Annotated in this window: 94 protein-coding genes and 1 pseudogene (2 of these 95 running past the window's edge); 51 read left to right on the plus strand and 44 right to left on the minus strand. The window is 54.7% G+C overall.

From position 1 onward, the window contains the following. The 4 genes from artQ to ABLV12_RS18270 all read right to left on the minus strand — a co-directional run. A protein-coding gene (gene artQ / locus ABLV12_RS18255; RefSeq protein WP_004111832.1) for an arginine ABC transporter permease ArtQ crosses the window boundary here: on the minus strand, window positions 1–156 show its beginning. Its footprint begins 561 nt before the window's first position; 156 of the gene's 717 nt are visible here — the first part of the coding sequence; it begins with the start codon at window positions 154–156; its stop codon lies off the left edge, out of view. A gap of 6 nt (window positions 157–162) precedes the next feature. Further along, window positions 163–894 (minus strand): arginine ABC transporter substrate-binding protein ArtI, encoded by a 732-nt coding sequence (gene artI / locus ABLV12_RS18260; protein ID WP_064396675.1) that lies wholly within the window; start codon window positions 892–894, stop codon window positions 163–165. Window positions 895–913: 19 nt separating this feature from the next. Next, window positions 914–1642 (minus strand): arginine ABC transporter ATP-binding protein ArtP, encoded by a 729-nt coding sequence (artP, locus tag ABLV12_RS18265; protein WP_004111834.1) that lies wholly within the window; start codon window positions 1640–1642, stop codon window positions 914–916. A 324-nt stretch (window positions 1643–1966) separates the two neighbouring features. After that, window positions 1967–2482 carry a lipoprotein gene (locus ABLV12_RS18270; RefSeq protein WP_004100604.1) on the minus strand — a complete coding sequence of 172 codons (516 nt, stop codon included), beginning with the start codon at window positions 2480–2482 and terminating at the stop codon, window positions 1967–1969. 117 nt (window positions 2483–2599) lie between these two features. Here ABLV12_RS18270 and ABLV12_RS18275 point away from each other — a divergent pair, with 117 nt between their 5' ends. Continuing rightward, the gene (locus ABLV12_RS18275) at window positions 2600–2923 is read left to right on the plus strand and encodes a heavy metal-binding domain-containing protein (protein ID WP_004100606.1); all 324 of its coding nucleotides are present in this window, start codon (window positions 2600–2602) and stop codon (window positions 2921–2923) included. Then, the gene (locus ABLV12_RS18280) at window positions 2920–3750 is read left to right on the plus strand and encodes an N-acetylmuramoyl-L-alanine amidase (protein WP_064396676.1); all 831 of its coding nucleotides are present in this window, start codon (window positions 2920–2922) and stop codon (window positions 3748–3750) included. Before ABLV12_RS18275 ends, ABLV12_RS18280 begins: the two co-directional genes overlap by 4 nt. Here the strand turns inward: ABLV12_RS18280 and ABLV12_RS18285 are convergent. The 4 genes from ABLV12_RS18285 to poxB form a co-directional block, all read right to left on the minus strand. Further along, the gene (locus ABLV12_RS18285; RefSeq protein WP_004100611.1) at window positions 3747–4760 is read right to left on the minus strand and encodes an NAD(P)-dependent oxidoreductase; all 1014 of its coding nucleotides are present in this window, start codon (window positions 4758–4760) and stop codon (window positions 3747–3749) included. The genes ABLV12_RS18280 and ABLV12_RS18285 overlap by 4 nt on opposite strands. Window positions 4761–4856: 96 nt before the next feature. Then, complete coding sequence (locus ABLV12_RS18290) at window positions 4857–6290, minus strand: DUF2867 domain-containing protein (RefSeq protein WP_348867211.1); 1434 nt, start codon at window positions 6288–6290, stop codon at window positions 4857–4859. A gap of 10 nt (window positions 6291–6300) precedes the next feature. Further along, window positions 6301–7302 (minus strand): low-specificity L-threonine aldolase, encoded by a 1002-nt coding sequence (gene ltaE, locus ABLV12_RS18295; RefSeq protein WP_348867212.1) that lies wholly within the window; start codon window positions 7300–7302, stop codon window positions 6301–6303. Between the two features lie 154 nt (window positions 7303–7456). Then, window positions 7457–9175, minus strand: coding sequence for a ubiquinone-dependent pyruvate dehydrogenase (gene poxB / locus ABLV12_RS18300; RefSeq protein WP_348867213.1), 1719 nt, complete (start codon window positions 9173–9175; stop codon window positions 7457–7459). Between the two features lie 152 nt (window positions 9176–9327). Here poxB and ABLV12_RS18305 point away from each other — a divergent pair, with 152 nt between their 5' ends. Continuing rightward, complete coding sequence (locus ABLV12_RS18305) at window positions 9328–9762, plus strand: DoxX family protein (protein ID WP_004100617.1); 435 nt, start codon at window positions 9328–9330, stop codon at window positions 9760–9762. A gap of 392 nt (window positions 9763–10154) precedes the next feature. Here ABLV12_RS18305 and hcr read toward each other — a convergent pair whose 3' ends face one another. From hcr to aqpZ, 4 genes are all read right to left on the minus strand, one after another. Next, the gene (gene hcr / locus ABLV12_RS18310) at window positions 10155–11123 is read right to left on the minus strand and encodes an NADH oxidoreductase (RefSeq protein ID WP_348867214.1); all 969 of its coding nucleotides are present in this window, start codon (window positions 11121–11123) and stop codon (window positions 10155–10157) included. Between the two features lie 10 nt (window positions 11124–11133). After that, window positions 11134–12786: a hydroxylamine reductase gene (gene hcp / locus ABLV12_RS18315; protein ID WP_064370608.1), complete on the minus strand. Its 1653-nt coding sequence runs from the start codon at window positions 12784–12786 to the stop codon at window positions 11134–11136. A gap of 143 nt (window positions 12787–12929) precedes the next feature. Beyond that, the gene (locus ABLV12_RS18320; protein WP_004100620.1) at window positions 12930–13829 is read right to left on the minus strand and encodes a lysine exporter LysO family protein; all 900 of its coding nucleotides are present in this window, start codon (window positions 13827–13829) and stop codon (window positions 12930–12932) included. 123 nt (window positions 13830–13952) lie between these two features. Beyond that, on the minus strand, window positions 13953–14648 hold the full coding sequence (aqpZ, locus tag ABLV12_RS18325) for an aquaporin Z (protein ID WP_004100621.1): 696 nt from the start codon (window positions 14646–14648) through the stop codon (window positions 13953–13955). A gap of 381 nt (window positions 14649–15029) precedes the next feature. Here aqpZ and ABLV12_RS18330 point away from each other — a divergent pair, with 381 nt between their 5' ends. From ABLV12_RS18330 to macB, 3 genes are all read left to right on the plus strand, one after another. After that, a complete protein-coding gene (locus ABLV12_RS18330) occupies window positions 15030–16688 on the plus strand; it encodes an ATP-dependent endonuclease (protein ID WP_016808075.1) in 1659 nt (552 codons plus the stop codon). Between the two features lie 174 nt (window positions 16689–16862). Further along, window positions 16863–17978 carry a macrolide transporter subunit MacA gene (macA, locus tag ABLV12_RS18335; RefSeq protein ID WP_004100624.1) on the plus strand — a complete coding sequence of 372 codons (1116 nt, stop codon included), beginning with the start codon at window positions 16863–16865 and terminating at the stop codon, window positions 17976–17978. Next, on the plus strand, window positions 17975–19921 hold the full coding sequence (gene macB / locus ABLV12_RS18340) for a macrolide ABC transporter ATP-binding protein/permease MacB (protein WP_348867215.1): 1947 nt from the start codon (window positions 17975–17977) through the stop codon (window positions 19919–19921). The genes macA and macB overlap by 4 nt, the downstream gene beginning before the upstream one ends. 68 nt (window positions 19922–19989) lie before the next feature. Here macB and cspD read toward each other — a convergent pair whose 3' ends face one another. Beyond that, entirely contained in the window at window positions 19990–20220 is a 231-nt protein-coding gene (gene cspD / locus ABLV12_RS18345) for a cold shock-like protein CspD (RefSeq protein ID WP_004100627.1), read from the minus strand. A gap of 324 nt (window positions 20221–20544) precedes the next feature. Here cspD and clpS point away from each other — a divergent pair, with 324 nt between their 5' ends. Both clpS and clpA read left to right on the plus strand, forming a co-directional pair. Then, window positions 20545–20862, plus strand: coding sequence for an ATP-dependent Clp protease adapter ClpS (gene clpS, locus ABLV12_RS18350; protein WP_004100628.1), 318 nt, complete (start codon window positions 20545–20547; stop codon window positions 20860–20862). A gap of 30 nt (window positions 20863–20892) precedes the next feature. After that, window positions 20893–23175: an ATP-dependent Clp protease ATP-binding subunit ClpA gene (gene clpA / locus ABLV12_RS18355; RefSeq protein WP_348867216.1), complete on the plus strand. Its 2283-nt coding sequence runs from the start codon at window positions 20893–20895 to the stop codon at window positions 23173–23175. A gap of 217 nt (window positions 23176–23392) precedes the next feature. On the opposite strand, the gene ABLV12_RS18360 is transcribed toward clpA, so the two are convergent. From ABLV12_RS18360 to trxB, 6 genes are all read right to left on the minus strand, one after another. Beyond that, window positions 23393–24199 carry an ATP-grasp domain-containing protein gene (locus tag ABLV12_RS18360; RefSeq protein ID WP_077266534.1) on the minus strand — a complete coding sequence of 269 codons (807 nt, stop codon included), beginning with the start codon at window positions 24197–24199 and terminating at the stop codon, window positions 23393–23395. A 160-nt stretch (window positions 24200–24359) separates the two neighbouring features. Then, window positions 24360–24578 carry a translation initiation factor IF-1 gene (infA, locus tag ABLV12_RS18365; protein WP_002211347.1) on the minus strand — a complete coding sequence of 73 codons (219 nt, stop codon included), beginning with the start codon at window positions 24576–24578 and terminating at the stop codon, window positions 24360–24362. 279 nt (window positions 24579–24857) lie between these two features. Further along, window positions 24858–25562: a leucyl/phenylalanyl-tRNA--protein transferase gene (gene aat / locus ABLV12_RS18370; RefSeq protein WP_004111858.1), complete on the minus strand. Its 705-nt coding sequence runs from the start codon at window positions 25560–25562 to the stop codon at window positions 24858–24860. A 38-nt stretch (window positions 25563–25600) separates the two neighbouring features. After that, complete coding sequence (gene cydC / locus ABLV12_RS18375; RefSeq protein WP_204723600.1) at window positions 25601–27322, minus strand: cysteine/glutathione ABC transporter ATP-binding protein/permease CydC; 1722 nt, start codon at window positions 27320–27322, stop codon at window positions 25601–25603. Beyond that, window positions 27323–29089: a cysteine/glutathione ABC transporter permease/ATP-binding protein CydD gene (cydD, locus tag ABLV12_RS18380; protein WP_348867217.1), complete on the minus strand. Its 1767-nt coding sequence runs from the start codon at window positions 29087–29089 to the stop codon at window positions 27323–27325. It lies immediately after the preceding gene. Between the two features lie 114 nt (window positions 29090–29203). After that, window positions 29204–30172, minus strand: a complete 969-nt coding sequence (gene trxB / locus ABLV12_RS18385) for a thioredoxin-disulfide reductase (RefSeq protein WP_004100637.1) — start codon at window positions 30170–30172, stop codon at window positions 29204–29206. A gap of 531 nt (window positions 30173–30703) precedes the next feature. On the opposite strand from trxB, the gene lrp reads away from it, so the two are divergent. From lrp to ABLV12_RS18425, 8 genes are all read left to right on the plus strand, one after another. Then, window positions 30704–31198 carry a leucine-responsive transcriptional regulator Lrp gene (gene lrp, locus ABLV12_RS18390; RefSeq protein WP_002439523.1) on the plus strand — a complete coding sequence of 165 codons (495 nt, stop codon included), beginning with the start codon at window positions 30704–30706 and terminating at the stop codon, window positions 31196–31198. Window positions 31199–31333: 135 nt separating this feature from the next. Continuing rightward, window positions 31334–35500: a DNA translocase FtsK gene (gene ftsK, locus ABLV12_RS18395; protein WP_348867218.1), complete on the plus strand. Its 4167-nt coding sequence runs from the start codon at window positions 31334–31336 to the stop codon at window positions 35498–35500. Window positions 35501–35619: 119 nt separating this feature from the next. After that, window positions 35620–36231 (plus strand): outer membrane lipoprotein chaperone LolA, encoded by a 612-nt coding sequence (gene lolA, locus ABLV12_RS18400; RefSeq protein WP_004100642.1) that lies wholly within the window; start codon window positions 35620–35622, stop codon window positions 36229–36231. Window positions 36232–36239: 8 nt separating this feature from the next. Beyond that, window positions 36240–37583: a replication-associated recombination protein RarA gene (rarA, locus tag ABLV12_RS18405; RefSeq protein WP_004100647.1), complete on the plus strand. Its 1344-nt coding sequence runs from the start codon at window positions 36240–36242 to the stop codon at window positions 37581–37583. 90 nt (window positions 37584–37673) lie between these two features. After that, complete coding sequence (serS, locus tag ABLV12_RS18410) at window positions 37674–38966, plus strand: serine--tRNA ligase (protein WP_004111863.1); 1293 nt, start codon at window positions 37674–37676, stop codon at window positions 38964–38966. Between the two features lie 199 nt (window positions 38967–39165). After that, window positions 39166–41604: a dimethylsulfoxide reductase subunit A gene (gene dmsA, locus ABLV12_RS18415; RefSeq protein ID WP_004100651.1), complete on the plus strand. Its 2439-nt coding sequence runs from the start codon at window positions 39166–39168 to the stop codon at window positions 41602–41604. 10 nt (window positions 41605–41614) lie between these two features. Further along, complete coding sequence (locus ABLV12_RS18420) at window positions 41615–42232, plus strand: DMSO/selenate family reductase complex B subunit (protein WP_004111868.1); 618 nt, start codon at window positions 41615–41617, stop codon at window positions 42230–42232. A 1-nt stretch (window position 42233) separates the two neighbouring features. Beyond that, window positions 42234–43097 (plus strand): dimethyl sulfoxide reductase anchor subunit family protein, encoded by an 864-nt coding sequence (locus ABLV12_RS18425; RefSeq protein WP_004100660.1) that lies wholly within the window; start codon window positions 42234–42236, stop codon window positions 43095–43097. A gap of 56 nt (window positions 43098–43153) precedes the next feature. On the opposite strand, the gene ABLV12_RS18430 is transcribed toward ABLV12_RS18425, so the two are convergent. Next, the gene (locus tag ABLV12_RS18430; RefSeq protein ID WP_123830269.1) at window positions 43154–43360 is read right to left on the minus strand and encodes a hypothetical protein; all 207 of its coding nucleotides are present in this window, start codon (window positions 43358–43360) and stop codon (window positions 43154–43156) included. A gap of 11 nt (window positions 43361–43371) precedes the next feature. Here ABLV12_RS18430 and ABLV12_RS18435 point away from each other — a divergent pair, with 11 nt between their 5' ends. Next, on the plus strand, window positions 43372–44520 hold the full coding sequence (locus ABLV12_RS18435) for an MFS transporter (protein WP_004111869.1): 1149 nt from the start codon (window positions 43372–43374) through the stop codon (window positions 44518–44520). A 39-nt stretch (window positions 44521–44559) separates the two neighbouring features. Here the strand turns inward: ABLV12_RS18435 and ABLV12_RS18440 are convergent, their stop codons facing one another. The 5 genes from ABLV12_RS18440 to ABLV12_RS18460 are packed head-to-tail and all read right to left on the minus strand — an operon-like array spanning window position 44560 to window position 48330. Beyond that, window positions 44560–44997: a PTS sugar transporter subunit IIA gene (locus ABLV12_RS18440; RefSeq protein ID WP_049127754.1), complete on the minus strand. Its 438-nt coding sequence runs from the start codon at window positions 44995–44997 to the stop codon at window positions 44560–44562. Between the two features lie 53 nt (window positions 44998–45050). After that, window positions 45051–45962, minus strand: coding sequence for a transketolase C-terminal domain-containing protein (locus ABLV12_RS18445; protein WP_064396685.1), 912 nt, complete (start codon window positions 45960–45962; stop codon window positions 45051–45053). Continuing rightward, window positions 45962–46759 (minus strand): transketolase, encoded by a 798-nt coding sequence (locus tag ABLV12_RS18450; protein WP_016808068.1) that lies wholly within the window; start codon window positions 46757–46759, stop codon window positions 45962–45964. The genes ABLV12_RS18445 and ABLV12_RS18450 overlap by 1 nt, the downstream gene beginning before the upstream one ends. A 12-nt stretch (window positions 46760–46771) precedes the next feature. Continuing rightward, entirely contained in the window at window positions 46772–48037 is a 1266-nt protein-coding gene (locus ABLV12_RS18455) for a PTS ascorbate transporter subunit IIC (protein WP_004100670.1), read from the minus strand. A gap of 17 nt (window positions 48038–48054) precedes the next feature. Next, entirely contained in the window at window positions 48055–48330 is a 276-nt protein-coding gene (locus ABLV12_RS18460; protein ID WP_004100672.1) for a PTS sugar transporter subunit IIB, read from the minus strand. Window positions 48331–48452: 122 nt separating this feature from the next. Here ABLV12_RS18460 and ABLV12_RS18465 point away from each other — a divergent pair, with 122 nt between their 5' ends. Beyond that, a complete protein-coding gene (locus ABLV12_RS18465; RefSeq protein WP_064396687.1) occupies window positions 48453–49310 on the plus strand; it encodes a MurR/RpiR family transcriptional regulator in 858 nt (285 codons plus the stop codon). Window positions 49311–49366: 56 nt separating this feature from the next. Here ABLV12_RS18465 and pflA read toward each other — a convergent pair whose 3' ends face one another. The 4 genes from pflA to ycaO all read right to left on the minus strand — a co-directional run bounded on the left by pflA (window position 49367) and on the right by ycaO (window position 55649). After that, the gene (gene pflA, locus ABLV12_RS18470) at window positions 49367–50107 is read right to left on the minus strand and encodes a pyruvate formate lyase 1-activating protein (protein WP_064396690.1); all 741 of its coding nucleotides are present in this window, start codon (window positions 50105–50107) and stop codon (window positions 49367–49369) included. A gap of 203 nt (window positions 50108–50310) precedes the next feature. Further along, window positions 50311–52593, minus strand: a complete 2283-nt coding sequence (pflB, locus tag ABLV12_RS18475) for a formate C-acetyltransferase (RefSeq protein WP_004100684.1) — start codon at window positions 52591–52593, stop codon at window positions 50311–50313. 51 nt (window positions 52594–52644) lie between these two features. Then, complete coding sequence (gene focA / locus ABLV12_RS18480; protein ID WP_004100685.1) at window positions 52645–53502, minus strand: formate transporter FocA; 858 nt, start codon at window positions 53500–53502, stop codon at window positions 52645–52647. Window positions 53503–53888: 386 nt separating this feature from the next. Next, complete coding sequence (gene ycaO / locus ABLV12_RS18485; protein ID WP_004100686.1) at window positions 53889–55649, minus strand: 30S ribosomal protein S12 methylthiotransferase accessory factor YcaO; 1761 nt, start codon at window positions 55647–55649, stop codon at window positions 53889–53891. A gap of 114 nt (window positions 55650–55763) precedes the next feature. Here ycaO and ABLV12_RS18490 point away from each other — a divergent pair, with 114 nt between their 5' ends. The 14 genes from ABLV12_RS18490 (at window position 55764) to ABLV12_RS18555 (ending at window position 71638) form a co-directional block, all read left to right on the plus strand. Beyond that, entirely contained in the window at window positions 55764–56456 is a 693-nt protein-coding gene (locus tag ABLV12_RS18490) for a DUF421 domain-containing protein (RefSeq protein WP_348867219.1), read from the plus strand. A gap of 186 nt (window positions 56457–56642) precedes the next feature. Then, window positions 56643–57731, plus strand: coding sequence for a 3-phosphoserine/phosphohydroxythreonine transaminase (gene serC / locus ABLV12_RS18495; protein WP_004100691.1), 1089 nt, complete (start codon window positions 56643–56645; stop codon window positions 57729–57731). 72 nt (window positions 57732–57803) lie between these two features. Further along, window positions 57804–59087 carry a 3-phosphoshikimate 1-carboxyvinyltransferase gene (gene aroA, locus ABLV12_RS18500; protein WP_004100699.1) on the plus strand — a complete coding sequence of 428 codons (1284 nt, stop codon included), beginning with the start codon at window positions 57804–57806 and terminating at the stop codon, window positions 59085–59087. Between the two features lie 147 nt (window positions 59088–59234). Next, window positions 59235–60002 (plus strand): M48 family metallopeptidase, encoded by a 768-nt coding sequence (locus ABLV12_RS18505; protein ID WP_004100700.1) that lies wholly within the window; start codon window positions 59235–59237, stop codon window positions 60000–60002. A gap of 171 nt (window positions 60003–60173) precedes the next feature. Beyond that, window positions 60174–60857 (plus strand): (d)CMP kinase, encoded by a 684-nt coding sequence (cmk, locus tag ABLV12_RS18510; protein ID WP_004100701.1) that lies wholly within the window; start codon window positions 60174–60176, stop codon window positions 60855–60857. A gap of 136 nt (window positions 60858–60993) precedes the next feature. Further along, window positions 60994–62667 carry a 30S ribosomal protein S1 gene (gene rpsA / locus ABLV12_RS18515; protein WP_004100702.1) on the plus strand — a complete coding sequence of 558 codons (1674 nt, stop codon included), beginning with the start codon at window positions 60994–60996 and terminating at the stop codon, window positions 62665–62667. 150 nt (window positions 62668–62817) lie between these two features. Beyond that, the gene (ihfB, locus tag ABLV12_RS18520) at window positions 62818–63105 is read left to right on the plus strand and encodes an integration host factor subunit beta (RefSeq protein WP_004100704.1); all 288 of its coding nucleotides are present in this window, start codon (window positions 62818–62820) and stop codon (window positions 63103–63105) included. Between the two features lie 215 nt (window positions 63106–63320). Beyond that, window positions 63321–65585 (plus strand): ComEC family protein, encoded by a 2265-nt coding sequence (locus ABLV12_RS18525; protein WP_348867220.1) that lies wholly within the window; start codon window positions 63321–63323, stop codon window positions 65583–65585. 36 nt (window positions 65586–65621) lie between these two features. Continuing rightward, the gene (gene msbA / locus ABLV12_RS18530) at window positions 65622–67370 is read left to right on the plus strand and encodes a lipid A ABC transporter ATP-binding protein/permease MsbA (protein WP_004100709.1); all 1749 of its coding nucleotides are present in this window, start codon (window positions 65622–65624) and stop codon (window positions 67368–67370) included. Next, window positions 67367–68347, plus strand: a complete 981-nt coding sequence (lpxK, locus tag ABLV12_RS18535; RefSeq protein ID WP_004100710.1) for a tetraacyldisaccharide 4'-kinase — start codon at window positions 67367–67369, stop codon at window positions 68345–68347. Before msbA ends, lpxK begins: the two co-directional genes overlap by 4 nt. Before the next feature lie 46 nt (window positions 68348–68393). After that, window positions 68394–69623, plus strand: coding sequence for a winged helix-turn-helix domain-containing protein (locus tag ABLV12_RS18540; protein ID WP_348867221.1), 1230 nt, complete (start codon window positions 68394–68396; stop codon window positions 69621–69623). Window positions 69624–69675: 52 nt separating this feature from the next. Further along, entirely contained in the window at window positions 69676–69858 is a 183-nt protein-coding gene (gene ycaR, locus ABLV12_RS18545; protein WP_004100713.1) for a protein YcaR, read from the plus strand. Beyond that, the gene (gene kdsB / locus ABLV12_RS18550; protein WP_004100715.1) at window positions 69855–70601 is read left to right on the plus strand and encodes a 3-deoxy-manno-octulosonate cytidylyltransferase; all 747 of its coding nucleotides are present in this window, start codon (window positions 69855–69857) and stop codon (window positions 70599–70601) included. Before ycaR ends, kdsB begins: the two co-directional genes overlap by 4 nt. Window positions 70602–70744: 143 nt before the next feature. Beyond that, a complete protein-coding gene (locus tag ABLV12_RS18555; protein ID WP_004100717.1) occupies window positions 70745–71638 on the plus strand; it encodes a YcbJ family phosphotransferase in 894 nt (297 codons plus the stop codon). Here ABLV12_RS18555 and elyC read toward each other — a convergent pair. Next, window positions 71615–72394, minus strand: coding sequence for an envelope biogenesis factor ElyC (elyC, locus tag ABLV12_RS18560; protein WP_016808060.1), 780 nt, complete (start codon window positions 72392–72394; stop codon window positions 71615–71617). The two genes, ABLV12_RS18555 and elyC, sit on opposite strands and share 24 nt — an antisense overlap. 121 nt (window positions 72395–72515) lie before the next feature. Between elyC and cmoM the strand changes: the two are divergent. The 7 genes and pseudogenes from cmoM (at window position 72516) to ABLV12_RS18595 (ending at window position 83245) form a co-directional block, all read left to right on the plus strand. After that, window positions 72516–73302 (plus strand): annotated as a pseudogene (gene cmoM / locus ABLV12_RS18565) (tRNA uridine 5-oxyacetic acid(34) methyltransferase CmoM). After that, the gene (gene mukF / locus ABLV12_RS18570) at window positions 73299–74621 is read left to right on the plus strand and encodes a chromosome partition protein MukF (protein ID WP_004111885.1); all 1323 of its coding nucleotides are present in this window, start codon (window positions 73299–73301) and stop codon (window positions 74619–74621) included. The pseudogene cmoM and the gene mukF overlap by 4 nt, the downstream one beginning before the upstream one ends. Further along, window positions 74602–75306: a chromosome partition protein MukE gene (gene mukE, locus ABLV12_RS18575; RefSeq protein ID WP_004100725.1), complete on the plus strand. Its 705-nt coding sequence runs from the start codon at window positions 74602–74604 to the stop codon at window positions 75304–75306. Before mukF ends, mukE begins: the two co-directional genes overlap by 20 nt. After that, window positions 75306–79754, plus strand: coding sequence for a chromosome partition protein MukB (gene mukB, locus ABLV12_RS18580; RefSeq protein WP_064396697.1), 4449 nt, complete (start codon window positions 75306–75308; stop codon window positions 79752–79754). The genes mukE and mukB overlap by 1 nt, the downstream gene beginning before the upstream one ends. A 183-nt stretch (window positions 79755–79937) precedes the next feature. Next, window positions 79938–81731, plus strand: coding sequence for a L,D-transpeptidase (gene ldtD, locus ABLV12_RS18585; RefSeq protein WP_004111890.1), 1794 nt, complete (start codon window positions 79938–79940; stop codon window positions 81729–81731). 301 nt (window positions 81732–82032) lie between these two features. Then, window positions 82033–82584, plus strand: coding sequence for a YcbK family protein (locus ABLV12_RS18590; protein WP_004100731.1), 552 nt, complete (start codon window positions 82033–82035; stop codon window positions 82582–82584). Between the two features lie 13 nt (window positions 82585–82597). Beyond that, window positions 82598–83245: an MBL fold metallo-hydrolase gene (locus ABLV12_RS18595; protein WP_004100733.1), complete on the plus strand. Its 648-nt coding sequence runs from the start codon at window positions 82598–82600 to the stop codon at window positions 83243–83245. 66 nt (window positions 83246–83311) lie between these two features. On the opposite strand, the gene ABLV12_RS18600 is transcribed toward ABLV12_RS18595, so the two are convergent. The 4 genes from ABLV12_RS18600 to pncB all read right to left on the minus strand — a co-directional run bounded on the left by ABLV12_RS18600 (window position 83312) and on the right by pncB (window position 89275). Continuing rightward, entirely contained in the window at window positions 83312–84502 is a 1191-nt protein-coding gene (locus ABLV12_RS18600) for an amino acid aminotransferase (protein WP_004100734.1), read from the minus strand. 187 nt (window positions 84503–84689) lie between these two features. Continuing rightward, window positions 84690–85769, minus strand: coding sequence for a porin (locus tag ABLV12_RS18605; protein WP_004100735.1), 1080 nt, complete (start codon window positions 85767–85769; stop codon window positions 84690–84692). 589 nt (window positions 85770–86358) lie between these two features. Beyond that, window positions 86359–87759, minus strand: a complete 1401-nt coding sequence (gene asnS, locus ABLV12_RS18610; protein ID WP_004100736.1) for an asparagine--tRNA ligase — start codon at window positions 87757–87759, stop codon at window positions 86359–86361. Between the two features lie 313 nt (window positions 87760–88072). Then, window positions 88073–89275, minus strand: a complete 1203-nt coding sequence (gene pncB / locus ABLV12_RS18615; protein WP_348867222.1) for a nicotinate phosphoribosyltransferase — start codon at window positions 89273–89275, stop codon at window positions 88073–88075. Window positions 89276–89602: 327 nt separating this feature from the next. Between pncB and pepN the strand changes: the two genes are divergently transcribed. Further along, window positions 89603–92218 carry an aminopeptidase N gene (gene pepN, locus ABLV12_RS18620; RefSeq protein ID WP_004100740.1) on the plus strand — a complete coding sequence of 872 codons (2616 nt, stop codon included), beginning with the start codon at window positions 89603–89605 and terminating at the stop codon, window positions 92216–92218. Between the two features lie 64 nt (window positions 92219–92282). Here pepN and ssuB read toward each other — a convergent pair whose 3' ends face one another. The 3 genes from ssuB to ssuE are packed head-to-tail and all read right to left on the minus strand — an operon-like array spanning window position 92283 to window position 94474. Beyond that, window positions 92283–93056: an aliphatic sulfonates ABC transporter ATP-binding protein gene (gene ssuB / locus ABLV12_RS18625; RefSeq protein ID WP_004111897.1), complete on the minus strand. Its 774-nt coding sequence runs from the start codon at window positions 93054–93056 to the stop codon at window positions 92283–92285. Further along, window positions 93053–93844 (minus strand): aliphatic sulfonate ABC transporter permease SsuC, encoded by a 792-nt coding sequence (gene ssuC / locus ABLV12_RS18630; protein ID WP_004100742.1) that lies wholly within the window; start codon window positions 93842–93844, stop codon window positions 93053–93055. Before ssuC ends, ssuB begins: the two co-directional genes overlap by 4 nt. A 54-nt stretch (window positions 93845–93898) precedes the next feature. Then, window positions 93899–94474, minus strand: coding sequence for an NADPH-dependent FMN reductase (gene ssuE / locus ABLV12_RS18635; RefSeq protein WP_004100743.1), 576 nt, complete (start codon window positions 94472–94474; stop codon window positions 93899–93901). Window positions 94475–94721: 247 nt separating this feature from the next. Here ssuE and pyrD point away from each other — a divergent pair, with 247 nt between their 5' ends. Continuing rightward, entirely contained in the window at window positions 94722–95732 is a 1011-nt protein-coding gene (gene pyrD, locus ABLV12_RS18640) for a quinone-dependent dihydroorotate dehydrogenase (RefSeq protein ID WP_348867223.1), read from the plus strand. Between the two features lie 168 nt (window positions 95733–95900). Further along, complete coding sequence (zapC, locus tag ABLV12_RS18645; RefSeq protein WP_064345146.1) at window positions 95901–96443, plus strand: cell division protein ZapC; 543 nt, start codon at window positions 95901–95903, stop codon at window positions 96441–96443. Here zapC and ABLV12_RS18650 read toward each other — a convergent pair. Beyond that, window positions 96440–97549, minus strand: coding sequence for a YcbX family protein (locus tag ABLV12_RS18650; protein ID WP_016808052.1), 1110 nt, complete (start codon window positions 97547–97549; stop codon window positions 96440–96442). The genes zapC and ABLV12_RS18650 overlap by 4 nt on opposite strands. A 98-nt stretch (window positions 97550–97647) precedes the next feature. On the opposite strand from ABLV12_RS18650, the gene rlmKL reads away from it, so the two are divergent. The 6 genes from rlmKL (at window position 97648) to rmf (ending at window position 105569) form a co-directional block, all read left to right on the plus strand. Next, complete coding sequence (gene rlmKL / locus ABLV12_RS18655) at window positions 97648–99753, plus strand: bifunctional 23S rRNA (guanine(2069)-N(7))-methyltransferase RlmK/23S rRNA (guanine(2445)-N(2))-methyltransferase RlmL (RefSeq protein WP_348867224.1); 2106 nt, start codon at window positions 97648–97650, stop codon at window positions 99751–99753. A 12-nt stretch (window positions 99754–99765) separates the two neighbouring features. Then, window positions 99766–101673 carry an ABC transporter ATP-binding protein gene (locus tag ABLV12_RS18660; protein ID WP_004100750.1) on the plus strand — a complete coding sequence of 636 codons (1908 nt, stop codon included), beginning with the start codon at window positions 99766–99768 and terminating at the stop codon, window positions 101671–101673. A 14-nt stretch (window positions 101674–101687) separates the two neighbouring features. Beyond that, a complete protein-coding gene (gene pqiA, locus ABLV12_RS18665; protein WP_004100751.1) occupies window positions 101688–102956 on the plus strand; it encodes a membrane integrity-associated transporter subunit PqiA in 1269 nt (422 codons plus the stop codon). Next, complete coding sequence (gene pqiB / locus ABLV12_RS18670) at window positions 102946–104583, plus strand: intermembrane transport protein PqiB (RefSeq protein ID WP_004100756.1); 1638 nt, start codon at window positions 102946–102948, stop codon at window positions 104581–104583. The genes pqiA and pqiB overlap by 11 nt, the downstream gene beginning before the upstream one ends. Further along, window positions 104583–105146 carry a membrane integrity-associated transporter subunit PqiC gene (gene pqiC, locus ABLV12_RS18675; RefSeq protein WP_064396703.1) on the plus strand — a complete coding sequence of 188 codons (564 nt, stop codon included), beginning with the start codon at window positions 104583–104585 and terminating at the stop codon, window positions 105144–105146. The genes pqiB and pqiC overlap by 1 nt, the downstream gene beginning before the upstream one ends. A 255-nt stretch (window positions 105147–105401) precedes the next feature. Beyond that, entirely contained in the window at window positions 105402–105569 is a 168-nt protein-coding gene (rmf, locus tag ABLV12_RS18680) for a ribosome modulation factor (protein ID WP_004100764.1), read from the plus strand. Between the two features lie 66 nt (window positions 105570–105635). On the opposite strand, the gene fabA is transcribed toward rmf, so the two are convergent. Further along, entirely contained in the window at window positions 105636–106154 is a 519-nt protein-coding gene (gene fabA, locus ABLV12_RS18685) for a bifunctional 3-hydroxydecanoyl-ACP dehydratase/trans-2-decenoyl-ACP isomerase (protein ID WP_004100765.1), read from the minus strand. Window positions 106155–106223: 69 nt separating this feature from the next. Next, window positions 106224–107981 (minus strand): Lon protease family protein, encoded by a 1758-nt coding sequence (locus tag ABLV12_RS18690; protein ID WP_160887709.1) that lies wholly within the window; start codon window positions 107979–107981, stop codon window positions 106224–106226. Between the two features lie 185 nt (window positions 107982–108166). Between ABLV12_RS18690 and matP the strand changes: the two genes are divergently transcribed. After that, complete coding sequence (gene matP, locus ABLV12_RS18695) at window positions 108167–108619, plus strand: macrodomain Ter protein MatP (RefSeq protein ID WP_004100768.1); 453 nt, start codon at window positions 108167–108169, stop codon at window positions 108617–108619. 110 nt (window positions 108620–108729) lie between these two features. On the opposite strand, the gene ompA is transcribed toward matP, so the two are convergent. Both ompA and sulA read right to left on the minus strand, forming a co-directional pair. Then, window positions 108730–109800: a porin OmpA gene (gene ompA, locus ABLV12_RS18700; RefSeq protein ID WP_004100770.1), complete on the minus strand. Its 1071-nt coding sequence runs from the start codon at window positions 109798–109800 to the stop codon at window positions 108730–108732. 353 nt (window positions 109801–110153) lie between these two features. Next, window positions 110154–110663: an SOS-induced cell division inhibitor SulA gene (gene sulA / locus ABLV12_RS18705; RefSeq protein ID WP_348867225.1), complete on the minus strand. Its 510-nt coding sequence runs from the start codon at window positions 110661–110663 to the stop codon at window positions 110154–110156. 461 nt (window positions 110664–111124) lie between these two features. Here sulA and ABLV12_RS18710 point away from each other — a divergent pair, with 461 nt between their 5' ends. Then, window positions 111125–111748 (plus strand): TfoX/Sxy family DNA transformation protein, encoded by a 624-nt coding sequence (locus tag ABLV12_RS18710; RefSeq protein WP_020476643.1) that lies wholly within the window; start codon window positions 111125–111127, stop codon window positions 111746–111748. Here the strand turns inward: ABLV12_RS18710 and yccS are convergent. Next, window positions 111736–113871 (minus strand): YccS family putative transporter, encoded by a 2136-nt coding sequence (yccS, locus tag ABLV12_RS18715; RefSeq protein ID WP_016808045.1) that lies wholly within the window; start codon window positions 113869–113871, stop codon window positions 111736–111738. The two genes, ABLV12_RS18710 and yccS, sit on opposite strands and share 13 nt — an antisense overlap. A gap of 17 nt (window positions 113872–113888) precedes the next feature. Next, a complete protein-coding gene (locus ABLV12_RS18720) occupies window positions 113889–114335 on the minus strand; it encodes a YccF domain-containing protein (RefSeq protein WP_004100782.1) in 447 nt (148 codons plus the stop codon). Between the two features lie 122 nt (window positions 114336–114457). Between ABLV12_RS18720 and helD the strand changes: the two genes are divergently transcribed. Then, a protein-coding gene (gene helD, locus ABLV12_RS18725) for a DNA helicase IV (RefSeq protein ID WP_348867226.1) crosses the window boundary here: on the plus strand, window positions 114458–115343 show its 5' end (the start). 1169 nt of this gene lie beyond the right edge of the window; 886 of the gene's 2055 nt are visible here — the first part of the coding sequence; its start codon is at window positions 114458–114460; the stop codon falls past the right edge of the window.

Below are 115343 nucleotides of genomic sequence, written 5' to 3' on the forward strand. Positions count from 1 at the left end.
GGTGACAATGCCGGTTGCGAGCCAGGCGACCGGGCGCAGCTTCACCGACTCGAGGACGGCAAACAGCATGGCCAGCACCAGACCGATGATCAGGGCGCAAACGGCAAGGCCGACGGTCATCCCGGCGGCGCTTGCTAATGGAAAAATTTCGTTCATTCAGCGTTACTTCTGGAACCATTTGTTATAGATAGACTGGTAAGTCCCATCGCTCTTCACTTTTTCCAGCGCAGCGTTAAATTTCTGCTGCAACTCGGTATTGCCCTGGCGCAGCGCAATGCCGAGACCGGTGCCGAAGTAGTCTTTATCGGTGACTTTGTCGCCGACTGCTCCCAGCTTCGGATTGCTCTTCAGCCATTCTGTCACCACTGCGGTATCGCCAAACACGGCGTCAATACGGCCGTTCTGCAGGTCCAGCTTCGCATTCTGGTAGCTGTCGTAAGGAACGGTAGTGATTTCCGGATGTTTGTCGGTGATGAATTTCTGGTGAGTGGTGCCGTTCTGCACGCCGACTTTTTTGCCTTTCAGCTGATCGATGCTGGTGAATTTACCCTGCTGGCCGACAAACAGCGCAGAGTTTTCATAGTACGGGGTCGTGAACAGCACCTGCTTTTCACGCTCAGGGGTGATATCCATCCCGGCCATTACCGCGTCGAAACGGCGGAACTTCAGGCTGGGAATCAGGCTGTCGAAAGCCTGATTGGTAAAGGTGCAGTTCGCATCAATCTCTTTACACAGCGCGTTCGCCAGATCGACGTCAAAGCCGACAATTTTGTTATTAGCGTCGATCGATTCAAACGGAGGGTAAGAGGCCTCGGTGGCGAAACGAATGGTCTGGGCAGCGGTAGCGGAGAGGCTCATGCCCGCAAGAAGAGCGGCAATCAGTACTTTTTTCATCGTCATTTCCCCGAAAACATCAATGTGAAAGATAGTTTTTAAACGCGTCGGTCTGCGGATGCGCGAAGCAGCCGGCATCACCTTGTTCAACGATATGGCCGTTTTCCATATACACCACGCGGCTTGCCGTTTTACGCGCCACTTCCACTTCGTGGGTGACGATGACCTGCGTAATGCCGGTTTCAGCCAGTTCGCGGATAATACTGACGATCTGGGCGGTGATTTCTGGATCGAGCGCCGCCGTAGGTTCATCAAACAGCAGAACCTGCGGTTCCATCATCAGGGCGCGGGCAATGGCGACACGCTGCTGCTGGCCGCCGGAAAGATGTAGCGGGTAGCGATCGCTATAGGGTTTCAGGCGCAGACGTTCGAGCAGCTTTTCTGCGCGCGCTAAAGCCTGATCTTTGCTTAAGCCGAGCACGCGGCAAGGCGCTTCAATCAGGTTTTGCTGCACGGTCAGATGCGGCCACAGGTTGTACTGTTGGAACACCATACCGACGTTCTGGCGCAGCTCGCGGATGGCTTTGTCAGAAGGCGCTTTGGTAAAGTCGAAATGGTTCCCGGCGATGTGCAGCGTGCCGGAACGCGGCATCTCCAGCAGGTTAAGAACGCGCAGCAGCGAGCTTTTTCCGGCACCGCTTGGGCCGAGCAGCACCAGCGTTTCCCCCTGCGGGCAATCCAGCGTGATGTCGAACAGCGCCTGGTGCGCGCCGTAGAAGCAATTAATGCCGTTTAATTTAATGCTCATCTGGGCAGTCTGATACAAATAGCAATTGAGGCCGCAAATAGTACCTTTGGCAGAATAGTTATGCAATATTTATGCGTTAAAAGTTAAATGTAAACCACGTTTACATTTAAAGTTAGCACAAAATATGGCTTCGTGGAGGCGGGGGGAGTAAATGTCGGCAATACCAGAGTAATTACCGACATTTTACCGGGTTATACCCGTCATACATCAGGCCGCAGAAGCGTTGGCTTTGTTACCCGGCTCAGCCATGAGCCTCGCCTCTACCGGCCCCCGGTCTGCGCCTTGAAGGAGACCGGGGATTCTTTGCCAGGTGCCAGCGGCCGGTTAGCGTTTTTCCAGACTTTGACGCAGGGTGCCTGCCGGCGCATGGCCGTTATTGCCGAGGTAGCGGACGTCATCTACCGCCCAGCACTGGCCTTCCTGAATCATCAGCACTTCATCCTTCCAGCTTTGGGTGCCCTGTTTTAGCTCCACGCGCAGCGGAATGTTGCGCGCATCGCGGTTGGGGATCGTGGAGGCGCTGGCGACCTCGGCGCTGTCGGCCGGGGTACTGCTGCTGGAGAACAGATTAGACTGCAGCAGGGCGTTGTTCGATGGATCCTGACGCGCGTCGTTCAGCAGTTTTGCCAGACCGTCGCTCAGGTACGGACGCAGCGCGGTTAAATCGCTATTGCGATTCTGCAGCTGGTAGTCATAAAACTTCTGCGCCACGTCATCCGGGCCGCCTTCGATGCAGGGGCCGCTACGGGTGCCGTTATCTTTGTAGGCAGGCGTGACGGTAGTACAGGCGCTGAGCGCCAGCGCGCAGGGGAGGACGAGTGCAAGAACTTTGTAGCGCATGATGATTTCCTTATGAGCTCACTACGTTAGAATATCTTTTCAAGCATAGTGTATCAGATAGGGATTGTGCTTGACCCTTAGAGCTAACGCATTGAACGCTAAAGAAGGAGTTTCATCATGCAATTTTCCACTACTCCGACCCTTGAAGGTCAGCCCATCATTGAATACTGCGGCGTCGTCACCGGGGAAGCGATTCTCGGCGCCAACGTATTCCGCGATTTTTTCGCCAGCATTCGCGATATCGTCGGCGGTCGTTCCGGCGCCTATGAAAAAGAGCTGCGCAAGGCCCGCGAAATTGCGTTTGAAGAGCTGAGCGAGCAGGCGAAGGCGCTGGGCGCCAATGCGGTGGTCGGGATTGATATTGACTACGAAACCGTGGGAAAAGACAGCAGTATGCTGATGGTCAGCGTCAGCGGCACCGCGGTGAAGACCCGCCGATGAAACGATGCCGGGCAGCCGTACTGCTGGCGCTGCTGCTGGCGGGCTGCGCCAGCGAAAAAGGTATTATCGATCGCGATGGCTATCAGCTGGATACGCGCCATCCGGCGCAGGCCGCTTATCCGCGCATCAAAGTGCTGGTGATCCACTATACCGCCGATGATTTCGACGTTTCCTTAGCGACGCTGACGGATAATCAGGTGAGCTCTCACTATCTGATCCCGGAGAAACCGCCGCTGCACGGAGGCAAACCGCGGATCTGGCAGCTGGTGCCGGAAGAGGATCTGGCCTGGCATGCGGGGGTCAGCTTCTGGCGCGGCAGCACGCGCATTAACGATACCTCGATTGGCATTGAGCTGGAGAATCGCGGCTGGCAAAAAACGGCGGGGGTGAAAAGCTTTACGCCGTTTAATCCGGCGCAGATTGACGCCCTGATCCCGTTGGCGAAGGACATCATCGCTCGCTATCAGATCCTGCCGCAGAACGTAGTCGCGCATGCCGACATTGCCCCGCAGCGCAAAGACGATCCGGGGCCGCTGTTCCCGTGGCGCAGGCTGGCGGAGCAGGGGATTGGCGCATGGCCGGATGCCCGGCGCGTGGCGTTTTATCTGCAGGGGCGTCCGTCATACGAGCCGGTAGACACTGCCGAGCTGCTGGACGTCCTGGCGCGCTACGGCTATCAGGTGACGCCGGAAATGACCCCAGCGCAGCAAAAGCGGGTGATTATGGCTTTCCAGATGCACTTCCGCCCCGCGCGCTGGGACGGCGTTGCCGATGCGCAAACGCTGGCGATTGCTGAAGCGCTGCTGGAAAAGTACGGGCGCGGTTAATAGTGCAGCTTGCCGTGGTCCTTCAACCACGCGGCGGTGCGGATAATCCCTTCATCCATGTTCACCACCGGCTGATAGCCCAGCTCCTGCTGAGCGCGAGAGATATCAAGGGTAAAATCGAAGTTCAGCTTGGAGACACCGTAGTGGGTAAAGGCGGGCTCTTTAGCTGACTTATTGCCAAAGCGCTCCATGCTGCGGGCGATAATATCCAGCATAGGATAGGGAACCGATCGGATGCGGCACTTAATCCCCAGCTCATCGATGAGTTTCAACACGATGCTGTGCAAGGTTTGCGGTTCGCCGTTAGTGATGTTGTACGCCCGGGCCGAGGGCAGAAGGTCGCACTGTGGCTGGCTGGCGAGCCACATCGCGTGCACCGCGTTTTCATAATAGGTCATGTCCACCAGCGCGCTGCCGCCGCGCGGTAACAGAACGCTGCCATAGTGCTGCATCATCTGCGCCAGACGCGGAATAAACACTTTATCATGCGGGCCAAACAGGCTTTGCGGACGCAGGATCGTGAAGCGGGTATTCGGGTTGGCTTGCGCCAGAAGATGGATCACGTCTTCGCTTGCCGCCTTGCTGCGGGCGAATTCGTTGGCGAAACGCTGCGGACGAAAATCTTCCTGAACATCGCGATGATGGTGGTAATCAAAATAGAGCGACGGCGAGGAGATATGTACAAAGTTGCGTACGCCCCAGGCAACCGCCCATTCGCCGAGGCGACGGGTTGCGCGGACGTTGGCTAAATCGAAAGCCTGCTGAGTGCCCCAGGGTGAAGTAAAGCTGGAACAGTGCCACAGGGTATCGATACCGGCGAGCATCACTTTGGCCTGCGAAGAGACCAGCTCGGTTAAGTCCGCAGGGACGAACTCTGCGCCCATTTTGCTCAGAAGCTTGCCCATCGCTTCGTTGCGCCCGGTCGCTCTGACGCTAATGCCCCTGTTACGCAGATATTCCACCGCGTTGCGGCCTAATCCGCTGGTCGCACCGGTAACCAGTACCTTCATATCGATCCACTGTTTAACAAAAGAATTTCGTGCGCATTTTTCCGTGATTCTGACTACGATGCAATGAGAATCATGAAAGAATTCTGTACCTATACTCTATTTGATGGTGATTTGCTCCGCCAGGTGCGCGATGCGTCGGGCCATACCGCGAAAAATAAACAGATGCGCCGGGATCATCAGCAACCAGTAGCAGAGCCCCGGCATACCGTGCGGGTGCCACCAGGCGCGGACGTCCAGTTCGCGATGGTCGCCTTTATCGCACAGGGTAAAGCTCAGGCGGCCAAGGCCGGGCGCTTTCATGCCGAATAACAGCGTCAACTGCTTTTCCGGCTCGACGATAATCACCTTCCAGCTGTCCACCGCATCGCCGGTCTGCAGATATTCATTTTCCGGGCGTCCTTTTGCCAGCCGGTGACCGACCAGCAGATCCATCGCGCCGCGAGTTTTCCACAGAGCGTTGCCGAAGAAATAGCCCTCTTTGCCGCCAATTTGGTTGACCACCTTCCACAGCGCAGCAAGGCTGGCGGAAGTGTTAACGGTGCAGCCCGCCTGTTTCGGGTAGTAACCGTACTCTGGGCGCCAGCGGGCAAAGGCCTGCGCATCGTAGCCCCAGTCGCTGGAGTTCACCAACTGCTCCTCTTCCTTTAGCGTGCGGCGCACCGCTTCATCAAAAGCGATGAGAGGTTGCGGGATGAGCGCCCGCAGGGCGCGGTCGTCGGCGATCAGATCGTGCTTTAGCCCCTGAATTAGCGCCCTGGCCGTGGTTGACGGCACTGAAGTAATGATGTTGAGAAACCACACCGAAATCCAACGGGTCGGAAAAGGAATGGGGATCAACGGCCGACGTTTGCCGCTGACCGCCATAAAGCGGATAAACTGCTGCTGATAGCTCAAAATTTCCGGCCCGGCGGCTTCAAAAATGCGATGCTCTGCCGCAGGATGGCTCAGCAGCTGCAGCAGATAATAGAGTAAGTTATCCAGCGCAATCGGCGTGGTGCGCGAGCGTACCCAGCGCGGCGGCGTCAGTACCGGCAGGTTGTAAACCATATCGCGCATCACTTCGAACGCGGCGGAACCGGCGCCGACGATAATGCCGGCGCGAACTTCCGCTACCGGTACGCCCGATTCGCGCAGCAGATCGCCGGTGATCTGGCGGGCGCGCAGATGATCGGATTGCTCCTCTTCTGCAACCTGTAACGAACTGAGAAAAATGACTTCGTTCACCGGCGTCTTGCGCAGCGCGTCGCGGACGTTAAGGGCGACCTGCCGCTCGTGGCGGATAAAGTCGCCGCCTTCGCCCATCCCGTGTACCAGATAATAAACGGTGTCAACCTGCGCCAGCAGGGCGGGTAGCGCGTCAGGCTGGTTTAAATCGAGCGAATAGCACTCGACGCCGGGGAGATGCTGCTTCTTGAGTCTGTCGATCTGGCGCGCCGCCGCCAGCACGGTGAAGCCCTGCTCGCTGAGCCTTGTCACCAGATGCTGGCCGATATAACCGCTGGCGCCAAGCACCAGAATTCGCTGCGACACGCCGGTCTCCTTAACGATTTAAAAATGTCTGCCAGTGGCTAACCACCTCGGCAAGCTGCTGACGGTTCACGTCAATATGCGTCACCAGGCGCACGATGGGCGAGGCGTTGATCAGCACTCCGCGTTCGCGCAGATACTCGCCCAGGGCGGCGGCGCGCGCTTCACCGACGCGAACAAACAGCATATTGGTGTCATGACGCATCACTTCCGCGCCGGCGGCGCGCAGCTGTTCTGCCATCCATGCGGCGTTATCATGATCCTCTTTTAAACGCTCGACGTTGTTCTGCAAAGCATACAGGCCCGCAGCCGCCAGAATCCCGGCCTGACGCATCCCGCCGCCGACCATTTTCCGCCAGCGGATGGCGCGGCGAATATACGCTTCGCTCCCCACCAGCAGCGAGCCTACCGGCGCGCCGAGACCTTTAGACAGACAGATGGTGAAAGAGTCGCAGTAGCGGGTGATCTCACGCAGCGCGCAGCCGTATTCCACGACGGCGTTAAAGATACGCGCCCCGTCGACGTGCAGCCCCAGGCCGCGCTGACGCGTAAACTCCCAGGCATCTTTAAGATATTCACGCGGCAGCACTTTGCCGTTGTGGGTGTTTTCCAGCGACAGTAGCCGGGTAGGGGCGAAATGGATATCGTCCGGTTTGATTTTGGCTGCGACTTTATCGAGCGGCAGGGAGCCGTCAGCTGCGGTGTCGATAGGCTGCGGCTGGATACTGCCGAGCACCGCCGCGCCGCCGGCTTCGTAGAGATAATTATGCGCGCCCTGGCCGACAATATACTCTTCGCCGCGCTGGCAGTGGCTGAGCAGCGCGACCAGGTTGGCCTGAGTGCCGGTCGGCAAGAAGATAGCGGCCTCTTTGCCCGCCAGGTCGGCGGCAAAGCGCTGGAGTTCGTTAACGGTCGGGTCATCGCCATACACGTCATCCCCGACCGGGGCGGCCATCATCGCTTCCCGCATGGCGCGGCCCGGGCGGGTGACGGTATCACTGCGTAAATCTATCATGACATATCCTTATACACTTCATCCTTCGCGCTGCCTCTGCGTTGGCTGCACCCTCAAACCCCGGTCACATCGTTATTTCTGCTTCCGGGGATTTTCGGGCTTGCCGCCTTGATGCGACACGAATGTTTTTGCGTATGAATTGAAAAGGATATTTTTACCTTAGCCAGTTAGTTTTCGCCAGTTCGATAACCTCATCGCCGCGGCCGCTGATAATCGCGCGCAGCATGTAAAGGCTGAAACCTTTGGCCTGCTCCAGTTTGATCTGCGGCGGCATCGCCAGTTCTTCACTGGCGACCACCACATCCACCAGGACCGGGCCGTCGGTACTGAAGGCGGTTTGCAACGCCTGGTCTACGTCAGCCGCTTTTTCGACACGGATGCCCTTAATGCCGCAGGCCTCGGCGATGCGGGCAAAGTTGGTCGCATGCAGCTCGGTGCCGTCTGTCAGATAGCCGCCGGCCTTCATCTCCATCGCGACAAAGCCCAGGACGCCGTTATTGAAGATAACGATCTTCACCGGCAGCTTCATTTGCGCCAGCGAGAGAAAATCCCCCATCAGCATGCTAAAGCCGCCGTCGCCGCACATTGCCACGACCTGCCGGTCGGGGGCGGTGGCCTTCGCGCCGATGGCCTGCGGCATGGCGTTAGCCATCGAACCGTGGTTGAACGATCCGATCAGGCGGCGCTTGCCGTTCATCTGTAAATAGCGCGCAGCCCACACGGTTGGCGTTCCGACGTCACAGGTAAAAATGGCGTCGTCGTCGGCAAAGTGGCTGATCCGCTGCGCCAGATACTGCGGATGAAGGGTTTTATCGCTTGGCTTCGCCAGGTCATCGAGCCCCTTGCGCGCGTCGCGATAGTGTTCCAGGGCTTTGTCGAGGAACTTGCGGTCGGTTTTCTCTTCCAGATGCGGCAGCAGCGCGCTGAGGGTGGATTTGACATCGCCGATCAGCGCCATGTCCACTTTACTGTGCGCGCCGATACTGCCGGGGTTGATATCGATCTGAATAATTTTTGCGTCCGTCGGGTAGAAGGCGCGGTAGGGGAACTGGGTGCCGAGCAGCACCAGGGTGTCAGCGTTCATCATGGTATGGAAACCGGAGGAGAAGCCTATCAGCCCGGTCATCCCAACATCATAAGGGTTATCGTATTCAACGTGCTCTTTGCCGCGCAGCGCGTGAACGATAGGCGCTTTCAGCTTCGCGGCGAACTCAACCAGCTCTTTATGCGCTCCGGCGCAGCCGCTGCCGCACATCAGCGCGATATTGCTCGAATAGCGCAGCAGCTGGGCCAGTTTTTTCAGTTCTTCTTCTGCCGGCGTCACCTGCGGCAGCGGGGCGTGGTACCAGTGGCTGCTGGCGCTTTCCGGCGCGGGTTTTAGCGCAACGTCGCCGGGGAGCACCACTACCGAGACGCCGCGGTTAATCACCGCTTTGCGCATAGCGATGGCCAGCACCTGCGGGATCTGCTCCGGCGAGGAGACCAGTTCGCAGTAGTGGCTGCATTCGCGAAACAGCTCCTGCGGATGCGTTTCCTGAAAGTAACCGCTGCCGATTTCGCTGGAAGGAATATGGGCGGCGATGGCCAGCACCGGAACATGGTTGCGGTGGCAGTCGAAAAGACCGTTAATCAGATGCAGGTTGCCCGGCCCGCAGGAACCGGCGCACACCGCCAGTTCGCCGGTAAGCTGCGCTTCCGCTCCGGCGGCGAAGGCGGCAACTTCTTCATGGCGCGTGGGCATCCAGTCGATGGTCCCCATGCGGTTCAGGCTGTCGCTTAAGCCATTAAGAGAATCCCCGGTCACGCCCCAAATACGTTTAACGCCAGCCTGTTCTAGAGTTTTGGCAATGTATGCCGCCACGGTCTGTTTCATGGTTTTCCATCTCCTTAAGTGATAACGCTTACAAGCTTAGATGAAAATGACTATTACGCCCGCCGTTGGCCCCTCATTTTCAGCTGCTTTTATTCGTCGGACATTGCGCATACGCTGTGTTCACCTTCGGTGGTAAACAGGAATCATTTCAAATGGTTAAATCTCTGTTAAATGGTGTTAATAAACTGCTGTCGCATGATGATTTTGGCAAACTTTTGTTACGACTTGCCGTTGGCGGCCTGATGCTGTTTCACGGATTACACAAGCTATTCGATGGCGTGGGGGGCATCAGCAGCATGCTGGTGGCGAAAGGTCTGCCAGGCTTTATCGCTTATGGGGTTTTAGCTGGAGAAGTGGTTGCGCCATGTCTGCTGATTGTGGGGATCCTGACGCGCCCTGCGGCGCTGGTGCTGGCATTCACGATGGTTGTGGCCTGGCTGATGGTCGGGACGGGTAAAACCTTCGCGCTGGATGCGGTAGGCGCGTGGGCGATTGAGAGTCTGGTCTATTTCTTTGTTGGCGCGCTGGCGATTGCCTTCCTCGGGGCAGGGCGCTATTCCATTGGCGGAAACTCGGCCTGGCGCTAAGTGCACCAGGATTTTCTGCCTCACCCTGGCCACATCCTGTTTGCCGGGGTGTCGCCGCTCGTTTTTCAGACCCTTTTTTTGGGGGTTATTTTAAGATATTGATTTTTTAAAATTTTTATTCTTGCCTAAAAAAGGGTAAAAGGGCCTTTTATTGATTATTGCATGATAAAACAATAAGGCAGGTGCGCCGGGCTAGTGTTCACTGCCGTACAGGCAGCTTAGAAAACGAATACACCGTATTAGAGCTGATACCCATCGTTCACTGCCGTACAGGCAGCTTAGAAAGGATGACCGATCGCATCGGCATTTTTGAATTGGTTCACTGCCGTTCCGGCAGTTCAGTAAGAGCCATGCTACCCGACGATTACCGCGTAGCATGGCCAGCAACAACATTAAGCCAATACCAAATCTCCCTGCGGCTGGCAGGAGCAGGCCAGCACGTAGCCTTCAGCGATTTCCGCATCGGTTAACGTCATGGTGCTGCTGACGGTATATTCACCGGAAACCACTTTCGTTTTGCAGCAGCCGCAAACGCCCGCGCGGCAGGCGACGGTAACCGGCACCTTATTGCTTTCCAGCGCTTCGAGCAGCGTGGTGCCGACCGGGGCATAAAACGTTTTCGCCGGCTGCAGTTTGGTGAACTTCAGACCGCTGGTGGCCGCGACGGCGACTGGCGTAAAGAACTGCTCTTTAAAGAAGCGCGTCGCGCCCAGCGCGTTCACTTCCTGCTCGACCAGATCCATATACGGCGCCGGACCGCAGGTCATCACGGTGCGCGATGCCAGATCCGGCACGCTTTGCAGTAGTTCAGTCGTTAAACGTCCTGCCAAGAAACCGTGGGTAGCGTTATTTTCCGCCACCAGCGTCACCGGATACTGACGCCACTCCTCAGCGAAAATCACATCCTGCGGCGAACGAACGTTAAAAATCACCTGCACATCAGCCTGCGGGCGATATTTTGCCAGCCAGCGGCGCATCGACATGATCGGCGTGACGCCGCAGCCTGCGGCCAGCATCAGGAACTTATCGTCCGCTTTATCATCGCAGGTGAAATCCCCCATCGCGTCGGACAGCCAGATATAGTCGCCGCGCTTTACGTCGCGGGTGAGCCACTGTGATCCCGCGCCATCGTCAATACGGCGAACGGTCAACGTAATATATTCGCTGACGCCCGGCGTGGACGAAATAGTGTAAGCGCGCAGGGTCTCTGCCGAATTACGCACGCTCACCAGCGCGTACTGCCCGGCACGGTACGGATAATAGTCATGGCAGAGCAATGAAATGGTCCACACATCCGGCGTTTCCTGATGGATGTGATGCACCTGCATCCGCCACGGGCATTGTGAGGTTGGCATGGTCATGGATAGCTCCTTACGCGCTCAGCAGTTGCTTCATGTCTTCTTCTACGGTGGTCACAGAGCGCAGTCCGAATTTCTCATTGAGCACGGCCAGCAGATCCGGGGTGAAGAAGCCTGGCGCGGTCGGGCCGGTTACGATGTTTTTCACGCCTAGTGAGAGCAGGGTCAGCAGAATGACAATCGCTTTCTGCTCGAACCAGGAAAGCACCAGCGATAGCGGCAGATCATTGACGCCGCAGCCCAGTTTTTCCGCCAGGGTCACCGCCAGGATAATCGCCGAGTAAGCGTCGTTGCACTGACCGGCATCGACCAGACGCGGCAGGCCTTCAATATCGCCGAAATCGAGTTTATTGAAGCGGTATTTACCGCAGGCCAGGGTCAGGATCAGGCAGTCGTCCGGTACGCTGGTGGCAAAATCGGTGAAGTAATTACGCTCGCCCCGCGCGCCGTCGCAGCCGCCAACCAGGAAGATGTGGCGCAGTTTTTCCCGGCTCACCAGATCGATAAGGGTATCAGCAGCGCCCAGAAGGGTCTGACGGCCGAAACCTACGGTGATGAGATGCGGGATCTCGCTGTACGGGAAGCCTGCCATCTGCTGCGCCTGGGCGATAACCGGGGCGAAATCTTCGCCTTCCAGATGGTTCACGCCCGGCCAGCCAACGATGCTACGGGTCCAGATACGATCGTCATAGGCGCCGACGGTTGGGTCGATGATGCAGTTAGAGGTCATGACGATCGGCCCCGGGAAACGGGCGAACTCCACCTGCTGGTTCTGCCAGCCGCTGCCGTAGTTCCCAATCAGGTGTTTGAATTTACGCAGCTCCGGATAGCCGTGCGCCGGCAGCATTTCCCCGTGGGTGTAGACGTTAACGCCGGTGCCTTCGGTCTGCTCCAGCAGGTTATAGAGATCTTTCAGGTCATGGCCGGAGATCAGGATGCACTTGCCCTCGGTCGCTTTAACGTTGACCTGGGTTGGGGTCGGATGACCGTATTTGGTGGTCTCACCGGCGTCCAGAATGCTCATGACTTTGAAGTTCATCTGGCCGATTTCCATTGAGCACTCCAGCAGAGCGTTCATATCGGCAGGCCAGGTACCCAGCCATGCCATGATTTTATGGTACTGGGCGTAGATGTCGTTGTCGTACTGGCCCAGAACGTGCGCGTGCTCCATATAGGCCGCAGCGCCTTTCAGGCCGTACAGGCACAGCAGGCGCAGGCCGAGAATGTTCTCGCCGATGGCCGCTTTGTCTTTATTCGGAGTAAATTCCGCCGCCTGACGCTGCAGGTCGCCCAGATCGTCGCTGGCCAGTTGCAGAGCGGCCATCGGATTGTTAACCGTCGCGTGGGCATCAATGTTCAGGCACTGAGCTTTAAGCGCTTCACGCATGGCGATAGCCTGGCGCGCATAGCCAACGATACGCGGGGAGTCGAAGTTAACGTTAGTCAGCGTAGAGAAAAAAGCGCGCGGCGCAAAGCTATCGACGTCGTGGTCGATGATGCCATATTCACGGGCTTTAAGCGCCCAGGCGGAGAGGCCCTGCAGAGAGGCAATCAGCAGATCCTGCAGATCGGACGTTTCGGCCGTTTTCCCGCACATACCCTGCGCGTAAGAGCAGCCGTTTCCTGCCGGAGTACGGATGGTTTGTTCACATTGCACACAAAACATGGTCACACCTTTTAAAGTTATATTTAATATACATGTTTAAGGTTATGCCCGAGCGCGTGAGGAGAAAAGGTATTTCTGATACAACTTACAGGGAGATTGATTTAGCGCAAAATTGGCGGCAGAGGGCTACCGCCTGAGAGGTATTAAGCGGAGAAAAAGGCCATCAGGATGGGCACCAGCAGGCTGAGAATGAAGCCATGAACAATAGCTGCCGGCACGATCTCCACGCCGCCTGAGCGCTGCAGCACCGGCAGCGTAAAATCCATCGATGTTGCGCCGCACAGGCCTAGCGCCGTTGAACGGCTGCGGCGTACCAGCCCCGGGATCAGCATAATCGCCAGCAGCTCTCGTGCCAGATCGTTAAAGAAGGCGGCGCTACCAATCACCGGGCCATAGGATTCTGTTAACAGGATGCCGGAAAGCGAATACCAGCCAAAGCCGGAGGCCATGGCCAGGCCGGTTTTTAGCGGCAGGTCGAGAATAAAGGCATTAATGATTCCGCCCAGCAGTGAGCTCACCATCACCACCACCGCAACCATCATTCCGCGGCGATTCAGAACAATTTGCCGCAGGGTCATGCCATTATTACGCAGCTGAATACCGATCAGGAACAGCAGGAAAATCAGCGTATATTCACTGGCCTCGGTGGCGTGTTGTAAAAAAGGCAGGCCGCTCAGGCCAATAAGAAAACCAATAAGGACTACGCCGCATAGCTGAAGGGATTCCAGCGCCATTGCCAGACGCGAGGGTAATTTTTCCTGGCGATGATGATTTTGCCAGGGCATTTTCTGCTCAAGCCACATCAGAGCCGCAATATTACACAGCAGGATAATGACGACGCTGACCGCTGCGTAATGAAGTATCGACAACAGGTTGCTGGCCAGATTATCGAGGAACGCCAGGCTAATTCCCATAAAAAAGAGAATAACGTAAACGATCCAGCTCAGAAGTCGTGCGATAAGTTTAAGGGCTGACGGCCGATGGAGAGGAATAAGGTAGCCTGCGATTAACGGCAGCAGAATAATTAATAGTCCCGAAAACATGAACGACGTGGTCCTTGCAGAGTGAAAATAGCGTCCCTGACACTACCCAAATCGCCGGACTGAGTAAAGTAGTCGAAAAAAAGAAAGGCCCGGGAAACCGGGCCTTCAGAGAAGCGAGGGTGTTTAACTGCGTTTTTCCAGCAGAGTACGGTAGAGCACGCCGCCGAGAATTCCGCCGATAATCGGCATCACCCAGAATAGCCACAGCTGCTGCAGCGCCCAGCCGCCCTGGAAAATCGCTACCGCGGTGCTACGAGCCGGGTTGACAGAAGTGTTGGTGACCGGAATGCTGATCAGGTGAATAAGGGTCAGCGCCAGGCCAATGGCGATAGGGGCGAAGCCCGCCGGAGCGTTTTTATCGGTGGCGCCGTGGATGACCAACAGGAAGCCGCAGGTCAGGACAATCTCAATCACAATTGCGGAGAGCATGGAGAAACCGCCCGGTGAGTGTTCGCCGTAACCGTTCGACGCGAACCCGCTGGCGGCGGCATCAAAGCCCGCTTTACCGCTGGCGACGATATACAGAATAGCGGCGGCAATAATACCACCGACAACCTGGGCGATAATATAGCCAATCACCTCTTTAGCCGGGAAACGACCGCCAGCCCACAGGCCTAAAGTGACTGCCGGGTTAAAGTGGCCGCCGGAAATATGACCGACGGCAAACGCCATGGTTAATACCGTTAAGCCGAAGGCTAACGCGACGCCGGCAAAACCAATACCTAATTCCGGGAAGGCTGCCGCCAGAACGGCGCTGCCGCAACCACCAAACACCAGCCAGAATGTACCAAAGCATTCTGCTGCTAATTTTCTAAACATAACCACCTCAATAAAATAATGTTACGAGCGCGGAAAACCGCGCCGGTCTTTATTTATCGATATAAATAACGACGATAAAAATAAAGCGCCGCTATTTTATGGACGTTCAACATCGTCGCACTAGCAATATAAATCGAGGTAACTTGATTTAGGGCAAGGTGATGTGATTCCTTCAGTAATGTCTACCGAGTTGAAGTGTAGAACAGAACAAATTAAAAAACTGGCAACCCGTTAAGTATTTTGCAAGCTGAATAGTCACCGTGCGGATACATACGCTTAAGATTTATCCTGCAGCGCGGAGTAGCGGGTGTGTCATGTTCCTCCCCACCTCGCTATACTGCTGATAACTGAAGGAGAAAGTAGCCACCGAGCGGAGGGGATATGCATCTTGAGCGCGTCGAAATAGTAGGCTTTCGCGGCATCAACCGGTTATCGTTGATGCTGGAGCAAAATAACGTGCTGATTGGCGAAAATGCATGGGGTAAATCCAGCCTGCTGGATGCCCTGACGCTGCTCCTGTCGCCTGAGTTCGATCTCTATCATTTTGTTCGGGAAGATTTTTGGTTTCCACCCGGGGATATTCAGGGGCGCGAACGTCATTTGCATATTATTCTGACCTTCCGTGAAAATGAACCGGGCCGCCATCGGGTCCGCCGCTATCGGCCGCTCAGCAAATGCTGGGTACCCTGCGACGATGGCTATCAGCGAGTGTTCTACCGCCTGGAGGGGGAGCTTGCCGATGATGATAGCGTGATGACTCTGCGCAGCTTTATTAACGGCGAAGGGGAAGCGCTGGAGCTTGAAGATATTGATGAGCTCGCCCGTCATCTGGTGCGGCTGATGCCGGTGCTGCGCCTGCGCGATGCCCGTTTTATGCGGCGGATCCATAACGGTACCGTGCCGCATTCGCCGCAGATCGAAATTACCGCCCGCCAGCTCGATTTTCTCTCCCGCGAGCTGGTGCACCATCCGCAAAATTTAACCGACGGGCAAATCAGGCAGGGGCTGTCGGCCATGGTGCAGCTGTTGGAGCACTATTTTGCCGAGCAGAGCAGCGCGCAATCTCGTCACCGCCTGATGCGCCGCCATTCACATGATGAACAGCGCAGCTGGCGCTATCTGGACATCATCAACCGTATGATCGACAAACCCGGCGGCCGTAGCCATCGGGTAATTTTATTGGGGCTCTTTTCCACGTTGTTGCAGGCGAAAGGGACCGTCAGACTCGATCGCGATGCGCGGCCGCTGCTGTTAATTGAGGATCCGGAAACCCGACTGCACCCCATTATGCTATCCGTGGCCTGGCATTTGCTCAATTTGCTGCCGCTGCAGCGGGTGACGACGACGAACTCCGGCGAGCTGCTGTCGCTAACGCCCGTCGAGCATGTGTGCCGACTGGTGCGTGAATCGTCACGAGTGTCGGCCTGGCGGCTGGGGCCTGGTGGAATGAATGCAGAAGACAGTCGACGCATCGCATTTCATATTCGTTTTAACCGCGCTTCATCGCTGTTTGCCCGCTGCTGGCTGCTGGTGGAAGGCGAGACGGAAACCTGGGTTATCAACGAACTGGCCCGCCAGTGCGGCCATCACTTTGATGCGGAAGGGGTGAAGGTGATCGAGTTTGCCCAGTCGGGTTTAAAACCGCTGATTAAGTTCGCCCGGCGAATGGGTATTGAGTGGCACGTGCTGGTGGATGGCGATGAAGCCGGGAAGAAATACGCCGCCACCGTTCGCAGTTTGTTGAATGACGATAAAATGCTGGAGCGAGACCATCTCACCGCGCTACCGGCGATGGATATGGAACATTTTATGTATCGTCAGGGATTCGATGATGTTTATCATCGGGTCGCGCAGCTGCCGATGAATATTCCTATGAATATGCGGCGGGTGATCACCAAAGCGATTCATCGCTCGTCTAAGCCAGACCTGGCGATTGAAGTGGCGATGGAGGCCGGACGTCGCGGCGTTGACGCCATTCCGACGCTGTTGAAAAAAATGTTTTCTCGCGTGCTATGGCTGGCGCGCGGGCGGGCGGATTAGCGGCGACCAACGTTTATCTCTTCGTGCCGGGAGCGATTCCGGCGCGTCTGCATCTGCACATCACTCAACCTCAGTTAAACAAAAATTAAGCGCAGCTAAAAATGAACGTTATTCTGTTACCGCATTTAGATAGAATTGACGCCGGTTCTGCGGATTAAAACATCAGGAATGGTTATGAAATTAAATGGAAAGCGCAGGAAAATTTGGTGGCTGCTGGCGATTGTCGTGCTGGCCCTCGCCGTCTGGGGATGGCGAATACTGAATGCGCCGCTGCCGCAATATCAAACGCTGGTGGTGCGTAAAGGGGATCTGCAGCAGAGCGTGCTGGCGACCGGTAAGCTGGATGCGTTAAAAAAAGTGGATGTCGGGGCGCAGGTGAGCGGACAGCTCAAAACGCTGCGCGTCGAGATTGGCGACAAAGTGAAAAAAGACCAGCTGCTGGGGGTTATTGACCCGGAGCAGGCGGAAAACCAGATTAAGGAAGTTGAAGCGACGCTGATGGAGCTGCGGGCGCAGCTCAACCAGGCGCGCGCGGAGCGTAAACTCTCTGCGGCGACTTTAGCTCGCCAGCAGCAGTTGGCGCAGCGTCAGCTGGTCTCCCGGCAGGACCTGGACACCGCAGCGACCGATCTTGCGGTGAAAGAGGCGCAAATCGGCACGATTGAAGCGCAGGTCAAACGCAATCAGGCCACCCTGGATACGGCTAAAACCAACCTCGACTACACCAAAATTCTGGCGCCGATGTCCGGGGAAGTGACGCAAATCACCACCCTGCAGGGGCAGACGGTGATTGCCGCCCAGCAGGCGCCGAATATTTTGACCCTGGCCGATCTCAGCACCATGCTGGTGAAGGCGCAGGTTTCGGAAGCGGACGTCATCCATCTCAAGCCGGGGCAAAAGGCCTGGTTTACGGTGTTGGGCGATCCGCTGACGCGCTATGAAGGGACGCTGAAGGATATTCTACCGACGCCTGAAAAGGTTAACGACGCCATCTTCTACTACGCCCGCTTTGAGGTACCGAACCCGCAGGGCATCCTGCGCCTGGAGATGACCGCCCAGGTGCATATTCAGCTTTCGGAAGTCAAAAACGTCATCACCATCCCGCTGAGCGCGCTGGGGGAGGCCATCGGCGATAACCGCTATCACGTGCGTCTGCTACGTACCGGTGAAGTTAAAGAGCGTGAAATCGTTATCGGTGCGCGGAATGACACCGATGTGGCGGTGGTGAAAGGGCTGGAAGAGGGGGATGAAGTCATTATCGGCGAAGGTGCGGCCGGAGCAGCGAAATGACGGCGTTACTTGAACTGCGTGATATTCGCCGCAGCTACCCCTCCGGCGATGGCAACGTTGAGGTGCTGAAAGGTATTACGTTGAGCATTGCCGCCGGCGAGATGGTGGCTATTGTCGGGGCTTCCGGCTCAGGGAAATCCACGCTGATGAATATTCTCGGCTGTCTGGATAAACCCACCAGCGGCACCTATCGGGTTGCCGGAACCGACGTGGCGCGTCTCAACGGCGATGAGCTGGCGCGCCTGCGGCGGGAACATTTCGGTTTTATTTTTCAGCGCTATCATCTGCTATCGCATCTCACCGCGGCGCAGAACGTGGAAGTGCCGGCGGTCTATGCCGGAGCGGAGCGCAAAGCGCGGCTGGCCCGCGCCCATGAGCTGCTGGTACGACTGGGGCTTGGCGACCGGGCAGAATATCAACCTTCACAGCTCTCCGGCGGCCAACAGCAGCGGGTGAGTATTGCCCGCGCCCTGATGAACGGCGGGGAAGTGATTCTGGCGGATGAGCCTACCGGTGCGCTGGACAGCCGCTCCGGCGAAGAGGTCATGGGGATCCTTCACCAGCTGAAAGCGCAGGGACATACGGTCATTATCGTCACCCATGACCCGCAGGTGGCGGCTCAGGCTGAGCGGGTCATTGAGATACACGACGGTGAGATCGTGCGTAACCCGCCCGCGTTGAGCTCCGCGCAAGGCGGCGCGCTGCGCCAGCGCACGGCGGCCGAACCGTCGGCATGGCGTCAGTTCAGTAGCGGTTTTCGCGAGGCGCTGGTCATGGCCTGGCGCGCCATGGCGGCGAATAAAATGCGCACGCTGCTGACGATGCTCGGGATAATTATCGGTATTGCATCGGTGGTGTCGATTGTGGTGGTGGGCGATGCCGCGAAGCAAATGGTGCTGGCCGATATCCGCGCCATAGGCACCAATACCATTGATGTTTATCCCGGTAAGGATTTCGGCGATGACGATCCCCGCTATCAGCAGTCGCTGAAGTACGACGATCTGCTTGCTATTCAGAAACAGCCCTGGGTCAGCTCGGCGACCCCTGCGGTCTCCAAAAGCCTGCGTCTGCGGGCGGATAATATCGACGTTGCCGCTAGCGCTGAGGGCGTGGGGGCGCAGTACTTTAACGTTTACGGTATGACTTTTAGCGAAGGTAACACCTTCAACGAACTCCAGCTAAATAGCCGCGCGCAGGTGGTGGTGCTCGATAGCAACGCGCGTCGACAGCTGTTTCCGCACAAAGCGCGGGTCGTTGGCGAAGTGATTCTTGTCGGCAACATGCCCGCGACGGTCATCGGCGTTGCCGATGAAAAACAGTCGATGTTTGGCAGCAGCAAAATTCTGCGCGTCTGGTTACCCTATACCACGATGGCCGGCCGGGTTATGGGGCAGTCGTGGCTGAACTCCATCACCGTCCGGGTCAATGAAGGTTACGACAGCGCGCTTGCCGAGCAGCAGCTGTTACGTCTCCTGGAACTGCGCCACGGTAAGAAAGATGTTTTCACCTGGAATATGGACGGCATCTTGAAAACGGCGGAACGGACCACACATACACTACAGCTGTTTCTGACCCTGGTGGCGGTGATTGCGCTGGTGGTCGGCGGGATTGGCGTGATGAATATTATGCTGGTCTCCGTTACCGAACGCACGCGAGAGATCGGTATCCGTATGGCTGTCGGGGCGCGGGCCAGCGACGTACTGCAGCAGTTTTTGATTGAGGCGGTGCTGGTTTGCCTGGTCGGCGGGGCGCTGGGCGTGACGCTTTCGTTGCTGATTGCCTTCGTGCTGCAGCTGTTTTTGCCCGGCTGGGAAATCGGCTTTTCGCCGCTGGCGCTGCTGACCGCATTTTTATGCTCGACGCTGACCGGAGTGTTGTTTGGCTGGCTCCCGGCGCGCAATGCGGCTCGTCTGGACCCGGTCGACGCCCTGGCACGGGAGTAGCGATAAAAAAATGCCAGTCAGAAGGACTGGCATTTTACTGGCAGGATGTACACAATGAAGCAAAAGAGTTATGCGGCTGTTTCTGTTTCTTCCGCTTCAACAGGGACGATCACGCTGGCGTGATTACCTTTTGGCCCCTGGTGAACATCAAACCGAACCGCTTGTCCGGCTTTTAGCGTTCTGTAACCATCCATCTGGATGGTCGAGTAATGGGCGAAAATGTCTTCGCCGCCGCCCTCAGGGCAGATAAAACCGAACCCTTTGGCATTGTTGAACCACTTAACAGTACCCATTTCCATACTTCGACATCCTTCGTAAATCTTATAAGTAAGATGGAATGAACCGGTAGTGGAGTGACGAGTTGTTCATTTGCTCGCCAACTCTCGCCACTACAATTTAGAGAAATCAGGAAATGCGTCAAGCGATTGACGACCGGGGACGGTGAAAAATGCGTCAAAATTTGAAGCAGTTAACGCTATTGCCGGGGAATGTGACAGACATCGCGGATGGAAGTAATAGATGATAATTATCTATGATCTATTGTAGATTTGTGATGTGCATAGCCTCTGGTCATCGACAGGCCACCGCCTGTTGGCAACAGCAACCGATGATGAACACTGACGATGAGTAAGAGAGACTGGTTGGACTTCGATCAGCTAATCGAGGACGAAGTTAAAGATGCGCTAAAACCGCCATCTATGTATAAAGTGATATTAGTCAATGATGACTACACTCCAATGGAGTTTGTTATTGACGTGTTACAAAAATTCTTTTCTTATGATGTTGAACGTGCAACGCAACTGATGCTGACGGTTCACTATCAAGGTAAAGCGATTTGCGGGGTGTTTACCGCTGAAGTCGCGGAAACCAAAGTATCGATGGTGAACCAATACGCGAGGGAGAACGAACATCCGTTGTTGTGTACGCTAGAAAAAGCCTGAATGCAGGCAATAAACTTGGGGGAGGTGCCTATGCTCAATCAAGAACTGGAACTCAGTTTAAACATGGCTTTCGCCAGAGCGCGCGAGCACCGTCATGAGTTCATGACCGTCGAGCACTTGTTGCTGGCGCTGCTTAGCAACCCTTCGGCCCGCGAAGCGCTTGAAGCGTGTTCAGTGGACCTGGTCGCGCTGCGTCAGGAACTTGAAGCCTTCATCGAACAGACCACACCCGTACTGCCTGCAACGGAAGAAGAGCGCGACACTCAGCCGACGCTGAGCTTCCAGCGCGTGCTGCAACGTGCTGTTTTCCACGTCCAGTCATCCGGTCGAAGCGAAGTGACCGGCGCCAACGTTCTGGTCGCGATTTTCAGCGAACAGGAGTCTCAGGCGGCATACCTGCTGCGTAAACATGAAGTCAGCCGACTTGATGTGGTGAACTTCATCTCTCACGGTACGCGCAAAGACGAGCCGAGCCAGTCTTCCGATAACAGCGGAAGCCAGCCTGGCAGCAGTGAAGAGCAAGCAGGCGGGGAGGATCGTATGGAAAACTTCACCACCAACCTCAACCAGCTTGCCCGCGTAGGAGGTATCGATCCGCTGATCGGCCGCGAGAAAGAGCTGGAACGTGCTATTCAGGTTCTGTGCCGCCGTCGCAAGAACAACCCGCTGCTGGTGGGGGAATCCGGCGTCGGTAAGACCGCAATTGCCGAAGGTCTCGCCTGGCGTATCGTGCAGGGCGACGTACCGGAAGTGATGGCCGACTGCACTATCTATTCACTGGATATTGGCTCGCTGCTGGCAGGCACTAAATACCGCGGCGATTTTGAAAAACGCTTTAAAGCGCTGCTTAAGCAGCTGGAGCAGGATACCAACAGTATTCTGTTCATTGATGAAATCCACACCATCATTGGTGCGGGCGCGGCTTCCGGCGGGCAGGTCGATGCCGCTAACCTGATTAAGCCGCTGCTTTCCAGCGGTAAAATCCGGGTTATCGGTTCGACGACCTACCAGGAGTTCAGCAACATCTTTGAGAAAGATCGTGCGCTGGCGCGTCGTTTCCAGAAAATTGATATCACCGAACCTTCCGTGGAAGAGACGGTGCAGATTATTAACGGTCTGAAGCCGAAGTATGAAGCGCACCACGACGTGCGTTACACCGCGAAAGCGGTACGTGCGGCGGTGGAACTGGCGGTGAAATACATTAACGATCGTCATCTGCCGGATAAGGCGATTGACGTGATTGACGAAGCCGGCGCGCGCGCGCGCTTGATGCCGCTGAGCAAACGTAAGAAAACGGTCAACGTGGCGGATATTGAGTCCGTGGTGGCGCGAATTGCGCGTATTCCTGAGAAGAGCGTTTCCCGCAGCGACCGCGATACGCTGAAAAACCTTGGCGATCGCCTGAAAATGCTGGTCTTTGGCCAGGATAAAGCGATTGAGGCCTTAACCGAAGCGATCAAGATGGCGCGCGCCGGGCTTGGCCATGAGCACAAACCTGTCGGCTCTTTCCTGTTTGCCGGGCCTACCGGGGTGGGTAAAACCGAGGTTACTGTACAGCTGGCGAAGTCGCTGGGTATTGAGCTGCTGCGTTTTGATATGTCCGAATATATGGAACGTCATACCGTCAGCCGCTTAATTGGTGCGCCTCCGGGATACGTCGGTTTCGATCAGGGCGGGCTGCTGACCGATGCGGTGATTAAGCATCCGCACGCGGTACTGCTGCTCGATGAAATTGAAAAAGCGCATCCGGACGTCTTTAACCTGCTGTTGCAGGTAATGGATAACGGTACGCTGACCGATAACAACGGCCGCAAAGCGGATTTCCGCAACGTGGTGCTGGTGATGACCACCAACGCCGGCGTGCGTGAAACCGAGCGTAAATCGATTGGCCTTATCCATCAGGACAACAGTCCGGATGCGATGGATGAGATCAAAAAGATCTTTACGCCGGAGTTCCGTAACCGCCTCGACAACATTATCTGGTTCGATCACCTGTCCACGACGGTTATCCACCAGGTGGTGGATAAGTTTATCGTTGAGCTGCAGGTCCAGCTGGATCAGAAAGGCGTCTCTTTGGAAGTAAGCCAGGAAGCCCGCGATTGGCTGGCCGAGAAAGGCTACGACCGGGCCATGGGCGCGCGTCCGATGGCGAGGGTGATTCAGGACAACCTGAAAAAACCGCTGGCTAACGAGCTGCTGTTTGGCTCACTGGTTGACGGCGGTCAGGTGATCGTTGAGCTGGACAAAGAGAAAAACGCGCTGACCTATGCCTTCCAGAGTGCGCAAAAGCACAAACCGGAAGCGGCACATTAAGTCGCTTGCGTGAAACGTCAAAACCGGCCTCAGGGCCGGTTTTTTTATGCCTTTCTTCTGAATCCTCTTATTCGCTTTTTTAACATATTGATTTTAAAGAAATAAAAAACCGGTTAAAAATAATATGGCAGAGGAGGTTTATTGTTTAATTTCAATAATAACAATATGATGGGGTGCGGTTTGCCCAGTTCACTGCCATAAAGGCAGCATTCCATCCTTAAATTTCCTGACTTACCGCATAGTCACTCTGCATTTTCACAAAACGCTCAACGGACCACTCTTTGATATCCGATACCTGGCCGTCACCGATCTCGACGAGCCTCAAAGCACCAGCTTCATCATTGATAACATCTATAGAGTAAAAAGGGCTGTTTATACGTACGGCGATTTCGCTAACCCTGGCAGGAATATCGCCGTTTGCGGCATGAACTTTGCCATCGAGAACAAAGAATCGCCTTTCGCTGGATGTATCAAATTTCTCCACGCGTCTCAGGCAAACTCCTCCTTCAATTTCACCGCGAAACTGTTTAAGCAATGTGATGATTTCATCAATTTCTTGCGCATTGCGAGCGATTGAGCCGCGGGAGGTTGTGAGCGACTTTACATAGTCCTTCACAAAATAAGCAGGCCAACCATATTCCTTAGTGAGGGCAGCAAAGTCAGCATCTTCGCTAGTCACGATGGTTTCTGGCGTGAGATCCCGACAACTTTCATACCAGCCCGGCAAATGGTGGCATTGAAGATATTGCTGGCATGACGTTAATAAGCGAGCGCCTCGCTTTTCCACCGCTCGGGATAAACTTTCGTACTCATCCGGGTGCAGCATCCATCCGCGCCACAGTACCGGCATATTGGCTGAAAAACTGGATGAAAAGCGGTAGTCGCCCAGCGCCGCAGCCTCTGATGAGAGTAACAGGCAGGTAATACTGCTTTGGCAGGCATAAGTGTACTCAGCTAAAAACATCTCGTCAGGTTGTGACGGATGAAGCATATCGTTGGGATAGATAATTTGCAGGGCGCTCATTGGGGTATCCTTTCTCGCCAGGACAATCCAGCTATTATTTTACGGGCGCAGAGACAGGGCCGTCAAAGCCGAAGAGGGAAACGGCGTGAGAATAAAAAGAAATGAAAAGACCGGGAATTATCCCGGCCTTCAGCATCTGGCGCGTTAAGCGTGAAAACGATCAGCGACTACGGAAGACAATGCGGCCTTTGCTCAGGTCGTACGGGGTCAGCTCAACAGTCACTTTGTCGCCCGTCAGAATGCGGATGTAGTTTTTACGCATTTTACCGGAAATATGCGCAGTTACCACGTGACCGTTTTCCAGTTCTACGCGGAACATAGTGTTAGGCAGCGTATCAAGTACGGTGCCCTGCATTTCAATATTGTCTTCTTTGGCCATCTAGTCCTCTGGGGTATCACTACCGTAGTTTTGAACCGGCAAGATAATGCCGAAGTTCAGCAAGTATGTAAAGTTTTACGTCAAATCGCCGAAGTAGTTTTGGCGCATTGCCCGTAATTCACGCGGATAAACCGGGCGACAGGCGCAAACGTAAAGGGGGAGTGACAGAACGATGGGCGTTATCTGACTCTTATTATTCCCAAACGGCGGCGGGGCAACGGGCAGAAGCTACTCTACCGCGCAATTATAACATCCCGACAAAAAATGTGCTGAAAACATTTATGCTTCTCCTGCAAATAGCACCCTTGGCACCCAGAACCGCTCCGGCAGACGATACGTCCGCAGTACGGAGAGATAGTCGAGATAATCGCGGCGAGGAATTTCCACTGCGCCCAACGAAGCCGTATGCTTGTTTAGCACCTGGCAATCGATTAATTTTCCACCATCGTGCATAAACGCCTGGCTAAAGACCAGCAGTGCGGTTTTGGAGGCATTTTCGGCTCGGCTGAACATTGATTCTCCGCAAAACAGCGCCCCCTGTGCAACACCGTACATGCCACCCACTAATTCCTCTCCCTGCCACACTTCAACAGAATGAGCGTGCCCCAGCTCATGTAGCTGATGATATGCCTGAACAATACCCTGCGTTATCCATGTTCCTTCATCACGATGATCGGCGCAGCCTTCAATAACCTGACCGAAGGCGTGATTCAACGTTACGCGATACGGGGAGCGCTGATGAAAACGCTTCATACTGCGGCTGAGATGGAATTTCTCCGGCCACAGTACCGCTCGCGGGTCGGGGGACCACCAGAGAATTGGGTCACCGGGCGAAAACCATGGAAAAATACCGCGCTGATAGGCCATCAGTAACCGCGCCGGGCTAAGATCGCCGCCCAGCGCTAACAGACCATTAGGTTCGCGCAAAGCGCCTTCCGGGGAGGGGAAGGCGATGGAATGATGAGAGAGCTGAACCAGCCGCATTTTTACCTCAACGCATCAGGCAATGATTCAATAGTAGCCTACAGACGCTGCTTAAACTGGTAGTAACGCCCCTGTTCAGCCAGCAATTCTGCGTGACTACCTTGCTCAATAATCTTTCCGTTGTCCATGACTATTATCTGATTAAACCGCGCCAGCCCGCGCAGACGATGAGTTACCATCAGCACGGTTTTTTCACGCATAACTTCAGCAAGTAAATCAAGTATTTGGCTTTCGGTCGTCGCATCAAGGCCTTCAGTAGGTTCGTCCAGCAGCATCAGCGGCGCATCGTGAAGCAGGGCGCGAGCGATAGCCAGCCTGCGCAACTCGCCGCCGGAAAGCTGACGACCACCTTCTCCCAGCCAGCTATTCAGGCCGCTATCTTCCAGCAACCTGGCTAAACCGACGCGTTCAAGCGTTTCTGCAAGCCGGGCATCGCTGGCCCCCGGAGAAGCCAGCAGCAGGTTGTCGCGCAGGGTCGCGCTGAACAGATGTACGCGCTGCGGCACGACGCTCATCGCCTGGCGCAACGTCGCTTCGTTAAGCTGCGTCAGCGGCTGATCATTGAGTAATATCTCTCCCTCCGCCGGATCCCAGGCACGGGTCAGCAGCTGTAACAGCGTCGATTTACCGCAGCCTGTTCGTCCCAGGATGGCGATATGCTCTCCGGCCTCGATCTGCAATGAAATTTTCTCCAGCGCAGGGGAGGGCTGCTGCGGATAGCTGAAGGTAACCTGATTTAAGCTTAACGAAACGCGATCCAGCTTTTGGCTTTCGCCCTGAGTGAAGGCGACTTCCGGCTCTTGTTCGGTAATTTGCGTGATGCGCTTTGCGGAAGCGATCACCTGCCCCAGATGCTGAAATGCGCCGGTTACCGGCGCCAGCGCTTCAAACGCCGCCAGCGCGCAGAAGACAAACAACGCGATCAGCGCGCCCGGTTGAGTATCGCCGCCAACGCCTGCGGAGGCGAGCCACAGCATAGTAATAACCGCCACTCCGCCAATCAGCAGCATCAGCGCCTGGGAGAGGGCCGTCAGTTCCGCCTGCCGACGCTGCGCATCCAGCCAATGCGCTTCGGTTTTTTCCATTTGCTGCCGGTAACGATCGCTGGCGTTGAACAGCATCAGCTCCGCCTGCCCCTGCAGCCATGAGGTCAACTGCTGGCGATACTGCCCGCGGAAATGAGTCATGCTTTCACCGGCGGGTTTACCGGCGCGATAGAACAGCGGCGGCATCACCAGCAGGGTAAGTAGCATAATACCGCCCAGGGTCAGAGCCAGAGTAACGTCCAGTATGCTCAGCCCCACGGTGACGACGAGAATTACCACCAGCGCGCCTACCAGCGGCGATATGACGCGCAGATAGAGATGATCCAGGGTATCGACATCTGCAACCACCCGGTTAAGCAGTTCGCCCTGACGAAAACGCGCCAGCCCGGCGGGGGAGAGCGGTAGCAGCTTGCTGAAGGTAAATACCCGCAGATGCTGCAGGACGCGAAAGGTTGCGTCATGGCTGACCAGACGCTCAAAATAACGGCCAGCGGTGCGAATGATCGCCGCGCCGCGTACGCCCGCGGCTGGCAGCATATAGTTAAAGCTGTAGATGCCCGCTACGCCAACAACGGCCGATGCCGACAGGAACCAGCCGGATAACGTTAATAAGCCAATGCTGGCCAGCAGCGTAACGATCGCCAGCACGATACCGAGCAGCAGCAGCCATTTGTGTCGTTTGTACAGCGCCAGGTAAGGCCATAATGCGCGCATTTAAATCTCCTCCTGACGATGAGCAAGCAGGGTTGCAAAAGGGCCGCCTGCGGTTGCCAGTTGCGAATAACTGCCTTGTTCAACAATTTGACCATCCTGCATCACCCAGATTGCATCCCAGTTCGCAAGGCCTTCCAGCTGGTGGGTAACCATTAGCGTGGTTTGCTGCGTTGATGCATTGGTCAGCGCCTGCATCACGCGCTGCTCACTATGGGCATCCAGGCTGGCTGCGGGTTCGTCCAGCAGCAGCAGGCGGCAGGGTACCAGCAGCGCCCGCGCGACGGCGACACGCTGAGCCTGCCCGACCGACAGGCGACCGGCCTGATCGCCGACAGGCGTGTTAATACCCTGCGGCAGAAGGGAGAGGAACTCGCTGACCCACGCTTTATCCAGCGCAAGCTGTAGCTGTGCTTCGGTGGCATCAGGGCAGGACAGCAGGACGTTGTCACGCAGCGTTGCCGCCGGCAGCTGCGGATTTTGCCCTACCCAGCTCAGGAGACGGCGCCAGCGGTCGGCATCCAGACTCTTTAACTCAACGCCATTGACCTTGAGCGAGCCCTCGTAGGGAAGAAAACCCGTTAGCGTATTCAATAGCGAGCTTTTGCCGGAGCCGCTTTGCCCAACCAGCACCACGCGCTCGCCAGCGCGTAGGGAAAAATTCAGCGGCCCGGCCAGTACTTTACCCTCAGGGGATTTGATCAGCAGGTCGCGGGCTTCGATGCTAATCATTTCATTATCGCTTAATACTTTTTCCCCACGTTCTGGCTGCGCCAGCGGCGTTTCCATAAAGGTCTTCAGGCTATCTGCGGCGCCAATAGCCTGCGCTTTCGCATGATAAAAGGTGCCTAAATCGCGCAGCGGCTGGAAAAACTCGGGGGCCAGAATCAGTGCGAGGAAACCGGCCATCAACGTCACTCCGGCGCCGTAGTGGCCAAAGTTGAGCTCTCCCAGATAGGAAAAGCCAAAGTAAACGGCTACCAGCGCAACCGAGAGCGAGGTGAAAAATTCCAGCACGCCGGAGGAGAGAAACGCCAGACGCAGCACTTCCATTGTTCGCTGACGGAAATCCTGAGAAGCCTCGCGTATGTTATCCGTCTCTGCTTGACCGCGATGAAAAATTCTCAGCGTCTCCATACCGCGCAGGCGGTCGAGAAAATGGCCGCTTAACCGAGCCAGAGCGAGAAAGTTACGTCGGTTGGCATCGGCCGCTCCCATGCCAACCAGCGCCATAAACAGAGGAATAAGCGGCGCTGTGCCCAACAGAATCAGCGCTGCGGCCCAGTTGATGGGAAAAATAGTGATGACGATCAGTAAGGGAATGCTGGCCGCCAGCGTCATCTGCGGTAAATAGCGAGCATAGTAGTCATGCATATCGTCGATCTGCTCAAGGATCAGCGTGGCCCAGCTACCCGCGGGTTTCCCCTGTATCCATGCCGGCCCCGCCTGCTGTAAACGATCCAGAACCTGGCGGCGAATCTCAACGCGGATATGCAGGCCCGCCTGAAAACCCACTCTTTCACGCAGCCAGACAACCCAGGCGCGCAGCACAAAGACCAGCACCAGTAACACAAAAGGCAGCAGCAGCGCCGTGGCGGGAATATTTTCCATAATCATGCGATGAAGGATCCGCGCCAGGAACCAGGCCTGAGCAACGATGAGCAGGCCGCTAACGACGCCCAGGAGACGGGAAATCATCAACCAGCGACGGGAGATAATGCTTTGATCTTTTAACCAACGGGTTAACTCTTGTTGACGGGTTTTATTCATTGCGCGCTTAGCAGGTGTAGTTATGAGTTTTTTGGGCACGGCAATGTTACAACGGGGCAAAAATAAAGGCGACTTTTCGTCGCCTTCTTTACCTTTGTTACTGACTTGTAAAGATTATTTGCAAGCGTCGGCTAAACCATCCAGATAACGCTCTGCATCCAGCGCAGCCATACAGCCTGTTCCGGCAGAGGTAATCGCCTGACGATAGATATGGTCCATCACGTCACCCGCAGCGAAGACACCAGGAATGCTGGTCTGGGTGGCGTTGCCGTGGATGCCGGACTGAACTTTAATGTAGCCGTTTTCCAGCTCAAGTTGACCGGCAAAAATCGCCGTGTTCGGGCTATGCCCGATAGCAACGAACAGCCCGGCAACGTCCAGGGATTCAACATTGTCAGCATTCTGCGTATCGCGCAAGCGCAGGCCGCTCACGCCCATCTGATCGCCGGTTACTTCTTCGAGGGTGCGGTTGGTATGCAGCACGATGTTGCCACTTTCCACTTTATCCATCAGGCGTTTGATGAGGATTTTTTCCGCGCGGAAGCCGTCACGACGGTGGATCAGATGGACTTCGGAAGCGATATTGGACAGATACAGCGCCTCTTCAACAGCCGTATTGCCGCCGCCGATGACGGCGACTTTCTGGTTACGATAGAAGAAACCGTCGCAGGTGGCGCAGGCAGAAACGCCGCGGCCTTTAAATGCCTCTTCTGATGGAAGCCCCAGATAACGCGCTGATGCGCCGGTGGCGATAATCAGGGCGTCACAGGTGTATTCACCGCTGTCGCCAGTCAGGCGGAACGGACGGTTTTGTAGATCGACGCTGTTGATATGATCGAAAATAATTTCGGTCTCAAACTTGGTGGCATGTTCGTGCATGCGCTCCATCAGCAGCGGTCCGGTCAGATCGTTAGGATCGCCTGGCCAGTTTTCCACTTCAGTGGTGGTGGTCAGCTGACCGCCTTTTTCCATTCCGGTAATCAGTACCGGCTGCAGATTTGCGCGCGCTGCGTAGACCGCAGCGGTATATCCCGCAGGTCCAGAACCAAGAATAAGCAGTTTACTGTGTTTGGCCGTGCCCATGAGATCCTCGTAATTTATTAGCATACATGCGCTGGATTGTAGGGAATTTGTGGACGTAAAAAAAGAGCGTGGCAGTTTTGTTAACGATATGTGTAATAGAAGCTGCCGATTAATTGGCGATTTAACGAACGAAGAATATAACTAATTCTACTGTCAGGGGGACAATTATAAGAGGAAAACATGAGAATCAACGGGGGAGGATAATGAATATCTGGCATCTTGTACTAAAAATCGATGTTTTGCTTTGACAATCCCCTGTGCTTTTGCGAAAACATTCATGGAAGAAGAAAAGCAGTGTTTAGCGTGTGGCGAATTTTAATGCACGCAAATGCCATTTTTATCCGGGTTAGCGAAATCTACGCATGGTGTGGACAGACGCCATGCGTGATGTCGGTGACTGCCGTCAGGCAACGGGCTTCTCACGTACCCCTGGGTTACCCATCGTCGTAAGGGTAATGACAGGATGGACTCTGGCAGTGAAGGCTCAGAGTCGGAACAGGAGTAGGGAAGGAATACAGAGAGACAATAATAATGGTAGATAGCAAGAAGCGCCCTGGCAAAGATCTCGACCGCATTGATCGTAATATTTTGAATGAATTGCAAAAAGACGGGCGTATTTCCAACGTCGAGCTTTCTAAACGGGTGGGACTTTCTCCGACGCCTTGCCTTGAGCGCGTGCGTCGACTGGAAAGACAGGGTTTTATTCAGGGCTATACAGCGCTGCTCAACCCGCATTATCTGGATGCATCACTTCTGGTATTTGTTGAGATTACTCTGAATCGTGGCGCGCCGGATGTGTTTGAGCAATTTAACTCCGCTGTGCAAAAACTTGAAGAAATTCAAGAGTGTCATCTGGTTTCCGGGGATTTCGATTACCTGTTGAAAACCCGCGTGCCGGATATGTCTGCGTATCGTAAACTACTGGGCGAGACCTTGCTGCGCCTGCCGGGCGTAAACGACACCCGTACCTATGTGGTAATGGAAGAAGTCAAGCAAAGTAATCGTCTGGTAATTAAGACGCGCTAACACGGAACAGGTGCAAAATCGACGTAGTTTGATTACACTCCTGTTAATCCATACAGCAACAGTGCCGGGGAGACCCGGCACTGTTGTCCGTTTTAGCTGAAGGCAGGAAACAGCCTGATACCTGGAGAGCCTTTCTTGAGCCAGGAATACACCGAAGACAAAGAAGTCAAGTTCACAAAGCTGAGTAGCGGGCGCCGTCTCCTTGAGGCATTACTCATTCTTTGCTCCCTTTTTGCCATCTGGTTGATGGCGGCCTTACTCAGCTTTAATCCCTCGGATCCTAGCTGGTCGCAAACGGCGTGGCACGAGCCTATTCATAACATAGGCGGTACGCCCGGAGCATGGCTGGCCGATACGCTATTTTTCATTTTTGGCGTAATGGCTTACACCATTCCGGTCATTATTATCGGCGGCTGCTGGTTTGCCTGGCGTCATCAGGAAAACGACGAGTACATCGATTATTTCGCCGTCTCGCTGCGTTTGATCGGTGCGCTGGCGCTGATTCTCACGTCCTGCGGGCTGGCGGCTATCAACGCTGATGATATCTGGTACTTTGCCTCCGGCGGGGTGATCGGCAGTCTGCTGAGCACCACCCTGCAACCTCTGCTGCACAGCAGCGGCGGCACAATCGCGCTGCTCTGCATCTGGGCGGCCGGATTGACGTTGTTTACCGGCTGGTCCTGGGTCAGCATCGCCGAAAAAATCGGCGGTGTGATTCTCTCTGTTCTCACGTTTGCCAGCAACCGTACCCGTCGTGACGACACCTGGGTTGATGAAGGGGAATATGAAGATGATGAAGAAGAATATGACGATGATGAACCCGCCAGGCCGCAGGGTTCTCGACGCGCGCGGATTCTACGCAGCGCCTTAGCCCGTCGCCAGCGCCTGGCCGAAAAATTCGCTAACCCGATGGGGCGTAAAACTGATGCCGCTCTGTTCTCCGGTAAGCGGATGGATGATGCGGAAGATGAGATTCAGTATAGCGCCAGCGGTGCGCCTGTTGCCGCTGATGATGTGCTCTTTTCTGGTTCCAGCGCAGCGCGTCCGGCCAATGCCGATGACGTTCTGTTCTCCGGAGTCAGCGCGGCACGCCCTGGCGATTTTGACCCATACGATCCGTTGTTGAACGGCCATAGCATTGCCGATCCGGTAGCAGTGGCCGCGCAGGATACCGCTGCTCCGCAGGCATGGTCTGAACCGCTGCCAGGGTACGACGCTCAGCCAGTCTATCAGCCCGAACCAGTGACACCGCCGCAGCACGCGTACCAGCCGCAGCCGTCTCCGGTGCAGCAACCAGCTTATCAGCCGGAACCGATCGCGCAGCCGCAGCACGCGTACCAGCCGCAGCCGTCTCCGGTGCAGCAGCCAGCTTATCAGCCGGAACCGATCGCGCAGCCGCAGCACGCGTATCAGCCGGAGCAGGCTCCGGTGCAGCAGCCAGCTTATCAGCCGGAACCGTTCTTGCAGCCACAGCACGTGTATCAGCCGGAGCAGGCTCCGGTGCAGCAGCCAGCTTATCAGCAGGAACCGTTCTCGCAGCCGCAGCATGCGTACCAGCCGGAACAGGCTCCGGTGCAGCAGTCAGCTTATCAGCCGGAACCGGCATGGCAGCCGCAGCACGCGTACCAGCCGGAGCAGGCTCCGGTGCAGCAGCCAGCTTATCATCCGGAACCGGCATGGCAGCCGCAGCATGCGTACCAGCCGGAGCAGGCTCCAGTGCAGCAGCCCGATCCCTATGCTGCCCCCGTTGAGCCTGAGCCTCCGCAAGAGGAGGTGAAGCCTCAGCGTCCGCCGATGTATTACTTTGAAGAAGTAGAAGAGAAACGCGCGCGTGAACGCGAGCAGCTTGCCGCCTGGTATCAGCCGATTCCTGAACCCGTCAGTCCGGTGGCGACAAAACCCATCACGCCTCCGTCTTCACCGGCGGGAGATGCTGCCGCCGTGAGCGCACTGGCGGCCGGGGTCCATCAGGCAACGGGTGCGGCTGCAGCTAGCGCCGCCGCGGCCTCAACCGCTTCTGCCGCATCCGGCGCTGCGCCGCTATTTAGTCCGGCTTCGGGCGGTCCTCGCGCGCAGGTAAAAGAAGGCATTGGCCCGAAATTGCCTCGTCCAAATCGCGTACGGGTTCCCACCCGCCGGGAACTTGCCTCCTACGGGATCAAGCTGCCTTCGCAGCGGTTAGCCGAAGAGCGCGCGCGTCAGGCTGAGCATCAGCACTATGATGATTCGCTGTCTGACGAGGAAGTTGCAGAGCTCGAGCAGGGAGAGCTGGCGCGTCAGTTCGCCGCCGCGCAAAATCAGCGCTATGGTGATAGCTACGCTGCCGAAGATGAAACTGCAGATGACGATTCCGCTGCTGAAGCCGAGCTGGCTCGTCAGTTTGCCGCGTCTCAACAGCAGCGCTACGCAAGCGAGCAGCCGCCGGGATCTCATCCGTTCTCTGCGGCTGACTATGAATTCTCGCCAATGAAAACGTTAGTTGACGATGCGCCGAGCGAGCCTGTCTTCACGCCATTGCCGGAAGTGCAGCAGCCTGCTCCGCAGTATCAGCAGCCGGTCCAGCATTCGCAGCCCGTGCCGCAGCCGATGCCGCATCAGCACGCCCCTCAGCAACCGCAAAATGTGCAGCACCAGGCTTATCAATCTGCGCAGCATCAGCCGGCTCAACATCCGCAAATGCCGCAGCAGGCTGCTGGCAGCTATCCGCAGCAGCATGCTTCTCAGGGGCACGCCCCGCAGCAGCCGGCTCCACAGCCGCAGGAGAGTCTCATTCATCCGTTGTTGATGCGCAATGGCGACAGTCGCCCGTTGCAGAAGCCGACGACGCTGCTGCCGTCTCTTGACCTACTTACGCCGCCCCCGGCTGAAGTTGAGCCGATTGATACCTTTGCGCTTGAGCAGATGGCGCGTCTGGTTGAAGCTCGTCTGGCCGATTTCCGCATTAAAGCCGACGTGGTGAACTACTCACCGGGCCCGGTAATCACTCGCTTTGAGCTTAACCTGGCGCCGGGTGTGAAAGCAGCGCGTATTTCCAACCTGTCGCGAGATTTGGCCCGTTCCCTGTCCACAGCGGCGGTGCGCGTAGTTGAAGTTATTCCGGGTAAGCCTTACGTTGGCCTGGAGCTGCCTAATAAAAAACGGCAAACCGTTTACCTGCGCGAAGTGCTCGATAACGCGAAATTCCGCGACAATCCTTCACCTCTCACCGTGGTCCTCGGCAAAGACATCGCGGGCGAACCCGTAACCGCCGACCTGGCGAAGATGCCGCACCTGCTGGTGGCTGGTACTACCGGTTCCGGTAAGTCTGTTGGGGTCAACGCCATGATCCTGAGCATGCTTTACAAAGCGCAGCCGGAAGATGTGAAATTCATCATGATTGACCCGAAAATGCTCGAGCTGTCGGTTTATGAAGGCATACCGCATCTGTTGACCGAGGTGGTGACGGATATGAAAGACGCCGCCAACGCTTTGCGCTGGAGCGTTAACGAGATGGAGCGTCGGTATAAGCTGATGTCTGCGCTGGGCGTGCGTAATCTGGCGGGTTACAACGAGAAAATTGCCGAAGCCGCGCGTATGGGACGGCCAATTCCGGATCCGTACTGGAAGCCTGGCGACAGTATGGATGCAACCCATCCGGTACTGAAAAAAGAGCCTTATATCGTGGTGCTGGTCGATGAATTTGCCGACCTGATGATGACCGTTGGTAAGAAAGTGGAAGAGCTGATCGCCCGTCTGGCGCAGAAAGCGCGCGCCGCGGGTATCCACCTGGTGCTGGCAACTCAGCGCCCTTCGGTTGACGTGATTACCGGCCTCATCAAAGCCAACATCCCGACGCGTATCGCCTTTACCGTCTCGAGTAAAATTGACTCGCGTACCATCCTCGATCAGGGCGGTGCGGAATCTCTGCTGGGGATGGGCGATATGCTCTACTCCGCGCCTAACTCGACGATTCCGGTGCGCGTGCACGGCGCTTTTGTGCGCGACGAGGAAGTTCACGCAGTCGTTCAGGACTGGAAAGCGCGCGGTCGTCCGCAGTATGTCGATGGCATCACCTCCGACAGCGAAAGCGAAGGCGGCGGCGGTGGCTACGATGGCGGGGAAGAGCTCGATCCGCTATTCGATCAGGCCGTGAATTTTGTGACGGAAAAACGCAAAGCCTCCATTTCTGGGGTACAGCGTCAGTTCCGCATTGGCTATAACCGCGCCGCGCGTATTATTGAGCAAATGGAAGCCCAGGGTATTGTGAGCGAGCAGGGTCATAACGGTAACCGTGAAGTGCTGGCTCCGCCGCCCTTCGAGTAACCGCAAAGTTGGGTAAATAAGTGAAAATCAGTCTTTTCTGCTGTTTAGCCGCCGTTAGCGGGTCTAAATTTGGCAGAAGAGGCTCCCGCGTCGGGAGTGACGCACATAAAGGAATGATAATGAAAAAACTCGCAATCACCTGTGCATTACTGTCCGGTCTGGTTGTCAGCCAGGTATGGGCGGATGCCGCCAGCGATTTAAAAAGCCGCCTTGATAAAGTGAGCAGCTTCCACTCCAGTTTTACGCAGAAGGTCACCGACGGCAGCGGTAATGCCGTTCAGGACGGGCAGGGTGATCTCTGGGTCAAGCGGCCAAATCTGTTCAACTGGCACATGACTCAACCAGATGAAAGCGTGCTGGTTTCTGATGGCAAAACGCTATGGTTCTACAATCCGTTTGTTGAGCAGGCCACCGCCACCTGGTTAAAAGACGCGACCAGCAATACGCCGTTTATGCTGATTGCCCGTAATCAGGCCAGCGACTGGCAAAACTATAACATTAAGCAGAACGGTGACGATTTTGTTCTGACTCCGAAAAACGGCAGCGGTAATCTTAAGCAGTTCACCATCAATGTGGGTCGTGACGGTACGATTCACCAATTCAGCGCCGTGGAACAGGACGATCAACGCAGCAGCTATCAGCTGAAATCGCAACAAAATGGTGCCGTGGATGCATCTAAGTTCACCTTTACGCCGCCGCAAGGGGTTACGGTGGACGATCAACGTAAATAGAGGCGAACGTGAGCAACCTGTCGCTCGATTTTTCCGATAACGCGTTTCAACCTCTGGCCGCCCGTATGCGGCCAGAAAATTTAGCGCAGTACATTGGCCAGCAGCACCTGCTGGCGCCGGGTAAACCCTTACCGAGGGCGATTGAAGCCGGGCACCTGCACTCGATGATTCTCTGGGGGCCGCCGGGGACGGGAAAAACCACCCTCGCTGAGGTCATTGCGCGCTACGCCAGCGCCGATGTTGAACGTATTTCAGCGGTTACCTCCGGAGTGAAAGAGATCCGCGAGGCCATTGAACGCGCGCGTCAAAACCGCAATGCGGGTCGCCGCACGATCCTGTTTGTCGATGAGGTCCATCGGTTTAATAAAAGCCAGCAGGATGCCTTTTTGCCGCATATCGAAGATGGAACTATCACCTTTATCGGCGCGACGACGGAAAACCCTTCCTTTGAACTCAATTCTGCACTGCTATCCCGCGCGCGCGTCTATCTGCTGAAGTCGCTGACCAGCGACGATATCGAACAGGTTCTTAATCAGGCCATGAGCGACAAAACGCGCGGCTACGGTGGGCAAAATATTGTACTACCGGACGAGACGCGCAAGGCCATCGCTGACCTTGTCAACGGTGATGCGCGCCGGGCGCTGAATACGCTGGAAATGATGGCCGATATGGCTGAAACCGACGCCTCTGGCAATCGCGTGTTGCAGGTTGAACTGCTGACCGAAATTGCCGGCGAGCGCAGCGCGCGTTTCGACAACAAAGGCGATCGCTTTTACGATTTAATCTCCGCGCTGCATAAATCGGTCCGCGGAAGCGCGCCGGATGCCGCCCTCTACTGGTACGCGCGGATTATTACCGCCGGCGGCGATCCCCTCTACGTTGCCCGCCGCTGCCTGGCGATTGCCTCTGAAGATGTAGGCAATGCCGATCCGCGCGCGATGCAGGTTGCGATCTCCGCCTGGGACTGCTTTACCCGCGTCGGACCGGCGGAAGGTGAACGCGCCATTGCTCAGGCCATTGTTTATCTTGCCTGTGCGCCCAAAAGCAACGCTGTTTACACCGCCTTTAAAGCGGCAATGGCCGACGCGCGCGAACGTCCCGATTACGACGTCCCGGTACATTTGCGCAATGCCCCCACGAAGCTGATGAAAGAGATGGGTTACGGGCAGGCGTACCGCTATGCACATGATGAACCTAATGCTTATGCCGCCGGAGAGCAGTACTTCCCGGAGGAAATGGCGCAAACGCGCTATTATCAGCCGACAAACCGGGGGCTGGAGGGCAAAATAGGCGAAAAGCTCGCCTGGTTAACCGAACAGGATCAAAATAGCCCGATAAAACGCTACCGATAATTGAGGCGTTGCGGTAAGGTTGTCACACTATTTCCGTGGTCGCGCTCTGCGGCCATTTTTCTTTATTAATTCGATAAGCACAGGATAAGCATGCTCGATCCCAATCTGCTGCGTACCGAGCCAGACGCAGTCGCAGAAAAACTGGCACGCCGGGGCTTTAAGCTGGATGTAGATAAACTTCGCGCTCTGGAAGAGCGTCGTAAAGTTCTGCAGGTTCAAACTGAAAACCTGCAGGCGGAGCGTAACTCCCGATCGAAATCCATTGGCCAGGCGAAAGCGCGCGGGGAAGATATTGAGCCATTACGCCTGGAAGTGAACAAGCTCGGTGAGCAGCTTGATGCCGCTAAAACCGAGCTGGACGCGCTGCTGGCGGAAATCCGCGATATTGCGCTGGCTATTCCAAACATCCCGCATGATGACGTACCGGCCGGTCGCGATGAAAACGATAACGTTGAAGTCAGCCGCTGGGGAACCCCGCGCGAGTTCGATTTTGACATTCGCGATCACGTCACGCTGGGCGAAATGCACGGAGGGCTGGATTTTGCCGCCGCCGTGAAGCTGACCGGTTCTCGCTTTGTGGTCATGAAGGGCCAGCTGGCACGCCTGCACCGCGCGCTGGCCCAGTTTATGCTGGATCTGCATACTGAACAGCACGGTTACAGCGAAAACTATGTTCCGTATCTGGTTAACCAGGACACGCTGTACGGCACTGGTCAGCTACCAAAATTTGCCGGCGACCTGTTCCATACCCGTCCGCTGGAAGAAGAAGCCGACAGCAGCAACTATGCGCTGATCCCAACGGCGGAAGTCCCGCTGACCAACCTGGTTCGCGATGAAATCATTGATGAAGACGATCTGCCGATCAAAATGACCGCCCATACGCCGTGCTTCCGCTCTGAGGCGGGCTCTTACGGCCGTGATACCCGTGGTCTGATCCGCATGCACCAGTTCGACAAAGTTGAGATGGTGCAGATTGTGCGTCCGGAAGATTCCATGGCCGCGCTGGAAGAGATGACCGGTCACGCCGAGAAAGTGCTGCAGCTGCTGGGTCTGCCGTATCGTAAAGTGGCTCTGTGCACTGGCGACATGGGCTTCAGCGCGTGCAAAACCTACGATCTGGAAGTGTGGGTACCGGCGCAGAATACCTATCGTGAAATCTCTTCCTGCTCCAACGTGTGGGATTTCCAGGCGCGTCGTATGCAGGCGCGCTGCCGCAGCAAGTCTGACAAGAAAACTCGCCTCGTACACACGCTGAACGGTTCTGGCCTGGCGGTTGGGCGTACGCTGGTCGCGGTGATGGAAAACTATCAGCAGGCGGATGGCCGCATTGAAATTCCGGAAGTGCTGCGTCCGTATATGCGCGGCCTTGAATTTATCGGCTGATTTTTCGACTCTTTTCTCAAAAGCGCCTGCGGGCGCTTTTTTTTACCCCCTTCTTGATACCGGGCAATAATCGACTTCGCGAATACGCAGATACTCCCTTTGGATTAAGCAGCATAAAAAACTAATAAAGTCTAATTTCGTTATATATCAAACTATATAACGGCTTTAAGTTAATTGTGAGCAACCAAAGCGAGTATCTATGAAAACCAAAACCCCCGATGCTTTACTGGCTGCCGAGGTGAGCCGGCGTGGTTTAATGAAAACCACGGCGATTGGCGGGCTGGCAATGGCCAGCAGCGCTTTTACCTTACCCTTCACGCGCATTGCCCACGCTGCGGATAGCCTGAGTCCCACCAGCGAAACCGTTACCTGGAGCGCCTGTACGGTTAACTGCGGTAGCCGCTGTCCGCTGCGGATGCATGTGGTCGATGGTGAGATCAAATATGTTGAAACAGACAATACCGGCGATGATAGCTACGACGGCCTGCATCAGGTTCGCGCCTGTCTGCGCGGCCGCTCGATGCGTCGACGCGTCTACAACCCGGACCGCCTGAAATATCCGATGAAGCGCGTGGGCAAGCGCGGCGAGGGCAAATTCGAGCGCATCAGCTGGGAAGAAGCGTTTGATACTATCGCCAGCAATATGCAGCGCCTGATAAAAGAGTACGGTAATGAGTCTATCTATCTGAACTATGGAACGGGTACCCTCGGCGGAACTTTGACTCGCTCATGGCCACCGGGAAAAACCCTGATTGCCCGGCTGATGAACTGCTGCGGCGGCTATCTCAACCATTATGGCGACTACTCCACCGCTCAAATTGCCGCTGGCCTGAACTATACCTACGGTGGCTGGGCCGATGGCAATAGCCCGTCGGATATCGAAAACAGTAAGCTGGTCGTATTGTTTGGCAACAACCCCGGGGAAACCCGAATGAGCGGCGGCGGGGTAACCTATTACCTGGAACAGGCGCGGGAGAAATCCAACGCCAGGCTGATTATTATCGATCCACGCTATACCGACACCGGTGCCGGACGCGAAGACGAGTGGATCCCGATTCGCCCAGGAACCGACGCCGCGCTGGTCTCCGCGCTGGCGTGGGTGATGATTACTGAAGACCTTGTTGATCAACCTTTCCTCGATAAATACTGCGTAGGCTATGACGAGAAAACGCTGCCGGAAGGAGCGCCAGCCAATGGCCACTATAAGGCCTATATTCTCGGTCAGGGCAAAGACGGTATCGCGAAGACCCCTGAGTGGGCGGCGACGATTACCGGCATTCCCCAGGCGCGTATCGTGCAGCTGGCGCGCGAAATCGCCAGCGCTAAACCTGCCTATATTTCTCAGGGCTGGGGCCCGCAGCGTCATGCCAACGGTGAGCTGGTATCCCGTGCAATTTCAATGCTGGCGATCTTAACCGGTAACGTCGGGATTAACGGCGGCAACACCGGCGCGCGTGAAGGTTCTTACTCCCTGCCTTTTGAACGCATGCCGACGTTGGATAATCCGGTGGAAACCAGTATTTCCATGTTTATGTGGACCGATGCGATTGAGCGCGGTACGGAAATGACCGCGCTGCGCGACGGCGTGCGCGGCAAAGATAAGCTTGACGTCCCTATCAAAATGGTCTGGAACTATGCTGGTAACTGTCTTATCAACCAGCACTCAGAAATCAACCGTACCCATGACATCCTGCAGGATGACAAGAAGTGCGAAATGATTGTGGTCATTGATTGCCATATGACCTCCTCAGCAAAATATGCCGATATTCTGCTGCCGGACTGTACGGCCTCGGAGCAGATGGATTTTGCGCTGGATGCTTCCTGCGGCAACATGTCCTACGTGATTTTTGCCGACCAGGCCATCAAGCCGCGCTTTGAGTGCAAAACCATTTATGAAATGACCAGCGAACTGGCGAAGCGCATGGGCGTTGAGCAACGCTTCACCGAAGGTCGCACGCAGGAAGAGTGGCTGCGTCATCTCTATGAACAATCCCGTAAAGCGATCCCGGCACTGCTGCCGTTTGATGAATTCCGTAAGCAGGGAATCTTCAAGCAGCGCGATCCGGAAGGTCACCACGTTGCCTATAAAGCCTTCCGTGAAGATCCCGCCGCCAATCCGTTAACGACGCCGTCAGGGAAAATTGAAATTTACTCTGCGCAGCTGGCGGAAATTGCGGCGACCTGGGAGCTTAAAGAACAGGATGTCATCGACCCGCTACCGATCTACAGCCCTGGGTTTGAAAACTATGACGATCCGCTGGCTGAAAAGTATCCGCTGCAGCTCACCGGTTTTCACTATAAAGCCCGTACGCACTCCACCTACGGCAACGTTGACGTGCTGAAAGCGGCTTGCCGTCAGGAGATGTGGATCAACCCGCTGGATGCGCAGAAGCGCGGCATCGCTAATGGCGATCGGATCCGCATCTTTAACGATCGTGGTGAAGTCCATATCGAAGCCAAAGTGACCCCGAGAATGATACCTGGCGTGGTCGCGCTGGGTGAGGGGGCCTGGTATAACCCGGACGCAGGCCGCGTGGATCAGGCTGGCAGCATCAACGTGCTGACCACCCAACGCCCGTCGCCGCTGGCGAAAGGCAATCCATCGCATACCAACCTCGTCCAGGTTGAAAAGCTGTAAGGAGTAACCGATGACAACTCAATATGGATTTTTTATTGATTCCGCCCGTTGCACCGGTTGCAAAACCTGCGAACTGGCTTGTAAAGACTATAAAAACCTTACGCCGGAAGTCAGCTTCCGTCGTATCTACGAATACGCCGGCGGCGACTGGCAGGAGGATAACGGGGTATGGCAGCAAAACGTCTTTGCCTATTACCTCTCTATCGCCTGCAACCATTGTGAGGATCCTGCCTGCACTAAAGTTTGCCCTAGCGGAGCGATGCACAAGCGTGAAGATGGCTTTGTCGTCGTCGATGAAGATGTCTGTATCGGCTGTCGCTACTGTCATATGGCCTGCCCGTACGGCGCACCGCAGTACAATGCGACAAAAGGCCATATGACCAAATGCGATGGCTGCCACGAGCGCGTAGCCGACGGCAAAAAACCGATTTGCGTGGAATCTTGCCCGCTGCGCGCCTTGGATTTCGGCCCGATTGAAGAGCTGCGTAAAAAACACGGTCAGCTGGCTGCCGTCGCGCCGCTGCCTTCGGCGCATTTCACTAAGCCGAGCATTGTGATTAAACCTAATGCCAACAGCCGACCGTGTGGAGATACCACCGGCTACCTGGCTAACCCGAAGGAGGTGTGAGATGGGGAGTGGATGGCATGAATGGCCGCTGATTATTTTCACGGTCTTGGGTCAGTGCGTCGTGGGCGGATTTATTGTACTGGCTCTGGCGCTAATAAAGGGCGATTTAACGCGTGAACAGCAGCAGCGCGTGGTGCGAAGTATGTTTGGCCTGTGGGTGCTGATGGGCGTAGGTTTTATTGCCTCGACTCTGCATCTTGGGTCGCCGATGCGCGCTTTTAACTCGCTTAATCGCGTGGGGGCTTCATCGCTCAGCAACGAAATCGCCAGCGGTGCGCTGTTCTTTGCCGTCGGCGGCATTGGCTGGCTGCTGGCGGTGGTGAATAAGCTACCCGCGGGACTGCGTCACCTTTGGCTGGTTATTACCATGGTGCTCGGGATAATCTTTGTCTGGATGATGGTCCGCGTCTATAACACCATCGATACGGTGCCCACCTGGTACACGGTCTGGACGCCACTGAGCTTCTTCCTGACGATGTTTATCGGCGGTCCGCTGCTGGGATATCTGCTGCTGCGCTTTGCGGACGTCAACGGTTGGGCGATGCGCCTGCTGCCGGCGGTGACTCTGCTGGCGCTGGTGGTGAGCGTGACCGTGGTGCTGATGCAGGGTCAGGAGCTGACAACAATCCATAGCTCTATCCAGCAGGCCTCGGCGCTGGTGCCGAACTATGGTTCGCTGATGGCGTGGCGCGTGGTGGCTCTGGTGCTGGCGCTGGTATGCTGGATTGCTCCGCAGCTCAAAGGCTATCAGCCCGCATTGCCGCTTCTGGGGCTGGCATTTGCGCTGGTGCTGGTTGGCGAAGCGATCGGCCGCGGCGTCTTCTATGGCCTGCATATGACCGTCGGGATGGCAATCGCCAGCTAATCGTCCTTTATCGCGCCAGAATTATGATTTCTGGCGCGATAAAAAGTGCGGTCGATTCATGAAATATTTCTACTGATATTCCCACCGCTTTTTTTTAATAAATTAATAAAAACAATGGAATAATATAAATAACTATTCTGTTGACGATCCGCTGGATAAAAAACTTCAATCGTTCCCCCGCAAACCGCGTCAGGCCTGATTTCAGGTAGATTGACAATGTTTTCAGCAGTGGCATGATGCGCACGAAATCTGAACTCCATCACGGTTTATATCCATGACCATCTACACCCGGCCAGTGCAAATGCTGCTCTGTGGCCTGCTTCTGTTGACTCTGGCGATAGCGGTTTTAAATACGCTCGTCCCGCTTTGGCTCGCCCATGAAAATATGCCGACCTGGCAGGTTGGAATGGTGGGGTCGTCCTATTTTACCGGTAATCTGGTGGGAACGTTGCTCGCCGGATGGGTAATTAAGCGCCTGGGGTTTAACCGCAGCTATTACCTGGCATCGGTTATTTTTGCCGTGGGCTGCGTGGGTCTTGGTATCACTATTGGCTTCTGGAGCTGGTTCAGCTGGCGTTTTATCGCCGGCGTCGGCTGCGCGATGATTTGGGTGGTGGTTGAGAGCGCGCTGGTCTGTAGCGGCACTTCGCGGAGCCGGGGTCGACTGCTGGCGGCCTATATGATGATTTATTATGTCGGCACGGTACTGGGCCAGCTAATGGTCAGCAAACTGCCGACGGATCTGATGAGCGTTCTGCCGTGGGTGACGGCGCTGGCTCTGGCGGCCATCCTGCCGCTGCTGTTTGCTCGCGTGGCGACTCAGGCCGATGAACCGCATGAACCGGCGCGTATCTGGCCTATGCTACGGCTGCGTCAGGCCCGCCATGGGGTCAACGGCTGCATTATTTCCGGCATCGTTCTCGGTTCGCTGTATGGCCTGATGCCGCTATGGCTTAACCACCAGGGCGTTAGCGATTCCGGCATTGGCTTCTGGATGGCGGTAATGGTGAGCGCGGGTATCGTTGGGCAGTGGCCGATTGGCCGTCTTGCCGATCGCTACGGGCGTCTGCTGGTCCTGCGCGTTCAGGTATTTGTGGTGATCCTCGGCTGTCTGGCAATGTTAAGCCAGGCCGCAATGGCGCCGGCGCTGTTCGTGCTGGGGGCATCCGGCTTTACGCTCTATCCGGTGGCTATGGCCTGGGCTTGTGAAAAAGTGGAGCGTCATCAGCTGGTGGCGATGAACCAGGCGCTCTTAATGAGCTATACCGTGGGTAGCCTGCTTGGGCCGACCCTTACCGCGATGCTGATGCAGAATTTCTCTGATAATCTGCTGTTTATCATGATCGCCAGCGTGTCATTCATCTATCTGCTGACGCTGCTGCGCAAAGCGGGCCACCATCCTACGCCGGTGGCGCACGCCTGATTTATGCAGAACATAGCCAGGTCACGCCCTGGCTATGGTTTAATGCGAAGCAAGAAGCGCGGCAAACTCGGTCTGGCTTTGCACCGTGCTGAATCGCTGAAGTCTATCCCCCTCATCCAGCCAGCAGACTAACCGCTGGATCGTCTGAATATGCTGTTCGCTATCTGCCGCCGCCAGTATGACTATCAGCCGAATTCCGGGATGATCCGGAAAATCAACGGCTTCGCTACAGCAAAGCAGCGAAAGCGCGCTATTTTTGCTCAGCACGCCCGCTTCCGGACGCGCATGCGGTAGCGCAAATCCCGGGCTCAGTATATACCAGGGGCCATCCTGCTCTGTGGCGTGGATAATCGCACCGGCATACCCGGCGGTAATTTTCCCCTGTTGCTCTAGCGGGCGGCAGGCGAGCTGAACAGCGCTGCGCCAGTTCAGGCAGTGGCTGGTGAACTGACAGGCGGAAAACAGCGTCTCTTCCATACACATTCCTTTTATGCGCGAGCCGACCGCCATCTGACCGGCTCGCCTGGTAGTTAGCGTAGAGCATTAAACAGCGCTTCTCCCGAAATGCCGTATTTCGCTTTTAGCTGTCTGCTGTTACCCGATTCGGTAAATGTATCCTGCGTTCCCAACCGCGTAAGGCGCGCCGGATGCGCCTTTTGCGCCAGGGTTTCCGCGATCAGCCCACCGAGGCCGCCGTTGACGGTATGATTTTCAAGCGTAGCGATAAGTGGGCAATCATTAACCAGCCGATAAAATTCTTGCTGATTAAAGGGCTTAAGGGTTGCGACGTGAATCAGCTTGCCCTTTTTGCCGCTGGCGACCAACTTTTCATAACCCTCGGTGGCCTGCTCCAGAACCGTCCCTTCAAAAAGAATCGCAAAATCATTGCCGCTATCGGCGATGGCGGCGATATCGCTCACCCGCGGCACGACGCTTTTATCGCGAACCGGCATCGGTTCGCGGGCAACGCGGATATAAACGGGCCCCTTTATTTTTGCCGCCTGCTCGAAGGCCTCGGCGATTTCTTCCGCATCTGCTGGCGTCAGGACGGTTAACCCCGGAAGGACGCGGGTCAGCGCTAAATCCTCCAGCGCATGATGCGAAGCGCCGTCAGGTCCATCATCCATACCGGGATGGCTACCGACGAGTTTAATATTGGCTTTGGCGTAGCAGGCCTGCCGCAGCTGGGTCCAGGCGGTGCCGGTGACGAACATGGCAAAGTTAACATAGAAGGGCATAAAGCCTTCCAGCGCCTGGCCGACCGCGAAACTCATGGCGGAGCCTTCCGCAATGCCCATTTCGAAGAAGGCCTCAGGATAGATGGTCTGAAACTGGTCAGTACGGGTAGAGCTGGCTAAATCACTGTCGATAACAACGACGGGATAGCCTTTTTCTTTTAGCGCAATCAGGGCATTACCGATCTCATCACGGGGTGCTTTCATCACTGTAACTCCTCCATTGCCTGCTGAAATTGTTCTTTGCTCGGGGTTTTTGAGTGCCAGTCGCCGTTGTTTTCCATATAGCTGACGCCGGAACCTTTAGTCGTGTGCGCCACGATGGCGACCGGCTTGCCTTTCAGATGGCGGGATAGCATCAGGGTATCGGCAACCTGATGCATATCATTGCCATCGTGCAGCTCCAGTACATGCCAGCCAAAGCTGCGGATTTTGTCCGCCAGCGGCTCGAGATTAACGACTTCATTAACGGGGTCGTGGGAAGAGAAGCCGTTGTAATCGAAGATGGCGACCAGATTATCCATTTTCATGTGACCAGCCTGCTGTAAGGTTTCCCAGATTTGGCCTTCATGCATTTCGCCATCGCCAACGATGGCAAAGACCCGGTGCGGATCGTTGCGCCGCTTTTTGGCGGCCGCCATACCAAAAGCAATCGACAGCCCCTGACCCAGCAGACCGGTTGTGGCATCGACCTCCGGTAGTGATTTAATGCTTGGGTGTCCCTGCAGGCGCGAGTTGATCTGCCGGAACGTGTGGAACTCGCTGCGATCGATCTTTCCTTTTTGATAGAGCATGGCGTACTGCGCGGCGACGGCGTGGCCTTTACTCATCACCACGCGCGAGCGCGGGGAGGCTTGCAAATCGACTTCCTGATAATAGAGCCAGGTAAGAATGTCGATTATCGACAATGCCCCGCCCGGATGGCCAATCCCGGATTCGTAAATCATGGTGACTATCTCGCGGCGAGCGGCAAGCGCATGGGATTTCAGTTCATCAATGTTCATGTTCTTTCCTTCTTAGGGCAGCATTTTACCGATGTAGTACACGACCAGACCCAGGGCAACGAAGTCAGTTTCCGGGAAGCTGGTGCCTGAAAGACCGACGGACTCCATAATCGGGTAAATCAGCGCAGGGCCAATACCGATCAGGATCCCGGTGATGAAGCTTCCGGCAATCGCGCCTTTCCAGCCGCCGGAGGCATTACCAAATACCGCAGCGGTGGCGCCGATGAAGAAGTAGGGAATAGCTACCGGGATAATGACGGTTTGTCCGAGGATCGCCAGCAAACCCATCACCACCAGCCCGCCGACAAAAGACGAGATAAATCCGAGAACCGTGGCGGTTGGAGCGTAGGGAAAGACGACCGGGCAGTCGAGCGCGGGTTTGGCATTAGGAATAAACTTCTCCGAGATGCCGAGAAAGGCCGGAACAATTTCTGACAGCAGCAGGCGCACGCCGGTAATGATGATGTACAGAGAAGCGGTAAAGGTCAGCGACTGAAAGAGCGGGTAAACCAGCCAGTGCATGCCGCCGGCCGCTGCGGTGACCGCAGCTTTTCCGGCCGCGAGCGCGGCGATGTAATAGAAAATACTCACCGAGATCGATACTGAAACAATGTAATCTTTGAAGATCCCCAGCCAACCGGGGAGATTCAGCTTTTCGGTAGATTGTTTAGGATCGCCGACTTTAGAACCGATCCAGCCGGAGGCGGCATAGGCCAGCGTGACGTAGTGCCCCATGGCGATCTCATCGTTACCGGTAATTTTTCGCATCCACGGTTGCGCAATAGCCGGATAGAGGCAGGCGGCGAGCCCCAGCAGCACCGAGCCGACAATAATGGTCGTCATGTCGCTGTAGCCCAGCGCCTTTAGCGTCACGGTAAGCAGCGCGGAGAGATACAGGTTATGTTGCCCGGTAAGAAAGATGTATTTAAACGGCGTCACGCGGGCAAAGAACAGGTTCCAGGCAAAACCAATCACCATAATCAGCGAAACGCACATGGCGAATTTGGTTTGCGCCAGTCCGGTTAGCGCTTCAGCCAGCGGCATTACGCCCTTCAGGCCAAAACCATCGCTGAATAAGGTCTGAAAGTTACCCAGGGAAGTCACCGCCAGACCAGCGCCGCCGGCGAATACCAGAAAGCCGACGATGGTTTTAAAAGTGCCGGAAAGCACTTTTTCAATCGGCTTGCGTTGGATTAACAGGCCGATTAATGCAATAAAGCCAACTAAAAGTGGGGTTACGCCCAGAATGTCGAATACAATAAATCTGAGGAAATCCATATTGCCTCCGGGAGAGGTTAGTTGCTTTGAACGATGTCGGTGAGCGCAGATTCCATCTCTTCACTGTTCATCAGGTCGGTGATGCCGACAGCTCTGAATCCGGCGGCTTCGACTTCATCGGTGAGATCGCGCATAGTGATGACAAAATCAATATCTCGCCAGGTGCGTAAGCCTGAGAGGACGTCGTGTTCCAGCTCGATATCCCAGCCGTGTTTGTCGATGATTTTTTGTGCTTTTATTTTGAGCATTAAGGAGCTGCCCATACCGGTACGACAGACTATGAGACCTTTCATTCGATGTTCTCCTGTTTGTAAAAATAATTATTTTTATTTGTTTGTGTGAGATAATAATTATTATCTTTGCAGCAGGACGAAAGATGTGACTGTGTTTGCATTTTGAGCAAATAAGGCAAAACATGAGCCAGATAGACAATAACTTGTTGATAAGCATAAGAAATGGAGCTTCAGGGCTAAGCCCGATACTGGAGAAAGTTGGCCGTTTTATTACGGAAAATCCTGACTTTGTGATGCGTCACACGATTTCAGAACTGGCCGACTCCATTGATACCAGTGAAGGGAGTATCACCCGTTTTTGTCGGGCATTCGGATTTAAAGGTTTCTCGGATTTCAGAACCGCGCTGGCGATGGAGCAGGGCGCCGCGCGTTCGGAAGACAACGGTATCAACGAGAACGAAGAGATTGCGCCGGTGCTGGCGAGCATTCGCGACAGTAATACTATCGTGGATAACCAGGAGCTGAAAGCCGCAGCTGACTGGCTTAACGCCCTGAACAGCATTGCTATCTATGCCGTGGGCACGGCAGTGCCGGTCGCGTTATTCCTGCAAATGAATTTAATCAATATGGGTAAGGCGGCCAGCTTTGTCGATCGCTCTTATCCGGCGGCGATGCCGTTGCTGGCTGATAACCAAAAAACCGGCATTATCGTCGTGCATACTGAACAGGCCTCGGCGGATATGATGCAGTCCCTGTCCCTGGCAAAGCAGCAGGGCGTGAAAATATTGTCGCTGACGCGGGGGACGTTCGCGCCGTTAGCCCGCTTATCTGACTGGAATCTTCAGGCGGCGGTGGCTTTACAGGGGGAGGGAGAGTCAGGATTTGCGGAAATTGCCGGCGCCATGATGGTGGCCGACCGGATCCTCAGCGCGCTGGAAGAGCAGGATGAACGCTATGCGGAATACCGTAAAGCGCATCAGAAGCGCATTTTCTCTATTGAAAGCGTGGCAAATAAGCTGTCGGAATACTTTATGTCCTGATGCTTATCATAGTTTGGCAAAAACCCGGTAGCGCTTGCGCTACCGGGTGGGGAAATTTAGTACATCACTTTATGACCGTACTGTTCCAGAATTCCCTTCACGCGTTCCATGGTCTCTTTTTTAGGCGGATGGACGCCATCCAGCTTGTACTCTTCGCCCATGGCCACCCATTTATGTTTGCCCAGCTCATGATACGGCAGCAGTTCAATTTTCTCGACGTTGCCCATATCGCGGGTAAACTCGCCCAGGCGATGCGCGGAATCATCATCGTCGGACCAGCCAGGGACCACCACGTAGCGGATCCAGACTTTGATGCTTTTATTTGACAGATAGCGGGCAAATTCCAGCGTTCGATGGTTAGAGACGCCAACCAGGTTCTGGTGAATTTCATCATTCATTTGCTTGAGATCGAGCATCACCAGATCGGTCACTTCAAGCAGTTCATCGATAACCGGATCATAACGGCGCACAAAGCCGTTAGTGTCGAGGCAGGTATGAATACCTTCTTTCTTACAGGCGCGGAACCAGTCGCGAACAAATTCGGCCTGCAGAATGGCTTCGCCGCCGGATGCCGTTACGCCGCCGCCGGAAGCGTTCATAAAGTGGCGATAGGTCACCACCTCTTTCATCAGCTCTTCAACGGTAATCTCTTTACCGCCGTGGGTATCCCAGGTATCGCGGTTGTGGCAATAGAGGCAGCGCATCAGGCAGCCCTGGAAGAAAGTGATAAAGCGGATCCCCGGGCCATCGACGGTGCCACAGGATTCAAAGGAGTGAATGCGACCAATTGTTGACATTGCGGTGATATCTCCAGATTCGGCCCGTCCGGGGCCTGTGCATGCACAGCTCAAACCGGCTGTGTTAAGTCTGTTTTGGCTGTTATCCATAAAGTATAGACAGCGGACAAAAGAGACTGGGACAGGAAGGTATTGCTAAAAAGGCCCCACTTGCGTGGAGCCTTTATTGTACGCTTTTTACAGTACGATTTCAGTCAATACCATTACATGGTCTGAGTGAAGGTACGAGTAATAACGTCCTGCTGCTGTTCTTTAGTCAGGGAGTTAAAACGTACTGCATAACCGGATACGCGGATGGTCAGCTGCGGATATTTTTCCGGGTTTTCCATCGCGTCGAGCAGCATTTCGCGGTTCATGACGTTGACGTTCAGGTGCTGACCGCCTTCGATGGACGCTTCGTGGTGGAAGTAACCATCCATCAGGCCTGCGAGGTTAGTTTTACGAACTTCGTCGTCTTTACCCAGTGCGTTCGGAACGATAGAGAAGGTATAAGAGATACCATCTTTCGCGTAAGCAAACGGCAGTTTAGCAACGGAGGTCAGAGAGGCAACTGCACCTTTCTGGTCACGGCCGTGCATCGGGTTAGCACCTGGTCCGAACGGAGCGCCAGCGCGACGACCGTCTGGGGTGTTACCAGTTTTCTTACCATACACAACGTTAGAGGTGATGGTCAGAACGGACTGAGTCGGGATAGCGTTACGGTAGGTGTGCAGTTTCTGAATTTTCTTCATGAAACGTTCAACCAGGTCAACGGCCATATCGTCGACGCGAGAGTCGTTGTTACCAAACTGCGGGTATTCGCCTTCGATTTCGAAGTCGACAGCCAGACCGTTTTCATCACGAATCGGTTTAACTTTCGCATATTTGATTGCAGACAGGGAGTCAGCAGCAACGGACAGACCTGCGATACCACATGCCATAGTGCGGATAACATCACGGTCGTGCAGCGCCATCAGGGAGGCTTCGTAGCTGTACTTGTCGTGCATGTAGTGGATGATGTTCAGCGCAGTGACGTACTGTTTAGCCAGCCAGTCCATGAAGTGATCCATGCGGTCCATCACTTCATCGAAGTTCAGAACGTCGCCTTTGATCGGTTCAGATTTAGGACCAACCTGCATTTTCAGTTTTTCATCAACGCCGCCGTTGATTGCGTACAGCATGGTTTTCGCGAGGTTAGCGCGAGCACCGAAGAACTGCATTTGCTTACCAACAACCATCGGGCTTACGCAGCAAGCGATAGCGTAGTCATCGTTATTGAAGTCTGGGCGCATCAGGTCATCGTTCTCATACTGCAGAGAAGAGGTATCGATGGACACTTTTGCAGCGAATTTTTTGAAGCTCAGCGGCAGTTTTTCAGACCACAGAATGGTGATGTTCGGCTCCGGAGACGGCCCCATGGTGTACAGGGTGTTCAGGAAACGGAAGCTGTTTTTGGTTACCAGAGTACGGCCGTCAACGCCCATACCGCCGATGGATTCAGTTGCCCAAATCGGGTCACCGGAGAACAGTTCATCATATTCTGGAGTACGCAGGAAACGAACCATACGCAGTTTCATGACCAGGTGGTCAATCATTTCCTGAGCGTCTTGCTCGGTGATTTTACCGGCTTTCAGGTCACGTTCGATGAAGATGTCCAGGAAGCTGGAGGTACGACCGAAGGACATTGCCGCGCCGTTCTGAGATTTAACGGCAGCCAGGTAACCAAAGTAGGTCCACTGGATAGCTTCCTGAGCGGTGGTAGCAGGACCAGAGATATCGCAGCCATATTTAGCCGCCATTTCTTTGATCTGACCCAGCGCACGGTGCTGCTCAGAGATTTCTTCACGCAGACGGATGGTTGCTTCCAGATCTTCACCGCTTTCCAGTTTGTCTTGCAGAGAGACGAACTGAGCGTATTTGTCTTTCATCAGGAAGTCGATACCGTACAGCGCAACGCGACGGTAGTCACCGATGATACGACCACGACCATAGGCATCCGGCAGACCGGTCAGAACGCCAGATTTACGGCAGTTCAGGATGTCTTTGGTGTAAACGTCAAACACGCCCTGGTTGTGGGTTTTACGGTATTCAGTGAAGATTTTCTTCAGCATTGGGTCCAGCTCGCGATTGTACGCTTTGCAGGAGCCTTCTACCATTTTGATACCACCGAACGGGATAATCGCACGTTTCAGCGGCGCTTCAGTCTGCAGACCAACGATTTTCTCGAGACCTTTCTCGATGTAGCCAGCGTCATGAGAGGTGATGGTGGACGCAAGGGAAGTATCAAAATCAACAGGCGCGTGAGTGCGGTTTTCCTGTTTAACGCCTTCCATTACGGTGTCCCACAGCTTGGTGGTCGCTTCAGTTGCGCCAGCCAGGAAGGACTCGTCACCTTCGTACGGGGTATAGTTTTTCTGGATGAAGTCGCGGACGTTGACTTCGTTCTGCCAGTCACCTTTCGCAAAACCTTCCCAGGCTGTGGCTAACTTTTCATTAAGCTCGGACATGTAACACCTACCTTCTTAAGTGGATTTTTTATTTACTGCCTGAAACAACCCTTAGTGATGGTTGTCGCCACGCAGGTAAATGACCCAGTATGTCAACCCAACCAGCAGACCACCGCCGATGATGTTCCCGATTGTTACCGGAATCAGGTTATCAGTGATGAAGTTCATGACGGTCAGGTGAGAGAAACTTTCCGGAGTTGAACCAACTGCGGTCCAGAATTCCGGGCTCGCAAAGTCGCGAATGACGATACCCAGCGGGATCATAAACATGTTCGCGATACTGTGCTCAAACCCGCTGGCAACAAACATTGCCACCGGTAAAACCATAATCATGGCTTTATCCATCAGGCTACGGCCGGAGTAGCTCATCCATACCGCAAGGCAGACCATCAGGTTTGCCAGGATACCCAGGCATACAGCTTCAATAAAAGTATGGTGCATTTTGTGGTCGGCGGTTTGCAGAACGTTAAGTCCCCATTGACCGTTGGCAGTCATATATTCGCCTGAAAGCCACATCAGCAATACAAAGAGTAAGCAACCAACCAGGTTACCAACATAGACGTTTAGCCAGTTTTTAGCCAGCTGACCCCATGTTATTCTTCCGCTGGCTTTCGCCACAACGATAAGAACGGTTGAAGTAAACAGGTCGGCACCGCATATAACGCAGAGAATCAAACCCAGTGAGAAGCAGATGCCTCCAATCAGTTTGGCAACCCCGAATGGCATCCCGGCCGTGCCGGTTGTCGCGGTAATATAGAAAACAAAAGCGATAGAGATGAAGACACCTGCGGTGATAGCCAGATAAAACGTCTTTATCGGATGTTTTGTCGCTTTATAGACACCTGCTTCTTCGGCGACTTTCGCCATGGCAGCAGGGAGTAAAAGATCAAAAGGGTTGTCAGCTTTCACACTAACTCTCTCTTTATGTAAGTTGGCGGTGAGATACTAACAAAGCATTATAGAAGGGAATTTGATGTAGATCATATCCTACCGGAACTATAGGCCCTTTTAGTGTGTGGAATTGATGTTTTTTATATCTAATTATTTGATTTTTAACGAAAAAATAAATTTTAAATTTTACAAATAATGTTGATTATTTTCATTTTACCCCCGTTTTTCGGTTAATTAAAATGGGGTATTTTTATTAAATATTAACAATATTTGCGGCACCATTTTATTATTTCTCACCACTAATTAACTTTATGGCTACAACCTGGTTGCGGGTTGTGGAAAACATAAAAAAAGGGGGCCTATTTGCCCCCTCATCATACGGTGATTCAGGCAGTAAAGTGAGCTTATTTACCCCAGAATACAGCTTTTGCGCGCTGTAGCTTTTCGTAGGCTTTCAGTAGCGACTGGTGAGCCGGGAAAGCGAGCAGATCGCTGTCTACTGCCTGCAGCCCATAGAACGGTGCTTCTCCGCTAAGCGCGGCGCTGGCGGCTTCAACGGCATCGGCGCCGTACATGCGTACGAAAGCGTTGAGATACTGCAGTGGCTGACGTTCCTCTTCCTGGCTCAGCAGCAGCAGAGTTTGCAGGCAGCGGTAGTAATTAGCGCGTTCGGCGCTAAAGATTGAGGCATTAAATTCCATGGTCCACTCGGTCCAGATCAAGGCCTGCTCGAGATCGCCGCCCGCCAGCGCCAGCATTGCTTTTAGCTCGCCAATGCGCAGCGTATACCAGCCGTTGTCTTTACCGGTCGCCAGACCGAGCAGTTCGCGCACGCGGGTGAAATCATCAAGGCCTTCATCATCCATTTGCTCGATAAGCGCCAGATAATCTTCTTTTTCCCATTCGCTTTCCGGCAGAGAAAGAATCGTTTCCCGCAGAGGTGCGCCCATGCTGTTATTCGCCAGCCAGAGGTCTTCCGCCGGATAGATATCAGACATGCCCGGAACAATTATCCGGCAGGCGTAGACGCTAAGGTGTTCGTAATCGGCGATGTAAACTTCTTTATCTTCTTGTTTAAAGATAGCCATCAGGGTGGCGAACTCTTCCTCCGTGGTGCCGGAGAAGCTCCAGTCCACGAACGGGTAGTCGGCATCCTGCTTAAACATATCCCAGGAGATCAGGCCGCTGGAATCGATAAAGTGCGTTTCAAGATTCGCATGTTCGGCGACTTCTTCATCATCAAAGGTTGGCGGCGTGAAGACGTCGAGATCTTTCAGGCTGCGGCCCTGCAGCAGTTCGGTAACGGTACGTTCCAGCGCCACGCCGAAATCAGGATGCGCGCCAAACGAGGCGAAACAGGTGCCGTTTGCGGGGTTAAACAGCACAACGCAGATAACCGGATATTTGCCGCCGAGCGAACCGTCATAAGCGAAAATCGGGAAACCTTCGGCCTCCAGCTTGTTGATGGATTCAACCACGCCCGGATAGCGCGCCATCACCTCCGCCGGGATCTCCGGGAGGCTGATACTTTCAGCGATAATGCGGTTTTTAATATGGCGTTCGAACACTTCCGAGAGGCCCTGAACGCGGGCTTCGTTGCGGGTGTTGCCCGCGGACATTCCGTTAGACACGTACAGGTTGCCGATGATATTCATCGGAATATAGACCGTTTCGCCATCTGACTGACGGGTGAACGGCAAACCGCAGACGCCGCGATCGTCATTACCAGACTGCAGATCGACCAGCATGCTGGCGGTTAACTGATCGTCAGGATCGTAGAATGCGCGCAGGCGGGCATCCAGCAGGCCTTCCGGTACTTCGTCATCGTCGGTTAAAGGGAACCATTTTTCATTCGGATAGTGAACGAAAGGCGCGTTGGCGATGGTCTCGCCCAGCCAGAAGTCGGCAAAAAAATAGTTAGTCGAGAGACGCTCAAAGTACTCTCCAAGGGCCGAGGCCAGCGCGGCTTTTTTGGTGGCGCCTTTGCCGTTGGTGAAGCACAGGGCGCACTCTTTATCGCGGATATGCACTGACCAGACGTGCGGTACCGGGTTGAGCCATGAGGCCTCTTCAATATCAAATCCGAGGTCGTGCAACTTCTGCTGGAAGCGAGCGATGGAATCTTCCAGGGCGGCATCTTTGCCGGGAATAAACGTTTGAGTCATGGCAGTCACTTTTATCGTACGTAAAGCGCGCAATGATACGGGTTTTATATGACAGGTGCTATCTCCATCGTCTGGCTATGCTTATGTCACTCAATAACTGTTCAGGCGTTAACCATGAAGACATTTGACTGGCATCGTATGGCACTGGATAAAGTGCCCGTGGAGTTTCTGGCCGAGGTGGCACTGCGTAGCCTCTATACCTTCGTCCTGGTATTTATTTTTCTTAAGATAACCGGGCGGCGTGGCGTTCGACAGATGTCTCTTTTCGAAGTCCTCATCATTTTGACCCTCGGTTCGGCGGCAGGGGACGTCGCGTTTTATGATGATGTTCCCATGCTGCCGGTACTGGCGGTATTTATTACCCTGGCTCTGCTGTATCGATTGATTATGTGGCTGATGGGGCATAGCGAAAAACTGGAGGACTTGATGGAAGGTAAGCCGATTATTGTTGTGGAGAACGGCGAACTGGCCTGGGAGAAACTGCAGGCGGAAAATATGACCGAATTCGAGTTTTTTATGGAACTGAGAATCAGCGGGGTTGAGCAACTGGGTCAGGTACGGCTGGCCATTCTGGAAACCAACGGCCAGATCAGCCTTTATTACTATGAGGATGAAGATGTTAAAGCCGGGCTTTCCATTTTGCCTTCCCGTTTTACCGATCGTTTTATCACCATACCTCACGATGATGAGTACGCCTGCGTTCGCTGTAGCGCAATCCTTACGCTACGAGCTGGGGATAAACAATTATGCCCTCGCTGCGCAAATGCAGAATGGTCGAAGGTCAGTCGGGCAAAAAGAGTCACCTGACAGCAATTATGTCGGTTTTATGACGTCAAGCTGGCAGATTCTTTTGTGTGACCGAGTCCGCATTTCCCCCAGGCTCAGTTTTAGCCATTGCGGTGCGTGTCACTGAATGATAAAACCGATAGCCACAGGAATAACTTATGCCCGCGACGGTTCGCGGGTAAATAACATAGCAAGTGGTGAGGGGAAATGGCTCAGGTCTATAACTTCAGTTCAGGCCCGGCAATGCTGCCGGCGGATGTACTCAAACTGGCGCAAAAGGAGCTTTGCGACTGGAACGGTTTGGGGACGTCGGTGATGGAAATCAGCCACCGTGGTAAAGAGTTCATCAAGGTGGCTGAAGAGGCGGAACAGGATTTTCGCTCCCTGCTCAATATTCCTTCCAATTACAAAGTCTTATTTTGTCACGGCGGCGGTCGCGGACAGTTTGCTGGTATCCCGCTGAACCTGCTGGGTGATAAAACCGTTGCCGACTACGTTGATGCCGGCTACTGGGCAGCCAGCGCGGTTAAAGAAGCGCATAAATACTGCAAACCGAACGTGATTGACGCCAAAATCACCGTTGACGGCCAGCGCGCGGTTAAACCGATGAGCGAATGGCAGCTGACTCCGGGCGCGGCCTATCTGCACTACTGCCCGAACGAAACTATCGATGGTATTGCCATTGAAGAAACGCCTGATTTTGGCGACGATGTCATCGTGACGGCGGATTTCTCCTCGACTATTTTGTCTCGTGAAATTGACGTAAGCCGTTATGGCGTAATCTACGCAGGCGCGCAGAAAAACATCGGTCCTGCAGGTTTGACGCTGATTATTGTGCGCGAAGATCTGCTGGGTAAAGCCAGCATAGCCTGCCCGTCGATTCTTGATTACTCCATCCTGTCGGCCAATGACTCTATGTTTAACACGCCGCCGACGTTTGCCTGGTACCTCTCCGGCCTGGTGTTTAAGTGGCTGAAAGAGCAGGGCGGCGTTGCCGCTATGGATAAAATCAACCAGCAGAAAGCCGACCTGTTGTATAGCACCATCGATAACAGTGGTTTCTATCGCAACGATGTCGCTGCGGCGAACCGTTCGCGCATGAACGTGCCGTTCCAGTTGGCCGATAGCGCGCTTGATAAACTGTTCCTCGAAGAGTCGTTTGCCGCTGGTCTGCATGCGCTGAAGGGCCACCGCGTAGTGGGCGGCATGCGCGCTTCCATTTATAACGCCATGCCGCTGGCGGGCGTCAAGGCGCTGACCGACTTTATGCAGGACTTCGAACGCCGTCACGGCTAATCGCTGTCGTATTTTTCATCCCCGCAGCTCGTCTGCGGGGTTATTATTCTGTTTGTTTGAGAGTTGAGTTTAATGGAATCCCTGACGTTACAACCCATCGCACGCGTAGATGGCACAATTAACCTGCCCGGGTCCAAGAGTGTTTCTAACCGTGCTTTGCTACTGGCGGCATTGGCCCGCGGCACGACGGTGCTGACCAATTTGCTGGATAGCGACGATGTACGCCACATGCTGAATGCCCTGAGCGCGCTGGGAGTTCATTACACCCTGTCTTCCGACCGTACCCGCTGCGAAGTCACCGGTAACGCCGGCCCACTGCACGCGGCTGAAGCATTAGAACTGTTCCTCGGTAATGCCGGAACGGCTATGCGTCCGCTGGCGGCGGCGTTATGTCTGGGGAGTAACGATATTGTGCTGACCGGCGAGCCGCGAATGAAAGAGCGGCCGATTGGTCACCTGGTTGACGCGCTGCGTCAGGGCGGGGCGCAGATTGATTATCTGGAGCAGGAGAATTACCCGCCGCTGCGCCTGCGCGGTGGTTTCAGCGGTGGACAGGTTGAAGTGGACGGCAGCGTTTCCAGCCAGTTTCTGACCGCGCTCCTGATGACCGCCCCGCTGGCGCCTCAGGATACCGTCATTGCGATTAAAGGCGATCTGGTATCCAAACCTTATATTGATATTACGCTGCACCTGATGAAAACCTTTGGCGTTGAGGTTGAAAATCAGTCTTATCAGCGATTTATCGTGCGCGGCAATCAACACTATCGCTCGCCGGGCGATTATCTGGTTGAAGGCGACGCCTCCTCGGCATCCTACTTCCTCGCCGCCGGAGCCATTAAAGGCGGGACGGTAAAAGTCACCGGTATTGGCCGCGATAGCGTGCAGGGCGACATTCGGTTTGCCGATGTGCTGGAAAAAATGGGCGCAACCATTACCTGGGGCGATGATTATATCGCCTGCACGCGCGGCGAACTGAACGCCATCGATATGGATATGAATCATATCCCGGATGCCGCGATGACTATCGCCACGGCCGCCCTGTTCGCCAAAGGCACCACGACTCTGCGCAATATTTATAACTGGCGCGTCAAGGAGACTGACCGCCTGTTTGCTATGGCCACTGAGCTGCGTAAAGTGGGAGCTGAAGTTGAAGAAGGGGAGGATTTCATCCGCATCACTCCGCCTGCGAAGCTCCAGTTCGCTGAAATCGGCACCTATAACGACCATCGTATGGCAATGTGTTTCTCGCTGGTGGCGCTTTCCGATACGCCGGTCACCATCCTTGATCCGAAGTGTACGGCAAAAACTTTCCCGGACTACTTCGAACAGCTGGCGCGAATCAGTACGCTGGCCTGAATCACGCGAATTTTAGGTGAAAACGCCGACCCTTGGGTCGGCGTTTTTTTATGTCTGCTTGTCGGGCGGAAAACTAAATGCTAGCCTTGATTGCTTGTAAATACAGGATTTATAAGCATTTAATATGCTAATCAATGGATGATTGATATGAGAAATACAAAAGTAATGCTGGCTTTAGCGGTTTCCGCCACGTTGTTGGCAGGTTGTAAAAATATGCAGGGGGTGGACACCAACGCCCTCGTAAGTTCAGGGATGACGGCCTACAAAGCGGCAACGCTTTCTGACTCTGAAGTCAAAGCGCTTTCCGACGATGCCTGTAAGCAAATGGATAGCGAAAATAAAAAGGCCGGCGCTTCAAGTAAGTACACCAAGCGTTTGAATAAAATTGCCAAAGCGTTAGGTAATAATATCAACGGCACCCCGGTAAACTATAAGGTTTACATGACATCAGACGTCAACGCCTGGGCAATGGCCAACGGCTGCGTCCGCGTCTATAGCGGCCTGATGGACATGATGACCGATAATGAAGTTGAAGCGGTTCTGGGCCATGAGTTGGGCCACGTAGCGCTGGGACATTCGCGCAAAGCGATGCAAACCGCCTATGCGACCATTGCCGCGCGTGATGCAATTTCAGCCACCAGCGGAGCGGCTGCAAGTTTGTCTAAATCTCAGTTGGGAGATATCGCAGAGGGAATGATTAACTCCGCTTTCTCCCGCTCTCAAGAGTCCGATGCTGATGATTTCTCCTACGATCTGCTGAAAAAGCGCAACATCAGCACTCAGGGGCTGGTGGGCAGCTTCGACAAACTGGCCAGCCTTGACGCCGGCCACAGCAAATCTCTGTTCGATTCACACCCGCCTTCAGCTGAACGCGCGCAGCATATCCGCGACCGTATTGCTGAAGATAAAAAGTAAAACTGCCTCATCTTCCGGGCTGATGCTCTATCAGCCCGCTATAATTGCACAATTCTTCCGCATTAGATTTCCAGTTATCCGTAATTTACAACCAATGCTCACTTTCCGTCGAAGAGATGCGTATAATGCGCGGCGTTTATATATTTATGCGCCTTGCTAAAGGAGAAAAAGATGACGGCAACAGTTCCGGTAATCACCATTGATGGGCCTGGCGGTGCGGGCAAAGGCACGTTATGCAAGGCAATGGCAGAAACGCTGGGCTGGCATCTGCTGGATTCTGGAGCGATTTATCGCGTTCTTGCTCTCGCTGCGCTGCATCACCATGTTGATGTTGAATCCGAAGAGGCGCTGGTGCCGCTTGCCGCGCATCTTGATGTCCGTTTTGTCTCCACTGACGGTAGCCTGGAAGTCATTCTGGAGGGGGAGGATGTTAGCGCGGAAATCCGCACTCAGGATGTGGCCAATACGGCCTCTAAAGTCGCCGCTTTTCCGCGCGTGCGCGAGGCATTGCTGCGCCGTCAACGAGCCTTCCGTGAGCTGCCCGGTTTGATCGCTGACGGACGCGATATGGGAACCGTGGTATTCCCCGATGCGCCGGTGAAAATTTTCCTTGACGCTTCCGCGGAAGAACGTGCGCATCGCCGCATGCTTCAGTTGCAGGAGAAGGGCTTTAGTGTTAACTTTGATCGCCTTTTATCCGAGATAAAAGAGCGCGACGACCGCGATCGCAATCGTACAGTGGCGCCGCTTATCCCGGCTGCCGATGCCTTAGTTCTTGATTCCACAGAACTAAACATTGAGCAAGTGATTGAAAAAGCGCTACAATATGCGCGCGAAAAACTGGCTTCCGCTTAATCTTATCGTCGATAAAGCACAATAGCCTGCGAATTATAGCAGTACCCCGCAGCAACGGACTGTTAGCGGGTATGTTAAACAACCCCATCCGGCATGGAGCCTGGTGGACGTTAAATATGAAACCTGAAGATTAAACATGACTGAATCTTTTGCTCAACTATTTGAAGAATCCTTAAAAACAATCGAAACCCGTCCGGGTTCCATCGTTCGTGGTGTTGTTGTTGCTATCGACAAAGACGTAGTACTGGTTGACGCCGGTCTGAAATCTGAGTCTGCCATTCCGGCAGAGCAGTTCAAAAACGCCCAGGGCGAGCTGGAAATCCAGGTTGGTGACGAAGTTGACGTTGCTCTGGATGCAGTAGAAGACGGCTTCGGTGAAACCCTGCTGTCCCGTGAGAAAGCTAAACGTCACGAAGCTTGGATCACGCTGGAAAAAGCTTACGAAGACGCTGAAACTGTAGTCGGTATTATCAACGGCAAAGTTAAAGGTGGCTTCACTGTTGAGCTGAATGGTATTCGTGCGTTCCTGCCGGGCTCCCTGGTAGACGTTCGTCCGGTGCGCGACACGCTGCACCTGGAAGGCAAAGAGCTTGAATTCAAAGTCATCAAGCTGGACCAGAAACGTAACAACGTCGTTGTTTCTCGTCGTGCCGTTATCGAATCCGAAAACAGCGCAGAGCGCGATCAGCTGCTGGAAAACCTGCAGGAAGGCATGGAAGTTAAAGGTATCGTTAAGAACCTCACTGACTACGGTGCATTCGTTGATCTGGGCGGCGTTGACGGCCTGCTGCACATTACCGATATGGCATGGAAACGCGTTAAGCATCCGAGCGAAATCGTAAACGTTGGCGACGAAATCACTGTTAAAGTGCTGAAGTTCGACCGCGAACGTACTCGTGTATCTCTGGGCCTGAAACAGCTGGGCGAAGATCCGTGGGTAGCTATCGCTAAACGTTATCCGGAAGGTACCAAACTGACCGGTCGCGTGACCAACCTGACCGACTACGGCTGCTTCGTTGAAATCGAAGAAGGCGTTGAAGGCCTGGTTCACGTTTCCGAAATGGATTGGACCAACAAAAACATCCACCCGTCCAAAGTTGTTAACGTTGGCGATGTAGTGGAAGTTATGGTTCTGGATATCGACGAAGAACGTCGTCGTATCTCCCTGGGCCTGAAGCAGTGCAAAAACAACCCATGGCAGCAGTTCGCGGAAACCCACAACAAGGGCGACCGTGTTGAAGGTAAAATCAAGTCTATCACTGACTTCGGTATCTTCATCGGCCTGGACGGCGGCATCGATGGCCTGGTTCACCTGTCTGACATCTCCTGGAACGTTGCAGGCGAAGAAGCAGTTCGTGAATACAAAAAAGGCGACGAAATCGCAGCAGTTGTTCTGCAGGTTGACGCAGAGCGCGAGCGTATCTCTCTGGGCGTTAAACAGCTCGCAGAAGATCCGTTCAACAACTGGGTTGCACTGAACAAGAAAGGCGCAATCGTAAACGGTAAAGTGACTGCAGTTGACGCTAAAGGCGCAACCGTAGAACTGGCTGACGGCGTTGAAGGTTACCTGCGCGCTTCTGAAGCTTCCCGTGACCGCGTTGAAGATGCCACCCTGGTTCTGAGCGTAGGCGACGACGTTGAAGCTAAATTCACCGGCGTTGATCGTAAGAACCGTGCAATCAGCCTGTCTGTTCGTGCGAAAGACGAAGCTGATGAGAAAGATGCCATCGCAACTGTTAACAAACAGGAAGATGCAAACTTCTCCAACAACGCAATGGCTGAAGCTTTCAAAGCAGCTAAAGGCGAGTAATCTTAGTCTTTCGGGTTACAACAACCTGAATTATGACGAGTTTACTTGACAGATTGCAGGATTCGTCCTGTAATCAAGCACAAAGGGCGGCTACGGCCGCCCTTGTTTAAGCTGTTAGCTAATTTTGCCTTGAAGGAAACCGGAGGAATAATGACCAAGTCAGAATTGATAGAAAGACTTGCCAGCCAGCAATCTCACATTCCTGCGAAAGCAGTGGAAGATGCTGTTAAAGAAATGCTGGAGCATATGGCCTCAACGCTTGCTCAAGGCGAGCGCATTGAAATCCGCGGTTTCGGCAGCTTCTCTCTGCATTATCGAGCACCCCGCACCGGGCGTAACCCAAAAACTGGCGATAAAGTTGAACTGGAAGGTAAGTACGTTCCCCACTTTAAGCCGGGCAAAGAATTACGCGACCGCGCCAATATTTACGAAGAGTAAGTTTCGCTGAGCGGCGACAACATACTTAAACGTTAAAAAAGCACCTTTGGGTGCTTTTTTTATGCCTTTAAAGCTGTACTGGAAGTTGCCTCGCAAAACGTCAGTTCTTTTGCGTTAACAGAGAAAGTTCTCTGGATCGCGCAATCCACTTCTTTTCAGTCCTCAAAGACACTTTCTGCATTTAGCGCAACACTCCCTCTGACAGGGAGGTGCTAATGCGTTTACCACAACTTGCTGGCTGTGTAATTATCGGCATTCTGCCGCTGCTCTGGTTGCCCGATTTGCCCGGGCGTTCGGTTACCTGGGGACTGATGCTGCTGGTGCTGCTTATTGCGCAATGTCGCCGTAGAGCTGCGCAATACGCGGCATTGATAACGCTGTTTTTTGTCTGGGGAGTACTCAGCGCTCGCCAGGCCCTATGGCCGACACAGACGTTAACAAACGGGAATCGTCAGGTTGAGGTTGTGCTGACCGCAACAGATGGGCAGACAACTCATCAGGGCAGAATTATCCGTCTGGATGGGCGACGGCTATTTCCCGCGCCAGGGGTAAGCCTCTACGGTAATTATTTGCCTGAACCGCCCCGTGCAGGGCAGGTTTGGGCCATGACGCTACGCGCGCGTCCGGTACATGGTCAGCTCAACGAAGGCGGGTTTGACAGCCAGCGCTATGCGCTATCACAGCATCGTCCGTTAACCGGACGCTTTATCAGCGCTGAAGTTCGCGAGCGAAACTGTAGTGTACGAGCGCGTTATCTGGCCTCGCTCAATCAAACCCTGGCGGAACTGCCCTGGCAATCGGTGATGCTGGGGTTAGGCATGGGGGAACGTCTGGCGATCCCTCGCGAGATAAAGATCCTGATGCAGGAAACCGGTACATCGCACCTGATGGCGATCTCAGGGTTACATATCGCGTTAGGAGCCACTCTGGGCTGGTTGCTGCTAAGGGGTTTGCAGTTCTTTCTTCCGTGCCGCTGGCTGGGCTGGCGGGCGCCGCTGCTTACTGGCCTGGCGAGCGCTATTTTTTACGCCTGGCTAACCGGAATGCAGCCGCCCGCGCTGCGCACCTGTGTTGCCCTGATCGTTGGCTGCGCGCTGCGGCTATCCGGGAAACGCTGGTCGCCATGGCAACTATGGCTCTGCTGCATTGGTGCAATACTGTTTGCCGATCCGCTGGCAGCGTTGTCAGAAAGCCTCTGGCTATCGGCGTTTGCCGTTGCGGCGCTTATCTTCTGGTATCAGCTGGCCCCGATGCCTGGCGGTAAAAGGTGCTGGCTGCTGCGCCAAAGCCTCGCGTTATGTCATCTGCAGATCGGCTTGATGTTTTTACTTGCACCTTTACAGATTGCTCTCTTCCACGGCATCAGCTTAACGTCGGTGCTGGCGAATTTGATTGCCGTGCCTCTGGTGACTTTTATCGTTGTTCCGCTGATTCTGACCGCCATGTTTTTACACCTCTGTGCTCCGCTCACCATTGAGATGGTGATATGGCAATCAGCAGACCGTATCCTGGCGGCGCTATTCGGGTTCCTGCGGCAGCTGCCGCCCGGCTGGCTCGAGCTGGATGCTCGCTGGCTTGGGATAAGCCTGCTGCCGTGGCCGGCGTTAATTCTCTGGCGTTTTCATGCGTGGCGCACGTTGCCGGCGTTTTGTTTAGCATGTCTCGGGCTATTAAGCTGGCCATTCTGGCGGAGTACGGCTACCAACGAATGGCGAGTCACCATGCTGGATGTCGGGCAGGGGCTGGCTATGGTGATTGAACGTCAGGGCGCAGCCCTTCTCTACGATACCGGACTCGCCTGGCCTGAGGGTGACAGCGGTGAGCAGATTATCATCCCCTGGCTACGCTGGCATCACTTGCATCTGGAAGGCGTCGTACTCAGCCACGAGCATCTCGATCACCGCGGGGGACTCAACTCGGTGTTAAAAGCATGGCCTCAAATATGGATACGAAGCCCTTTAGGCTGGGCGGGCCATTTAGCATGCCAGCGCGGTGAGATCTGGCAGTGGCGAGGTTTAACCTTTCGTGCGTTCTGGCCGCTGCCCGGCGCGACAAAGCAGGGGAATAATCGCTCATGCGTGGTGCGTGTTGATGACGGCAAGCACAGTATCCTGCTCACCGGGGATATCGAAACGCCAGCGGAGCAAGCGATGATTAGCCACTACTGGCAACATCTTGCGTCTACACTTATCCAGGTTCCCCATCACGGCAGTAATACGTCGTCCGGGACCGCCCTGTTGCGCAGCGTTGGCGGGGAGGCTGCGCTAGCTTCTGCTTCCCGCTATAACGCATGGCGTATGCCGTCAACCAAGGTGAAACAGCGCTATCGAAACCAGAATTATCAGTGGTTCGACACGCCGCATCAGGGGCAAATTACGGTTATTTTTTCCGCGGATGGCTGGCAAATCCATAGCTTACGGGATCAAGTTTTACCGCGATGGTATCATCAGTGGTTTGGCGGGAACGTTCAGAACGGGTAGAATATGCGGCTATTTCAACACAAGCTGGTTTATTGAATGCAGAACGATAAAGATCTTTCCACGTGGCAGACCTTCCGCCGACTCTGGCCGATTATAGCGCCGTTTAAACCCGGGCTAATCGTTGCAGCGGTAGCGTTAGTGCTTAACGCGGCTAGTGATACCTTCATGCTATCGCTTCTTAAACCGTTACTGGATGATGGTTTTGGTAAAACGGATCGCTCGGTGCTGATATGGATGCCGCTGGTGGTGATCGGATTGATGGTTCTGCGCGGCATCACCAGCTACGTTTCGAGCTACTGCATCTCGTGGGTGTCCGGCAAAGTCGTGATGACGATGCGCCGTCGTTTATTCAGCCACATGATGGGAATGCCGGTTGCATTCTTTGACAAGCAGTCCACCGGGACGCTTCTATCACGTATTACCTATGATTCGGAGCAGGTGGCCTCTTCCTCCTCCAGCGCGTTGATTACCGTCGTGCGTGAAGGCGCGTCGATTATTGGCCTGTTTGCGATGATGTTTTATTACAGCTGGCAGCTGTCATTGATTCTGATCGTTCTGGCGCCGATCGTGTCTATTGCTATTCGCGTGGTCTCGAAGCGTTTTCGTAATATCAGCAAGAATATGCAGAACACCATGGGCCAGGTGACGACCAGTGCAGAGCAGATGCTGAAAGGGCATAAAGAAGTGCTGATGTTTGGCGGTCAGGCCGTCGAAACCAAGCGCTTTGATAAAGTCAGCAACAAGATGCGTCTGCAGGGGATGAAAATGGTCTCCGCGTCCTCAATTTCTGACCCTATTATCCAGCTAATCGCCTCCCTGGCTCTGGCTTTCGTACTTTATGCGGCAAGCTTCCCGAGCGTAATGGAGACGTTAACGGCTGGTACAATTACCGTTGTCTTCTCCTCAATGATCGCGCTGATGCGTCCGCTAAAATCGCTGACTAACGTCAACGCGCAGTTCCAGCGCGGGATGGCCGCTTGTCAGACGCTTTTCGCTATTCTTGACTCCGAGCAGGAGAAAGATGAAGGCACGCGGGTTATCGAACGTGCGAAGGGCAACCTCGAATTTAAAAACGTTACCTTCAGATATCCGGGGCGTGAAGTCGCTGCGTTGCGCAATATTGACCTCAATATTCCGGAAGGGAAAACCGTGGCGCTGGTAGGGCGCTCGGGGTCGGGTAAATCGACCATCGCCAGCCTGATTACGCGTTTTTATGATGTTGATGAGGGGCAGATCTTGCTGGACGGCCACGACCTGCGTGAATACACGCTGAGCTCTCTGCGCGATCAGGTTGCGCTGGTGTCGCAAAACGTCCATCTCTTTAACGACACCGTGGCGAATAATATCGCCTATGCCCGAACCGAAGAGTACAGCCGCGAGCAGATTGAAGAAGCGGCTCGCATGGCTTATGCCATGGACTTTATCAATAAAATGGACAATGGCCTGGATACGATTATCGGTGAAAACGGCGTTATGCTTTCCGGCGGCCAGCGCCAGCGCATCGCTATCGCTCGCGCCCTGCTGCGCAACAGCCCGATACTGATCCTTGATGAAGCAACTTCGGCGCTGGATACCGAATCAGAGCGCGCCATTCAGGCGGCGCTGGACGAACTGCAGAAAAACCGCACTTCGCTGGTTATTGCTCACCGTCTCTCGACGATTGAGCAGGCTGACGAAATTGTGGTAGTGGAAGATGGCCAGATCGTTGAACGCGGTAGCCATGCCGATTTGCTTGAACATAAGGGCGTTTACGCTCAGCTGCATAAGATGCAGTTCGGCGCATGATTGCGCGCATCTGGTCCGGCGAATCGCCTTTATGGCGGCTACTGCTTCCGCTCTCGTGGCTCTATGGCCTGGTGAGCGGATTAATACGGCTAAGCTATAAACTGGGATGGCGAAAAGTTTGGCGAGCGCCGGTGCCGGTAGTGGTGGTTGGCAATCTGACCGCCGGCGGCAATGGCAAAACGCCGGTTGTTGTCTGGCTGGTGGAACAGCTTCAGCAGCGCGGTATTCGCGTCGGCGTGGTGTCACGCGGCTACGGCGGAAAAGCCGCGAGCTATCCGCTGCTGCTTAATGTGGATACGCATACCGGGGAAGCGGGCGATGAGCCGGTGCTGATTTATCAGCGTACCGGCGCGCCGGTTGCCGTCTCGCCGGTACGCAGCGATGCGGTTCAGGCGCTGCTCGCCGCCAACGATCTTCAGCTTATCGTCACGGATGATGGTCTGCAGCACTATAAGCTGGCGCGTGACAAAGAGATTGTGGTGATTGACGGCGTACGTCGTTTTGGTAACGGCTGGTGGTTGCCTGCGGGTCCTATGCGCGAGCGCGCTTCGCGTTTGCGCAGCGTGGATGCGGTTATCGTTAACGGCGGTCTCGCCCGCCCGGGAGAGATACCTATGCAGCTTCGTCCCGGGCTGGCGGTGAATCTGCTGACCGGTGAACGCCGGGATGCGGCGGCGTTGGACAACGTGGTGGCGATGGCAGGAATCGGCCATCCGCCGCGTTTCTTCGCCACCCTCGAGAGCTGCGGCGTACGTCCGGTGAAAACCATCTCCCTGGCCGATCATCAGGCTCTGTCGCAGAGCGATGTCGCCGCGCTGGCGGCGCCGCAGCAAACTCTGCTGATGACCGAAAAAGATGCGGTGAAGTGCCGCGACTTTGCGCAGGCAAACTGGTGGTATCTACCGGTCGACGCGATAATGACTGACCAGCGCGCACAGCGCCTGCTCACGGATTTAGTGACGCTGGCGCAGCGCTAATTTCGCTTATCACCGCCTGCGCCGGAACCTTTTACGGAGAAGCTGCATGCCGGTATTGTCCCTCTCGCTTAAAGAAGCTCGCCATCTTCACCTGGCCGCGCAGGGGCTGCTGAAAAAGCCCCGCCGTCGCGCCAAACCCGAGGATGTACTGCAAACCATTAAGCAGATGTCCCTGCTGCAAATCGATACCATCAACGTTGTTGCCCGCAGCCCTTATCTGGTGCTTTTCAGCCGCCTTGGCCACTATCCGCAGCGCTGGCTGGATGAGGCGCTTCGCGCCGGTGAACTGATGGAATACTGGGCGCATGAGGCCTGTTTCTTACCGCGCAGCGACTTTTCACTGGTGCGTCACCGTATGCTGACGCCGGATAAAATGGGCTGGAAATACCATACCGCATGGATGACCGAGCACGCTCCGGCCATTCAGGAACTGCTGGCCCATATTGCCGAAAATGGCCCGGTTCGCTCGGCAGACTTTGAACATCCGCGTAAGGGCGCCAGCGGATGGTGGGAGTGGAAACCGCATAAGCGCCATCTTGAAGGTTTATTTACCGCTGGAGAGCTGATGGTTATCGAGCGGCGCAACTTTCAGCGCGTTTACGATCTCACGCAGCGGGTCATGCCGGACTGGGAGGATGAGCGGGATGGCCTCTCTCAGGAGCAGGCCGAAGCCATTATGTTACGCAATAGCGCACGCAGCCTCGGGATCTTCCGCGCGCAGTGGCTGGCGGATTATTATCGTCTACGTCGACCCTCGCTACCCCCGCTGCTGGCCAGCTGGCAGGATGAGGGGCTGGTGAAACCGGTAAACGTTGAAACCCTGGGGGAAATGTGGCTTCACCGTGATGCGCTGAAGCTGCTGGAGTCCTCACCCGGCGGCAGGCTCGCCGCCAGCCACACCGCGGTGCTCTCGCCTTTCGATCCGGTGGTGTGGGATCGCAAGCGGGCTGAGCAGCTATTTAACTTCACCTATCGCCTGGAGTGCTATACGCCCGCGCCGAAACGTCAGTATGGCTATTTCGTATTACCGCTGCTGCATCAGGGGAAGCTGGTGGGCAGAATGGATAGCAAAATGCATCGTAAAACCGGCGTTCTGGAAATTATCGCTCTGTGGCTGGAGGAGGGGGTCAAGGTGACCTCGGGACTCGAGAGCGGGCTAAAACGCGCCATTGATGATTTTGCCCTCTGGCAGGAGGCGACACGGGTGAGCTGCGGGAAGCTGCCGGCGGAACTTTTCGCCGGGCGGCAACAGGGTTGGGAAATTGACGCCGCCTGAGCCAGCGTATGATATGCTGCTGAAGAATCTATTCGGTCCATCTGGAGGAATCATGGATCACCGTTTACTTGAAATTATCGCCTGTCCGGTTTGTAACGGTAAGCTCTATTACAGCCAGGATAAGCAAGAACTGATCTGCAAACTCGATAGCCTGGCTTTTCCGCTGCGTGAAGGTATCCCCGTACTGCTGGAAACCGAAGCCCGCGCGCTTGCTGTAGAAGAGAGCCAGTCATGAGTTTCGTGGTTATCATCCCCGCGCGCTTCGCTTCTACTCGTCTGCCAGGCAAACCGCTCCAGGATATCAACGGCAAGCCGATGATTGTCCACGTCCTTGAGCGAGCCCGTGAATCCGGGGCCGAGCGTATTATCGTTGCCACCGATCATGCAGACGTAGCCCGAGCGGTTGAAGCCGCCGGCGGTGAAGTCTGCATGACGCGTGAAGATCATCAGTCTGGCACCGAGCGCCTGGCCGAGGTGGTTGAAAAATGCGCTTTCAGCGATGACACCATCATTGTGAATATCCAGGGCGATGAGCCGATGATCCCGCCCGCCATCGTGCGCCAGGTAGCCGAGAATCTGGCTGCCAGCACGAGCGGTATGGCAACCTTAGCGGTGCCAATCCACGATGCGGAAGAGGCGTTTAATCCGAATGCGGTCAAGGTTGTCATGGACGCAGCTGGCTATGCCCTCTATTTTTCTCGCGCCACCATCCCGTGGGATCGCGATCGTTTCGCTAAATCCCGCGAGGCTATCGGCGATTCGCTGCTGCGTCATATCGGGATCTATGGCTATCGCGCCGGTTTTATTCGTCGCTATGTTAGCTGGGCGCCAAGCCCGCTTGAACAGATCGAGATGCTCGAGCAGCTACGCGTGCTGTGGTACGGCGAGAAAATCCATGTCGCGGTGGCGGAAGTGGTTCCCGGTACAGGCGTCGATACGCCGGAAGATCTGGAACGCGTCCGCGCGGAGCTACGTTAATCTCCCTCCATCCCCTTCGCCAGGAGGGGATATCTTCAGGCCGTTTTTCCATACTTTTTTACGTCAATTTTGATCTTACCCGATGACAACCCCGGCACAGGCGCTCATTATGAAACCAGTAGTGTTCATAGGGGTAATCAGAAATGGAACAGTTGCGTACCGAGCTGAGCCACCTGCTGGGTGAAAAACTAAGCCGCGTGGAGTGCGTCAGCGAGAAACCCTCGTCGGCGCTGTGGTCGCTATATGATGCGCAGGGAAACCCAATGCCGCTGCTGGCGCGCAGCTTTACGACGCCGGGCGTGGCGCGTCAGCTGGCGTGGAAGATATCAACCCTCGCGCGAAGCGGTACTGTCCGTATGCCGGTGGTCTACGGCGTAATGACGCACGAAGAGCATCCGGGCCCAGATGTACTGCTGATCGAACGACTGCGCGGCGTTTCGGTAGAAGCCCCCGCCCGTACGCCGGAGCGTTGGGAACAGCTACAGGAGCAGATTGTTGAAGCGCTGCTGGCCTGGCACCGTCAGGATAGCGGCGGCTGCGTCGGGATGGTCGACAGCACTCAGGAAAATCTCTGGCCATACTGGTACCGCCAGCGTGTAGAGGTGCTATGGAGTACGCTGAACCTTTATCAGGATACCGGCCTGACGATGCAGGACAAACGCATTCTGTTCCGCACTCGCGAATGCCTTATGGATTTGTTTAAGGATTTCAATGATAACTGCGTGCTGGTCCACGGCAGCTTCACGCTGCGCAGCATGCTTAAAGATCCGCGCAGCGATCAGCTGCTGGCGATGGTAGGTCCGGGCATGATGCTCTGGGCGCCGCGTGAATATGAGCTATTCCGTCTGGTTGATAGCGGCCAGGAAGAGCAGCTGCTGTGGCACTATCTCCGCCGGGCGCCGGTAGCGGAAGCGTTTCTCTGGCGGCGCTGGCTGTATCTGCTGTGGGATGAAGTGGATAATCTGGTCAATACCGGACGCTTTGACCGCGTCCGGTTTGATCTGGCGGCTAAATCAATCCTGCCCTGGCTCGCCTGAAGATCCTTTCAGTCGCTGCCAGATGCGACCTAACGTTTCGTAACCAACCCGATCGCTATGCATTAGCCAGACCGGCGAGGGGATTGCCCGCTCCCATGGGTTGAGCGGTGACTCAATCGCCAGCTGGTTGGCCGGGGCAGGCAAGGGCGCCAGCCCGGCGCGGCGAAAGAAAATCATCGCCCGCGGCAGATGTGAAGCGGAAGTGACCAGCAGGAAAGGCGCATCGCCAATCGCCTCTTTCACCGCGGCGGCTTCCTCTTCGGTATCTTTGGGTTTATCGAGAACGATAATTTCGCTGCGCGGTACGCCCAGGGTCTCGGCTACCCGGGCACTGGTTTCCGCAGAACTTACCGGGTTGGTCTTCGCTCTTCCGCCGGTAAAGATCATTTTGGCTCCCGGATTTTCCTGCCACAGGCGGATGCCCTCCGTCAGCCGCGGCAGGCTGTTATTAATGAGATTTGAGCTGGGCGCCCAGGCTGGATTCCAGGTGTATCCTCCGCCCAGTACGACGACGTACTGTACGCGCTCTTCTCCCCGCCACGTCGGGTATTTATCTTCAATCGGTTTGAGCAAACTATCGGCCACCGGTTGCAGGCTTAATAGCAGCAACAGCAGCCAGCCGAAGCTGACGCAGAGCTTGCCGGTGCGCTGGAAACGGCTAAACCACAGCAAGGCGATGCCGACCGCCATAAGCAACAGCAGCAGGGGAAGCGGCAGCATCATGCCGCCTAAAACCTTTTTCAGCGTAAAAAGCATGCCCAACGGTTCCTTTTTTAACCATATAACCAAAGATATACCCGGATCTTACAACAGATCGCTTCATTCTCCGCGCGGGTATGACAAAATAGCGGCTTTGTGTTGGCTTGTGGAGTCACCCGTGCAGGATCGTAATTTCGATGATATTGCTGAAAAGTTTTCGCGCAATATATACGGCACCACCAAAGGCCAGCTGCGGCAGGCGATCCTCTGGCAGGATCTACAACCGCTGCTGAACCAGATGGGGCCTGGGCCATTGCGAGTTCTTGACGCGGGCGGCGGCGAAGGGCAAACGGCGATCAAAGTGGCGGAAATGGGCCATCACGTCACGTTATGCGATCTCTCTGGTGAAATGGTGGCTCGCGCCAGGCAGGCGGCTGCCGATAAAGGTGTGATCGACAACATGCATTTTGTACAATGCGCGGCTCAGGATATTGAGCAGCATTTGGAAAGTCCGGTCGATCTGATACTGTTTCATGCGGTGCTGGAATGGGTAGCCGAACCACAGGCGATGTTGCGTACGCTGTGGTCGATGCTGCGCCCCGGCGGCGCGCTATCGCTGATGTTCTACAATGCTAACGGCCTGTTGATGCACAATATGGTCGCCGGCAATCTGGACTATGTGCAAATCGGCATGCCGAAAAAGAAAAAACGCACGCTGTCGCCGGACTATCCGCGCGATCCGCAGCAGGTTTACGGCTGGCTGGAAGAGATTGGCTGGCAGATTACCGGCAAGACCGGCGTGCGGGTGTTTCATGATTATCTGCGTGAAAAACACCAACAGCACGACAAATTTGCGGCGCTGCTGGAGCTGGAAACGCGCTACTGTCGCCAGGAGCCGTATATTAGCTTAGGCCGTTATATTCACGTCACCGCGCTTAAGCCGCAGATGCAAGGATAAACTATGAGTGAATTTTCCCAGACAGTCCCCGAACTGGTTGCCTGGGCCAGGAAAAATGATTTTTCTATTTCGCTGCCGGTCGACAGACTCTCTTTTCTGCTGGCGATTGCCACGCTGAACGGCGAGCGGATGGAAGGGGAAATGACCGAGGGAGAACTGGTGGACGCGTTCCGCCACGTCAGTGATGCGTTTGAGCAGACCAGCGAAACCATCAGCCAGCGCGCCAATAATGCCATTAACGATATGGTGCGCCAGCGTCTGCTGAACCGCTTTACCAGCGAAATCACCGAGGGTAACGCTATTTATCGCCTGACGCCGCTGGGCATCGGGATCACCGATTACTATATCCGTCAGCGCGAGTTCTCCACCCTGCGCCTGTCGATGCAGCTCTCCATCGTTGCCGGCGAACTCAAGCGCGCCGCCGACTCGGCAGAAGAGGGCGGCGATGAGTTCCACTGGCATCGTAACGTTTTCGCTCCCCTGAAGTACTCGGTTGCGGAAATTTTCGACAGTATCGATCTGACCCAGCGGATCATGGATGAGCAGCAGCAGCTGGTGAAAGATGATATTGCCCAGCTGCTGAATAAAGACTGGCGGGCGGCGATCTCCAGCTGCGAGCTGCTGCTGTCGGAAACGTCCGGCACCCTGCGCGAGCTGCAGGATACTCTGGATGCGGCGGGCGATAAGCTGCAGGCAAACCTGCTGCGTATTCAGGACTCGACCATGGCGCGCGACGATCTGAATTTTATCGATCGTCTGGTGTTCGACCTGCAAAGCAAGCTGGACCGCATCGTCAGCTGGGGTCAGCAGGCGATAGACCTGTGGATCGGTTACGATCGCCACGTGCATAAATTTATCCGTACCGCTATCGATATGGATAAAAACCGCGTCTTCGCGCAGCGTTTACGCCAGTCGGTCCAGACTTACTTCGACGCTCCCTGGGCGCTCACCCATGCGAATGCCGATCGTCTGCTTGATATGCGCGATGAAGAGATGGCGCTGCATGATGAAGAGGTTACCGGAGAACTTCCGGCGGATCTGGAGTACGAAGAGTTTAACGAAATTCGCGAACAGCTGGCAGCGCTGATTGAAGGTCAGCTGGCGGTCTATAAAGAGAAGGGACTGCCGCTGGATCTTGGTCTGGTGGTACGCGAATATCTTTCGCAGTATCCGCGCGCTCGCCACTTTGATGTCGCGCGCATTGTTGTCGACCAGGCGGTACGTTTGGGCGTAGCGCAAGCAGATTTCACCGGACTGCCGGCAAAATGGCAGCCGATTAATGATTACGGAGCCAAGGTACAGGCGCATGTCATCGACAAATATTGAACAAGTGATGCCGGTTAAACTGGCGCAAGCGTTGGCTAATCCGTTATTTCCGGCGCTGGATAGCGCCCTGCGCGCGGGCCGTCATATCGGCCTTGACGAGCTGGATAATCACGCATTTTTAATGGATTTTCAGGATTACCTGGAAGAGTTTTATGCTCGCTACAACGTCGAGCTGATTCGCGCGCCGGAGGGGTTTTTCTATCTACGCCCGCGCTCGACCACGCTGATCCCGCGCTCGGTGCTCTCCGAGCTGGATATGATGGTGGGCAAAATTCTTTGCTATCTCTACCTCAGTCCGGAGCGCCTGGCGAATGAAGGCATCTTCACCCAGCAGGAGCTTTACGACGAGCTGCTGACCCTGGCGGACGAAGCCAAGCTGCTGAAGCTGGTCAATAACCGTTCGACCGGCTCCGACCTTGACCGCCAGAAGCTGCAGGAAAAAATGCGCGCTTCGCTCAACCGGCTGCGCCGCCTCGGCATGGTGTGGTTTATGGGCCACGACAGCAGCAAATTCCGCATCACCGAATCGGTGTTTCGCTTCGGCGCCGACGTGCGCGCCGGTGACGACCCGCGCGAAGCGCAGCTGCGTATGATCCGTGACGGTGAAGCCATGGCGCTGGAAAATCGTCTGCAGCTTAATGATGAGAATGAAGAGAATCAGCCGGATAGCGGGGAGGAAGAGTAATGATTGAACGCGGTAAATTTCGCTCGCTGACGCTGGTTAACTGGAACGGCTTTTTTGCCCGCACCTTTGATCTTGATGAATTAGTGACCACGCTTTCCGGCGGTAACGGCGCCGGTAAATCCACGACCATGGCGGCCTTCGTCACCGCGCTGATCCCCGACCTGACGCTGCTGCATTTCCGTAATACTACGGAAGCCGGGGCCACCAGCGGCTCGCGAGATAAAGGGCTTCACGGTAAGCTGCGCGCAGGCGTCTGTTACTCGGTGCTGGACGTCATTAACTCTCGCCACCAGCGCGTGGTGGTTGGCGTTCGCCTACAGCAGGTCGCCGGTCGCGATCGTAAAGTTGATATCAAGCCTTTTGCGATTCAGGGGTTGCCTACCTCCATCCAGCCGACTCAGCTGCTGACCGAAGCCCTTAACGAGCGCCAGGCACGCGTGGTGACGCTCAACGAGCTGAAAGATAAGCTCGAAGCGATGGAAGGGGTACAGTTCAAGCAGTTTAACTCTATTACCGAGTATCACTCGCTGATGTTCGATCTGGGCGTGGTGGCTCGCCGCCTGCGTTCAGCTTCCGACCGTAGCAAGTACTATCGCCTGATCGAAGCGTCGCTGTACGGCGGCATTTCAAGCACCATTACCCGCTCGCTGCGCGACTACTTGCTGCCGGAAAACAGCGGCGTGCGTAAAGCATTCCAGGATATGGAAGCGGCGCTGCGTGAAAACCGCATGACCCTGGAAGCGATTCGGGTAACGCAGTCGGATCGCGACCTGTTCAAACATCTGATCAGCGAAGCCACCAACTACGTTGCCGCCGACTATATGCGCCACGCGAACGAGCGACGCATTCATCTCGACAAAGCGCTGGAGTATCGCCGCGATCTGTTCACCTCCCGCGCTCAGCTCGCGGCTGAACAGTATAAGCACGTCGATATGGCCCGCGAGCTGCAGGAACATAACGGCGCGGAAGGCGATCTGGAAGCCGACTATCAGGCCGCCAGCGACCATCTGAACCTGGTGCAGACCGCTCTGCGCCAGCAGGAAAAAATCGAGCGCTATGAGGCGGATCTTGATGAACTGCAGATTCGCCTCGAAGAGCAAAATGAAGTCGTTGCGGAAGCGGTTGACCAGCAGGAAGAGAACGAAGCCCGCGCCGAAGCCGCCGAGCTGGAAGTGGATGAACTGAAAAACCAGCTTGCCGACTACCAGCAGGCGCTGGACGTGCAGCAGACCCGTGCGATTCAGTACAACCAGGCGCTGCAGGCGCTGGAAAGAGCAAAAGCGCTTTGCCATCTGCCGGATTTAACCCCGGAGAGCGCCGACGAGTGGCTGGAAACTTTCCAGGCGAAAGAGCAGGAAGCGACGGAGAAAATGCTGTCGCTGGAACAGAAAATGAGCGTGGCGCAAACTGCGCATAGCCAGTTTGAACAGGCATACCAGCTGGTGGTGGAGATCAACGGTCCGCTGGCGCGTAATGAAGCCTGGGACGTGGCGCGCGAGCTGCTGCGTGAAGGCGTTAATCAACGCCACCAGGCAGAGCAGGCGCACGGGTTGCGCAGTCGCCTGACGGAACTTGAACAGCGTCTGCGTGAACAGCAGGATGCTGAACGCCAGCTGAACGAATTCTGTAAGCGTCAGGGCAAACGTTACGATATCGACGAACTGGAAGCCCTGCATCAGGAGCTGGAAGCCCGCATAGCCTCGCTTTCCGACAGCGTTTCCTCCGCCAGCGAACGGCGGATGACCCTGCGTCAGGAGCTGGAACAGCTGCAGACGCGGACGCAAACGCTGATGCGCCGCGCGCCCATCTGGCTGGCGGCGCAGAACAGCCTCAATCAGCTGTGCGAACAGAGCGGAGAGCAGTTTGAGTCGAGCCAGGAAGTCACCGAATATCTCCAGCAACTGCTGGAGCGTGAACGCGAAGCTATCGTAGAGCGCGACGAAGTTGGCGCCCGTAAGCGCGCAATCGATGATGAAATCGAGCGCCTTAGCCAGCCGGGTGGTTCAGAAGATCAGCGCCTGAACGCGCTGGCGGAACGCTTTGGCGGCGTACTGCTGTCGGAAATCTATGATGACGTTAGCCTCGATGATGCGCCGTATTACTCGGCGCTGTACGGCCCTTCCCGCCACGCTATTGTGGTACCGGATCTGTCGCTGATTGCCGAGCAGCTGGAAGGCCTTGAAGATTGCCCCGAAGATCTCTACCTGATCGAGGGCGATCCGCAGTCGTTTGATGACAGCGTATTTAGCGTCGATGAGCTGGAAAAAGCCGTTGTCGTTAAGATTGCCGATCGTCAGTGGCGCTATTCACGCTTCCCGACGCTGCCGCTGTTTGGCCGCGCCGCGCGTGAAAGCCGCGTTGAAACGCTGCACGCCGAGCGTGAAAGCCTCTCCGAGCGTTTTGCGACCCTGTCGTTTGATGTGCAGAAAACCCAGCGCCTCCATCAGGCGTTCAGCCGCTTTATCGGTAACCATCTGGCGGTGGCCTTTGAGGACGACCCGGAAGAAGAAATCCGCAAACTGAATACTCGTCGCGGCGAGCTGGAGCGGGCGCTGACCGCCCATGAGAGCGATAACCAGCAGAACCGGGTGCAGTATGAGCAGGCGAAAGAGGGTGTATCCGCGCTCAACCGCTTGTTGCCACGTCTGAATCTGCTGGCCGACGACTCGCTGGCCGATCGCGTCGATGAAATCCAGGAGCGGCTCGACGAAGCGCAGGAGGCCGCGCGCTTTGTGCAGCAGTATGGTAACCAGCTGGCTAAGCTGGAACCGATCGTTTCCGTTCTGCAGAGCGACCCGGAGCAGTTTGAACAGCTAAAAGAAGATTACGCGTACTCGCAGCAGACTCAGCGCGATGCGCGTCAGCAGGCGTTTGCGCTGACCGAAGTCGTGCAGCGTCGCGCCCACTTTAGCTACTCTGATTCCGCAGAGATGCTCAGCGGTAATAGCGATCTGAACGAGAAGCTTCGCCAGCGCCTGGAACAGGCGGAAGCGGAGCGCGCCCGCACCCGCGAAGCGCTGCGTACCCACGCCGCGCAGCTCAATCAGTACAACCAGGTGCTGGCATCGCTGAAAAGCTCCTACGACACCAAAAAAGAGCTGCTCAACGATCTGCATAAAGAGCTACAGGATATTGGCGTACGCGCCGACGCCGGCGCCGAAGAGCGCGCCCGTTTGCGTCGCGATGAGCTTCATGCTCAGCTCAGCAACAACCGCGCGCGGCGTAACCAGCTTGAAAAAGCCTTGACCTTCTGCGAAGCGGAAATGGATAACCTGACCCGCAGGCTGCGCAAGCTGGAGCGTGATTACTGCGAAATGCGCGAACAGGTGGTCAGCGCCAAAGCCGGCTGGTGCGCGGTCATGCGCCTGGTGAAAGACAACGGCGTGGAGCGTCGTCTGCATCGCCGCGAGCTGGCCTACCTTTCGGCTGATGAGCTGCGCTCAATGTCGGATAAGGCGCTCGGGGCGCTGCGTCTGGCGGTCTCTGATAACGAACATCTGCGCGATGTGCTGCGTATTTCGGAAGATCCGAAACGCCCGGAACGCAAAATCCAGTTCTTTGTCGCCGTTTATCAGCATCTGCGCGAGCGTATCCGCCAGGATATTATCCGTACCGACGATCCGGTGGAAGCGATTGAGCAGATGGAGATTGAACTCAGTCGATTGACGGAAGAGCTCACCAACCGCGAGCAGAAGCTGGCCATCAGCTCCCGCAGCGTGGCCAACATCATCCGCAAGACAATCCAGCGCGAGCAGAACCGTATTCGCATGCTCAACCAGGGACTGCAGAGCGTCTCCTTCGGCCAGGTCAACAGCGTGCGGCTGAACGTCAACGTGCGGGAAACCCACTCGATGCTGCTGGACGTGCTGTCCGAGCAGCATGAACAGCATCAGGATTTGTTCAACAGCAATCGTCTGACCTTCTCGGAAGCGCTGGCGAAGCTGTATCAGCGCCTGAATCCGCAAATTGATATGGGGCAGCGTACGCCGCAGACCATTGGTGAAGAACTGCTGGACTACCGCAACTATCTGGAGATGGAAGTGGAAGTTAACCGTGGTTCCGACGGCTGGCTGCGCGCTGAATCCGGTGCGCTATCGACCGGTGAGGCTATCGGTACCGGGATGTCGATTCTGGTTATGGTGGTGCAGAGCTGGGAAGATGAATCCATGCGCCTGCGCGGCAAGGATATTTCGCCGTGCCGCCTGCTGTTCCTCGATGAAGCCGCGCGTCTGGATGCCCGTTCTATCGCCACGCTGTTCGAACTGTGCGATCGACTGGAGATGCAGCTGATTATCGCAGCGCCGGAAAATATCAGCCCGGAAAAAGGCACCACCTACAAACTGGTGCGTAAAGTGGTGAATAATCACGAGCATGTGCATGTAGTAGGTCTGCGTGGCTTCGCGCCGCAGCTGCCTGAAACGCTGCCGGGAACGGCTAATGCTTCATAAGGTTGTACAATAAGTAGCCAAAGGGCGACATGATGTCGCCCTTTTTGTTATCCGTACCTGTATTTTAGGATTGTATAATCTTTTAACTTCTTTACATTTGGGAAGGCAAAAGCGTTTTCGTCTTCATATACTGAAAGTAAGCCCCATTTTAGCGGGCAGCAATGTGTTAACAGGGGGCAAGGGATGTTGCTTAAGAAACGGTATGGTCGTCAATTGTCAGCGCTCAGTCTGGGCCTGGCTTTTGCATTCGCTCCACTGTTCAATGTCCAGGCCGAAGAGCCTGAAATTGTACCATCGGATAGCTCAGCCACCATCAGCGAGCTCTCTTCCGCGCTCAGCCAAAGCGCAAACCAGTCTGCGGCGGTTGCCAAAATGGCTGGCGAGCAGGCGCTTCCTGCCGATGCGGCGGCGAAAAGCCGTGCCGATATTCAGGCGGTACTGCCGTCCGGTTATCAACCCGTCTTTATGAATCCGCTGGTCTCGCTGTATGCGGCCAGGGATATGAAGCCGATGTGGGATAACCGTGAGGCGGTGCAGGCGTTTCAGCAGCAGCTGGCTGAAGTCGCTATTGCCGGTTTTCAGCCGCAGTTCACCACCTGGGTTGAGCTGTTAACCGACCCGGCGGTGAACGGTCTGGCGCGGGATGTTGTTTTGTCTGACGCCATGATGGGCTATCTGCATTTTATTAGTGGTATTCCCACTCAGGGCAACCGCTGGCTGTATGGCACCAAACCGTATGCCATGTCGACGCCACCGCTATCGGTGGTTAATCAGTGGCAGGTGGCGCTGGATAGCGGTTCGCTGCCGCAGTTCATTGCGGGCCTGGCGCCGCAGCATCCGCAGTATGCTGCAATGCATCAGGCGCTACTGGCGCAGGTTGCCGATTCGCGTCCGTGGCCGCAGCTCACCGGTAAGACCTCGCTACGTCCCGGGGAGTGGAGCAATGATGCCGGTGCGCTCAGGGAAATTTTACAGCGCACCGGTATGCTCGATGACTCGGCGAAAATTGCCCTGCCGGGCGATGACGTGGTGAGCCCATCCGCCGGGAAAAAGGCTAAAAACAGCGGCCGCGGCGTTTACGATCGCCAGTTGGTTGAAGGCGTTAAGCGCTTTCAGGCGTGGCAGGGGCTGGGCGCTGATGGCGTGATCGGTCAGGCGACCCGCGACTGGCTCAACGTCTCTCCCGCGCAGCGCGCCGGCGTGCTGGCCTTAAATATCCAGCGTTTGCGTCTGCTGCCGGGTAATCTTGCGACCGGTATTATGGTGAATATTCCAGCCTTTTCGCTGGTTTATTACCAGGATGGCAGCGAGGTGCTGGCATCACGGGTTATCGTTGGCCGCCCGGACCGCAAAACGCCGATGATGAGCAGTGCCCTAAACAATGTGGTGGTCAACCCGCCGTGGAACGTGCCGCCGACGCTGGCGCGCAAAGATATCCTGCCGAAGGTGCGCAATAACCCCGGCTATCTTGAACAACACGGCTATACGATGATGCGCGGCTGGAACAGCAAAGAGGCCATCGATCCTTATCAGGTGGACTGGGAGACGATAACCGCATCGAATCTGCCGTTCCGCTTCCAGCAGGCTCCCGGCGCACGTAATTCGCTGGGGCGCTATAAATTTAATATGCCAAGCTCAGATGCCATATATTTGCACGACACGCCAAATCACACTCTGTTCCAACGGGATGGACGAGCGCTGAGCTCCGGATGTGTGCGGGTGAATAAAGCTTCAGAGCTGGCGAATATGCTGTTGCAGGACGCGGGCTGGAACGACGCACGTATTTCGGATGCCCTCAAGCAGGGAAATACCCGCTATGTGAATATTCGTCAGAATATCCCGGTTAATCTCTATTATTTGACCGCCTTTGTCGGGGCTGATGGACGTACACAATATCGAACAGATATTTACAATTACGATCTCACCGCGCGATCCAGCGCACAAATCCTGCCTAAAGCTGAACAATTAATCAGATAAATGAAGTAGTTCAACGGATTCGGTTGTCCTATCTTTGTGTGAAATCGGGTCTTGCAGTCTGCAAGGCCCGAGTTTACTGGGGGGAGGCTGCCTTGACGTTGGCAATAATGCCCGGTAAGGTGCCTTTCGTGCGCCAGAAGTGCATATACATATAATCCTGCAAAAGCGTAATGGTGGTGAGCAAGCCAGGTCTTCGTCGCTGATATCGATTAGCCGCCGGAGAACGAGCGTATGCTGGCGGCTAACGGGCGGATTGCGGGAAAAGTATATTACGATTCATTTACCTGTAGACCTGATTATCATGGACAAATTTGACGCTAATCGCCGCAAACTGCTGGCGTTAGGTGGAGCCGCGCTCGGTGCTGCTGCCATTCTGCCTGCGCCGGCATTTGCCACCCTCTCGACCCCACGACCGCGTATTTTGACGCTGAACAACCTGCATACTGGTGAATCACTCAAGGCGGAGTTTTTCGATGGCAGAGGCTATATTCAGGATGAATTAGCAAGACTTAATCATTTTTTCCGCGACTATCGCGCGAATAAGATTAAGTCCATCGATCCCGGTTTGTTCGATCAACTCTATCGTCTGCAGGGATTACTTGGTACGAACAAGCCTGTCCAGCTTATTTCCGGTTATCGCTCTGTTGATACCAATAATGAGCTTCGCGCGCGCAGCCGGGGAGTAGCGAAACACAGCTACCACACCAAAGGCCAGGCCATGGATTTCCATATTGAAGGCATTTCGTTAAGCAATGTTCGCAAAGCCGCGTTATCTATGCGTTCAGGTGGTGTAGGATACTACCCACGTAGCAACTTTGTGCATATTGATACCGGGCCGGTACGGCACTGGTAACGAAAGGAGCGTCATGAACTATCGTATTATTCCGGTTACCGCGTTCGCGCAGAACTGTTCTTTAATCTGGTGCGAACAAACCAGGCTGGCGGCGCTGGTGGATCCCGGCGGTGATGCTGAGCGAATCAAACAGGAAGTCACCGCGGCAGGCGTCAGCCTGATGCAAATTCTGCTGACGCATGGCCATCTCGATCACGTTGGTGCGGCGGCGGAGCTGGCGCAACATTATGGCGTGCCGATTATCGGGCCGGAAAAAGAAGATGAGTTCTGGCTGGAAGGATTACCGGCGCAGAGCCGGATGTTTGGTCTGGAAGATTGCCAGCCGCTTCAGCCGGATCGCTGGTTGAACGAAGGCGATGTAGTCAGCGTGGGGAACGTCTCTCTGCAGGTGTTGCACTGTCCCGGTCATACTCCAGGGCACGTGGTCTTCTTCGATGCCGCTTCCCGACTGCTGATTTCTGGCGATGTCATATTCAAAGGTGGGGTGGGGCGTAGCGATTTCCCTCGTGGCGACCATAGCCAGCTGATCGATGCGATTAAACGCAAACTCTTGCCGTTGGGCGATGACGTATCGTTTATTCCTGGCCATGGCCCTATGTCGACGCTTGGGTATGAGCGTCTGCATAACCCATTCCTGCAGGATGAGATGCCTGTCTGGTAAATTTGCCGGAAGAAAATAGATGAAAAGGCCGCGAATGCGGCCTTTTGCTTTTGCTACAGAGCGGGCTTACAGTACGGCAACAATCGCTTCGCACAGCGGCGCCATATTGTCTGGCGTCATGCCCGCGACGTTAATACGCCCGGATGCCACGGCGTAAATCGCAAACTCTTCGCGTAACCGCAGGACCTGCTCTTTGGTCAGGCCGCTAAACGAGAACATCCCGTTTTGCTGAATGATGAAAGAGAAATCGCGGCTGGCGCCTTTTTCCTGCAGGGTATTAACGAACAGCAGACGCATGCGCTGGATGCGTTGGCGCATGTCGGTTAACTCTTGTTCCCAGATGGCGCGCAGCGCGTCATTGCTGAGAATGGTCGCCACTACCGAGGCGCCGTGAGCCGGCGGGTTAGAGTAGTTTGCGCGGATAACGGACTTCATCTGGCTGAAGGCGCGGTCTACCGTTTCCTGGTCAGCGGCAACCAGCGTGCAGGCGCCTACGCGTTCGTTATACAGGCCGAAGTTTTTCGAGTAGGAACTGGCTACCAGCAGCTCTTTATGCAGCGCGGCGAAAGCGCGCAGGCCTTCAGCGTCCTCTTCCAGGCCCCGGGCAAAGCCCTGGTAGGCAAAGTCAAACAGCGGCAGCCAGCCTTTCTCTACGGAGAGCTGCGCCAGCTGTTGCCACTGTTCCAGCGTTGGATCGATACCGGTTGGGTTGTGGCAGCAGCCGTGGAACAGAACCACGTCACCGGCCTGCGCTTCGTTCAGGCTGGCCAGCAGTCCATCGAAGTCGAGTTTGTGGTTTGCGGCATCGTAGTAGGTATATTCGCGAACGTCGAGTCCGGCTGAATTGAATACGCTTTTATGGTTCGGCCAGCTTGGGTTGCTCACCCAAATACGTTTAACGTCGGTATTCTTCGCCAGAAAATCAGCGGCAACGCGCAGGCCGCCTGTACCACCGGGAGTCTGGGCGGTACGAGCGCGTTTATCATTGATAATCGCGCTGCCTTTCCCAAACAGCAGCTCCTGAGTGCAGCGACCAAACTCTGGAATACCATCAATACCCAGGTAATTTTTGGTGGTTTCATTTTCCAGCAGATACTGTTCTGCTTTCTTCACGCTAGTCAGGACCGGTGTTTTACCCGTTTCATCTTTATAAACACCAATTCCAAGATTAATTTTTGTTGGGCGGTCATCGGCACGAAACAGATCGGCCAGGCCCAGAATTGGGTCGGCAGGGGCGGCGGTAATGTTCTCAAACATGACGAGGTTCCATTGTGATTACTGAAGGGAAATCCGCTATCAGGTTAACGGGAGTTATGTTAATTGCCAACCGTTTGCGACAAAAAGCGAGAAGGTTTTTAAAAGTTACGATCTTCCTCTCAGGAACGCAGAAAAGCAGGACCGAAGTCCTGCTTTTTAGGCATATCACGAAGGGGTGTACTGCAAATTAGAACTGGTAAACGATACCAACCGCTGCCTGATCGTCGGTCGCGACTTTCGCAGCACGGGTGTAGTCGTTGTCGTCCAGCTGGTTGAATTTATACGCAGCGTAGACGTTCATGTTTTTGTTGAAGTAGTACCAGGTACCCACTTCGACGTATTTAACCAGGTCAGCATCGCCGCCGGAGAAGCCAGCGCGGGAGCGCAGGTCTTTACCTTTAGTCTGTACGTAGCCGATGGACGGACGCAGGCCGAAATCGAACTGATACTGAACAACGGCTTCAAAGTTCTGAGTTTTGTTAGCGAAATAGTTGCCTTCGTTTTCCGGAGTCATGTTGTAGGTCTGAGAGTACATGACTGCAGCGTAGATGTTGTTCGCATCATACTTAGCGGAGGTTGCCCATGCTTCAGCTTTTTCGCCCTGACGGTCTGCTTTCTGGTCGCCGCTGCGGCTGGAGTTAGCATAACCAGCGGACAGCGCTACACCGTTGTCAAACGCGTAGGTAGCCGCGGTGCTGAAGCCGTCGCCGTTTTGTTTCTTCACAGCGCGTTCTTTGTTTTTACCCTGGTACTGCAGCGCAAAGCTCAGGCCATCAACCAGACCGAAGAAATCAGAGTTACGGTAGGTCGCAACGCCGTTGGTACGCGCGGTCATGAAGTTGTCGGTGTTGGTCCAGCCGTCGCCACCCCATTCAACCAGCATATCGGTTGCCGCTTCAACGTCGTAGATGGCGCCGTAGTTACGACCGTAGTCGAATGAACCGTATTCACCGGCTTTTAAGCCAGCGAAAGCCAGACGGGTTTTCGTGGTCTGGGAGCCTTCAACGTTGGACGCATCCATGTTGTATTCCCACTGGCCGTAACCGGTCAGCTGATCGTTGATCTGGGTTTCGCCTTTCAGGCCGATACGGGCGTAGGTGGTGTCGTCGCTGCTGGTGTCACCGTTAGTGGTCCAGACGTGCTCGCCAACCATTTTTCCGTAAAAGTCGAGTTTGTTGCCGTTTTTGTTATAGATTTCTGCAGCGTTAGCTGCACCGGCTACCAGCAGGGCAGGAATTACCGCTGCCAGAATTTTGCGCTTCATCATTATTTATTACCCTCATTTATATTTTTTTATGAACACTTGCCACTGCCGCCAATACGTTTCGTCAATAAAAATTTACGGAACTATTGATGATAGTTTGGTGTCTGGAGGCATCTTTCCATTCAGAACAACGTTTCGCTAGCCTGAAAATGCTACCAATATCTCATATGAGTAACAAAAGGAAATTCTATGTAACTAAATGTGTATTTTTGGGAACTTTGTGAACTCTATCAACATTCCGTCCCTGTTCGCTGACAAAATCAGCTCTCTTTATATATCTATATGAATTAATTATGATTAATTTAGATAACAGAGGGGTTGTGCATTTTACAGCTGCTTTTTGCTTTTTTTTTATTCAGATCTTGTCGTTGCAAGATGTGCGGTGGTTGATTAAATAGTGAGCAATATAATCAGCAGGTTTGACGATTTTTGGGCATTAAGTGCGATTTGTAACTTCAGGTATGAGCGAAATAGTGCGTAACATATTTATGAATTTCGCGGGTTGATGTTTAAATTTCCTGAAATTCGTTAACGTAAATTGACATAAAAAAAGGCCGGCTTGCGCCGACCTTTGCGTGAGATAACAAAAAAATCAGAATGTGGCGTTACGTGGAGTGCGCGGGAACGGAATGACGTCACGAACGTTCTGTACGCCGGTCACATAGGCAATCAGACGCTCGAATCCCAGACCAAAACCGGAGTGCGGCACGGTGCCGTAACGGCGCAGGTCGCGGTACCACCAGTAGTCTTCTTTATTAAGACCCATTTCCGCCATGCGCGCGTCAAGTACGTCCAGGCGTTCTTCACGCTGGGAGCCGCCGATAATTTCACCGATACCCGGCGCCAGAACGTCCATTGCGGCGACGGTCTTCCCGTCTTCGTTAAGGCGCATATAGAACGCCTTGATCTCTTTCGGGTAGTTTTTTACGACTACCGGCGCTTTAAAATGCTCTTCCGCCAGATAGCGTTCGTGCTCGGAGGAGAGATCCACGCCCCAGTACACCGGGTTTTCGAACTGCTTACCGCAATTTTCCAGAATGGTGACCGCGTCAGTGTAATCCACCTGAGCGAAATCCGCGGAAACGAAACGTTGCAGACGATCGATCGCATCTTTATCAACGCGTTCGGCAAAGAACTGCATGTCATCTGCCCGCTCTTCCAGAACGGCTTTGAAAACGTACTTCAGCATCGCTTCCGCCAGGCCTGCCACATCGTTCAGATTAGCAAAGGCGACTTCCGGCTCCAGCATCCAGAACTCTGCCAGGTGGCGGGTGGTGTTGGAGTTTTCCGCACGGAAGGTTGGGCCGAAGGTGTAGATTTTGGATAGCGCGCAGGCGTAGGTTTCGCCGTTCAGCTGGCCAGAAACGGTCAGGAATGACTCTTTACCAAAGAAGTCCTTATCGAAATCGACTTTGCCCTGATCGTTGCGCGGCAGGTTTTCCAGATCCAACGTGGAAACGCGGAACATCTCGCCCGCACCTTCGGTATCGGAAGCGGTAATCAGCGGGGTAGAAACCCAGAAGAAACCCTGTTCGTCAAAGAAGCGGTGCAGCGCCTGCGCCAGGGTATGGCGAACGCGCGCCACGGCGCCAATCAGGTTGGTGCGCGGGCGCAGGTGGGCAACTTCACGCAGGTATTCAATGCTATGGCGTTTAGCCGCCATCGGATAAGTTTCCGGATCGTCTACCCAGCCGCTTACTTCAACATGACTGGCCTGAATCTCAAAGCTCTGGCCCTGACCCTGGGATTCCACGACTTTACCGGTCACGATGACTGAACAGCCGGTGGTCAGGCGCAGCACTTCCTGATTGTAATTGGGAAGAGAATTACTAATAACGGCCTGTACAGGATCAAAGCAGGAACCGTCATAGACGGCGAGGAAAGAAAAGCCAGCTTTAGAATCTCGGCGGGTACGCACCCATCCGCGCACGGTGACTTCGCTGTCAACGGCAACGCGGCCCTGGAGTACGTCGGCTACAGGCACAACGCTCATAATAGTCTCTCTTGTTAGTCCAATAGAAAAATCTGTATACCCCTTCGACAGGGGGATATCTATGTTACCTGTCATCTTCCATCAGACAAGTAGATTTCGCGCAAGAAAGGGGTGTTTTAGGAAATAAATAAGGAGATTGTCTCCTTTACGACGGGAGAGCCTGATATTAAGAGAGTTTTGAGCATTGCCTTTATCCCGCGCAGGGCATTTCGCAATGAAAACAGGGCGGTGAATATGAAACACTTTTCTGAACGGAAAGGGGGATGATAATAAAAATGCGTCCGGTTTTACGGACGCATTTTTTCGCACAGTGTTAGCTGGCTTTTTTGACCGGCGGCAGATCGAAGGCTTTACGCAGGGCGCGCACGAAGGCTTTATCGTGGCAAATCGTTTTACCCGGGCTATCGGAAAGTTTCGCTACCGGCTTGCCGTTGCACTCCACCAGCTTAATAACAATATTCAGCGGCTTAACCTGGGGAATATCGCAGGTTAAACGTGTGCCGATACCGAAGCTCAGATTGACCCGTGAGGAGAAGTGGCGATAAAGATCGACCGCTTTCGCCAGGTCGAGATTATCAGAAAATACCAGCACTTTGCTCAGCGGATCGATGCCCAGCTTCTTGTAATGGGCAATAGCCTTCTCGCCCCATTCTACCGGATCGCCGGAGTCGTGGCGCAGCCCCTGATAGCGGGTTGCAAATTCCGGCCCGAAATCGCGCAGGAAAGCGTCCATCGTGATGCAGTCAGTCAGTGCGATACCTAACCGATCGGGATACTCTTCCAGCCAGGCCGCGAGGGCCGCGCGCTGGCTGCTGGCCAGGTTCGGGCTGATCTGCTGGTGCGCCTGGAACCATTCGTGCGCCTGGGTTCCCATTGGCGTCAGGTTAAGCCGACGCGCCAGATCGTAGTTGCTGGTGCCGGTGAACCACGGCTCCTGCTGCAGACGCTGAACAATGGCCTGCTGCACCTCGCGTGAGAAGCGGCGGCGAGTACCGAAATCCATCAGGCGGAAGCCGGACATATCGACATCAGCGGTGAGACGGTTAAAGTCGGACAGCTTATGTTCAAGGGTATTCAGCGCTGTCGTCACGGTGATTTCCGGCGAGCGGTAGTGGTGCACCAGCTCGCTTATCACCGCCAGCAGCGGAACCTCCCACATGATGACTTCAAGCCATGGCCCGGACAGGCGAATATTCAGCTTACCGTTGTCATTAGTGACGGTAACCTGGCGCGGATCGTAGCGGAAGCCGCGTAGCCAGTCGAGATAATCTGGCGCAAAGAAGGGCAGGCTCGACAACCAGTGATATTCATCGTCCTGCAGCCTCAGGTCGCGCATCGTCTCAACCTGCTCGCGAATCGCATCGGCGTAGATGCCGAGCAGATCGTCCCCGCGGCAGCTGAACTCCGCCGCAACCTGTACATCATTGTAGCGGTGGAAGACAGCCTGCTGCATATGCAGCTTGTAGGCATCCGTATCAAGCAGCGAATGCAGTACAGGAGAAGTGAATTGGGTCATGGTGCGCAGTAGCATCCTCTCACTGGAGCGTTTCCATCAAAACCAAAGCGGTAAAAGGAGGCGGAGTATACCTGTAATACCCGACTCTGTCCCGCGGCGACGGCTGATGGCGACGCTAACGGTCATTTGCGAGGCCTAGTTTAATATATTGAACACGCATCACACCACAAGCTTTGCGCCTGGTCGAGCGCATTTCGTGCCTCTGGTGTTATCAGAATGTAGCAATTTTCATGTTTAGCATTGAAAAGATGAAGATTCTGCATAGCGAGATTTGTGCAACAGGAATAGACTGAGTCGACACTTTACAGGACATGCTAAAGGTTTTTTATGACACAACAGCCCCAAGCCAAATACCGCCACGACTATCGTGCGCCGGAGTATCTGATTAGCGATATCGATTTGACCTTTGACCTGGATGCCGCGAAAACCGTTGTTACGGCTGAGAGCAAGGTCTCCCGCCACGCGGCTGCGTCTGATGTGCCATTGCGTCTGGATGGCGAAGACCTGACGTTGGTTTCTCTGCTGGTTAATGGTCAGCCGTGGAGCGACTATAAGGAAGAAAATAACCAGCTGGCGATCGGCGGATTGCCGGAACATTTCACACTCACTATCGTCAACGAAATCAGCCCGGCGGCCAATACCGCGCTGGAAGGGCTGTATCAGTCCGGCGAAGCGCTGTGTACCCAATGCGAAGCGGAAGGTTTTCGCCATATTACCTGGTACCTTGACCGTCCGGACGTGCTGGCGCGCTTCACTACTAAAATTATCGCCGACAAGGCCAAATACCCGTTCCTGCTCTCCAACGGTAACCGCGTAGCCCAGGGGGAGCTGGAGAATGGTCGCCACTGGGTTCAGTGGCAGGATCCGTTCCCCAAACCGTGCTACCTGTTTGCGCTGGTGGCCGGTGATTTCGACGTCCTGCGCGATACTTTCAAAACTCGTTCGGGACGTGAGGTTGCGCTGGAGCTGTATGTAGACCGCGGCAACCTCGATCGCGCTCCATGGGCGATGACTTCGCTGCAAAACTCAATGAAGTGGGACGAAACCCGCTTTGGCCTCGAGTACGATCTTGATATCTATATGATTGTCGCCGTTGACTTCTTCAACATGGGCGCCATGGAGAACAAAGGGCTTAACGTCTTTAACTCTAAATACGTGCTGGCGCGCACCGATACCGCGACCGATAAAGACTATCTGGATATCGAGCGCGTCATTGGCCACGAATATTTCCATAACTGGACGGGTAACCGCGTAACCTGTCGCGACTGGTTCCAGCTCAGCCTGAAAGAAGGCCTGACCGTTTTCCGCGATCAGGAGTTCAGTTCCGATCTCGGCTCACGTGCGGTCAACCGCATCAATAACGTGCGTACTATGCGCGGTCTGCAGTTCGCCGAAGATGCCAGCCCGATGGCGCATCCGATTCGGCCGGATAAGGTTATCGAGATGAACAACTTCTACACCCTGACGGTGTATGAGAAGGGCGCTGAGGTGATCCGCATGCTGCATACGCTGCTGGGCGAAGAGAATTTCCAGAAAGGAATGCAGCTGTACTTTGAACGCCATGACGGCAGCGCCGCGACCTGCGATGATTTTGTCCAGGCGATGGAAGACGCTTCGAACGTTGATCTATCCCACTTCCGCCGCTGGTATAGTCAGTCCGGGACGCCGATCGTTACCGTCCATGATGACTACAATCCAGAAACGGAGCAGTACACGCTGACCATCAGCCAGCGCACGCCGCCGACCGCTGAGCAGGCTGAGAAGCTGCCGCTGCATATTCCGTTCGATATCGAACTCTACGACAACGAAGGCAAAGTCATCCCGCTGCAGAAGGGCGGTCACCCGGTGCATCATGTGCTGAACGTGACGCAGGCGGAGCAGACTTTTGTTTTCGATAATGTCTACTTCCAGCCGGTACCGGCGCTGCTATGCGAGTTCTCTGCCCCGGTGAAGCTGGAGTACAAATGGAGCGATCAGCAGCTGACTTTCCTGATGCGCCACGCGCGTAATGATTTTTCCCGCTGGGACGCGGCGCAGAGCCTGCTGGCAACCTATATCAAACTCAACGTTAACCGCCACCAGCAGGGGCAACCGCTGTCGCTGCCGATCCACGTAGCCGATGCTTTCCGCGCCATCCTGCTGGATGAGAAGATCGATCCGGCGCTGGCGGCGGAGATCCTGACGCTGCCTTCGGCGAATGAAATTGCTGAGCTGTTTGCGATTATCGATCCGCTAGCTATCGCCGCGGTGCGTGAAGCGCTGACCCGTACGCTGGCGAAAGAGCTGGCAGACGAGTTCCTGGTGATTTACAACGCCAACAAGCTTGACAGCTACCGCGTTGAGCATGCCGATATCGGCAAGCGTTCTCTGCGTAACACCTGCCTGCGCTATCTGGCGTTTGGCGACGCGGAGCTGGCGGATAAACTGGTTAGCGCGCAGTATCACCATGCGGACAACATGACCGACGCGCTGGCGGCGCTGGCGGCGGCAGTCGCTGCCCAGCTGCCGTGCCGTGATGCATTGATGCAGGAGTATGATGATAAATGGCATCAGGACGGCCTGGTGATGGATAAATGGTTTATCCTGCAGTCAACTAGCCCGGCCGATAACGTCCTGCAGACGGTTCGCGGCCTGCTGAATCATCGTTCGTTCAGCATGAGTAACCCGAACCGCGTCCGTTCTCTAATCGGCGCTTTTGCCGGCAGCAACCCGGCGGCGTTCCATGCCGAAGACGGCAGCGGCTATCAGTTCCTGGTGGAAATGCTCACTGAACTGAACAGCCGTAATCCACAGGTTGCGTCGCGTCTGATTGAACCGCTGATTCGTCTGAAACGCTATGATAACAAGCGTCAGGCGCTGATGCGCGGGGCGCTTGAGCAGCTGAAAGGTCTGGAGAATCTTTCCGGGGATCTGTTCGAGAAAATCAGTAAAGCGCTGGCATAACGCCAGCGCGAGTCCAAACCTGTCGCCCCGCTCGCGCTGCGCGAGCGGGGGAACGTCGCAGTCGTTAACCGTGGCTCACCAAGCGTGGCGAGGATTCATTCTTGCCGCGCTGCATCACCCGATGCAGCACTTCCGCTTCCAGTTCGGCCAGCTTCGCCGAGCCGGTGCGCCGCGGACGGGGGATGTCCACCAGCAGATCCAGACCTATTTTTCCCTCTTCTATCAGCAATACGCGATCGGCCATCGCCACCGCCTCGCTGACGTCGTGGGTGACCAGCAGGACGGTAAAGCCATGATCCTGCCACAGAGAAACGATCAGATCCTGCATTTCCAGACGAGTCAGCGCGTCGAGTGCGCCGAGCGGCTCATCAAGCAGCAATAATCCAGGACGATGAATTAACGCACGCGCCAGCGCTACGCGCTGCTTTTGCCCGCCGGAAAGCGCTGCAGGCCATTCACCGGCGCGGTCTTCAAGGCCAACGCTCGCCAGGGCCTTAAGCGCCGCCTCACGCCACTGGCCTTTCAGCCCCAGTCCGACGTTGTCGATCACCGTTTTCCACGGCAGCAGGCGGGCATCCTGGAACATCATCCGGGTATCGTCCTGGATTTGTGCCAGCGGCGTCGAGCCCGCCAGCAGCTGGCCGCCGTTGGGCTTTTCCAGCCCAGCCAGCAGCCGCAGCAGCGTACTTTTACCGCCGCCGCTGCGACCGACCACCGCGACGAATTGCCCGGTGGGGATATGCAGATCGAGTTCATTCAGAATCGTCTTGCTGCCGTAACGCTTGCTTACGCCGTTTAACAGCAGCGGAATTCCGGGATTAAGACGCGCGGTTGTCATGCGCTGGCCTCCTGAAGGTGATAAGCCGGATTCCAGCGCAGCCAGACGCGTTCAAGGAGCTGTGCGCTGAAGTCGGCCAGTTTGCCGAGAATAGCGTAAAGAATAATGGCGACGACTACGACATCGGTCTGCAGAAATTCGCGAGCGTTCATTGCCAGATAGCCAATACCGGCGTTAGCAGAAATGGTTTCCGCAACAATCAGCGTTAACCACATCAGGCCGAGCGCAAAGCGGATACCGACCATAATTGAGGGCAGGGCGCCGGGCAGGATCACGTGACGGAACAGCGCAAAGCCCGATAAGCCATAGCTGCGAGCCATCTCTACCAGTCCTCGGTCAATGTTGCGGATGCCGTGCCAGGTGTTGATATAAATCGGAAACATCGTCCCCAGCGCCACGAGGAAAATTTTGGCGCTTTCATCAATGCCAAACCATAAAATGACCAGTGGAATCAGGGCGAGGTGCGGCACGTTACGTAGCATCTGAATAGAGGTATCCAGCAGGCGTTCTCCCCAGCGCGAGAGGCCGCTGATAAGCCCGAGAACCAGACCAATGGAGCCACCAATACTGAAACCAATAAGTGCCCGCCACGAGCTAATGGCCAGATGCTGCCATAGTTCGCCGCTGGCGGAGAGCGTCCAGAAGGCTTTGAGCACGCCTTCCGGCGACGGTAAAATCCGGGTGGAAAGCCAGCCGATGGAGGAGGCGAATTGCCAAATAATCACGCTGCCCACCGGTAAAAGCCAGGGAGCTATGCGGATGAGAAATTTTTGCGAAAGCGTCGCCATGGAGTATTCCTTATTCGCTAGCGTATTGCCCTGTTAAGGGTAATACGCTGGTCGTTAAACGTGCTCAACCCGCTGTAAGGTTTTCAGCGCCGGCGCGCGGCTGCTGGGGCGATGCAGCGCCTGCCAGAAAGTTTCCAGCGCCAGGTCGAGGCGACCCTGCAGATTCGGCGTAAACTGCGGTTTATGCTGATAATCCGTGACCTGGCTATCGTCAGCAAAAACGCCGTGGAGGATCTCCTGAGCTTTCAGCGCATTGAGTACCGGTTTTAAGGCGTAATCCACCGCCAGCATATGCGCGATGGTCCCGCCGGTAGCCAGCGGCAGAACGATTTTGCCTTCCAGCGCGCGTTCCGGCAGCAGATCAAGCAGCGTCTTGAGTGCGCCTGAAAAAGAAGCCTTATAGACCGGCGTGGCAATAATCAGCCCGTCCGCGCCGGCAAGCTGTTCATTAAGCGCGTGAAGAGCGGGGTTATCGAAGCGAGCATAGAGCAGGTCTTCCGGGGCAAAATTCTGCAGGTGCCAGTGGCAAACCTCGATATCCGCCGCGGAGAGGGTCTCTCTGGCGTATTCCAGGAGTGCGCTGGAGCGGGAAGGGTAACGCGGGCTACCCGCAAGTGTTATGACTCGCATATTCTCTCCTTATAACCAAATATTTTCATTTATCTATAATTGATAACATTTAGCCGCAGTGTGACAGAGCGCTTATCTTTCCCTAAATGATTTATCCGGCGTTGGATTGTCAGAAAGCGCATAACGAAGGGGGAAAAGTAAACGTTTGCGTCGGAGATAAGATTTTTTGTCGTAGGTCAATTCCCTTTCCGGGGTGGATCGCACATAATACGCCCCCGGTTTGCACACCGGGAATCCAGGAGAGTTCATGTACTACCCCTTCGTTCGTAAAGCCCTTTTTCAGCTCGATCCTGAGCGCGCTCATGAAGTCACTTTTCAACAATTACGCCGTGTTTCGGGTACCCCGCTGGAAATGTTGGTTCGCCAGAAGGTGCCGGCTAAGCCGGTGACCTGCATGGGACTCACATTCAAGAACCCGCTGGGCCTGGCCGCCGGGCTGGACAAAAACGGCGAATGCATCGATGCCCTTGGCGCAATGGGCTTTGGTTCCATTGAAATTGGTACCGTAACGCCTCGTCCGCAGCCGGGCAACGATAAGCCAAGGATCTTCCGCCTGGTTGATGCCGAAGGTTTGATCAACCGCATGGGCTTTAATAACCATGGCGTGGATAACCTGGTAGAGAACGTAAAAAAAGCGCATTTTGACGGCATTCTGGGGATTAATATCGGTAAGAATAAAGATACCCCGGTAGAGCAAGGCAAAGATGATTACCTGATTTGTATGGAAAAAATCTACGCTTACGCCGGATATATCGCCATTAATATCTCCTCGCCGAATACCCCGGGCTTGCGTACGTTACAATACGGAGAAGCTCTCGACGATCTGCTCTCTGGTATTAAAAATAAGCAGCGCGAACTCCAGGAAAAACATCAAAATTATGTTCCGCTGGCAGTAAAGATCGCTCCGGATCTTTCCGTCGAGGAATTGATCCAGGTTGCGGACAGTTTAGTCCGACATAATATTGATGGGGTCATTGCCACCAATACCACTTTGGATCGTTCACTGGTGCAGGGAATGAAACATTGCGATGAAACCGGTGGGCTTAGCGGGCGTCCGCTGCAGCTGAAAAGTACCGAAATCATCCGTATGCTATCTGAGGAATTAAATGGTCGTCTGCCAATTATCGGCGTCGGCGGTATTGACTCAGTGATTGCCGCTCGTGAAAAGATAGCCGCCGGTGCGACTCTGGTGCAGATTTATTCCGGATTTATTTTTAAAGGTCCGCCGCTGATTAAAGAAATTGTTACCCATATCTAATCTTTTCCCCTTCTGATACTCCACCAGGGCTTTATTTATAGCCCTGGTTGTTTTATATTCCTTCATTGTTGCTTATTTAGACATTTTAGTCTTTTCTTAATTTTTGAAATATTCTGTAGCAGTTTTGCTGTTTATTGCAGATGGATGTGAAAGAGGACGGGGGTAGAAATGCGGATTAAACCTGACGATAACTGGCGCTGGTATTACGATGAAGAGCATGACCGCATGATGCTCGATCTGGCTAATGGTATGTTATTCCGATCCCGTTTTCCCCGCCGGATGCTGACGCCAGATGCCTTCGCCCCTTCCGGATTTTGCGTTGATGACGCCGCACTCTATTTTTCATTTGAAGAAAAATGCCGCGACCTTGAATTATCCAAAGAACAGCGCGCTGAATTAGTGCTCAATGCGCTGGTCGCCATTCGTTTCCTTAAGCCGCAGATGCCGAAAAGCTGGCATTTCACTACTCATCAACCGAGCTGGCAGCCCGGTACCGGTGATGCCGCTAGCGCATGGCTGAGCGATACCGGTCAGCAGGTTAATCTGCTGGTGGTTGAGCCCGGCGAAAACGCTGCGCTGTGCCTGCTAGCGCAGCCGGGACTGACGCTTGCCGGGCGAGTGATGCAGTTGGGGGACGTGATTAAAATTATGAACGACCGACTGCAGCCAGCGACCGCCGTCGCCAGCTACAGCCTGGGCCAGGCGGTTTAAGGCGCCAGCCTTACCGCGGTTTTCGGTACGCAGCTGCAGCACAAAATGGTGCCATCGGCGGCGACCGCATTTTTCTTCAGCGCGCTGACTTCCCCTTCTTCCAGACGGATGCGACAGCTGCCGCAAATCCCTGCCCGGCAGGAGTAAGGAATGCGAATTCCCTGCTGTTCCAGCTGCTCCAGCAAGATCTGCTGATTATTACCGGTAAAGCTCAGTCCCTGCCACTCAATTTCCACCGTTGCGTTCTGCTGAGTCTCAGGCGCCAGCGAATTGTCGCTTTCCCCGGCGCCGTAGGCCTTCGCCGGGCCGCGGGCCAGCACTTCTAACTCATCGCCGACGCGGATCGTGCCGCTATTTCGCGCGATCAAATTCTGGCCAAAATCAACATCGCCATTATCCAGCGCCGTGCGGAATCCCTGTAGGGTGGTTAATGGCTCACCGCCAGGGTGCTTTTGCCCACGTTCCGCGCTGACGGTTGTCAACACGCAGCGGCTGCAGGGTTTCGCGACATCAAAAACGACCTCGCCAATACGCACCACTTTCCAGGTATCTTCCTCCCAGGCGGCCGCGCCGGTCACCAGCAGATTCGGGCGAAATTGTTCTATGCTTACGCTGGCCGGACAGCGATTTTGCAGGTCCCGCAGCGAGGCCTCATTGGCCAGCAGATAGGGAAAGCCGTCGGCAAAGGAGAGGGGGACGGCATCGTGACGTTTTACCCGACGGCTAAGCTCTGGCCCCAGCCAGCGCAGCTGAACGCTGCGGTTGAAAAAACCGCTTAGCCACTGGTTCACCCCGGCCGGGGCAATCAGGGCGGTAAAATGGTTGCCCCAGACTTCGGTCGGCTCCTGCTGCACGGAGAAATCGCTGAAGCGCACGATCGCGCTACTGCCGTCCGGAGCGGTCAGATGCAGACCATCATGGAGCGGCGCGGGAGTAAACTTGACCATTTGCGGGAACTGACGAGCGGTGATAAAGGTGCCATCGGTTTCCGTCACCATAAATATACGATCGAAGGCCAGCCCGCTGATGTCTGCATAAGCGTGGCTCAGGCCAATTCCCCGCATCGATTTGACGGGATGAATAAAAAGTCGCGAAAGGGTTACCATACGCTGCCCCTGGCTTTAAAAATAAGCCTTTAACTTTATGACATGGGGCGCATATTGGCTATAATGCGCACCAATTTTCTTTTAGTAAAAGTGACGATATGAATTCTCTGTTTGCCAGTACGGCTCGTGGGCTGGAAGAGCTGTTAAAAACTGAACTGGAAGAGCTGGGCGCGGTGGACTGCCAGTTGGTCCAGGGCGGGGTCCATTTTCAGGGAGATACGCGACTGCTGTATCAAAGCCTGATGTGGAGCCGACTGGCTTCGCGGATTATGCTGCCGCTGGGGCAGTGCAGCGTATACAGCGACCTGGATCTGTATCTTGGCGTGCAGGCCATTCCATGGACGGAGATTTTCAGCCAGGATGCCACTTTTGCCGTGCATTTTAGCGGGCTGAACGAAGAGATCCGCAACAGCCAGTATGGGGCGCTGAAGGTTAAAGATGCCATCGTCGACAGCTTTACGCGTAAGAATTTGCCGCGTCCCAACGTCGATCGCGAAAACCCCGATCTGCGCGTTAACGTCTGGTTGAATAAAGAGACCGCTCATATATCTCTGGATCTCAGCGGCGAGGGCCTGCACCTGCGCGGCTACCGCGACGGTACCGGTATGGCGCCAATCAAAGAAAACCTGGCCGCGGCGATAGTGATGCGTTCCGGCTGGGCTACCGGTACGCCGCTGCTCGATCCCATGTGCGGTTCCGGTACGCTGTTGATTGAAGCGGCGATGCTGGCGACCGATCGGGCGCCGGGTTTACACCGCGGCCATTGGGGTTTCGGCGGCTGGGCGCAGCATGATGATGCTATCTGGAAAGAGGTGAAGTCCGAGGCGCAAACCCGCGCCCGTCAGGGGCTGGCGGCGTATGAGTCGCGCTTTTACGGTTCCGACGTTGACGCCCGGGTTATCGAACGCGCGCAGCGTAACGCCCGCCGTGCCGGTATTGGCGAGCTGGTTACCTTCGAAGTGAAAGATGTCGCCCAGCTGAGCAACCCGTTGCCGAAGGGCCCTTACGGGACAGTGATTAGCAACCCTCCATACGGCGAGCGTCTGGAGAGCGAGCCGGCGCTGATTGCCCTGCATAGCCTGCTGGGGCGGATTATGAAAAACCAGTTTGGCGGCTGGAACCTGTCGCTGTTTAGCGCCTCGCCGGATCTGCTGAGCTGCCTGCAGCTGCGCGCCGATAAGCAGTTCAAAGCGAAAAACGGCCCGCTCGACTGTGTACAGAAGAATTACCACCTTGCGGAAAACGAAGGCGGCAAAACCGCGATGCTGGCGGAAGATTTCGCCAACCGCCTGCGTAAAAACCTGAAAAAATATGAGAAGTGGGCGCGCCAGGAGGGTATTGAATGCTATCGCCTGTATGATGCCGACCTCCCGGAATACAACGTCGCTATTGACCGTTACGCCGATTGGGTTGTGGTGCAGGAGTATGCGCCGCCGAAAACCGTTGACGCGCATAAAGCCCGTCAGCGTCTGTTCGATATTATTGCTGCCACCATTGCCGTGCTTGAGATTGCGCCGAATAAGCTGGTGTTGAAAACCCGCGAGCGGCAGAAAGGTAAAAATCAGTACCAGAAAATGGGCGAAAAAGGTGAATTCATTGAGGTGCAGGAGTATAACGCGCGTCTGTGGGTTAATCTGACCGACTATCTGGATACCGGGCTGTTCCTCGACCACCGTATCGCTCGCCGCATGCTGGGGCAGATGAGTAAAGGTAAAGACTTCCTCAATCTGTTCTCCTATACCGGCAGCGCCAGCGTTCACGCCGGCCTTGGCGGCGCGCGATCCACGACTACGGTTGATATGTCGCGTACCTACCTCGAATGGGCTGAGCGTAACCTGCGCCTCAATGGTTTAACCGGTCGCGCGCATCGCCTGATGCAGGCCGATGTACTGGGCTGGCTGCGGGAGACGACCGAACAATTCGACCTGATCTTTATCGATCCGCCCACCTTCTCCAACTCAAAGCGTATGGATGACGCCTTTGACGTTCAGCGCGACCATTTGCGTCTGATGACCGATTTAAAACGTCTGCTGCGTAAAGGCGGCACGATTATGTTCTCAAACAACAAACGCGGTTTCCGTATGGATCATGACGGGCTGGCGCAGCTGGGCCTGAAGGCGCAGGAGATTACGCAAAAAACGCTGTCTCAGGACTTTGCCCGCAACCGTCAGATTCACAACTGCTGGCTGATTACCGCAGCCTGAAAGGAATAAAGAATGTCTTTAATTAGTATGCACGGCGCCTGGCTCTCTTTCAGCGATGCGCCGCTGCTGGATAATGCTGAACTGCATATCGAAGATAACGAACGTGTCTGCCTGGTGGGGCGCAACGGCGCGGGTAAATCGACCCTGATGAAGATCCTCAACCGAGAACAAGGTCTTGATGATGGGCGCATTATCTATGAGCTGGATCTGGTTGTGGCGCGTTTGCAGCAGGATCCGCCGCGTGACGTCACCGGAACCGTGTATGACTTTGTGGCGGAAGGGATTGCTGAGCAAGCAGCATACCTTAAGGGTTATCACGATGTTTCGCAGCTGGTGATGACCGATCCGAGCGACAAGAATCTCAATGAGCTGGCGCGTCTGCAGGAACAGCTGGACAATTTAGGGCTGTGGCAGCTCGACAGTCGTATTAATGAAGTGCTGGAACAGTTGAATCTGGATCCTAACGCCGAGCTATCATCGCTCTCCGGCGGCTGGCTGCGTAAAGCGGCCCTCGGTCGCGCGCTGGTCAGCGGGCCGCGGGTGCTGCTGCTCGATGAACCGACCAACCACCTCGATATTGAAACCATCGACTGGCTGGAAGGTTTCCTGAAGATGTTTAAAGGCACCATCATCTTTATTTCGCATGACCGTTCTTTTATTCGCAATATGGCGACGCGCATTGTCGATCTCGATCGAGGCAAGCTGGTGACCTATCCGGGTAACTACGATCAGTATCTGCTGGATAAAGAAGAAGCGCTGCGCGTAGAAGAGCTACAGAACGCGGAGTTCGATCGCAAGCTGGCGCAGGAAGAAGTGTGGATCCGTCAGGGGATCAAAGCGCGCCGAACCCGTAACGAAGGACGCGTGCGGGCGTTAAAGGCCATGCGTCGCGAACGCGGCGAGCGTCGTGAAGTGATGGGCAGCGCGAAGATGCAGGTTGAAGAGGCCGCGCGTTCGGGCAAGATTGTGTTCGAAATGGAGAATGTTAACTACCAGGTTGATGGCAAGGTGCTGGTTAAAGACTTCACCGCCCAAATCCAGCGCGGCGACAAAATTGCGCTGATTGGCCCGAACGGCTGCGGCAAAACTACGCTGCTGAAGCTAATGCTCGGTCAGCTGCAGGCGGATAGCGGGCGTATTCATGTAGGCACCAAGCTGGAAGTGGCCTACTTCGACCAGCACCGCGCGGAACTTGATCCGGATAAAACGGTGATGGACAACCTTGCGGAAGGTAAACAGGAAGTGATGGTGAACGGCAAGCCGCGCCACGTCCTGGGCTATCTGCAGGACTTTATGTTCCATCCGAAACGCGCGATGACGCCGGTGCGTGCGCTATCGGGCGGCGAGCGTAACCGCCTGCTGCTGGCGCGCTTGTTCCTCAAGCCCAGCAACCTTTTGATACTCGATGAACCGACAAACGATCTGGATGTCGAAACCCTCGAACTGCTGGAAGAGCTCGTCGACGGCTATCAGGGAACCGTGATGCTGGTTAGCCACGACCGTCAGTTTGTCGATAATACGGTAACAGAGTGTTGGATCTTTGAAGGCGCAGGGCAAATTGGCCAATACGTTGGCGGCTATCATGACGCCCGCGGTCAGCAAGCGCAGTACCTCGCGCGTAAGCAGCCGGTTTCCAAAAAGAGTGTTGAAGTTGCTCAACCGAAAGCAGAAAGTGTCAAACGTGCTGCCAGCAAACTAAGCTATAACCTGCAGCGCGAGCTGGAACAGCTGCCGCAGAAGCTGGAAGAACTGGAAGCCCAGCTGCAGAATTTGCAGGAGCAGGTTGCCGACCCTTCTTTCTTTGGTCAGTCGCATGACCATACGCAGCAGGTACTGGCGCAGCTGAGTGAAGCGGAGCAGGCGCTGGAAGCCGCCTTCGAACGCTGGGAATATCTTGAAGGGCTAAAAAACGGCGCATAAGCTGAGGAGTTTTCATGTGCGATCATCATCATGCTGCGCGGCATATTCTGTGCCGACAATGTGATCTGCTGGTGGCTTTGCCGCAGCTGGAGCATCGCCAGAAAGCTGCATGTCCGCGCTGCGGAACGACATTGACAACGTCATGGGACGCGCCACGGCAGCGTCCTACCGCGTATGCGCTGGTCGCGTTGTTCATGTTGCTGCTGGCCAATTTGTTTCCCTTCATCTATATGAAGGTCGGGGGGATTAGCAGCGAAATTGAATTGCTGGAAATCCCGAACGTCCTCTTCACCGAGGACTATGCCAGCCTCGGCACGTTCTTTTTGCTTTTTGTCCAGCTGGTGCCGGCTTTTTGTCTGGTCACTATACTCCTGCTGGTCAACCGGGTGCGTATGCCATCCGGGCTGAAAGCGTTTCTGGCGCGTATTCTGTTTCATCTTAAAACCTGGGGAATGGCGGAAATCTTTCTCGCCGGGGTACTGGTCAGCTTCGTTAAGCTGATGGCCTATGGCGATATTGGCGTTGGCCTGAGCTTTGTCCCGTGGTGTATGTTCTGCGTATTACAGCTGCGGACGTTCCAGTGCGTGGATCGCCGCTGGCTGTGGGATGATATTGCGCCAATGCCGGCTATCAAGCAGCCGCTGAAAGTTGGCGTGTCCGGACTGCGTCAGGGGCTGCGTTCATGCTCATGCTGTACAGCGGTGTTGCCGATTGATGAGGCCGTCTGTCCGCGCTGTCATACAAAGGGGACTGCCCGGCGTAAAAACAGCCTGCAGTGGACGCTGGCGCTGTTAATGACTTCGCTAATCCTTTATATGCCCGCCAATATTCTGCCGATCATGATTACCGATCTGCTTGGCGATAAAATGCCTTCCACCATTATGGCGGGGGTGATCCTGCTGTGGAGCGAAGGATCCTATCCAGTGGCGATGGTGATATTCATCGCCAGTATTATGGTGCCAACCTTAAAAATGATCGCCATTGGCTGGCTCTGCTGGAACGCCAGCGGCAGGGGAGATCGCGACTCAGAGCGCATGCATCTGATTTATGAAGTCGTCGAGTTTGTTGGCCGCTGGTCAATGATTGATGTGTTTGTCATCGCAGTCCTCTCCGCTCTGGTGCGCATAGGTGGGTTAATGAATATCTACCCGGCGATAGGGGCGGTGATGTTTGCGCTGGTGGTAGTGATGACAATGTTTTCGGCCATGACCTTTGACCCGCGTTTGTTGTGGGATCGTGAGCCAGATTCAAGCCATGAGGAAAGACTGCAGCATGGAAAATAAGAGCGGAGAAGCGAAGGTGCAAAAGGTGAAGAACTGGTCACCGGTGTGGATCTTCCCGATAGTGACGGCGCTAATTGGCGCCTGGATTCTTTTTTATCACTATAGCCACCAGGGGCCGGAAGTGACCCTGATCACAACCAATGCCGAAGGCATTGAAGGGGGAAAGACCCGCATTAAAAGCCGCAGCGTTGACGTCGGCGTGATTGAAAGCGCAACGCTGACGGACGACCTGACTCACGTGGAGGTTAAAGCCCGACTGAATTCTGGCATGGAAAAACTGCTTCATCAGGATTCGGTTTTTTGGGTGGTTAAGCCGCAGGTTGGTCGTGAAGGTATCAGCGGCCTCGGCACGCTATTGTCCGGCGCCTATATCGAACTGCAGCCGGGGACCAAAGGCTCTGTCCCTGCGCAGTATCCGCTGCTGGATTCACCGCCGCTGGCCTCACCCGATGCGAAAGGCATTCGTATTCTACTGGAAAGTAGCAAAGCGGGTCAGCTGTCACCCGGCGACCCGGTGCTTTTCCGAGGCTATCGTGTAGGTTCGGTGGAAACCAGCACCTTCGATGCGCAAAAACGCAATATCACCTATCAGCTGTTTATTAGCGCGCCTAACGATCGGCTGGTCACTAATAACGTGCGTTTCTGGAAGGACAGCGGTATTGCGGTGGATCTGACCGCGGCAGGCATGCGCGTTGAGATGGGATCGCTGTCGACCCTGTTTGGCGGCGGCGTCAGCTTTGATATCCCTGAAGGACTACCGCTAGGGGAACCGGTGGCGAATAAAACCGAATATCATCTGTTTGACGATCAACGCAGCATTCAGGACTCTGTGTTCACTCAACACATTGACTACGTAATGTTCTTTAAAGATTCTATTCGCGGTCTGCAGCCCGGCGCGCCGGTTGAATTCCGCGGTATCCGTCTTGGGACCGTAGGCAAGGTACCATTCTTTATTCCAGGCCTGAAGCAGAACATAAACGACGATTACCGTATCCCGGTAGAAGTGCGAATTGAGCCGGAACGCCTGATCAATCAGTTAGGCGCCGATCCTGATATTCGTAAGCATATCGATGATCTAATGAATCGCGGGCTGCGCGGTTCGCTTAAAACCGGCAATCTGGTGACCGGCGCGCTGTATATCGATCTCGACTTCTATCCGAAAGCCCCTGCGCGCGGCAAGATGCAGGAATTTGGCGGTTATCCGATTATTCCGACCGTAAGCGGTGGTCTGGCGCAGATCCAGCAGCGCCTGATGGATGCGCTGGATAAGATTAATAATCTGCCAATTAATCCACTGCTGGAGCAGGCAACCAGTACGCTGGCGCAAAGTGAAAAAACCATGCAGCACGTACAGGCGACGCTCGACAGTCTGAATAAGATCACCTCAAGTCAGTCTATGCAGCAGCTGCCGGGTGATATGCAGAGTACGCTACGTGAACTTAATCGTAGTATGCAGGGCTTCCAGCCTGGCTCCGCGGCTTACAATAAGATGGTTGCGGATATGCAGCGTCTCGACCAGGTGCTGCGCGAACTGCAGCCGGTACTGAAAACGCTTAATGATAAGAGCAATGCGCTGGTATTTGAGGCGAAGGATAAAAAAGATCCGCAGCCGAAGGGAGCGAAATAATGAAGAAATGGCTAATAGCGGCGGCGGTATGCGCGTTGACGGCATGCAGCAGCGGCGGTGAGAGTAAAACTTACTACCAGCTTCCCGTGGCTCAGGGCGGCGCGCAAAGCGCCGCACACCAGAGCAAAAATTTGCTTTGGGTCGAGCAGGTCAGTATTCCGGATTATCTTGCCGGTAACGGAGTGGTCTATCAGACCACCGATGTTCAGTATGTGATTGCAAATAACAATCTGTGGGCGAGCCCGCTCGATCAGCAGCTAAGAACGACGCTGGTGGCGAACCTTAGCAATCAGCTTCCCGGCTGGGTCGTGGCTTCTCAACCGCTGGGTAGCGAGCAGGATACCCTAAACGTATCCGTCAGCGGTTTTCACGGTCGTTACGATGGTCGGGTTATCGTTAACGGTGAGTGGTTACTGAAGCATCAGGGACAGCTGATTAAGCGACCATTCCATATCGAGCTCAAGCAACAAGAAGATGGCTACGATGCGATGGTGAAAACGCTCGCTCAGGCCTGGACTCAGGAAGCGGCGGCGATTGCCAGCGAGATTAACCGCTTGCCATAAGTAAAATTAATAAGAAAAAAAGCCGCGGCGAAAATGAAAATCGCAGCGGCTTTTTTATTTGCCTCATCAGATTGTTACTTGTGCTGGTTCACAGTTTTTGTACAAATGAAGTTTCATGTAGCTCACAAATATGACAATGGCGTGAATTTTGCGCATTGACGCTATCCCCGATTCGCGGTATTCGTTAACCGTGGTTGCGTATTTAGTGACCATTGTTTTCTTTTCCACCAGATCAAAGAATGAGGGAAACGAGGCATGAAGAGACAAAAACGAGATCGCCTGGAACGGGCACATCAGCGTGGGTACCAGGCCGGTATTACCGGAAGGTCGAAGGAAATGTGTCCTTACCAGACCTTAAACCAGAGGTCTTATTGGCTGGGAGGCTGGCGAGAGGCCATGGAGGACAGGGTACAAATTGCCTGACTGTCTCTTTAAAAAGAAGCCTCCGCTGCGCGGGGGCTTCGCCGTTTATAATCGTGACTGCTTATATCAGAATGAGGAAGTGTCCTGGAACAGGCCCACTTTCAGATCGGTTGCGGTGTAGATCAGACGATCGTCAACCAGCACTTCACCATCCGCCAGGCCCATAATCAAACGACGATTTATCACGCGTTTGAAATGAATGCGGTAGGTTACTTTCTTCGCCGTTGGCAGTACCTGGCCGGTGAGCTTGACTTCACCTACGCCTAACGCACGACCTTTACCCTCGCCACCTAACCAGCCCAGGTAGAAGCCCACCAGCTGCCACATGGCATCCAGACCCAGACAGCCCGGCATTACCGGGTCACCAATGAAGTGGCAACCGAAGAACCACAGATCCGGGTTAATATCGAGTTCTGCCTCGACATAACCTTTGTCATAGTTACCACCGGTTTCGGTCATTTTGATGACGCGGTCCATCATCAGCATATTTGGCGCCGGCAGTTGAGGGCCTTTCGCGCCAAATAGTTCACCACGACCGGAGGCAAGAAGGTCTTCTTTTGTATAGGATTCGCGTTTATCTACCATGTTTTCAGTAAGCCTTATTTTGAGTTCGGGACGCAGGATAGCTAACACGTGTAAGCTGAACAAGTCCGATCAGTTCGAACCTGAACCGCCTAACCAGCGTAGCGGCCACGGAAAGCGATGACGACTCTCTTGCTGTGTCGCCTGCGCAATCCGCTCCTGTATGGTTTGCCGTAAAGTTTGTCCTTCGCCGTCCCAGAGTAACTGGGTCAGAATGGGCAGCGCTTCGGTTACGTCATCGACCGCCCAGATAAAGAACTGTTCATCCGCAACCGCCTGTTGCAGCTCCTGCGCCAGGCTCAGATGACGAACGTTGGCGGAAGGAATAATGACGCCTTGTTTACCGGTCAGCCCACGCTGCTGACAAATAGCAAAGAAGCCTTCAATTTTCTCATTGAGCCCGCCTACCGGCTGTACGCGACCAAACTGATCGACTGATCCGGTAATGGCGATACTTTGATTAATCGGCACATTGGCCAGAGAACTGATCAGCGCGCACAGTTCGGCCATGGATGCACTGTCGCCATCCACTTCACTGTATGACTGCTCGAAGGTCAAAGATGCGGTGAAGGGGAGCTGTTGTTCAAGCTCCAGCTCGGACATCAGGAATGCCTGCATAATCATCATGCCTTTCGCATGAATATTGCCACCCAGTTCCGCCTTGCGCTCAACATCAATAAATTCACCGTCGCCAATATGCACGACGCAGCTGATACGAGAAGGCTCGCCAAACGCGCGCGGATGGCCCGGAAACTCGATGACTGAGAGGGCGTTGATCTGCCCTACGCATTCGCCTTCCGTCTCGATCAGGATTTGCTCCTGCAGGATTTCATCCTGGATGCGTTCGGCAAGATAGCCTTCGCGCCACAGACGACGCTCAAGCATGGTTTGCATCTCTTCGGCGCTAATCTCGTCACCTTCACAGAAGGCGGCGGCTTCGCGAAGCTGGCGGGCGATCCACAGTATGCACAGGGGCAAGGTTTCCTGGTCACCGGTATAGCGAGCGCCTTCCTGAATCAACAGCGGCCAGGCGGTAGCGGACAGCCCCGGAAGTTCGAGCCGCTGGGCATTTTGCCAGACCCATTGACACCACAGCTTAAGCGTCTCTGCATCAGCGATTTGCAGGTTATCTTCATATTCGCTGTAGATAGCCTGAGCAGAAAGCTCGGGCTCCATCTCCTGAAAATCAGCAAGAGATTCCCGCTCGCCGACCAGGATCACTTTCAGGCTCAAAGGCATAGAGGGAATGCTCACCGGAAGAGGGCGAGACTCATCAAATGACAGCCAGTCAAAACGCTGGCGAGCCACCATATTTTTTAGCCGCATCCATAACAGAGGCTGAGCCAGTAAGGCCCGCAAGGAGAGGATCAGTACGCCGCCATTAGCCCGATGGACAAGACCCGGTTGTAAAGCGATCTCGCCGTTAAACTGGCGCACGCAGCCAAATAGCTGCTCCGCTTCGACCCAATCTGCCGCTTCGACCGGCGCGACGCTTGCGAAATTATCTTCAGCGGTTTGCGCCGGCGAGAGCGAGATTTTTCCGCCATCAATCTGATAGCGTACTCCGCAGAGGGATTCCGGCGGTTGATGTAAAGTACGAGTTTCGTTAGCGAGCCATTGCAGGTACTCCGGCTCTTCCGGAATTTTAACCAGCATAAATGGCGAAATGGCTGGAGTGACCAGAAGCTGCTCCAGGGCATAGAATAAACGGGGTTGCAGTTCGCCTGAGAGGGATGCCTCTGCGTGAGCTAAGTCGGCTTGTGCAAACAGCGCCTGATAACTTTCCGTATCAGGAGCGAGGTCGTTTCGGGTAAGTTTCGTAATGGTCAAAGTCGCTGTTTTTTAGTCAGATGTAAAACGCGCGATTATACATTATGCGGCGTCTGAGCACACGGGGGATTGCGATTGTCACGGCGATCGGCCATCTACCAACATCACGAAAGATGATTTATTCTCAGCACATCGAGAAAAAACTGATATCCTGAAATGAGTTACACGGTCACATTGAGATCGCAATGAAATATCAACAACTGGAAAATCTCGAAAGCGGCTGGAAATGGACATATCTGGTAAAAAAGCATCGGGAAGGTGAGCTTATTACCCGCTACATTGAAGCCAGCGCTGCGCAGGCCGCGGTCGATCTATTACTGACGCTTGAAAATGAACCCGTGCTGGTGAATACCTGGATTGAGCATCATATCAACCCAGAGCTGGTTAACCGCATGAAGCAGACGATCCGCGCGCGACGCAAACGTCATTTTAACGCGGAGCATCAGCATACGCGTAAAAAGTCTATCGATCTGGAGTTTATGGTCTGGCAACGCCTCGCCGGTCTGGCTCAAAGACGGGGTAAAACGCTGTCGGAAACCATTGTGCAGTTGATTGAGGATGCTGAGCATAAAGAGAAGTATGCCAGCAAGATGTCGAGCCTGAAGCATGATTTGCAGGTTCTGCTAGGTAAAGAGTAGCAATTGGGACGAGGTTATAAGCGTCTCAACATTCTGCAGCTTTGACTTTGATGACAGCAGTTGAAGCAAAAAAAACCCCGCATCGCGGGGTTTTTTATTAACGAGATAACTTAAGCCTGCGGCTGAGTTACAACGTCTTTGTAGCCTTTAACTTCGATTTCTACACGACGGTCCGGCGCCAGGCAGTCGATCAGAGCTGCGCGTGCTTTCACGTTGTCACAGGTGTTGCCAGTAACCGGGTTGGATTCACCCATACCGCGAGCGGAGATTTTGCTGGCCGGGATACCTTTAGATACCAGGTAATCAACAACGGACTGAGCACGTTTCTCAGACAGCTGCTGGTTGTAGGCATCGGAACCGATACGGTCGGTGTAGCCCAGAACAACTGCGGAACCGTCTTTCGGATCCATGTTGCTCAGCTGGGTGTACAGCTGATCCAGAGCCTGCTGACCTTCTGGTTTCAGAGTAGATTTGTTGAAGTTGAACAGAACGTCAGACTTCAGGGTGAAGTGCTTGGTAGTCACTTCCGGAGCCGGAGCCGGAGCCGGAGCTACAACCGGAGCAACATCTTCCTGACCGAAACGGTAGGAAACACCCAGGCTCAGCATGCCGTTATCAGGACGGGTACCAACGGTGCCTGCGTCGCCGATGTTGTTAACCCACTGGTATTCCAGACGGGTTGCGATGTCACGAGTAACAGCCCACTCTAAGCCACCCGCGAATACCGGGGATACGCCAGTGTCGTGTTCGCTACGGGAAACACCGGTAGAAGCGTAGTTACCTTTGGAGTCAGCGCGCCAAACCATGCCGCCCAGACGGGTATAGATGTCCAGATCGTCAGTGATGGGGTAACCCAGTTTAGCAGTCAGCTGAACGCCCTGAGCTTTGAAAGCGCCGTTGTCTACGCTGCCTTTATAAGCCATGCGGCCCAGCCAGTCGTAACCCATTTCGAAACCGAGGTACGGGTTAACCTGGTAACCACCGAACGCACCAGCACCCAGCTGATCGTTACGAACTGGACCATTGTTACCTTTGAAACCGTTACCGTAGAAACCGGTATCGTGATACTGGGACCAGCCCAGCTTACCACCTGCATACCAGGTGTTATCTTTCGGAGCGGCCTGCGCTACGGTAGCGAAGCCAGCCAGTGCCACTGCAATCGCGATAGCTGTCTTTTTCATTTTTTGCGCCTCATTATCATCCAAAATTCGCCATGAAGGTTCAGAAGACCTCACGGTTAAATCCTTCACCCGGGGCGTGACTTGTTGTTAACTGTGCTGATACATGCAGCGTAAGCCGATCACCCCTGGCGATGTAAAGTCTACAACTTAGTTAGAAACTTACAAGTGTGAACTCCGTCAGGCATATGAAAAAAAAGGGTTGTGTACGCTATGTTTAACAAATAGGGTTGGCTTCAATCGAGGCAAAAAAAGTCGCGAACCCGCATCAGACAAGCATTTTAACAAAAACGCCCGCGATGAAAGCCAATCTCAGTCGCGGGCAAAAAAAATTCCAGGATTAATCCTAAACTCAGTTAATGATACAGGTTTGAGTGAATTTTTAGCCCGGAATGTTGTCTGCCAGGCTGAGCGGTATTTCTTACCGGACGCATGATAAAGCCCATCGCGTGACCTTCTTCTGCAGCGGCAACCAGTCGTTCATGTTCCTCAACGGTGAGTTCTTCCGACAGCCAGCCAATGACCACGCTATAGTTTCCCGTGCGCAGTGAGCGAACCATTGATTCGAGCGTATTAGCAGGGGAGAGCTGACTGATTTGCATCACCTTGGATAGCGGCAAACCGGATGACTGCACCCATTCGCGACTCAGCTTCTGCTGTGGTGTCAGCCAGAGCTGCCAGCGCGACTGCTGACCAAGCTGTTGTAATAAAGGAAGCAGTAGCAGTTGCGTCATCATGGGCTGATCTTCTCGATAGACTATTTCACTGATCAGCCCGTTAGCTGGCTGTTCGGCAGCGTCATGAGAGCGACGACGTACTGAAGTAAAAGTCAGTGGTGAACGATTTGCGTGAGCTGATGTAAACATAGTCTATCCCGCCTGTGGGTTACTGTATGCATATACAGTATATGCGACAGGATGAAAGATCAACTCAATTTTCTCGTTTTCTGGATGAAATTTGTACATCTTTGGCAATGAAGACAAGCTGACAGCGTTGAGTGATGGGGTGTACAGAATGTGAATTCATCGTTGTGGTCATTTCTTCTTTAAAAAATTCCTCCCACAAATTATGACGTTAACCATTTATAAATCGCGAGTGACGCCATGCTTTATGTTCTCCGGGTTGATTAATATTAATTAAGCATTTTACCTTTCCTGCTTTTTACTTCATCAAAAGGCTATTTTCGGAAAGCTGCTCGCAAAAAAACAAGCTGAGTAAAATAAAGAGATAATTCATGTTGCTGCATAAAGGGAACTCCCTTATTTTCTTATTAGCGGATCCGTTAGCAAATTTATGTCTTATTTACATGATTAACAAAGGAATAATCATGAAGAAACTCGTATGTCTTAGGATCCATCAGTTTCGGGCATGTTTGTCTCCATTAGGAAAAATAAGCTGTCGGCCCTTATTTGGTGGCTATAGCCTGGCGATAGATAATACCGTGTTTGCCATGATGGCTGAGGGGGAGATCTATCTTCGGGTTTGTGAGCAGAGTGCGCAGTATCGCGTGGCGCATAAAAACCCGCTGTTGAAGATGCAGAAGAATGGTCGTCTGGTTGCGCTTAAGTACTATCATATAGATGAAGGGCTTTGGCGTGACAGCAAAATGCTTTTTCATTTATCAGCGCTATCATTACAGACCGCTCGTAATGAAAAACATCGGCAGCGACATTCCGGAAGATTAAAGAATCTTCCAAATATTAGTTTTCACATGGAGCTCCAGTTGATTAATTCAGGTATCAAAGATGAATTAACGCTGCGAAAAATTGGCGCTAAAGAAGCCTGGCTCAGACTACGAAAAATGAATAAAGCGCTAACGGTAAACGTCCTTTATTCATTAGAGGGAGCTATTGCGGGCGTGCATGCGGCCACGCTCCCGACGCAACAGCGTCAGGAGCTTGAGGAGTGGGCGACGGTACAGGTACAGGAGATGGAGGCCTACTCAGGTTGAATCTCAACCTGTCGCTGTAGCCGACAAATTTCTGGCAGTAGCGCCAGCAGCAGTCCAATTTGCTGCAGAACTAAAGGCTCTTTGCTGTCGGCGCGAGGGTCAAGATGTTGGATCCGGGTCTGCAGGCTTGCTAAAGCCTGCTGTACCCGTAGTTCATCGGCTGGCGAATGGTGCAGCGCGTCATCCACATAACACACGGCATCGTCCAGCAGCGCCAGAATATCTGGCGTTGTCAGCTTTTCCCTGTGGGCTCCCAGAGCAGAGATATAGCTGGTAAAGGTATGGTTCAGGCAGAGCAAACGAAAAGCAGTTTCCCGCATTTGTGAGCCCGCTTTGGGTTCTGTTGATAAGTTCGATACGACAGAGGCCAGTTCGCTATCCCGGTTATGCGCGGCTCTGCGTGCAACACGATAGGCCAGGCGGTTGTCGCGCCCCTGGTGATATTGCTCAAGAATGGCATCTAAATATCGGCAGTTGGCATTGATTGCTTGCTCGAGCACTCGAGGGAGATTGCGGAATTTCCAGTCCGGCCAAATAAAACTCACTGCGGCCCAGGCGATAGCGCAGCCAATCAGAGTGTCGAATATGCGCGGTAGGGCAACTTCGAAACCTTCTCCCAGGAGGTTAAAACAGAGCAAGACAAGGAGCGTAATGAACATTGTCGCGTGGGCGTACTGCACATTACGGAAAGCGAAGAACAGCACGCCGGTCAGGACAATCAAAAGCAGCTGGCCTTCAACGGACGGGACGAGGAGCAGTACCGGCAGGCCGATGGCCACACCGATCAAGGTCCCGATTATCCTTAACGCCAGCCGATGGCGAGTGGCGTTATAGTTTGGCTGACAAACAAACAGGCTGGTCAGTAATATCCAGTAGCCATGGTTCAGCCCGGTCAATTGGATAAAGGCATAACCTGCGCACAGGACTATCGACATTCGAACCGCATGACGAAACAGGGCTGACTCAGGAGACATATTACTGCGCAAGCGCAGCCAGATATCGCTAAATCCGTTAGGCTGGTCGTCGGCTAACAGGTTTTCCGTACTGTGAATGGACTGTTCGGTGGTCTGGACCGATTCAATTGTCGCCAGCTGGGCGTCAATAGCCCGTAAGTTATTCAGCAAAAAACCCAGCGCTTTAATCTGTTCCGCTGGCGCGCCGCTGGCCTTAACGCGATCGAGCGCTGCGTCAAGATGCATAAAAGCGCGCTCAAAATGAGTGTCGTGCAGGTAGGGCTCGCGCAGCAGAATGGCACGCGACAGTTTCTGGCAGGCCTGCGCCTGCATTGATAGCATACGCTGAAAGCGGAACATCACATCGCTATAACGAAAATGGTCGCGTAGCGTTTGGTACTGAATATGTGATGAACTCGCACGTTCATGGATATCCTGCGCCACGAAATAGTACTGTAACGTGCGGCGAGTACCGCGCTGGCCGCGATCTCCGCGCAGACGAGTCAGCAGGGAAACTTTGGTCTGGTTCAGCGTAGTCACCAGCTGGCCGTTGGCTATTGCCAGGTCATAGAGCGGGGCCTGGCTTTCATCTTCTATATCCGGATCGAATAGCCGGGATTTAAGCTCCAGATAGCGGGCGAGCTGCTCATAGCTACGTGCCAGATTGTCCTGAAGGGGACGGATAGGGAAAATCAGATGCCCGGCGAGGGTGAGCAGGTTGTACCACACCGCGCCAGCCAGCAAAAACAGCGGCTGGAGATACCATTGGCTGTAAAGCGTTACCCCCAACATGGTGTAGATGGCAATTAATAGCGCGCCAAAGGCGATGGTGGCGTAGCGTTGTCCCAGACCACCAAGCAAAATAAAGCCGATAGTGGAAACGGTTAATCCTGCCGCGAATAACCAGGGCCAGGGGAAGAGAAGCTCCACCGAGGCCGAAGCGATAAAGAAGCATACAAGGGTAATGGCCAGATTACGCAGACGTCCTGCCAGACGATCGTCCAGGTCAGTCAGCGCCGCGGCCACGACGCCAAGCGTTAAGGGGATGGTGAGTTTTACTTCGCCGAGCCACCAGGGAAATGCGGTCGTACCGCAGAGTGCGATGAATATCCTGATGTAATATAACCAGGCACTGTTCCAGGTATAGCGGCGTAGCAGGGGGCTGAGCATTTCTCTGTTCCATTCAATTACTGAAAGCGGCGACGCGCGTTGGCTTCACGCGCAGCACGAGCGGTCTCAACGGAAACGACTCGCCGGCCTACCGGCCACAAAGCAATCGCGGCGATTTTAAAATTGGCGATGCCTACCGGAATGCCGATGATGGTCAGACACTGGGCGATCCCACAAAAGATATGCATCAGGCACAACCACCAGCCGAAGAAAATAAACCATAAAATATTCAACAACGTTCCGCCCGCGTTAAGCAGGCTATTCTTTCCCTGAGGGTCGAGTTCATCAACATGAATGGCTTCATTACCATAGGGAAGGAGAGAGAGTTTTGTTATCTCCCAGCAGGAGCGGGTGAGAGGCAGCGTAAAAATCAGTACTATGCTGACCAGCGTCGCCAGAAGCCAGCCGAGCGTGGTGGCGAATCCGCCAAGGATAAAGTTTAAAATATTCAGAACGGTACGCATAAACCCTCGGTTTAATTCTGTAGATAATAAGGTCCGGCCATTGTAGCGTTTTTTACGCTGGAGCACCCGGTCGCTGGCGGTTAAACTTAAAAACATCCAACCTGATTGAAATTCGACATTATATGGAACTCAGAGCGACAACATTGGGCAAACGCATGGCTCAACACCCTTATGACAGGGTGCAACTTCTTAATGCCGGAGTAAAGGTTTCCGGTGATAGCCATGAATATCTTATACCTTTCAATCATTTATTATCTATTCATTGCAAGCGTGGGCTGGTGTGGGGAGAGCTGGAATTTATCCTCCCGGGCGAGAAAGTTGTGCGATTGCATGGTACCGAATGGACCGAAACTCAGTGTTTTTACCATCATCTGAATGCTCTCTGGCAGCAGTGGAGCGCGGAAATGAGCGAGATTTCCGCCGATCTGCTGCGCCAGCAGTTGGCTGATGTGGCGCGTTCAAGCGCCGAGGGTAAATGGTTGACGCGTCAGCAGGTGTCCGATATTCAGCAGAAAATTCGCCATGCCCTTAGCGGGCTCCCCGTGCCGACAAGCCGCCTTGAGGGATTTGAAAACTGCCGTGAATTATGGCGGCAGTGCCAGAGTTGGTTGGGGGATACGGAAAAGGCCAGGCTTGAGCATAACCAAAAATTTACTGAATCAATGCTGGAACAATATCGGGGATTTTTTGCTGCAGTTGAATCATCGCCGCTGAATCCGGCTCAGGCGCGCGCTGTGGTGAACGGCGAGCGTTCATTGCTGGTACTGGCAGGGGCCGGAAGCGGTAAAACCTCTGTTTTAGTGGCGCGAGCAGGTTGGCTATTGACCCGGGGCGAAGCGGCAGCTGAGCAAATTTTGCTGCTGGCTTTTGGTCGACAGGCCGCGCAGGAGATGGATGAGCGCATTCGCGAACGCCTCGGAACCGACGAGATCTCCGCGCGCACTTTTCATGCTCTGGCTTTGCATATTATTCAGCAGGGCAGTAAAAAAGCGCCGATGATTAGCAAGC

The sequence above is a fragment of the Klebsiella sp. CN_Kp100 genome (assembly GCF_040065315.1).
Lineage (GTDB): Bacteria > Pseudomonadota > Gammaproteobacteria > Enterobacterales > Enterobacteriaceae > Klebsiella > Klebsiella oxytoca.

Excerpts from the sequence above, each read along its gene's own strand:
- artI (WP_064396675.1), bottom strand. The coding sequence starts at position 894 with ATGAAAAAAGTACTGATTGCCGCTCTTCTTGCGGGCATGAGCCTCTCC.
- artP (WP_004111834.1), bottom strand. The coding sequence starts at position 1,642 with ATGAGCATTAAATTAAACGGCATTAATTGCTTCTACGGCGCGCACCAG.
- ABLV12_RS18270 (WP_004100604.1), bottom strand. The coding sequence starts at position 2,482 with ATGCGCTACAAAGTTCTTGCACTCGTCCTCCCCTGCGCGCTGGCGCTC.
- ABLV12_RS18275 (WP_004100606.1), top strand. The coding sequence starts at position 2,600 with ATGCAATTTTCCACTACTCCGACCCTTGAAGGTCAGCCCATCATTGAA.
- ABLV12_RS18280 (WP_064396676.1), top strand. The coding sequence starts at position 2,920 with ATGAAACGATGCCGGGCAGCCGTACTGCTGGCGCTGCTGCTGGCGGGC.
- ABLV12_RS18285 (WP_004100611.1), bottom strand. The coding sequence starts at position 4,760 with ATGAAGGTACTGGTTACCGGTGCGACCAGCGGATTAGGCCGCAACGCG.
- ltaE (WP_348867212.1), bottom strand. The coding sequence starts at position 7,302 with ATGATAGATTTACGCAGTGATACCGTCACCCGCCCGGGCCGCGCCATG.
- poxB (WP_348867213.1), bottom strand. The coding sequence starts at position 9,175 with ATGAAACAGACCGTGGCGGCATACATTGCCAAAACTCTAGAACAGGCT.
- ABLV12_RS18305 (WP_004100617.1), top strand. The coding sequence starts at position 9,328 with ATGGTTAAATCTCTGTTAAATGGTGTTAATAAACTGCTGTCGCATGAT.
- hcr (WP_348867214.1), bottom strand. The coding sequence starts at position 11,123 with ATGACCATGCCAACCTCACAATGCCCGTGGCGGATGCAGGTGCATCAC.
- hcp (WP_064370608.1), bottom strand. The coding sequence starts at position 12,786 with ATGTTTTGTGTGCAATGTGAACAAACCATCCGTACTCCGGCAGGAAAC.
- ABLV12_RS18320 (WP_004100620.1), bottom strand. The coding sequence starts at position 13,829 with ATGTTTTCGGGACTATTAATTATTCTGCTGCCGTTAATCGCAGGCTAC.
- aqpZ (WP_004100621.1), bottom strand. The coding sequence starts at position 14,648 with ATGTTTAGAAAATTAGCAGCAGAATGCTTTGGTACATTCTGGCTGGTG.
- ABLV12_RS18330 (WP_016808075.1), top strand. The coding sequence starts at position 15,030 with ATGCATCTTGAGCGCGTCGAAATAGTAGGCTTTCGCGGCATCAACCGG.
- macA (WP_004100624.1), top strand. The coding sequence starts at position 16,863 with ATGAAATTAAATGGAAAGCGCAGGAAAATTTGGTGGCTGCTGGCGATT.
- macB (WP_348867215.1), top strand. The coding sequence starts at position 17,975 with ATGACGGCGTTACTTGAACTGCGTGATATTCGCCGCAGCTACCCCTCC.
- cspD (WP_004100627.1), bottom strand. The coding sequence starts at position 20,220 with ATGGAAATGGGTACTGTTAAGTGGTTCAACAATGCCAAAGGGTTCGGT.
- clpS (WP_004100628.1), top strand. The coding sequence starts at position 20,545 with ATGAGTAAGAGAGACTGGTTGGACTTCGATCAGCTAATCGAGGACGAA.
- clpA (WP_348867216.1), top strand. The coding sequence starts at position 20,893 with ATGCTCAATCAAGAACTGGAACTCAGTTTAAACATGGCTTTCGCCAGA.
- ABLV12_RS18360 (WP_077266534.1), bottom strand. The coding sequence starts at position 24,199 with ATGAGCGCCCTGCAAATTATCTATCCCAACGATATGCTTCATCCGTCA.
- infA (WP_002211347.1), bottom strand. The coding sequence starts at position 24,578 with ATGGCCAAAGAAGACAATATTGAAATGCAGGGCACCGTACTTGATACG.
- aat (WP_004111858.1), bottom strand. The coding sequence starts at position 25,562 with ATGCGGCTGGTTCAGCTCTCTCATCATTCCATCGCCTTCCCCTCCCCG.
- cydC (WP_204723600.1), bottom strand. The coding sequence starts at position 27,322 with ATGCGCGCATTATGGCCTTACCTGGCGCTGTACAAACGACACAAATGG.
- cydD (WP_348867217.1), bottom strand. The coding sequence starts at position 29,089 with ATGAATAAAACCCGTCAACAAGAGTTAACCCGTTGGTTAAAAGATCAA.
- trxB (WP_004100637.1), bottom strand. The coding sequence starts at position 30,172 with ATGGGCACGGCCAAACACAGTAAACTGCTTATTCTTGGTTCTGGACCT.
- lrp (WP_002439523.1), top strand. The coding sequence starts at position 30,704 with ATGGTAGATAGCAAGAAGCGCCCTGGCAAAGATCTCGACCGCATTGAT.
- lolA (WP_004100642.1), top strand. The coding sequence starts at position 35,620 with ATGAAAAAACTCGCAATCACCTGTGCATTACTGTCCGGTCTGGTTGTC.
- serS (WP_004111863.1), top strand. The coding sequence starts at position 37,674 with ATGCTCGATCCCAATCTGCTGCGTACCGAGCCAGACGCAGTCGCAGAA.
- dmsA (WP_004100651.1), top strand. The coding sequence starts at position 39,166 with ATGAAAACCAAAACCCCCGATGCTTTACTGGCTGCCGAGGTGAGCCGG.
- ABLV12_RS18420 (WP_004111868.1), top strand. The coding sequence starts at position 41,615 with ATGACAACTCAATATGGATTTTTTATTGATTCCGCCCGTTGCACCGGT.
- ABLV12_RS18425 (WP_004100660.1), top strand. The coding sequence starts at position 42,234 with ATGGGGAGTGGATGGCATGAATGGCCGCTGATTATTTTCACGGTCTTG.
- ABLV12_RS18435 (WP_004111869.1), top strand. The coding sequence starts at position 43,372 with ATGACCATCTACACCCGGCCAGTGCAAATGCTGCTCTGTGGCCTGCTT.
- ABLV12_RS18440 (WP_049127754.1), bottom strand. The coding sequence starts at position 44,997 with ATGGAAGAGACGCTGTTTTCCGCCTGTCAGTTCACCAGCCACTGCCTG.
- ABLV12_RS18445 (WP_064396685.1), bottom strand. The coding sequence starts at position 45,962 with ATGAAAGCACCCCGTGATGAGATCGGTAATGCCCTGATTGCGCTAAAA.
- ABLV12_RS18450 (WP_016808068.1), bottom strand. The coding sequence starts at position 46,759 with ATGAACATTGATGAACTGAAATCCCATGCGCTTGCCGCTCGCCGCGAG.
- ABLV12_RS18455 (WP_004100670.1), bottom strand. The coding sequence starts at position 48,037 with ATGGATTTCCTCAGATTTATTGTATTCGACATTCTGGGCGTAACCCCA.
- ABLV12_RS18460 (WP_004100672.1), bottom strand. The coding sequence starts at position 48,330 with ATGAAAGGTCTCATAGTCTGTCGTACCGGTATGGGCAGCTCCTTAATG.
- ABLV12_RS18465 (WP_064396687.1), top strand. The coding sequence starts at position 48,453 with ATGAGCCAGATAGACAATAACTTGTTGATAAGCATAAGAAATGGAGCT.
- pflA (WP_064396690.1), bottom strand. The coding sequence starts at position 50,107 with ATGTCAACAATTGGTCGCATTCACTCCTTTGAATCCTGTGGCACCGTC.
- pflB (WP_004100684.1), bottom strand. The coding sequence starts at position 52,593 with ATGTCCGAGCTTAATGAAAAGTTAGCCACAGCCTGGGAAGGTTTTGCG.
- ycaO (WP_004100686.1), bottom strand. The coding sequence starts at position 55,649 with ATGACTCAAACGTTTATTCCCGGCAAAGATGCCGCCCTGGAAGATTCC.
- ABLV12_RS18490 (WP_348867219.1), top strand. The coding sequence starts at position 55,764 with ATGAAGACATTTGACTGGCATCGTATGGCACTGGATAAAGTGCCCGTG.
- serC (WP_004100691.1), top strand. The coding sequence starts at position 56,643 with ATGGCTCAGGTCTATAACTTCAGTTCAGGCCCGGCAATGCTGCCGGCG.
- aroA (WP_004100699.1), top strand. The coding sequence starts at position 57,804 with ATGGAATCCCTGACGTTACAACCCATCGCACGCGTAGATGGCACAATT.
- ABLV12_RS18505 (WP_004100700.1), top strand. The coding sequence starts at position 59,235 with ATGAGAAATACAAAAGTAATGCTGGCTTTAGCGGTTTCCGCCACGTTG.
- cmk (WP_004100701.1), top strand. The coding sequence starts at position 60,174 with ATGACGGCAACAGTTCCGGTAATCACCATTGATGGGCCTGGCGGTGCG.
- rpsA (WP_004100702.1), top strand. The coding sequence starts at position 60,994 with ATGACTGAATCTTTTGCTCAACTATTTGAAGAATCCTTAAAAACAATC.
- ihfB (WP_004100704.1), top strand. The coding sequence starts at position 62,818 with ATGACCAAGTCAGAATTGATAGAAAGACTTGCCAGCCAGCAATCTCAC.
- ABLV12_RS18525 (WP_348867220.1), top strand. The coding sequence starts at position 63,321 with ATGCGTTTACCACAACTTGCTGGCTGTGTAATTATCGGCATTCTGCCG.
- msbA (WP_004100709.1), top strand. The coding sequence starts at position 65,622 with ATGCAGAACGATAAAGATCTTTCCACGTGGCAGACCTTCCGCCGACTC.
- lpxK (WP_004100710.1), top strand. The coding sequence starts at position 67,367 with ATGATTGCGCGCATCTGGTCCGGCGAATCGCCTTTATGGCGGCTACTG.
- ABLV12_RS18540 (WP_348867221.1), top strand. The coding sequence starts at position 68,394 with ATGCCGGTATTGTCCCTCTCGCTTAAAGAAGCTCGCCATCTTCACCTG.
- ycaR (WP_004100713.1), top strand. The coding sequence starts at position 69,676 with ATGGATCACCGTTTACTTGAAATTATCGCCTGTCCGGTTTGTAACGGT.
- kdsB (WP_004100715.1), top strand. The coding sequence starts at position 69,855 with ATGAGTTTCGTGGTTATCATCCCCGCGCGCTTCGCTTCTACTCGTCTG.
- ABLV12_RS18555 (WP_004100717.1), top strand. The coding sequence starts at position 70,745 with ATGGAACAGTTGCGTACCGAGCTGAGCCACCTGCTGGGTGAAAAACTA.
- elyC (WP_016808060.1), bottom strand. The coding sequence starts at position 72,394 with ATGCTTTTTACGCTGAAAAAGGTTTTAGGCGGCATGATGCTGCCGCTT.
- mukF (WP_004111885.1), top strand. The coding sequence starts at position 73,299 with ATGAGTGAATTTTCCCAGACAGTCCCCGAACTGGTTGCCTGGGCCAGG.
- mukE (WP_004100725.1), top strand. The coding sequence starts at position 74,602 with ATGTCATCGACAAATATTGAACAAGTGATGCCGGTTAAACTGGCGCAA.
- mukB (WP_064396697.1), top strand. The coding sequence starts at position 75,306 with ATGATTGAACGCGGTAAATTTCGCTCGCTGACGCTGGTTAACTGGAAC.
- ldtD (WP_004111890.1), top strand. The coding sequence starts at position 79,938 with ATGTTGCTTAAGAAACGGTATGGTCGTCAATTGTCAGCGCTCAGTCTG.
- ABLV12_RS18590 (WP_004100731.1), top strand. The coding sequence starts at position 82,033 with ATGGACAAATTTGACGCTAATCGCCGCAAACTGCTGGCGTTAGGTGGA.
- ABLV12_RS18595 (WP_004100733.1), top strand. The coding sequence starts at position 82,598 with ATGAACTATCGTATTATTCCGGTTACCGCGTTCGCGCAGAACTGTTCT.
- ABLV12_RS18600 (WP_004100734.1), bottom strand. The coding sequence starts at position 84,502 with ATGTTTGAGAACATTACCGCCGCCCCTGCCGACCCAATTCTGGGCCTG.
- ABLV12_RS18605 (WP_004100735.1), bottom strand. The coding sequence starts at position 85,769 with ATGATGAAGCGCAAAATTCTGGCAGCGGTAATTCCTGCCCTGCTGGTA.
- asnS (WP_004100736.1), bottom strand. The coding sequence starts at position 87,759 with ATGAGCGTTGTGCCTGTAGCCGACGTACTCCAGGGCCGCGTTGCCGTT.
- pncB (WP_348867222.1), bottom strand. The coding sequence starts at position 89,275 with ATGACCCAATTCACTTCTCCTGTACTGCATTCGCTGCTTGATACGGAT.
- pepN (WP_004100740.1), top strand. The coding sequence starts at position 89,603 with ATGACACAACAGCCCCAAGCCAAATACCGCCACGACTATCGTGCGCCG.
- ssuB (WP_004111897.1), bottom strand. The coding sequence starts at position 93,056 with ATGACAACCGCGCGTCTTAATCCCGGAATTCCGCTGCTGTTAAACGGC.
- ssuC (WP_004100742.1), bottom strand. The coding sequence starts at position 93,844 with ATGGCGACGCTTTCGCAAAAATTTCTCATCCGCATAGCTCCCTGGCTT.
- ssuE (WP_004100743.1), bottom strand. The coding sequence starts at position 94,474 with ATGCGAGTCATAACACTTGCGGGTAGCCCGCGTTACCCTTCCCGCTCC.
- pyrD (WP_348867223.1), top strand. The coding sequence starts at position 94,722 with ATGTACTACCCCTTCGTTCGTAAAGCCCTTTTTCAGCTCGATCCTGAG.
- zapC (WP_064345146.1), top strand. The coding sequence starts at position 95,901 with ATGCGGATTAAACCTGACGATAACTGGCGCTGGTATTACGATGAAGAG.
- ABLV12_RS18650 (WP_016808052.1), bottom strand. The coding sequence starts at position 97,549 with ATGGTAACCCTTTCGCGACTTTTTATTCATCCCGTCAAATCGATGCGG.
- rlmKL (WP_348867224.1), top strand. The coding sequence starts at position 97,648 with ATGAATTCTCTGTTTGCCAGTACGGCTCGTGGGCTGGAAGAGCTGTTA.
- ABLV12_RS18660 (WP_004100750.1), top strand. The coding sequence starts at position 99,766 with ATGTCTTTAATTAGTATGCACGGCGCCTGGCTCTCTTTCAGCGATGCG.
- pqiA (WP_004100751.1), top strand. The coding sequence starts at position 101,688 with ATGTGCGATCATCATCATGCTGCGCGGCATATTCTGTGCCGACAATGT.
- pqiB (WP_004100756.1), top strand. The coding sequence starts at position 102,946 with ATGGAAAATAAGAGCGGAGAAGCGAAGGTGCAAAAGGTGAAGAACTGG.
- pqiC (WP_064396703.1), top strand. The coding sequence starts at position 104,583 with ATGAAGAAATGGCTAATAGCGGCGGCGGTATGCGCGTTGACGGCATGC.
- rmf (WP_004100764.1), top strand. The coding sequence starts at position 105,402 with ATGAAGAGACAAAAACGAGATCGCCTGGAACGGGCACATCAGCGTGGG.
- fabA (WP_004100765.1), bottom strand. The coding sequence starts at position 106,154 with ATGGTAGATAAACGCGAATCCTATACAAAAGAAGACCTTCTTGCCTCC.
- matP (WP_004100768.1), top strand. The coding sequence starts at position 108,167 with ATGAAATATCAACAACTGGAAAATCTCGAAAGCGGCTGGAAATGGACA.
- ompA (WP_004100770.1), bottom strand. The coding sequence starts at position 109,800 with ATGAAAAAGACAGCTATCGCGATTGCAGTGGCACTGGCTGGCTTCGCT.
- sulA (WP_348867225.1), bottom strand. The coding sequence starts at position 110,663 with ATGTTTACATCAGCTCACGCAAATCGTTCACCACTGACTTTTACTTCA.
- ABLV12_RS18710 (WP_020476643.1), top strand. The coding sequence starts at position 111,125 with ATGAAGAAACTCGTATGTCTTAGGATCCATCAGTTTCGGGCATGTTTG.
- yccS (WP_016808045.1), bottom strand. The coding sequence starts at position 113,871 with ATGCTCAGCCCCCTGCTACGCCGCTATACCTGGAACAGTGCCTGGTTA.
- ABLV12_RS18720 (WP_004100782.1), bottom strand. The coding sequence starts at position 114,335 with ATGCGTACCGTTCTGAATATTTTAAACTTTATCCTTGGCGGATTCGCC.